This window comes from Limnothrix sp. FACHB-406, assembly GCF_014698235.1.
In the GTDB taxonomy this organism is placed as follows: Bacteria; Cyanobacteriota; Cyanobacteriia; order CACIAM-69d; family CACIAM-69d; genus CACIAM-69d.
On the sequence record NZ_JACJSP010000021.1, the window covers coordinates 1 to 84,933 of the forward strand.

The window sequence follows — 84,933 nt, forward strand, 5'->3', positions numbered from 1 at the left end:
CTGTGATGGGGGTAGCGAGGCGAGGCTTTCGTAGAGCATCTCTCGATGGTGGTGACAGCGACTTTCCACACCACTATTCTATTCGTGCAAGAGGTCTAATCTCTCGGGCCTCAGCTACTTGCCCACACCGGGAGCCGCAGACTACCAAACGGTGACCCTGACCGATCGGGGAGTTTCGGTGCAATATGCCGATCTGATGCGCGAGCGACTGCCCCAATCCATTCAGCAAGTGACTGGTGCTTGGGAACGGGCGATCGCCAGTCTGCAAACTCCCTAGCCGATCGTGGCGGTCTTGGGTGGATTGGCCCCTCAAGACCGACGCAATCGCTGCTCAATTTGCTGCAAAATTTGGGGCTTGGCGCGATCCAACTCCTTCCGCAGATAGGCCTTGCCCACCTGCGGATCCGCTGCGGGCATCTGTGAGCTTTGGTCAGCCCACTGACGCAGCATTTGGCAATTGGCCGCCGTTAGGTGAATCTTGGCCACATATTGGCAACTGTGGGGATCCTCAAGGGCAAAAAACAGCAATCGATAACAGCTCTGCTTGGCCAACTGCCGAGCCAACTCCAAATTGCGGGGCTGTTTCAAATCCAAATAGGACGGTAGCCATTTGGCCCGCCGCGTGCCATCCCCGATCGACATATAGAGCACCGTCAGCCACAGCACCATCGGATGGGGAGACATCATGCCCATAAACCGGCTGTAGCAACTGCTGCCCTCTTCGCTGGATTGGATGGCGCGAATCATTTGGCGCGGCAACATAATCCAAACCGTTGCCAACGGGTCACCACTGGTGGGCAGCAGGTGAGGAAACACAATTTCCGCTACCGGTTTGCCCTTGGGCCAAGACTGCAACCGACAGAGCACATCAGGATCCGCATTGCTCGATCGACCCCGCGATTCAGACCCGCCCTCACCGCCGAGGGAAGCTCCGGGCAAGGTCGCCCGCTGGAGTGTGCTTTCAATGCGACGACTAATCAGCCGGCCGGGACTGTAGCGGTGTTCCATCGGCTCCAAGGCTTGCAAAATATCGCTCACGGACGCGGGGCGATCGTCCGGCTTTTTCGCCAAGCATTGCAGAATTAGTGACTCCAGTGGCTTGGGCACTTTCAGCCCCGGCCGCGCTTCCGCAAAGGTCATGGGCGGGCTGTCCCGGTGTACCTTATACCAACTGCCAAAGGAATGGGTTTCCGCCCGCAGGGGCATCTTCCCCGAGAGCATTTCAAACATCACCACGCCCAGGCTATAGATATCGGCCCGGCCGTCCAACTCCTTGCCTTCCATCTGCTCCGGTGACGAGTAGGCCAGGGTTCCCATGAAGTGGCTGGTTTGGGCCGCATCCCCCTGCATGAGCTTGGCGATCCCAAAATCCAAAATCTTGACCGACTCACCCATGTCCGGATCTTGCACCACCAGCAGGTTGCTGGGTTTGATGTCTCGGTGGACGATCGGGCAGAGGCGATCCTCAAGCAAAATGCCCTGGTGAGCCGCCTGAAGCCCCAGGCAAATTTGATGGGCCAGATTGAGAAAACGCGGCAGGGGCATGGTTTCCCGCTTGAAGATCGCCCCCAGGTCTCGACCTTCGAGATATTCCATCACATAGAACGGAACCTCATCTTCGCTGACCCCGTAGTCCAACACCTGGACAATGTGCTTGCTTTTTTGCCCTAACAGAAAACAGGAGCGGGCTTCCCGTTTGATTTGAAGCGATCGCGCATTTTCTGGTTCAGCAAGGTTTGAGACAAAAACTTCACGGCCACGGGCGCATCCAGCAGGATGTGCTTGGCTCGGTAAACGCGACCCATAGCACCGCGCCCGATCAACTCATCGAGTCGATATCGGTCGGCTAGCACTCGGCCAAGATTCGGGTCGCTCATAGCGTCTGCGCTCTTCTGCTGGGCTGATCGCAAAAATTAGAAATCGTCAAATCAAACCAAGAATGCAACAAATCCGGTGAATCCTATCAGTATCCCCGATGCCCAGGTGGTGATGCCCAGGTGGCGATCGTCAATCCCGGGTATGCAGTCTTGGGTACTCAGGTACTCAGTCGGCGGGGCCAGACCGTGAGATCAAGCGTTGAAATTCTGCGGATTCAGTTGCACCCAGACTAACTGGTCTATTTCCTCGTCATGATCCTTGCCAAAGGAACTCGATCGAACACCCGAGCGAGCAGATGCCCGAGTGAGCAGATGCTTAAGGGAACGGATGCAACAGATCTAACTGATTTAACTGCTCCAATAGCCATATCTGACCTGATCAGAGCCATCAGGAGCCGCTCCCGAAGACCTGTCTAGAAGGCTAGGGTAAGCAAACCAACCAAAATTAAAGCAAAAAGTTGATGAACAATGCGATTGGCGGCGGGAGACCTTAAGGGCGATCGCCCGCCAGGAGTAGGGAAAAAATGGAGCGGCGGGGTTGGTTGAGGAGAGCTGGCAGGGAGAGGAAGCGTTGGGCCCGATTCCCCAATCATTGTCGCCTACTCCCAACTGATGGAGCAAAGGGGTCGATCGCGCCCTTGCGCAGAATTGAGGACTTTGGTGGCTCAGTTTTGTGGCCCTGCTGCGAGTGGAGGGTGAGTCGATAGCGGAGCGGCCGCAACCGTGGAAGCTGTGGAAACCGTGCCGATCGCCTTGGGCCAAGTCAGAATTGGGGAAATCCAGTTTGCAGGTATCCGTGAAACGTACGGAATGTGCGGAATATGCAGAATTTGTTGAATTGGCGCAATTTGCGGAACTTGCGAAATTTCTATCAATTCTGGGAATTGGTCGCATCCATCGTTAAGTTTGTGTTGAGCTTTGCCCCTAAAGTTTTGCCCCTAGAGTTTTCACCTAGAGTTTGCCCCTAGAGCTTTCATCGCGAGTCTGCACCTGAATTTGTGTCCGGTTGGGGGCCCGCCGTCTCCGCATTGGTTTTCCAGTTAAGTCTGATGGTCTTTGAACAAATGGTTGCTTCCTCAACTCCCCAGTTAATCCCGATCGTCTTGGCCGGTGGCAAGGGTGAGCGGTTTTGGCCCCTCAGTCGCCGTCAGTTTCCCAAGCAGTTTCTCTGTTTGGATGGCAGCGGCCGCAGTTTGTTGCAAGCCACGATCGATCGCCTGATTCCGTTGGCGGGGGCGGCGGAGCATGTTTGGGTTGTGACGGGTCAACACCTGGAAGCCACGGCCCGCGAACAGTTGCCAGAATTACCGGCGGCAAATTTTGCGATCGAACCGGAAGGGCGCGACACGGCCCCGGCCCTGGCTTGGGCAACCCTGGAGGCGGCCAAGCAATATGGTGACGAGGCGGTGTTGGGCTTCTTCCCGGCGGATCACTGGATTGGGGACGGGGAAGCGTTTGCCCAAACCCTGGCGGCGGCGGCGACCTTGGCCCGCACGGAGGGGGCGATCGTCACCTTGGGCATTACGCCAACCCAGCCGGCCACGGGCTATGGCTACATCGAACAGGGCGAGGCCTTGGGGGACTTTGCGGGCCTGCCGGGCTATCGCGTCAGTCGGTTCACGGAAAAGCCCGATCGCGCCCGGGCCGAACAGTTCCTCGCCAGTGGTCGCTATAGCTGGAATAGCGGCATGTTTGTGTTTCAGGCCAAGACGGTGATTGCGGAATTAGAACGGCACGCCCCGGAAATTATTGAACCGCTGCGGGCGGAAGGGGTGGCGGCCTATGGCAAGGTTCCCAAGCTGAGTGTGGACTATGCGCTGATGGAAAAGACCGATCGCGCCTGCATTGTTCCGGCGGCCTTTGCTTGGGATGACCTGGGCGATTGGAATGCGATCGAGCGGCTGTTAAAGGGCGATCGGGCCAATGTAGATTTGGCTCAACATTTGGCTTTGGAGACAACCGGGGCGATCGTTTACAGCAGCGATCCCGAAGAGTTGGTGGTCACCATTGGCCTAGAGGATGTGGTGGTGGTGCGCGATGGGAATGTGACTCTGATTGTGGCGAAGGATCGCACCCAAGATATTAAGGCGGCGGTGAAGGCGGTGCAGGATCACCCTGAATGGCTCGATCGGCTCTAGGGCATGTTTAGGTTGATGTCGCTAGGGATTTTAAGTTGTGTTTTAATCACAGAGCTTTGCTTGTGCTCGTTTTCCTATGGCTTTGCCCCCTGTGCCGGCCGCTTGCTGGCTGATTAAATCTGAACCCATAACTTACTCGATCGCCCACCTAGAGCGCGATCGACAGACCATTTGGGATGGCGTGCGGAACTATCAAGCGCGTAACTTTCTGCAAGCGATGCAGCCGGGAGATTGGGCGTTTTTTTATCACTCCAACACGGAGCCGCCGGGAATTGCGGGTCTGGCGCAGGTGGCCGTGGCCAAGGTGGTGGATCCAACCCAGTTTGACCCCAACAGCCCGTATTTTGACCCCAAGGCCAGTCCCGATCGCCCCCGTTGGTTCACGGTGGAAGTGGCCCATTTGCAAACCTTTGATCGGTTCTTACCTCTGGAATTGTTGCGATCGCAATTCACGGCCGATGAGTTGCTGATTTTGCGACGGGGAAACCGCCTTTCCGTTACGCCGGTCGATCCCCCTGTGGCTGAGCGATTACTAATGTTGGCCAGCTCGCCTCAAACCGCGCCTTAAACCTAAATAGAAAGCTAAAAGAGAGCCAAACGGGGGCCCAATTTAATTTGTTAAATTGGGTCTGTTAAATTGGGTCTCTCAGCTCCATCAAACCCCATCAAACTCCACCGAACGCCAGCAGGCTGGGGGCTGGAGCGCCTGGCTCCGGCTTTGGGAAATTGCGCTTTAACCAAATTTTAAAGATAGGTTAAGCTGAGGCAACTGCCATTTTTGCTACGGTCGAGAGCGCGTCCGCCCCCAATCCCCATGATTAGCCAAGCCATTGCCCGCTACATCGAAGGTACCGACAGTTCCCACAAACCCTGGTTGCTGGTACAGCTTCGCCTTGCCAAATTGGAAGAGCAGCGCGATCGCCTTTCGCCAGCGGAATATTCCCAAGCCCTAGCGGACATTCACCAAGACTTGATGAATTTGGGTGAATGGTGGGTCGGTCGCGAACAGGAAATGTTTCGACCTCATGGGCCAGGCGGCAACGAGTAATGACTAGGGCGCAACGAGCTACCACGGAAAATCCCGATCGACCGGAATCGCAATCGATCGACCTGCACGATCCGCAGTACTACTTCAACCGGGAACTGAGTTGGATTCAGTTCAACCGGCGAGTGCTGCACGAGTCTATGGACGATCGCAACCCCCTGTTGGAGCGGTTGAAGTTCTCTGCGATTTTCAGCTCCAACTTGGATGAATTTTTCATGGTGCGCGTGGCGGCCCTCAAAAAGCAGGTAGAAGCGGGCGTGGCCAAGCGGCCCCCCGACGGGCGATCGCCCCAACAGCAACTGGTTGAAATTGCCGAGCACCTGCGCCCGATCGTGGCCGAGCAACATCAACACTACGCCAAGGTGTTGCGTCCCCTGCTGGCCGAACAGGGCATTTACCTGCTGGATTACGTTGACCTGAACCAAGAGCAGCGGGCCTATCTCCATCAGCTCTTTGAGGCGGAAATTTTCCCGGTACTCACGCCCCTGGCAGTTGATCCGGGTCATCCCTTTCCTCATATTTCCAACCTCAGCCTGAATCTGGCGGTGGTGGTGCAGGATCCGGAAACCCAGGAAGATCACTTTGGGCGGGTGAAGGTTCCCGAAAGCTTGCCCCGGTTTTTGCCCCTGGCGGCCGATAGCCTAGATCCGGCCACCCTCAGTGCCGATTGGGTGGGGGTCAATCCCGGTAAGCCGGTTTGGGTTTGCGTGGCGATCGAGCAAGTGATTGCTCACAACCTGGAAAGCCTGTTTCCGGGCATGAATATCCTGGAATATCAGCCCTTTCGGGTCACCCGCAACGCGGACATCGCCGTGGCGGAAGATGAGGCCGATGATCTGCTGCTGGCGATCGAACAGGAATTGCGAAAGCGGCGCTTGGGTGGTTCCGTGGTGCGGCTAGAGGTGCTGGACACCATGCCCACGGAAATTAGCGATCGACTGCTCGAAGAGTTGGAAATTACCGCCGAGAGCGTCTATCCCGTCACCGGTCTGTTGGGGCTACGGGACTTCATGGCCTTTTTGGGCTTGCCCCTGCCTCACTTGAAAGATCCGTCCTGGAACCCAGTGATTCCTAAGCGGGTGCAGCGCCTGCCGGAACCTTCGGAAAATGCGCAATCCCCAGAGGAAGAGGAAGTCAGCGACTTTTTCACAGAAATTCGCCGCCAAGACTTGCTGCTACACCATCCCTATCACTCCTTTTCGGCCACAGTGCAGCGGTTCATCACGGAAGCAGCCCGCGATCCGAATGTGCTGACGATCAAGATGACCCTGTATCGCACCTCTGGCGACTCCCCGATCGTCCATGCCCTGATTGATGCGGCGGAAAACGGCAAACAGGTGGTGGTGTTGGTGGAACTCAAGGCGCGGTTTGATGAAGAAAACAACATCAACTGGGCCCGCAAGCTGGAAAGCGCCGGGGTGCATGTGGTTTATGGCTTGGTGGGCCTAAAAACCCACACCAAAATTGTGCTGGTGGTGCGCAAGGAGCCGGAGGGCCTGCGCCGCTATGTCCACATTGGAACCGGAAACTATAACCCCAAAACCGCCAAGCTCTACACCGATGTGGGGCTGCTCAGTTGCCGGCCGGAGCTGGGAGCTGACTTGACCGATTTGTTCAATTACCTAACGGGTTATTCTCGCCAACGCGCCTATCGCAAGCTGTTGGTGGCCCCGGTGAACATGCGCGATCGGATGGTGGCCTTGATTCAACGGGAGCGCGACTGGGCCCGCCAAGGTCACCAGGGGCGGGTTGTGGCCAAAATGAATGCCCTGGTAGATCCGGTGGTGATTCGGGCGCTGTATGAGGCCTCCCAAGCGGGGGTGCAGGTGGATTTGATTGTGCGGGGAATTTGTTGTTTGCGGCCGGGTTTGCCGGGCCTGAGCGACCACATCCGCGTGGTCAGCATTGTGGGCCGCTTTTTGGAACATTCCCGCATTTTCTATTTCCACAATGGCGGCCAAGATGAGCTGTATATTGGCAGTGCCGATTGGATGCCCCGCAATTTGACACGGCGGGTAGAGGCCGTCACCCCGATCGAGGATCCCGATTTGGTGCAAGAATTGCAAGCCATTTTGGGTGTGATGCTGGCTGACACACGCAACGCTTGGGAACTACGGGCGGATGGGATCTACATCCAACGGCAACCCCTTGGCAAATCGGATCCCCAAGCGTCTCAGGTGGTGTTGATGCAGTTGGCGGAACAGGAAGCAGTGATGAAGGATGACGATTAGGGGTTGCCAGGGGTGGATCGGTTGCTAGTGACTGATGAATGGCTAGTGGTGGATTGATTGCTAGTGGTGGCAGAGTTGCCTGATGCCGAAAACCCGGTGGCTGAAAACCCGGAGCCGATCGCCCCTGAACTGATGCGGCAACGGCTCCGATCGGCCATTTGCGATCGGCCCCAGGACTCGGATTTATACGTGCAGTTCGCCCAAGTGCTGGCCCAACTGCAACGGTGGCCGGCGGCAGCCATGGCCCTGTGGCGGGCGGCGGAGTTGGCTCCTGCTAACTGGCGGTTGTGGCTGCAAGGGGCCCAAGTGGCGGAAGGGCTGGGCGATCGCCCGATGGCGATTCGCGCTTATTTGCGATCGCTCCAAGCCAATGGCAACAGGGCCACCTGCTGTTTTCGGGTGGCGCGGCTGCTGCGGGAATTGGGGCGCGATCGGGAAGCGGTCGACTGTGAGCGCTGGCAACTGCCCCCCGCGATCGTCCAGGAATTTGCGCGGTTGGACTATCCCTTGCATTTGTGTTCCGCCGCCGATTTACCCGCAGAGCAAACCCGCTGGCTGGAGCCGATCACCCCCTACCCACCCCTCAAAGCTGCCCGGATGTTGGGGCCTGTGCATCCGCACTTGGCTCCAGACACGGCCCCCCAACTGCCGCCCTGGCCTCGCCCCGGGGTGGTGGCCATTCCCCAGGGGCGGGCCCAAATCTCCCAGTTGGGGATCTGCATCACCACGGCCGACCATCAAGTCATTCAGGAACTGTCTTCGGGGATTGCGCCTTTGCAGGCGGTGAGCCAGCCACCGCCTGTTCGGAAACTATCGGGCACGGCAGCCTTTTTGTCTGTGCGGTTTCGGCCCAACTATTGGCACTGGATGGTGGACTGTTTGCCCCGGTTGGCTTGGTTGGCGGAGGCGGGGTTTGAGCGATCGGCGATCGATTGGTGGGTGTTTGATCGCCTCGACTATCCCTTTCAATTCGCCACCCTGGAGCGCCTGGGCATCAACCCCGATCGCGTCGTTTCGAGCGATCGTCATCCCCACCTGCAAGCCGATCGGCTCTTGGCTTTGCCGCCCTTGGGCCGCTGTACTCCCATTTCCGACAACACTTTCACTCCCCAGACCCGCGACTTTTTGCGACGGGAATTTTTACCGCTGGCCACGGCGATCGATCCGGCCCACTGTCCCGATCGGCTCTACATCACAAGGCGCAACAATGTGCAGCATCGCCGGTTTTTAAACGAAGCGGAAATTTTGCCCCTGTTGACCCAGCGGGGGTTTCAGGCGGTGGATCTTGATGGACTCAGTCTGGGTCACCAAGCCGCCCTGTTCCAGCGGGCCCGCGCCATTGTGGCTCCCCATGGCGCAGGTTTGACCAATTTGGCCTACGCCGAACCGGGCACGACGGTGATTGAGCTATTTCCACCGCGTTATGTGGCGAATTTCTTTTGGTTGGTGGCCAACTGTAGCCATTTGAACTATTGGGCCCTGTTGGGGCGCGAAACGTTGCCACCTTTGCCGATCGGGGATTGGATGGCCCAGGCCCAAGCCTATCGAGATGACTTGGAAATCGATCCTCAGGCCTTGGCCACCATCCTCGATCGGGCAAGTCTATAGAAATCAGCCAACAGAAATCAGCCAACCACGGAACGCCCAATCACCAAGCAAACCTAGACCAAAGCCGGAGTGAAGTCTCCTGCGGTCAGTTGGTTGGGTGCGAGGTTGGCGATCTTGGCGAGTATCGTTGTGCCATTGCTGAGGTTCAAAAAGCCATTGCTCACGGTCAGGCTGAGGGATTCAAAACTGAGTCCGGTAGGCAAAACGAGCCGATCGATTCCATCTTCAAAATCAAGAATCGTCTCAGTGCCTTCCCCAATCACAAAGCGATCGCTCCCCGCGCCGCCGATTAGGGTGTCTTCACCCCGATCGCCGCTGAGCAGATCATCACCATCGCTGCCAAACAACCAATCAGCTCCCCGACCGCCAAAGAGCAGATCGTTACCAGTTCCGCCGCAGAGGGTATCCGCCTGTTGGTTGCCAAAGAGCGTGTCGTTCCCGTCACCGCCCGCCAGCCAATCGGTTTCTGCGCCACCCCATAGCCAGTCAGAGTCACCTAGCCCCAAGAGTTGGTTGCTTTCGGCATTGCCCCACAGGATATCTGCGCGATCGGAACCGGTTTGGGTGCGATCGGGCATCAGCAAGGGCGGTTGACACCCATAACCGCTGTCCCCGATCGGGAAAGAACTGAGGCTGGGGGGAACCTGTCCAGCAACTGGGAAATCATAGATTGCTGGTTCGCCGTTGGTGCGCAGAACAACGCGCCCGTCATAGGTTCCTGATTGCTCCGTGAGCGCCAAAGTTACTGGGAGGGTGGTGCTGGGCAGAACAACGGGCGGCAGGGTTTCCAAAATGGAAAAGCCCTTGGGGAGTTGTAAATCCAAGAGCTTCAGGGGTTCTGAGCCAATGTTGGTGATGCTGATCACCTGTTGGGGCCGGGCTGCGCTGTCTGTGGTTGCTGAGGGTTGGGTGAGCTGTATGGGGGCGGTGGTGTCGTCGAGAATGATGGGTCCGCCCCGATCGAGAGTCACGATCAGTCGAGGCGGCAGGGGCGGCGGTGGGGCGATCGGGCTGCTGGGGGGAAGTTCTGGGCTGGGGGCGATCGGGGCCGGAGCCACAAAAACTGGAGCAACAGGAGCCGGAGCTAAACCACTGCCCGGACTCAGGGGACTGGGGGAGCTGATGGCCCCGTCGTTATCTTCGATCTCGATCGTTTGTACCAGGCTGCCGCCGAGGGTCAAGCCACTGGTCGTTGCTTTCAGGGTAATGGTGGCGGTTTCGGTTCCTTCCACCATCGTGTCATCCATCACCGTGAAGGTGACAGAGCCGGTTGTGTTGCCGTTGGTGATGTTGATTTGGGGTTGGCTGAGCTGATAGTCTTCCGGGGTGATGTTCGTTCCGCTGACTTGGAATTCAACGGTTTGGTCACTGACAACGGCCTGGGAAGCGGTGGCCGTAACGGTGATGACGGTTCGATCGGTTTCGGTTCCTGTGTTGCGGCTGACCGAGAGATTGACGGTGGGGTTGGGTGTGCCGGTGAGGGAGAAGTCATCGATCGCCAAACCATGATCATCCCCCGTATCATTTCGCTCCACCCAACGAAGCCAGAGGGTGTCATTGTGGGCCCAACTCAAGCCGGACAGTGCGCCTCCAACGCCCGCAACCCGCCCTGCAACATTCCCGTCAACCATGCCAGCCGTTTCAGTGGCAACGGGCGAAGTCCAATTGAATCCACTGCCCGGCGCTGTCCAGGTTGGAACGGTTGTGAAACTGTTACCAAAGCCATATTCCAACACCATGGTTTGCGCAGTGGCGTTTCCCCCATTTCGCCACTGTTCACCCGCAAAGGAAATTGTGAGATGATTAATCGTCGTGCCAGTGGTGTTTTTGGCCGCAAACGCGATCCATCCGGCAATGTTTCCGCTGGCAGGACTCCCGAAATATGTACCGCCTGAGCCAATGCCGCCTAAGGCTCGATCGCTCTCTCCAGTGATGCCAAAGCTATAGAAGTTGCCTGTGTTGTCGTTGCCTCGGCTCGATCGATAGATTGTTAAAGCCTGGCCAGGAGAGGGCTGGCGCAACAAATACCAGCCGGGCAGCGTAGTGTTATTAGTCCAAGCTAGATCACTGTTAGAACCACTCGAATTGAGAGTGTTGAAGTTCTGACTATAGGAACCGCTAAATGAAATAGCCATTGATGCACCCTGGCTTCAAGTCTTTTTAATGACGGGTTGTTTAAGTTATGAAGTCGGTAGTAATTTTATCTTGAATAGGATGGTAATCAGTATCACAAAGAACGGACTCTAGGCGAGCTACGCTTATCAGTCCTATGAACAGTCATCACCATAGCGATCATCAACAGCGCCAAAAACGCAAAAACAAGGAGCGAAGGCCCCTTGTTCTCAGCAGTCTTGAAAAACTGGCTTAAAAGGTATGTTTAATTGGTCTGAGCCGATCGGCAACCATCCAACCAGGCTTGAAATTGAGAAGCCTACACCCGATCGCCCAGCCTCAGCGAGCGATCGAATGTAGGAGCATTCACAACCTCAAATTCAACAGAATCACCTGTCAGAAAAGACCCACAGAATCCGCGCTTTAGGCACGGCTCAGGGGCGTTGCCGGCACAAAGCTCGGCACCACCACATCGCTGTTCTGTTTGGTCAGTTGGTCATACAACCGGTTGGTGTTCGGGAAGTTGGCCGCTGGCAGCGTCGGGAACCGGCGATAGGGAACCGTATCCTCACCGAAGCACTCCGCATATTCCGGCGTGTTCAGCATGGCCGACACAAAACCCTTCAGACCTTCTGTTGCCAGAATTTGGTTGTACTTGCGGATTTCCACCTGGTTCAGCGGTGCCCGACCCAAGAAATGCTTCAGACCCAGTTCGATCACCTTCGTGTTCGGATAGGGGGCATAGAATTCCTTGGTGTACAAGCGAGAGCCGCCCAATGACTCGATGAATTCCTTCATCGTGATTTCGCCATTGCCCAGCTTGCTTTCCAGTGCCGTGAACTCAGCCCGCACGATGTAAGGATCCAAGTCACGCTCAAAGACCTGACGATAGGCCGCCGCGATCGCCGTTTTCAGGGCCACCTTGTCGGTCGTGGTCGTCAGCTTGAAGGTCTTGGTTTGCTCGCGACGACGGCTCACCCCTTGGCCAGCGCGGTTGCTCGCATCCCCTTCCGTACGGATCGAGAGCGGTTGTCCCAGCTCCACAAAGCGCGGTGCTTCCGGTTCCGGCTTGGTCAGCACGCCCTTGAAGCCCAAGTTACCCGGACGAGTCGTGCGCAGGGCTTGGCCACCCGCCGTCAGATAGCGCTCGTAGGGAACCGTGTCTTCCCCAAAGGCTTCCGCATATTCCGCCGTATCGAGAATTGCATCAATCAAGGCATAGAACCCTTGCTTGGCACAAATATCGAAGTACTTGTTGGTTTCGTTGCGACCGTAGGTGGGGCGACCCAACAGGCGACGGTGAATATATTCCACCGCCTTCATCACGTACAACGAACTCCAGTAGGTCTTGCGGAACAAATCCGACTTGGCCAACTGACGAATGAATTCCTTGACCGTGATGTTGCCGTTTTCCAGCTTGATTTCCGCCACCGTCAGGCGCTGGCCTTCATACACATCGCGGCCAAACACTTGCAGATAGGCAGCGCGGATGACGGCTTGGGTGGTGCTTTCCGAGAAGCGAATGCTGGCGGTCTTCACCGACTTGCCAATTCCGGGCAACTGATCCAGCTTGAACACCTTGGGCCCCATCGAGCCAGGAGCCTTGCCCACTGCACCCGGGTTGCTCAGTTGGTTCTCAATCCCGGCACCACGCTTGATCAGAATCCGGCGGGTATCCTTGCCAAAGGGTGCAGGTCGGTTCTTGGGATTGCGGGTTTCTTTCGGGAAGATTGCCCCAAACTGAATTTCCAGCGGATCATTACCAACCCCGTAGGGATGCTGATCGCGCAGGGGTTGCACATAGTCCCCAAAGGTGGTGATGAATTGGGGAACCTTGCGGAAGGGGGCGCTGTAGTTGAACAGGTCGATCTGCGGGCCCCAGTTGCGGCACTCTTGGGCTTCTTGACCCAGACCGCGCAGGTAAGGCACGGTTTCTTCGCCAAAGTAATCCGCGTATTCTTGCGAATCGACCAGGGCATCGACCAGGGCCGCCAAGCCGCCACTCGAGACGATCGAGAAGTACTTTTGCACTTCTTCGCGGGACGAAGGGCCACGACCCAGAATGTGACGGAAAGCGAGTTCTAGAGCACGGCTGTTGATGAACGGTTCAAAGAACTGCTTGCGGTATAGGGGTGACTTGGCCAAACGGCGGATGAATTCCTTCATGGAAATTTCGCCGTTTTTGACCTTGGATTCCAGGTCAGAAATTCCTAAGGAGTAAGCGCGGGTGATGTCGCGCTCAAACACTTGGCGATAGGCCGCTTTCACCGCATCGTTCTTTTCGGTGGCCGACAGGCCGGGCTTCATCGCGTACTTCACGCGCTTTTCAGCGGCGTTGGCGTAGATTTGCGGCAGGGCCAGACCCTGTTGATCCGCCGAAGGTCGCTGACGCACCTTGTTGGACGGTGTGGGGGCCTTGAACTCCGTTAGCAATACATCAAAGTATTGCTTGACGATTTCCGTGGCGTTGGCATCATCGCGGAAGTAGGTGAGGGCCGCTTGCTTCATGCCCTCGATCGCCACGATTGTGGCGGCCGTGGAACAGGCGTTTTCGATGATTTCGCGCAGACCACGGGTGTTCACGGCGATGATCGTCGGGTCACCGGCCACGATCGCGTAGGTCACATAGCGCAGAAACCAGCTCATGTCCCGCAAGGACTTTTGCATGTTCCGGGGGCCATAGCGGGCAACGCTAATGGGCCGGAAGCCAGCGGGAATGGGCGCAGAGGGGGTCAAGAAAAAGTCGCGCAGACCACTGAACAGGCCACCGCCGCTGCTCTTGGCTTCCACGTAGGTGACGGTGCCGAAGGTCATGCCTTCCTGCACCGTCTTGGCTACAGGGTTGGTGGTGGTGGCCATTACCGGTTCATCCGTTGGCGGCTTTTCCAAGAAAGCCAGGGGCGAACCACCGGTAAAGATCTTGTTGGCTGCTCGCGAGACGATGATTTCGGCGTTAACCGTCAGGACTTGAGCAATGGCCAGTCGTTGAGCACCGGAGCTAAAGAAAGTTTTAAGTTCGCTGAGTTCCGCTGGGGCTAGGTAGCGATCTTGTTGTTCTGCTTGGGAAATTTTAGATACGGGAACAGTGCTGTAGAGCTGCGGACGGGCAACCGAGCTTCCACCACTTGCTTTAACGCTCATGAGATTCTAATGGTCCTTTTCTAAGTCAGGTGAACGACCGTACCGGGTTCTGTGACATTGGACAGAACCTTTAGCCCTTAGCCTCAGGTTGGCTCGACGCTGGCAACCCTCAACGGCTGTCGGCGAACATGGAAGGGACGATCTCAACTCAATATGGTTGTGAATCCACCCATTAGACTAAAACGATTCTGTGCGTGGGGCGGCCTTTGTTAAGAAGTGTGTATGCTTCTCAGGCGGGCGATCGCAGGCATTGGAAGGGCAGGGGGTGCGATAGACTCGATCGCGGTGATTACCCTTGCGAGTCCTCGTTTCAGCCTCTTTTCAGCAATTTCTATATAAACAATCAACCCAATCAACCCCCTATTCAATTCCGATGGAAGCACAGCGCACCGCCCAAACCCTCGCCGCCGTCCAAAAGCTCTACGATACCTATCCGTTTCCGCCAGAACCCCTGTTGGATGAACCCCCGCCGGGCTATAACTGGCGCTGGAATTGGCAAGCGGCGCATCAGTTTTGCACGGGCAGAAAGGCGGAACGCACTGATATTCGAATTTTGGATGCGGGTTGCGGCACGGGTGTGGGCACTGAATATTTAATGCACTTGAACCCGGAAGCCAAGATCACGGCGATCGACCTGAGTTCAGAGGCGTTGGGCGTGGCTCGGGAACGGTGTCGGCGGACGGGCGATCGGGTTCGCGGAGGCGATCGCGTAGAATTCCGTCACCTCAGCCTTTACGATGCCCAGGAAATTTCCGGCAAATTTGATTGGATCAACTGCGTTGGCGTGTTGCACCACCTGCCTGATCCGGTGCGAGGCATTCAATCTCTGGCCGCCAAGCTAGCTCCCGGTGGCCTCATGCACATTTTTGTTTATGGGGAACTGGGTCGTTGGGAAATCCAGTTGATGCAGCGAGCGATCCGCCTGCTCCGTGAAAGCCCCACGGGCCCGGCAGATTCCAATCCCTATCGTGATGGTGTTCAGATTGGACGATCGCTATTTGCGGCCTTGCCCGAAACCAATCGGTTGGTGCGGCGGGAACAGGAGCGCTGGTCGATGGAAAACCAGCGGGATGAGTGTTTTGCAGATATGTATGTCCATCCCCAGGAAGTGGACTACAACATCGACACCCTCTTTGAATTAATTGAGGCCTCGGGTCTGGAGTTCCTGGGCTTTTCCAACCCTGATTACTGGCAGCTCGATCGCCTCTTGGGCAGCAATCCGGAGCTGATGGCGCGAGCCGAGGGCTTGAGCGATCGACAGCGCTATCGCCTGGTGGAATCGCTGGATCCCGAAGGAGCTACCCACTACGAGTTTTGGTTAGGTTGCCCGCCGGTCAATCGCCTCACTTGGGAAGACTCCAGCGCCCTGGCCGCGGCCCTGCCGAGCCTGAATCCCTGTATGGATGGCTGGCCCAGCCGTTGTCTATTTAATCAGGACTATCGGATTGTCAGCTTGGACGATGCTACGTTCCAGTTTCTCAGTGCCGTGGCCGCCAACGAAACCGCTGACCAACCCCAGTCGATCGCCCAACTCCTGAGCCAGCAGCCGGGCTTCACCCTCGAAAACGTGCGATCGTTGCTTGATCAGCGCCTGTTGTTGCTGACTCCCCAACGCTAATTCAATCCCTAGCCAACCACCCGCTAAATCCGGGCGCAGTCAAAATAGCTCCCCCCAGCAACCTCGCCCATTTCCTGTGAAAAACGCGCAACACCTGCGTGGTACAATCGCACCTGGCTTAGGGCCGCCGGGCCAGCATTCAACAGCCAGGAGTTTGCAACCGATGGACTCTCCAACGGTCGAACCAGTCACCGCCATGCCGGAAGTTTCTCCCGAAGCGATCGAGGGCACTTCCGAAAACGGCGCAGCCATGGAGGAATACTACAAACTCCAACGGGAGCTATTAATCGGCTCCTTGGTTGTATCCCTGGTGATTTTTCTGTCTGTTTGGGCCACCTACAGTCTCAACACTGCCCTGAGCTATTTGCTGGGAGCGCTGGTGGGCATTGTATACCTGCGAATGCTGGCCAAAGATGTCGCTACCCTGGGTAATGGCAAACAGCAATTGAGTAAAACTCGGCTAGCACTTTTTGTAGCCATTTTTCTCATTGGTGCTCGAGTTCAGCAACTTGAACTGTTGCCAATCATCCTTGGTTTTCTGACCTATAAGGCTGCTCTAATTTTCCACACGTTGCGCGCGATCGCAAAGCCCAACCCTTAGGCTAATTGCGAGAGCAATCTCGTCAAATGCCTATGCAAAACAGCGTTGCTATGTTCGATCTTTTTTCAAACATTCCGTTCTCTCCGCTAGCAGAACTGGAAGTTGGTCAACACTTCTATTGGCACATTGGCAACTTCAAGGTACATGGGCAAGTTTTCCTTGCCTCTTGGATTGTCCTAGGGCTACTGATCGTTACTTGCATCTTGGCAACTCGTAACATTCAGCGAGTACCGTCGGGATTGCAAAACTTCATGGAATATGCCTTGGAGTTTATCCGCGACCTTACCAAAACCCAAGTGGGCGAAAAAGAATATCGAGCATGGGTTCCCTTTGTTGGCACCTTGTTCCTATTCATTTTTGTGTCGAATTGGGGTGGTGCACTCATTCCTTGGAAACTCGTTGAGTTACCGTCTGGTGAATTGGCTGCTCCTACCAACGACATCAACACAACGGTTGCCCTGGCACTGACCACATCGGTCGCCTATTTCTATGCAGGATTGAGCCGAAAAGGGTTGGGTTACTTCGCCGATTACGCGCAGCCGACCCCGATCATGGTTCCCTTCAAAATCATTGAAGACTTTACCAAGCCGCTGTCGTTAAGCTTCCGTTTGTTTGGTAATATCCTAGCGGATGAACTTGTGGTGGCTGTACTGGTCTTCCTGGTTCCCTTGTTCGTGCCCATTCCGCTGATGGTTTTGGGGCTGTTCACGAGTGCAATTCAAGCCCTGATTTTTGCAACTCTGGCGGCATCCTACATTGGTGAAGCAATGGAAGATCACCACGGCGAGCATCACGACTAACGACCCCATTTTTAGGGGTTGTGAAACGGAGTCGTGAAAGCATCAATTGGGGATTGTTTCCCTTCTAATTACAAGACTCTCAACAACAATTCAAGGACGGACTACGACAATGAATCCTACGATTGCTGCTGCTTCGGTTCTGGCTGCTGCTCTGGCTGTGGGTTTGGGTGCAATTGGCCCCGGTATCGGTCAAGGTAATGCGGCTGGTCAAGCTGTGGAAGGGATTGCTCGTCAACCGGAAGCAGAAGGCAAAATCCGTGGCACCTTGCTGTTGAGCTTGGCGTTCATGGAAGCTCTGACGATTTACGGTCTGGTGGTGGCACTAGTGCTGCTGTTCGCTAACCCCTTCGCTTCGTAAATTTGGTTTTCGGCTTTTGCGAACGAGTTTTACCTGAGGCGGCGAAAGGTGCTTGCTTGATGCGAAAGCCTTTTGCTGCCCCAACTCGCGAAAAGGGGCTGTCAACCATCTGCTGGGAGTAAGCGAAATGCTATACGCACTCGTACCAACGCTGTTGGCAGCGGAGGCAGAAGGGGGTCTGTTTGACCTTGATGCCACCCTGCCCCTGATGGCAGCGCAGTTTCTAATTTTGGCTTTGATTTTGAATGCGGTTTTGTACAAGCCCCTGGGACAAGCCATTGACCAACGGGCAGACTACATCCGTGGCAAGCAACTGGATGCACAAGAGCGCCTGGAGAAGGTGAAGTCGTTGACGGCGGAATATGAAAAGGCTTTGGCGGAGGCCCGCCGTAAGTCTCAGTCCATCGTAGCGGATGCCCAAGCGGAGGCGCAAAAACTGGCGGCTCAGACGGTGGCAGACGCGCAACGACAGGCCCAATCGGAGCGGGAAGCGGCTCAACAGGAGATTGACAGTCAACGGCAGACGGCTTTGGCTGCCCTGGACGGTCAAGTGGCGGTGCTGAGCCGTCAGATTGTGCGGAAGTTGTTGGGTTTTGAGTTGGGATGAGGTTGTGATGACGAACATGTTTTTGGGTTCGATCGCCCCTCATCTGTTGGCCCATGGATCGTTCGGGATTAACACCGACATCCTGGAAACCAATGTGATCAACCTGGCGATCGTGTTGGGGGTTCTGGTCTACTTTGGTCGTGGCTTCTTGGGTAACCTGCTGGGAACCCGGAGAGCGGCGATCGAAGAGGCAATCACCGAAGCAGAAAAGGCGCAAGCGGAAGCTGTGAAGGCCTTGGAAGAGCAACAGCGCAAACTGGCTCAAGCCCAGGCGGAAGCAGAGCGAATCACTGCTGAAGCAAAGGTTGCAGCTGAGCGGACGAAGGAAGCCATTTTGGCGAAGTCCACCCAGGATGTGCAACGGATGCGCGAGGCCGCTTCCAGTGACTTGGCGGCTGAGCAAGAGCGTGTGATTACGCAATTGCGGCAGCGGGCTGTGGCCGCAGCGCTGGAGCAGGTCAACGACCAACTGCGCTCGCGCTTGAATTCGGATCAACAGCGGGATTTGGTTGATCGGAGCTTGGCCCTGATTCAAGGGGGAGGGAACTAACGATGCAAAGCAGTTCAACGATCGCCAGCATCGCCGAGCCTTACGCGCAAGCTTTGATGACCTTGGCTCAAAAGGAAAGCTTGGTGGAGCGTTTTGGCGAGGATGTGACCTACCTACGAGGTTTGCTAGCAGCCTCGGATGAGCTGGGCGCTCTCTTGGCTAACCCGTTTGTCAAGGCGGACGATAAGAAGTCTGTACTCGATCGCCTGGCGGGTGAAACTCTGCACCCGTTGACGGCGAACTTTTTGAAACTCTTGGTCGATCGCAAGCGGATTGCGCTGCTGGATTCGATCGCCCAGAAATATCAAGACCTGCTGCGCCAGTTTACGAATACGGCCTTGGCGGAAGTGACTTCTGCGGTGGAACTGACGGAAGAGCAACGCCAAAGCGCCATTGAGCGGGTGAAACAGCTCACCGGGGCCGCCAGCGTGGAACTGGTGACGAAGGTCGATACCGATTTGATCGGCGGCGTGATTATCAAAGTCGGCTCGCAAGTGGTCGATGCCAGCCTGCGTGGTCAATTGCGACGCATGGCGCTGACTTTGGGCGCGATCTAGCTCTGTTTGTGAGCAAATCCCGAGGGCCGCAACCAAGATAAGCACCCCAAACGCTGGAAACAACGTTGAAAACTAGGAGTCGCAGACCGTGATTGCAATCAGACCGGACGAAATCAGCAGCATTATTCAGCAGCAGATTGAGCAGTACGACAAGGATGTCAAGGTGGCCGACGTGGGCACCGTGCTGCAAGTGGGTGACGGGATCGCTCGTATCTATGGCCTGCAAAATGCCATGGCTGGTGAGCTGCTGGAGTTCGAGGACGGTACTGTGGGTATCGCACTGAACCTCGAAGAGAACGATGTGGGTGCTGTATTGATGGGTGACGGCCTCAACATCCAAGAAGGCAGTACCGTTCGTGCCACCGGTAAGATCGCGGCGATTCCGGTGGGTGATGCGGTTGTGGGCCGGGTTGTGGATGCGCTGGCTCGCCCGATCGATGGCAAGGGTGACATTGCCTCCTCGGAAACCCGTCTGATCGAATCGATGGCCCCTGGGATTATCGCCCGGAAGTCCGTGTGCGAACCGATGCAAACGGGGATTACGGCAATTGACTCGATGATTCCGGTCGGGCGTGGCCAACGGGAGCTGATCATCGGTGACCGCCAAACGGGTAAGACCTCGATCGCGATCGACACGATCATCAACCAAAAGTCCGAAGATGTGATCTGCATCTACGTGGCGATCGGGCAAAAGGCCTCCTCCGTGGCCCAGGTGATCGACGTGCTGAAGGAATCGGGCGCGCTGGACTACACCATCGTGGTGGCCGCCAACGCCAACGACCCCGCCACCTTGCAATACCTGGCTCCCTACACCGGCGCTGCCATTGCCGAGTACTTCATGTACAAGGGCAAGGCCACCCTGGTGGTTTACGATGACTTGTCCAAGCAAGCCCAGGCCTATCGCCAAATGTCCTTGCTGCTGCGTCGTCCGCCCGGTCGGGAAGCTTACCCCGGCGACGTGTTCTATCTCCACAGCCGCTTGCTGGAGCGCGCCGCCAAACTGAGCGATGAGTTGGGTGGTGGGAGCATGACGGCTCTGCCGATCATCGAAACCCAAGCCGGTGACGTGTCGGCCTACATCCCGACCAACGTGATTTCGATTACCGACGGTCAGATCTTCTTGTCCGCTGACCTGTTCAACTCGGGTCTGCGCCCGGCCGTGAACGCTGGTATCTCCGTATCCCGCGTGGGTTCGGCTGCCCAAACCAAGGCCATGAAGAAGGTAGCCGGTAAGGTGAAGCTGGAACTGGCTCAATACGACGACTTGGCTGCTTTTGCACAGTTCGCCTCCGATCTGGATAAGGCGACCCAAGATCAGTTGGCCCGTGGTCAGCGTCTGCGGGAACTGCTGAAGCAGCCCCAATACGCGCCTCTCGGTGTGGATGAGCAAGTGGCGGTCATTTACGCCGGGATTAACGGCCATTTGGATGAAATTCCGGTCAACCTGATCACCAAGTTTGTGGCGGGTCTGCGGGATTACCTGAAGAATAACAAGGCTGGCTATGGTGAAGCCGTGCGCAGCACCAAGCAACTGACGGAAGAGGCGGAAACCCTGCTGAAGGAAGCGTTGACTGAGTACAAGCAAACCTTCTTGGTTGCTCAGTAATCATCGCGAATCAAGTGATCGCCTAGGGTCTTCTACCCCGGGCGATCGCGCCCCCTAGCGACTCAGGCGACTCAAAGGACTCCACAGCTATGGCAAACCTCAAGGCAATTCGCGACCGAATTCAGTCCGTTAAAAACACTAAAAAAATTACTGAAGCCATGCGCTTGGTTGCCGCCGCAAAGGTGCGCCGGGCCCAAGAGCAGGTAAACAACACCCGCCCCTTCGCCGATCGCTTAGCCCAAGTGCTCTACGGCTTGCAATCGCGCCTCAAATTTGAAGACGTAGATCTGCCACTCCTGCGGCAACGAAGCATTAAAACCGTAGGTATTTTGGTGGTTTCAGGCGATCGGGGCCTCTGTGGTGGCTACAACGGTAATGTGATCCGTCGGGCCGAGCAACGCAGCAAAGAGCTGCTTGCTGAAGGGGTCAACGTCAAAATGATCGTGGTGGGTCGCAAGGCAAACCAATACTTCAGCCGCCGGGGCTACGATGTCGCGGCTGTTTATGACGGTCTAGAGCAAATCCCTAGCGCGTCGGAAGCATCGCAAATTGCAGACGAGCTGCTGTCGCTGTTCCTCTCGGAAACGGTCGATCGCGTTGAACTGGTCTACACCAAATTTGTATCGCTGATTAGCTCCCGTCCCGTAGTTCAAACCCTGCTGCCGTTGGATCCGCAAGGTTTGGAAGCTTCGGATGATGAGATCTTCCGGCTGACGACCCGTGGCGGACAATTCCAAGTGGAGCGTGAGCGGGTCGATTTGCCCACCGCACCCTTGCCGCGCGACACCATCTTTGAGCAGGATCCGGTACAGATCCTGAATGCGCTCTTGCCGTTGTACCTGAACAACCAACTGCTGCGGGCCCTGCAAGAGTCCGCCGCCAGCGAGTTGGCTGCTCGGATGACTGCCATGAGCAACGCCACCGAGAATGCCAAGACCCTGATTGGCACTTTGACCTTGACTTACAACAAGGCACGGCAGGCCGCTATTACCCAAGAAATCCTGGAAGTTTGCGGTGGTGCTGAGGCGCTGCGCTCCTAGGGATTGGCTAGGGATTTGAGAGAAGAACCATGAGCACGACCTATCAGGTTGAAATTCAGCACGAAGGGCAAACCCACGTCCTGCAAGTGGCGGATGATACGCCCATTTTGACGGCGGCGGCAGCGGCAGGGCTGACGCTTCCCAGCTCTTGCAATGCGGGGGTTTGCACGACCTGTGCTGCCCGCGTAGTGGAAGGGACGATCGAGCCAGGTGACAGCATGGGCTTGAGTCCGGATTTGCGCACAAAGGGGTTTGCGCTCCTTTGTACCGCCAAGCCCCGTTCTAACCTCAAAATCCAAACCGGTTGTGAGGATGAGGTTTACGAACTGCAATTTGGTCAATTCCAAAAATAAATTTGGACTTGGGAAAACTTGGCTGTTGGGCGATCACTGGATCGCTCGATCCAAACCGAAATCTGCAAAACATCAGGCGCAAAGTCTTGACCCTAGATTTTGATTCGCCTGGTGTTTTGTCTTTTCGGCAGTTGAGCGATCGGGACAGAAATCACAGACTCGGAACGGCCCTCAAAGATTAGCTGTCTGAGGAAGGATGTTAAAAACTGTTAATCCAAGCGAGGGTCAACGGGCTTCATGCCTGAGAATAAGTGTTGATTTGCCGGGGAGGACACCGAGTGCGGTCTCAGGACTGTCGCTGGTGGATTTCGAGCTAAGGGTTAAACGACCTGGCTTAGAAAATTTCTCGTTGCTCCCGCTGCCTGAGCAATCGCAGCGATGCTAGTCGTTTCCTCGGTGGAAGCCCCAATCTCCAGTCAAAACTTTTTTCCTTTCGGAGGAGTTTATTCAATGAGTATCGTCACGAAGTCAATCGTGAATGCCGACGCTGAGGCCCGCTATCTCAGCCCCGGCGAACTGGATCGCATCAAGGCTTTCGTGTCCACCGGCGCTCAACGCCTGCGCATTGCCCAAATCCTGACCGATGCCCGTGAGCGCATCGTTAAGCAAGCCGGCGAACAACTGTTCCAAAAGCGCCCCGATGTGGTTTCGCCCGGCGGTAACGCTTACGGTGAAGAAATGACCGCAACCTGCCTGCGCGACCTGGACTACTACCTGCGTCTGGTGACCTACGGCATCGTGGCTGGCGACGTGACCCCGATCGAAGAAATCGGTTTGGTGGGTGTGCGCGAAATGTACCGCTCGCTGGGTACCCCGATCGACGGCGTGGCTGAAGGTGTGCGTGGCATGAAGGCTGCTGCTGCTGGTCTGCTGAGCGGCGAAGATGCAGCTGAAGCTTCGGCTTACTTCGATTACGTGATTGGCGGCTTGAGCTAAGACCTGGGTTCTCCCTCGCTAGCTTGACTTGCTTCGGCTTTAATGAAAGCCATTTCCTTGCAAAACCGACTTATTCAAAAACGATCATGCAAGACGCAATTACCTCCGTCATCAACTCCTCCGACGTTCAGGGCAAGTACCTCGACTCGAGCGCTCTGGATAAGCTGAAGAATTACTTCGCTACCGGCGAACTGCGCGTGCGCGCTGCTAACGCGATCGGCGCTAATGCTGCCACGATCGTCAAGGAAGCTGTTGCTAAGTCGCTGCTGTACTCCGATGTGACCCGTCCCGGCGGCAACATGTACACCACCCGTCGCTATGCTGCTTGCATCCGCGACCTGGACTACTACCTCCGCTATGCCACCTACGCTATGTTGGCTGGCGATCCTTCGATCCTCGATGAGCGCGTGCTCAACGGCCTGAAGGAAACCTACAACTCCTTGGGCGTGCCCATCGGCACCACCGTGCAAGCAATCCAAGCCATGAAGGAAGTGACCGCCGGTTTGGTGGGCTCTGACGCTGGCAAGGAAATGGGCGTGTACTTCGACTACATCTCCTCGGGCTTGAGCTAAACAACAAATGGCTTGGCTGAATTTCGACTCACCGGGTTGATGGTTGTGGTTTCCCCTGTTGGGTTGAAATGAGTGAAGCCACGGGGTCTGGGATAGTTGCTGAACGCTCAAAGTTGCATAGGCTCCGCGATCGCGTTGTCTGGTTAGCTTTGGGGGCAGCACGGCTCAGACCTCGTTGTTTAAGGACTTGGTCTGAATTTTGGTCAGATTTGTCGTTGAAGTCACAAAGGTTTCTCGCCATGCGGATGTTTAAAATTACGGCTTGCGTGCCGAGCCAAACGCGAATTCGGACGCAGCGCGAGCTGCAAAACACCTTCTTCACGAAGCTGGTTTCCTACGACAACTGGTTCAAGGAACAGCAACGCATCCAAAAGATGGGTGGCAAAATCGTGAAGGTCGAGCTGGCTACGGGCCGCCCGGGCACGAATACGGGTTTGCTGTAGATTGGCAAACTGTGAACCGCCTGATCGGTTCCTTCTGTCCTTTCGGGGTCAGGTGGATCGATCGAGTCGGTGACCCAACCCTCAGTCATTTTTGGAATTGGCACACCAATTCCGAACTCAGCCGATCGCGAGTGACAAGTGAGCCTGCCTACGGGTAGCTGAAACTTGTGGCTCGCGATATTGTTTTGAATAGGTATTTTGCATCAGCATTGTTTGAAGTCAGCAGCACTTGGCCTCCGCTGGTGGGGTTGCTTCCTGGTTGTCTTTGCCCCTTGAGGTTGCCTGCAATCCATGGCCCAACGTCGCCCCCTTGTTTGGAGTGATTGGCTCACACAGTTCCGAACCTCCGTGGGGTGGTCGGCCGTGGGCTGGGCCGACGAAGCCCGTTGGTTGCGTTGGCTCACCTTCTTTTGGCTGTTTGTGGGGTTTCTGATTTTGCTATCTGCTTCCTACGCCAGTGCGGAAGCCACAGAAGGAGACGGTTGGTACTACTGCAAACGGCAATTACTGTGGATCGCGGCGGGCTTGGTGGGATTCCAAACGGCCGTTTCCCTGCCCCTGCGTTACGTGCTGGCGATCGCCCACTGGGGGTTGCTAGTCACCCTAATGCTGATGTGGGCGCTGCTGGTTCCTGGTCTTGGGCGATCGGCCAACGGAGCCGTTCGCTGGATTGAAATTGGGGTCTTGCCAATTCAACCCTCGGAACTCCTAAAGCCCTTTTTAGTGCTGCAAAGTGCCCGCATTTTGGGTCAGTGGGAACGGTTGACCGATCGCCATCGTTGGTTTTGGCTGGGAACCATCGGTGCAGTGTTGTTGGGGATCTTGTTGCAACCCAATCTCAGCACCGCAGCGGTTTGTGGGATGACCGTTTGGCTCCTGGCGCTGACGGCGGGCTTGCCCTATGCCTATCTGCTCAGCGCGGCGGGAGGTGGGCTGGTTTTAGGACTAATTAGCATCAGCCTGCGCACTTACCAGCAGCGACGAATTGCCTCCTTTCTCAATCCTTGGGACGACCCCCTAGGCATTGGCTATCAATTGGTGCAAAGTCTCCTGGCGATCGGGTCGGGGGGCTGGTGGGGGACGGGGTTTGGCCTCTCGCAACAAAAATTAGCCAGCCTGCCTATCCAGTTCACTGACTTTATCTTTTCAGTGTTTGCGGAGGAGTTTGGCTTTGTCGGTTCCCTGCTGTTGTTAACCCTGTTAGTTGTTTATGGTGCATTGGGCCTGCGAGTGGCTGCCAATGCGAGCGATCGCTCCCTGCGACTGGTGGCCGTCGGTGCTGTGTTGCTGCTGGTGGGCCAAGCCCTGGTGAACATTGGCGTGGCAACTGGCGTGCTGCCAACTACAGGACTGCCGTTTCCCCTCATGAGCTATGGCGGTAGCTCGATTATTGCCAGTCTGTTTCTAGCGGGGTTGCTGATTCGGGTGGCCCGCGAAAGCAGTGCGGCCACGGTTGTTCCCCTCGATCGCCGCCGGCCCCGTCGGCCTTAAAGACGCACCGCAATTTGCACTATCCCCGTAAAGGAAGACGGGCGATCGTATCAAAAAATACTCGTGTTCTACCGATAGTTAACAGCCATGACCATGCTGCATGATTGTTGAATGGCGTACAGACTGAAGCCACCAAAAGTTCAGAGTTAATCTGACTTTAGGCGATCGCTGACTTGATAGTCATTGACCGCCTAAAGTACCTAACAGCTAATAAGCTCAAATTCCAAACAATTGACTATCCCGATCGTCCCCGTTAATCAAAAACCAATCAAAAATCAATCAAAAATAACACAGCACTCATCAGCCATGAACCCAACAACTTGCATGAAATAAACCGTCTTGAATAACAGTTGCTAGATCCTTGCTTGACGCTTGATCACTAATTTCCTCCTTCCTCTCTGGATTGCTGTCGATGTTATCTTCTTCTGGGCATCCCGCCAAGGCCGATATCTTAATTGTGGATGACTTGCCAGACAATCTCCGTCTGCTGTCTTCCATGCTGGAGACCCATGGCTATCGCGTTAGAAAGGCAATTAGTGGTCGATTGGCATTAAGTGCTGCTCGATTGGCTGCACCAAATTTAATCCTTCTGGATGCTTGTATGCCAGATTTGGATGGATATGAGGTTTGTCGTTATTTAAAAGATGATCCTCAAACTCGTCATATTCCTGTTATTTTTATTAGCGCTTTAGATCGCCCAACCGATAAGGTTCATGCCTTTGAAGCCGGTGGAGTTGACTATATTACTAAACCTTTTCAGGTTCAAGAAATTCTGTCGCGAATTGAGAGCCAACTGCGGTTGTATGCCCTTCAGGAAGAATTGCGATCGGCTAATCGTCGCCTGACTGAGCAGAATGAACTGCTACACAAACAAATTGTTCAGCGCCAGAAAGTTGAAATTGAAATTCGGCTGTTGCTGGCGGCTTCCCAGGCGATCGGGCGAGCCTCGGATTTTGATGCATCCCTCGAAGCCATTTTGCGGCTGACTTGCCAAACCATTAAGTGGGACTGTGCAGAAGCCTGGGTGCCAAATGCCCACGGGACGGCGCTGGAGTGCAGCCCCAGTTGGTATGCCAGTGACCCATCTTTTCAAGCCTTTCGCCAAGCCAGTTTGCAGCTTCAGTATCGATCGGGAGAAGGAATGCCTGGCCGAGTTTGGGCCCAGCGCCAGGCGGAATGGCTGGAGGACTTGAGCCATCCGGGAATTTTTGCCCGTTCAGAGCTGGCCGCTAGTGTCGGTTTGCGATCGGCCTTTGCGGTTCCCATTTTGGACGGCTCCCAGGTTTTGGCGGTCTTGATGTTCCTGCGGCGACAGGCTTCGACCCTCGATAACAAAATTTTGCATCTGTTGGAGGCGGTGGGGACTCAGGCCGGAGCCTTGATGCAACGAAAACAGGCAGAACAGGCCCTGCGGGACTTGGCCCGGCGCGAAACCGCGATCGCCCGAATCATCACCCGAATGCGGCAATCCCTGGATCTGGATGAAATTTTTCTGGATACAACCGATGAGCTACGGCGGGCCCTGCTCTGCCATCGAGTGGTGATCTATCGGTTTAATCCGGACTGGAGCGGTCAATTTTTGGTGGAGTCTGTGGCCGATGGTGTGCAGCCCTTGGTCAGTCCGAGCGGAGTCACCAAGGATGTGGATCACTTGAATCCCGCCCTGTGCCACAAAACTTGGCAACTGACCCAAGGGGGCCCCTTCAACTTGGGAGCCAGTTATGTCAGTGCCAGCGATGTGGAGCAGGCGGATTTGGCGGACACCTGTTTGGAATTGCTCGATCGATTGGCGGCCAAAGCCTTTATTTGTGTACCCATTCATTGCGGTCGAGAACTGTGGGGAGTCCTGGGAGCCTATCAAAATGAACGCCCCCGCACTTGGAGTGAATCAGACATCAAAATTCTGGTGCAAATTGGGGCACAACTGGGGATTGCTGTTCAACAAACCCAATTGGTGCAACGTCTTCAACACCAGTCCACAGAATTGCAACTGGCAAAAGAATTAGCCGATTCTGCTAACCGAGCCAAAAGCCAATTTCTGGCCAACATGAGTCATGAAATTCGGACTCCTTTGAATGCGGCTTTGGGTACGACAGATCTGCTGCTACAAACACCCTTAAACCTGGAACAGCAAGACTTAGCCCGAATCTTAAAAACCAGCGGCGAGCACCTGCTGTCGTTAATTAATGACATTTTGGATTGGGCAAAAATTGAAGCTCGGGAAGTACAGCTAGAGTCCATTCCCTTTGATCTAAATCAATGTATTGAAACCGTCGATCACCTCCTGCGGCCCCAAGCCCAAGCGAAAGGATTAACGCTTTTGACATTGCTAGATAGTAATGTGCCTTGGACGGTGGTGGGCGACCCCACAAGACTGCATCAAATTTGCATTAATTTGGTGGGTAATGCCATTAAATTCACGGATCAAGGACAGGTGGTTTTTCAAATGTCTTTGGAATCCCAATCAAACAAGATGGTGATAATTCACTGTGAGGTGCGAGATTCGGGGGTGGGGGTGTTGCCGGAGCATCGTCACAAGCTGTTTCAGTCTTTTTCGCAGGTGGACGCTTCCACAACCCGCCGCTATGGGGGCACTGGGTTGGGGCTGGCCATTTGTCGGCAGTTGGTGGAACTGATGGGGGGAGAAATTGGCTATGAGGCCAATGTGGGCGGGGGCAGTACGTTTTGGTTTTCAGTGCCCTTGCAGCGCCAGGCGTTGACGGATGAGGCGGAGCAATGGTCTTTTTTGCGCCAAGAACGGTTGCTGTTGGTGGATACGGATCCCCGCCAGCAATTGTTGATTGGTTCTCAGGTGCGGGCTTGGGGTGGGCGTTTGGATCGTGTGTCGGCGGATGAGGTGTTTGGGGTGATCGAGATGGCCAGCCACAGCGAAAACCCTTACACGATCGCCCTTGTGAATTTGGAAGATTTGGATTTGACTTGGGAACCGTTGCAGCGACAAATTCAGCAGCGACCGGCCTTGGCCACTTTGCACTGGATTTTGTTGCTGAAGCCGGAAGCGCGATCGCTGGGCCATCAACTGGTGGGTCAGGGGGTGATTAAGCATTACCTGACGATGCCGATTTTGGTTTCGCAACTGCTGGATGCGTTAACGGCGGCGGTGCGTCACGAGTCACCAACTTTGCCTGCGGTGCTGGAGTCGCCCACGGTGGCTGAGCGTGATGGGCGATCGGCGGCGAGATCGCTCCATCCCCTGGTGCGGCCGGTACATTGCAAGATTTTGGTGGTGGAAGACACGCCCCTGAATCAACAAATTGTCTTGCGGCAGCTCAAGAGTTTGGGTTGGGAGAATGTGACCTGTGCTGACAATGGCCAACAGGCGATCGATCGACTGCTGCGGGAGCCGTTTGACTTGGTGTTGATGGATTGCTTGATGCCGGTGATGGATGGCTATCAGGCTGTGCAACGGTTACGGGCGGAAGCGGGCCCCAATCGGGATGTGACGGTAATTGCCATGACGGCCAATGCTTTGGCTGGGGCCCGGGAGGAATGTTTGGCGGTGGGCATGAATGACTACATCAGCAAGCCCATTAGCTTGGCGGGCTTGGCGGCGGTGCTCGATCGCTGGGTGATTCCCATGAGTCGCAACTTGCATACGGAAGGCGACTTGCCCCCGACGGAACCGACTCCCAAGCCAATGCTGAGCGCTGGAAATTCCGCTGCTGAGTCAGCACCGCCGATCGATCGGGAACGGTTGATGGAGATTTCCATGGGCGATCCGGAAGTGGCCCGTGAAATTCTCAGTATTTTTGTGGAGGGCATTCCGGAATATTTGGAAGCCCTCGATCGGGCGATCGAAAGCCAAAACATCAAGGAAGTCTATCGGCGGGCCCACCAAATTAAAGGTGCGGCGGCCAATGCTGGCGTTTTGGAAATGCCAGATTTGGCTTGCCAACTTGAAACCAATGCCCTGGCCGATCGGCTCGATCGGGCTGAAATTTTGTCAGCTCAACTACGGGATGTGATGAATCGCGTTTGTGCCTATACTCAGCAGCTTGATCAACTTGATCAAATCGATCAAATTCAGGCCACCCCATCCCGACGTTGAACCGTTGATTAATCCTGTAAACCTCGACGTTGGCAACTGAAAACGAACGAAACGTTAATTCAGCCCCCCGTGGCGACGGCCGAACTAGTACCGAATGTGCAAAGTAACCGTGGCTTGGATCGTCTGCTCACCGGCCACCACGGGGGTGCTGGCTGCGGAGTCGGCCACGCCTCGCAGCATGGGGCTGGGGATCGACATCATCGCTCCCTCTACCTGAATGCCCATCACTTCCTGCCGAGTTAGCCCCAAGGTTGCCAAAACCGCATCGGCCTGGGCTTGGGCATCACGGGTTGCTGCTGCCAAGGCCCGATTGCGCGCCGCGTTGTTGGTGGCATCATCGATCGTGAACTGCACCCCATCCACACGGGTGGCTCCCGCTTTCACCGCCGCATCCATGAGCGCTCCGGATTCGGTGGCGGCAATTTCAAAGCTGACCGTGTTGGTGGCCACAAAGCCCACGGGTTTGCTGTTGTTGTCGTAGTAGGGGCTGAGATAAACGCCCGTGGTTTGCAGCTTTTGGACATTGCGACCCCGCAGCAGCGCCACCACCGCGCTCGATCGCTTGGCCATTTCCGCTTGGGCCGCTTCGGCGGTGGCGGCCCGGGCTTCCACCCCCAGGCTCACGCGGGCAGTGCTGGCGCTGACCAGTTCACTGCCTCGGCCCGTAACGGACAGGATTCGATTGAGCCGCTCTTGGGCTTGGGCGGGCAGAGCAGCGGCGATCGCCACAATCATGCCCAGCCCGATCGCCCCCAAGCGCAAACCAACGGCTGTTTCAAGGCGGGGAGATCTGCGGGAATTCAGCAAGCGCATCATGGCAAGGGTTAGCCATCCCTAGGGATGGGGTTCAATGGGTTCGTCGCCGCCAACCCCGATCGCCGTGTCCTGAATCGTCGCGCCTGTGAGGGTTAAGTCCAGCATCGACGCGCCGGTCACGTCCACGTCATTGAGGGTGGCGGCTGTGAGGTTTACCCGATCGAGCCTCGCTTGGGTCAGGATGGCATTGGTTAAGAATGTGCCGGTTAAATTAGCGTCCGTTAGGTCAGCACCGGTCAGATCGGCCCCTTCCAAGTTAGCGTTGGTTAAATCAGCCCCCCGCAAATTGGCATGGCGCAAGTCAGCCCCAATCAGGTGTGCTCCTTGCAGGTTTTGCCCCGCCAAGTTGGTCGCCGCTAAATTACAACCACCACAGAGGCCCGTTGCCAAAAGTTCTTTGAGGTCAGTGGGAGCCGTGGTTGCAGCGGGCTCCGCCGCCGCCCGCGAACCTACCGCACCGAGGAGCGCCGCTGCCAAGACGACACCACTAAGCCAACGCAGATGCCGATCGGTCATCACTCCTCCTGCTTGCCCCGTGGAAGGGTTCTGGCAATGGTGAGCCGGGGGCAAGAACCTTTACTCTGAGCCTAGCGCGATCGCCCTGATCCCTCCGTGATCGGAGACGAATCTTAGGATTTAGCCATCGATAGCAATCTGCGAATTTGGCAAACTGAATTTGGCAAACTTCAAGACGCTCGTTTAGGTTTCCGTCGCGGTAGGCGTTGGGGATGAGGCGATCGGGACAGTGGCTTGCAATTGCGCGATCGCCTCCAGCATTTCCCGCTCAAAGGCCACCTGGGCCCGATTGGTGCGACCACCCACATAGAGCGATCGACCCTCTTGCAACAGCCAAATTTGTGAGTGAGAAAAATAGCTCATCACCACGCCCACCATCAGCAATCCAAAGCCCAAATAGACGATCGGGATGCTGGGATCCGCCTTGATCTGTAGCCCCGTGCTGCCAATCAAATCATCCACGGCCAAGGTGAGGGTGCGATCGCCCAGGGTAATTGGGGTCGATCGGCCCACCCGCGTGGTGGCGATCGGGCGGCCCGTCGCGTCATAGATCAGCACTGCCCCTTGCAAATCTCGCGCCAGCAGCGAAACCCCCTCGCTCAAGTCCGGTTTGGTGGGAACCCAAGTGCCCCAAATCCGGCCCGCGCCCGGCAGATTCAGCTTGCCCATGGGTAGCTGAATTGATGGACTGTTGTTGATGCGCACCTTCACCGCTGCGATGCCCCAGTCGGTTTGGTACATGGTCACCCCTCGGTAGCGCAGGGGTTGATTCACAAAAATAGTTTGTCGATCGCGCTCTTGACCCGCTTGATCCAACACCGACAAATCTGAATAGAACTGGTCGATGTTGCCGTCCGGTAAATATTCAATCCAGAAGCGGTTGACCTTCACAGACCAATCTCGGGGCACATTCCCCGCCGCCAAAGGGCCGCCGTCAATAATATTGGTGACCTGAAACGTTTGGCCGCTGGGAATCATTTCTTGGGCAATGAAACCAGTGAGCGCACCAATAATGCCGCCCAACAACACAATCAACATCCCCGCATGGACAATAATCGGCCCAATGCGGCCCACAATCCCCTTGCGTGCATACAAGCTGCTGCCTTCCGCAAAAACTCGGTAACCTTTGGCTTGCAAGAGAGGAGTGGCCGGGGCGATCGCGCTGCTGGCTTCCCCCAAGTCCAACCGGGCACTGAGGGCCAATTTCTCAAACTGTCTGGGGGTCCGGTAATAACTCCAATGTTGGGCAGCTTTTAGGGCTGGCCATTGGCGCAGGGCGGTGCAGGCGGCCAAGCTCGTGCCAAACAACACCAGCAGCCCCAAGTACCACCAGGTGCGATAGACGGTGTTCAGCCCCAAGGCCAGCAGCACTTTCCAGCTCAGGAAGCCAAACAGGGCCGGATCCTCTGGATAGTTTGCTTGATAGAACTCCAAGCCCTGGCCCTGCTCAATGACCGTGCCAGTGATGCTGGCCACCGCAATCACCAATAACAGGACGATCGCTAACCGCAGGTCAGCAATGATGCGCACCCCTGCGCGCCACCAGCTCCGCCCGATCGCCCCATTCAGGGGAGTTTGCTGCAATCCGTCATTTGCATCCATGGTTTTTGCCCTGACCTCAGTACTTTGGTCTTCCCTTAATTCGCCCTAGTGTGCCGATCCTGATGATTAGCGCATGATTAGCGCTGTGTTTTTGACCCTAATTCCCTAGCGTCTCATGGGGCTGGCAATCCGTTGACTGGCAATCCGTTGGCTATTCACCCTAGCCGATCGGTAACCGACTGAGCAGCGAAAATACGCCGAATCCCACCAATAACGCGCCACTGGTGGGCACAATCCAGCCCGATCGACTCCGCAGCGCCAACAAACTCTTCAAAGAGGCGGCAAACGTGCCCACTAACACCAACGGCGACACATAGCCGATCGCATAGGCCAACAACAGACCCCCACCCGCGATCGGGTCGCGAGTGGCCGAAACCCATGCTAACAGTGCCGCTAAAACAGGCGTGCTGCAAGGGGAAGCCGCCAGCCCAAACGTTAGCCCCACCAAATAGGATCGCAGCGATCGGGGAACCCCCGTCGGCACAGGAATCAATTGTCCCAGGGATGGAAACTGAAAGGGCAACACCTCCAGCAGATTCAGCCCCATCACGATCGCCACCCCGCTCACCAGCAACGGCAAGCCCCAACCCACCTGGCCATAAACCCGACCAAACCAGGCCGCCGCCACCCCCATCACCGCCAAGGTGGTGGCTAAGCCCAGGGCAAACCAGAGGGATTGCACCGCCGCCGCCCAGCGCGATCGCCCATCGGCAGGTTCCGACTCGCCTGAGGTGTCATACCCCCCGAGATAGCCCACCGCGATCGGCAACATCGACAACATACAGGGGGTCAGGCTGGTGAGCAGACCCGCCCCAAACGTTACCAGCGCACTCCCCAAACTGGGATGAGCCAACTGTGCTTCCACCAACGCTGTCGCCCACTGTGCCAGGTGATATAAACCCGTTTGTACTGATTCCCACACCTGCGATCGCCCTACTTGTTCAGGAACTGGCTGGTTTGCCCTGGCCCAATGGCATGGCCCAATGGCATAGCCCTATGGCCTACAGGATTAATTTTAGGGGGTGGATGGAAATTGCCGATCGCCCCAGTTGCCCACCGCTCGGGTTAATCAACGGCGCTGCTCACTAGTCCAGCAACCAATCTATCAATCCCACCGGTTCCCAAATCAACACCACCCAACTCAGCAGATACAGCCCGATCGGCAACAACCGGTAGCCCACCGCCCCTCTGGACTCTGTTTTGGCCCAGTAGCGCCAATGGGCAAAAATCGCCACTGCCGTCAGCACAAACCAAGGAATCAGGCTCAGAACGGTAAACCCCAGGGCCAAGCTTGCCGCCTGCAACCAAGCTTGATAAGCCGCGTCGTTGTGACCGAACAGGTAAGGGTCATTGATCCAAGGCTGTGGCACTTTTCCTAAAATTCGGGTGGCTTGGAGGCAAGCCCCCGCTCCGGTGATCAGTAAGCTGATTGGGGCGATCGCCAAAATCCAGTGAGCCACCGTCATGCCCCGCCGTGCGATCGGGTGCATCATCACGGGCCGCAAATTCAGCCGAGGAAAGGATCGCATCCACTAAGACCCAAAAAACAAGTAATCAACTAATCAACAGCAACCAATGGCAATGAACCCAAAAACCAAATAGCACCCAATCGCAAAAATCAGTAATCAATCAATAACAATTAACCAATAACAATCAAAAAAACCAGGCAATACCAACCAATAAACAGCAATCAACCAACAACAATCAACCAACAACAATCAACCAACAAAATAGGCTGGCCGGGTAACCCGACCAGCCAGCAAGCTTAGGAACGCGCAGACAAAGCGGTTGCTACTGAACCACCAATTTCACATTGGCATTTTGCAGCCCAGGACGCTTCACCTCCGCCAGCGTCTTATTCACCGCATATTTTTGGTTGATCGAATTGATCAGCTCCGTTTGGTTGTGCTTCTTCGCCACACCCCACAGATCCGCAATCAGATCGTAGGAGCCGTCAGCATTGCGCGACCAGCCCAGGTCATATTCCCCTTCCAGGATCGCAACCAGATCAGCGCGAACCCGCTGGCCGTTATAGCCACGCACATCGGCGCTGGTTTTGGTCTGAATGCCCAGGTCGCACAGGGATTGGCGCAGGATTTCCACATCAGTAATCTTGGTGCGCAGGGTGCTGAAGTGAGACATGAGGGTTTCCTCCTGTGGATGGAAATTGCGTGAACGACAACAACTAGGGGTTCAATGGCAAGCACGAAGTTGGGAGGCTTCGATGCTTGGTTTCAATGCGCTAGCCAACCGGGATTCCAGATGCTGAACGGGTTGGAACTGGGGGGCTAGCCCTCCTCCCGTTGGGAGACGGGAGAAAGCTTGGGGGTCACCACTCCTGGCGGATGTAGTCCGCGACAGCAGCGGCGGCAGGACGGGCACGCTGGCGGGCCCAGTCGCGCAATGCCGTTACCTGCTCGGTCATGGTTCTCGACAGCGGCAGGGTTGCCTTGATCGCTGCGATGATGTCGAGTTGGGTAAACTCGCGATCTTGGGCAAAGGCTTCGTACATGGCCGCGAAGATGGCCTGTTCGATTTCTGCGCCGGAGAAACCATCGGAAACTTTGGCAAGTTGATCCAAATCAAAGCGGGAGATTTCAGAACGCCGCTTTTCGAGGTGGATTTGGAAGATTTCGCTCCGTTCGTCCTGGGTGGGCAAATCGACGAAGAAGATTTCGTCAAACCGGCCTTTGCGCAGGAACTCGCCGGGGAGCCGATCGACCCGGTTGGCCGTCGCCATCACAAACACCGGGGAAGTTTTTTCCTGCATCCAGGTCAGAAAGGAGCCAAAGATGCGGCTGGAAGTTCCTCCATCGGAGTCGGCGGAACCGGCGGAACCGGCGAAGGCCTTGTCCAGTTCATCAATGAACAGGATGACGGGGGAAATCGACTCGGCGGTTTTGAGCACCATCCGCAGGTTCTTTTCCGATCGCCCCACGGTGGAGCCGTCGTAGATGCGCCCCATATCCAAGCGCAGCAGGGGCAAACCCCACAGCCGGGAGGTGGTTTTGGCAATTAGAGACTTACCGCAACCGGGCACACCCAAAATCAGCATTCCCTTCGGTTGGGGTAAGCCGTATTCGCGGGCCCGCTCGGTGAAGGCATTGGAGCGCTGGGTCAGCCACCGTTTCAGCTCTTCGAGACCACCGACCGATTCGATCGTCTCGTCTTCGTCCATGTATTCCAAAATGCCGTTGCGACGAATCAACTGCTGCTTTTCGGACAGGACGATTTCGACTTCCGATTCGGTGAGCTTGCCGGTGCTCACATGGGCTTTGCGGTAGACCTTTTCGGCTTCGTCACGGGTGAGACCGAGGGCTGCTTTGAGCAGTTTCTCACGGGCGATCGGGCTGAGAGGGCGCGATCGGGTCTCTTCGAGTTGTTCACCCAACACCTGATCGAGTTCGTTCAGGGTGGGCAGGGGGAAATCCAACACCACGACTTCTTTTTCAAGCTCGATCGGGATTTCTTGAACCGGCGACATCAACACGATCGTTTTTTGCATCCCCTTAAACTGGGCGATCGCGTCTCGCAGCCAGCGCTTCACCCCTGGTGAGTCGATGTAGGGATGGAAGTCTTTGAGGATATAGATTCCGGGGTCGCGTTGGCGCACAATCCACTCGATCGCGGCTTCCGGCGAAACGGTGTTGTGTTGCGTCACCGTGCGGGGTTGGCCATATTCCACCACCCCATGGGTCACCGTCCAAACAAACAGACGGCGGGGTTGCGTTTTGGATTGGGCAAGGCGGGCGATCGCCTGTTCAGCGCGTTCCTCTTCATAGGTTAGGAGGTAAACCAGCGGATATTGCGCTCTGACCAGGACGCTTAGTTGCTCTTGCATAACCCTCGACCCATTCCGCTTGAGTTGGACATGCGATGGACTAGCTCAGAGATTGGAAATTGCTCTCCATCTAGCCCAACGTGATTAGCCAAAGTGATTAGTAAGTATCTAGCGAGTCCTGAGCGAAATCCTTAAGGGGCTAACCCGCAACCGGAACTGAAGCCATTTGGCAGTTGCTTCAGCAAGGTACAAGGCTTTCGCTGTTGGAATCGTCCGTGTCGCTACTGGGAGCTTCCTCCTCAGCGGACTCTGGAGCACCAGCCCGAACCGTCAGGGCCCGTTCGATCGACAGCGTATCTTCGGCAAGAATGCCAGGCTGGCTTCCAAGACCAACCAATTCACCGTCACGCAGGACTGTGGAGGTTTGACAGACAGGGCAGCTGTAGACCCGGTGGGTACGCCCGTAGGGTTCGCTGTGCTCGTCAATTACCTCAGGGTGTTCGAGGTAAAAAGCCACGGCCCTTTCGACAATTGCGGACATGGGTTCCGACTCAACTGCCGCCCGGATTTTGAGTTGACGATGCAACTGTTGGGGGAAGTAGAGCGTGACTTTTTGCTTGTCCTGTTTGTCTTGCATATAACTACAAATGAATTACCCGGGTATGAATGTTAAGGTATCGGGGCAACGCTAGTCTGTCAAGACAGAAAGCCGTCTTGCTGTCTTTTTCGTAATCTTTCTTTACAAACAATCCAAGCCTTCATGGCTCAATTCACGGCGCTAAAACGGGTTAATCGGTGATTGGGCGGAACTTTGAGGGCGATCGGCTGCGATACACTCAGCAAGGGATTTGCAAACGGCGACGCGATCGATCATTGACATCCGCAATTGGCATTCGTGATTGACATTCGTGGCCGTTAGTTGCCCCGCCTATTCACCCGATCGAGGAGTTCGCACCATGCTCGATGAACAAGCCAAAAAGACCATGCTCCGGAAAATTCCCCACGGCATCTATGTTTGTGGCGTGCGGGATGAGGCGGGCGAAGATGTGAACGCCTTTACGGCCAGTTGGGTCATGCAAGGCTCGTTTAAGCCGCCTTTGCTGGTGAACTGTGTGAATCGGGAATCTGGTTCCCACGCCATGATTGAAGCGAGCGGCGTGTTTGCGTTGACGGTGTTGGAAGCGGGCCAAAAGGATTTGGCGGCTCAATTTTTTAAGCCCCGTCGCCGGGTGGGCAACAAGTTTGAAGACATCGAGTTCTATTTGGGCGAAGCGACGGGCTGCCCAATTTTGCCCGACTCCCTGGGCTATGTGGAGTGCAAGGTGGTTGGCTCGATCGCCCATGGTGATCACACGGTTTTTGTGGGCGAAGTGATTGGCGCAGGCATCCATCGGGAAGGGGAAGCCCTCACCCTAGAAAGCACCGGCTGGAACTACGGCGGCTAGGTGTGGCTTGGTTAACTTCCTGGCTGAAATTGGCTGGCTTCGTCAGCTTGTTTCAGTTGGCCCGTTGTAGTTAACCCATGGATTTTGCCCATGGATATTGAAGCGGCTTGGCAATTCCCGATCGAACCTCCCCCGGTGGACTGGGTGGCGGCGGTGCAATCAATGCTCGATCGCCTGGATGCGGTGCAGGTGGGCAACCCGAAGGCGGCGGATCTCAAAGAAAGTCGTTCACCGCAAGGCGATCGGGCCCGGTGGCTGGCCCAAGTGTTGTGGGAACGAGGTTGGCGTGATCCGCGCACCTTGGCCGGGTGGCTCTCGGCAGAGCACTATCAACCCACGGGGCCGGAGGGGTTTGGCTCCGAAATGGCCCAGGCGATCGCGCGGTTGGTGTTGGCCCATGAACGGGGCGATCGGGTGGCCATTTGGGGAGATTTTGATGCGGATGGCGTGACGGCCACGGCGGTGCTGTGGGACGGGTTGGGGCAGTTTTTTCCCCAGGGCGATCGGCTCACTTATTTTGTGCCCGATCGCCTCAAAGAATCCCACGGGTTATCCCGATCGGGGTTGGCGGCCCTGGCGGCGGCCGGTTGGCAACTGATCGTGACCTGCGACACGGGCAGCACCAACCTGGCGGAGTTGGCGATCGCGCGGGATTTGGGCTTGGAAGTGATTGTGACCGATCACCACAGCTTGCCCGACCAACGGCCGGACTTGGTGGCGTTGGTGAACCCGCGCGCACTCCCGATCGATTCGCCCTTGGCCAGTCTTTCGGGTGTGGCCGTGGCCTACAAATTGGTGGAAGCCCTTTACCAAGCCTTGCCCACGGTTCCCCAACAGCCCCTCTCGGCCTTGCTGGATCTGGTGGCGATCGGGCTAATTGCGGATTTGGTGGAACTGCGGGGCGATGCTCGGTACTTGGCCCAAGTGGGATTGCAGCATCTCCAAAAAACCGATCGCCCCGGATTGCAACTGTTGCTGGAGCGATGCAAGAAAACGGGCGATCGCCCCTCTGATATTGCCTTTGGCCTGGGGCCGCGCATCAATGCGGCCAGCCGCATCTATGGCGATGCTCACTTTTGCATTGAACTGCTGACCAGTCGTGATCGCGATCGGTGTCGCCAATTAGCTGACCAAGTGGAAGCGGCCAACAGTCGCCGCAAAGCCCTGCAAAACGATGTGCTGTGGCGGGCCCGATCGCGCCTGGCCGCCGCCGATTGGTCTACCACCGCCGTGATTGTGTTGGCGGAAGCGGGTTGGCCCTTGGGCGTTTTGGGGCTAGTGGCGGGTCAACTGGTGCAGGAATTTAACCGCCCCGTGGTGTTGCTGACCCTGGAAGGCGACATGGCGAAGGGATCCGCTCGATCGCTCCCGGGTCTGGATTTTTATGAAGTCCTGAAGCAACAAACCCATTTGCTCGATCGATTTGGGGGCCATCCCCTGGCAGCGGGGTTGGCTTTGCCGGTGGCCAATCTGGATTTGTTTACCCAAGCCCTGGAACGGGAAGTGCGTCAACGCTGCCCAGCCCGATCGCCCCAGCCCATCACGGCCGATTTGACCGTCACCGTGGCAGACCTGTTGCTCGATCGGGGACGGGCCCTGTTTCAAGCCCTGAAGTGGCTGGAACCTTGCGGCATGGGAAACCCGGCTCCGCGTTTGCTGATTCGGCAAGTTCGGTTCCAAAACCTGCAAGTCCGCCGCCTGCACCTGGGATCCCAAAAATTGCGGTATCTCTACACCCGCTTTGAAATTCAAGATGATTCGGCTACCGAACCTTTCCCGGGCATTTGGTGGGACTGTTTGCCGGAAGCCATTCCCAAGGGTTTCTGTGACTTGGTGGCGGAGTTGGATTTCAATGCCCGCGATAAGTGCTATCAATTGCGGCCCTTGGCAGTGCGCCCAGCCGATCGCCCCTTGGTGCGCGATCTCGCTGGTACGATTCCCGTTTGGGATTATCGGCAAGGGTTACCTGCCGCCGAATTGCCATCGCCCACCGCAATGTTGTGGGTTGATCAATGCCCCACCCGTTGGGAAGACTGGCAGCAAATCGCCCGCCAAGCCCTAGACGATCAACGCCCGATCGCCCTGACCTATCAGCCAATTTTGGAACCCAGCCCCGATCGCACCTGGCAAACCCTTTTGGGGATGGCGAAATATCTCAGCCGCACCGGCCAAACCGTCGATCGAGCAGTCTTATCAGCGCGATTAGCCCTCAGCCCCCAAGCAATTGAACTCGGCCTCAATGCCCTGGCGGCGATCGGCCTGAACCCAAGGGAGCAGGATTGCCACCTGAGGTTTCAACCCCAAGCCTTGGATGCGATGGAAACTGAAGCGACCACCCGATCGCGGGCGATCGCCCAATTTTGGGCGATCGTCCAAGAAGAGCGCTTTCACCATCAATATTTCGCCACCATGCCCCCAGCAGCACTTCAGGATCTGGATCCGCGCCTCCAACCCCATTGATCACCCTTGATCGCATGATCGCAACAATCGCGAAGGGAGAAAAGTGGGAGTTCAGCCAGTTGCAAACCCTACTCTCCAATAAGCATGACAGCTCCCGTTTCCAAGCCACAGAAGATCCGTTTGCCATCGGTGACCACTGCCCGGCCAGGCGCTGGCAAACTCAGGGTTTTTAGCGGGCGATCGGTCGATAGGTTCCAAAACTGAAGCGTGCAATCATCTCCTGTGCTGAGGAACCAAGTGCTATGGGGAGCAAACGCGATCGCTCGCACTGACCCTTGATGGCTCTGTAACAATTGGGTAGTGGGTTTGGGGGAGGCCAGGGATAGTTGAATCGTTGCTCCTTGGGCTAGGGCGATCGCCCGTCGATCGGGACTCCAAGCCAGAGCATTCACCGGCTGTGAGAGTGACCATCGCCGCTGAATTTTGGACTGTTGTAAATCCAGCAACTGTAGCCCGCAGGACTGCCCGCCCAATAATGCTGACCGACCGCAGGCACTAATCACAGCGTTCAAGTCAGATCCTTGCGGTGCGCGTACTTCCGAAGAGCACTGTTGCTCGGTGGCTGACCACCGCAAAGTTGATCGCCCCGCTTTCAAGTCCCAATGGCAAATCGTTCCTTGGGTATCAACACTCCACAATCCAAACCCGTCAGGTGCAAACCTCAAAGCGTTAATCCCAGCCCCGAAGTTTAACCACCGTTCATCCAGTGTTGCCCCCACCCGTTGCCGCCGACCATCCCAAATCCAAATCACACCATTGGCAGAACCGATCGCCCACAGATACCCATCCCGACTCGCCGCCAGCGCCGTTAGTTCTCCCTCAAATTGCCGTGATTGTGATCCATTTGCCGCAGCATCAAGGCCCTGTAGTTGCAGCCATCGATCATGGCCGATCGTTCCTAGCCGTAATCCCGAAGCTTCCAAGACCATGGCGATGACCGGGCCCTGATGGTTCAAGATTGGCCCGCGCACGGCGCTGAAGCGATCCACCATGGATTCGGGGGTGTTGGTGGCCGGTGGCGCAGGAGGGCGCGCACTAGACTTTTGGCGTGCCTTTCGATTCCGTTGCAGTTCCTGAATTTTTTGCCAATCTTGTCGAGCCAGATAATCAGACCCCTTGCGCCTAGCCACTTCATAGCGCAACTCATAGGCTGCTAAATAGTCCGGTTCTAGGAGAATTGCGTCGTTCAGATAGTTTTGGGCCGCCGTGTAGCTCCCTCGTGCCATGCAGTCGATCGCATAGCCATAAAAAATTTGAGCAGGCGATCGGGCAGGCCCAGGCCGGGATGAGACCCGAACACGATTAGCCCTAGCTGTTGTGCCTTGGGTTGTGGCGGGTGACGGCGGTTGTGAAGGCTGGTTGGTTACGGGTTGAGTGCCGATTTGGGTCAGGTGTTCCTTGATTTGCCGATAAGCCGCATTAATTTGCTTGAGTTTTGCTTCTGCGATCTTGCATAGCTCCGGATCCTCAGTAAATCGATCGGGATGCCAAACTTTGGCTAATTGGCGATAGGCTAACTTGACTGCTTCGATTGATGCATCAGCCTGAACTTCTAGTAATTGATAGCACTGAGTCAGAGTCAGTTGAGACACGCAGCGACCACCTCATCTGGTGTTGATGATCGTAAGGCGATTATCAATCAACTTCAAGTATTCAAGGAGCTTTCATCAACTGATCTGAATGCCTGATCTGATCAGCTAATAGAAGTTCAGTAAAAATACGGTACTAATCAATCAAATTCGATTGATTTTTGATCAAATCAGTCATTAAGATTATTCATAAATTGTTATCCAGCTATGGTTGAACTGATTTTTAATCTGGCATGAATGAATTGCCACTCAATTATGGTTGATCTGATTTTTAATCTGGATCGTGCTTCTTCTCGAACTACCCTCTAAAGTCGTTGCCTTTGAACTTAATTTGAAAAACTCTCTGGCTTATAAAAGCTTGAATAATTCACCAGAGAATATGTAGTTAAAAGGCAACAACTTTTGGGATTTGGGTACTGGCGCTAATGACTTGAGTTCATCAAGCGTTGGCGAAATTGAAAACGGGCACTTGCAAAATTTGCAACGAACTTGGGTTGAAACGGTAAGCGTGGGTTAGCCATCCGCAAAGCCGGAAGCAGCGTGATGATTGGTAGAACCTAGTGCAATCATCGGTAGCCAAACGGTGAATAGGCTGCCTTGCTGTAATTCGCTATCGAGTTCAATTTTGCCGTGATGCAATTGAACGCACTGGGCAATGATGGCTAAACCCAATCCAGTGCCGGGAATGTCAGCAACGTTGGATCCTCTGGTAAATTGTTGAAAAATCCGTTCCTGATCGGTGCTACAAATGCCGATGCCGTGGTCGCGAACCTGTAGGAGTAGGAAGTTACTTTGTTGCGATAGAAAAACCTCGATTGTGCCGCCATTTGGTGAATATTTGACGGCATTGTCCAAGAGGTTGTTGGTAATCAGCCGAAATAGGCGAGCATCGGCCCAAATTTGAGAATGATCTAGGCGATCGTGGATCGTGATGTGACACAGGGCGGGTGCAATTTGTTGGCAACGATCGACCACTTCCCTCAGCAAGGCAGAGACATCTAACCAGGCAGGTTCAAACCGCAATCGACCGGAATCAGCCTCAATTAAGACCGTGAGATCGTTAAATTCCGAAAGGGTTTTTTCCGCTAAACAACCGATCCGCTTCAGGTAGGCTCGCTGTTGTTCGGCGGGCCAATGATCCCAAAACCGATCCATGAGTTGGGCATAGGATTGGATGGCTCCGATCGCGCTGCGGGAGTCATGGAGGGCGATCGCAGCCAGTTGGTTGCGATCGATCAATTGCTGTTCCAACGACACCTGACAGCGCCGGGCTTCGCGATCGGCCAAGCATCGGCTGCTCACCGCATCGAGCATGGCCCGCCCTTGCTCGGGAGTCCAAGGCAACCCCACCACGCCCCAGATGCCGCCATGGGTGAGGGCTGAAACCAATGGCGCGATTGAGGAGGGCAGGGGACGCATCACCACCACCAAAGAGGGCAGCCCCGATTGGCGATATAGCCAATCCACTAGTGCCAGCATTGGCTTCACCGTTTCCGGCATCACCAACAGCACCAACAGTTCCACCTTAGCCAGCTCACGCAGGGGTGGATCCGTTTGGGATCGCAATTGGGCTAAAGAGTCGATCGTCCAGTGATCAAACAACACATGGCCAGACTCCTGAATCAGAGATTCCCAAATCAGGCGTTCTGAAGTCTCATTGCCTCCAACCAGCGCCACAATCAGAGACTGTGACTCGGAAGGAACCGATTCGTGGTTGGAGCCGGAAGCTGTGGGTGGGCGATTGGGCACACTGGCCGAATTGGAAAAATTCATGAACACATGCTTAAACCTCGTCGGCGGCGATCGATGGCTGGCGATGCAACCCCATCCCCCTAAACATCGAAACTTCGCTTCCGTAAATGCCAGATTTTAATTATCAACTTGCTGGTGGGATTCAGACCAGTTGAAGCGCTGCAAAACAGTCGTGAAAATCCCGATCGCAGCGCTGGCAGAAACTACCGCACCATTAGACAAAATGACCAATCCGGCTCTGTTTACTTTGCACGAAGTTGGTTTGGATAGGTCGCAATTTTTCCGTTTTGATCGCCGGCCGGTGATGTCGATCAAAACTGAAAAGTTGATGCTTGTTGCCCCTAAATTTCAATCGTACCGCCCTTAGCTCCCGTGTCACCAGTGGATTGAGCGACAGAAAGGCTAAAAATGTTCCTGAATGCCAAGATCCACCGCTGAGGCTGAATTTCAGGCTGAAATTCTGGAGTGGGTTGCTGGAATTGATGGAAATTGACTGGGTATGGACTGGATCGGGACTGGATCTGAATCTGGCACAACGGGCCCAAGACTAAAGCCGGCCCCCATTTCAGGGGCCGACGCAGCCGCCAGCGATTCCAGTTTGTCTTTAAAGGGCTGGGGTTTGCCAAAGTTGCGTTACGTCGTATCCCAACTCCCCTAACATGCGACGCAAGAGGGGCAAGCTGAGGCCAATCACATTCATGTGGCAGCCTTCGATTTTCTCCACAAACAGGCCGCCGCGACCTTCGAGGGCAAAACACCCGGCGCATTGCATGGGTTCGCCCGTGGCGATGTAGGCCGCAATTTCGGCATCGGTGGGGGTTGCGAAATGAACACGGGTGGTGGCGGACTGGATCAACTCCCGATCGCTCGCCAAATCAATCAGCACATGGCCCGTGTACAGATCACCAATTTTCCCCCGCATCTGTTGCCAGCGCTCCATGGCCTCGGCGGGTGAGTCGGGTTTGCCATAGACTTCCCCATTCACCAACAGCACGGAATCGCAACCCAAAACCACGATCGAGCTACCCAGTTCATGGGATCCCAATAGGGACTGCCGCAGGGCCGGTTCCTGCCGCAGCCGATTGACAATCACCCGTGCCTTGCCCTGGGCCAGCACTTGCACCAGTTGTCCTGGATCAAAGACGGTGACGGAATCTTCATCGAAATCGCTGGGACAGACGATCGGGGGAATGCCTGCCATCTGGAGGAGTTTGCGGCGAGCAGGAGAGGCGGAAGCTAACACCAGTTGCAAGGGGTTAGGCATAGTCTTGGTCAGTTAGTAATCGACAGGTTAGGAGATGGGGTTGACGGGGGTGAATCGGGGGTGAATCCACGGATAAGGAAGCGGCGGAAGTTCGGGTGAAAGGGTGGCGGTTGGCCTTGGTCAGGATTGCCCAGACCCTACCAAGGAAACAGGGCAACAGCCTTGCCATTGCCCTGTCTGAATGATTGACGCGGTAGCGATCGATCGCTATCCAGCGCTATCCAGTTGACTGCCATTGAGGTTCGATCGCCACTTCGCCACCGATATCGATCACCTGAGTGCGGCCGATCGCCCGTTGGTTGTCGCTGTCGCCCCGGCTGAGGCCAAGTTGCCTAGTCTACGGAGAACGATCGAACAACCGTTTCAAACATGTCTTTCACCTTGTCCCAACGCCCTTCGGAGGCGGAAATGTTCAAGGTGTAGAGCTGGCCACGGCTAACGGCAACGCTGGCCAGGTTGTGGCGCTCTTGGTTAGGCAGCTTCACGGCATATTCCAGCAAGTAATAGGTTTTGCCGTTGGCTTCTCGGGCCTCGGCGTTCACCAGTTCGGCGGTGCGTCCGGAGCCGGGCGGGGCGATCGCACTCTTAGAAAGGCGATAACCCACTTCGCTGGGAGTTCCCAAATCGGGCAGGGCTTTGCCGCTGGGAACGGGGTTGATCACAACGCTGACGTTTTCGGTTTCTTGAATCAGGTCATGGAAGACCACATCGGGCCCGCCGGCCACTTTGACGGCCACCCACCCGATCGGGTACAGGAATCGATAGCCTTTGGTGGCATCAATGTAGGCCTTCAAGCCGCTGGCCGGAGCGGCGCAGGCTTGCAGCGCCACCACAACCGTCAGCAACAACGCGATCGCGAGGCGTTTCCAAGTGGAGCGGTTCAGGGACGAAAATTGCATGGGTTTCGAGTTCGATCGGGCGTTGCAAAACGGAGCATGAAGGACTGCTGCGTCCTCAATCACGAGGGATGACACGCAGGATTAGATTACACGCGGGATTAGTTGTTAATGATTGACAGCATCGTTATGATCGCGACAATCACAACGACCCGCATCACTGACCCGCATCACTAATAATTTCAGATGCCGCCTAGCGGGTTGGCTAGCGAGCAATCCAACGCGATTTCATCTTAAACCGCCCCGGCCCCGGCCGATCCAGACCCAGCTCGGGAACCGGCGAATCCGGATCACGCCGCCCATTCTTCCAGATTTCTTTTGATCCCCATTCGGAGACCCGCTCGATCGCCAATATGGCTCGCAAGGGCGTGATCACAGGGCGGCCCCAAGGCTTTGCCGATCGGGTCTATCTCCCACTAGACAACACCTTGGCCATTTTGGGCGATCAATCCCCGTCCATTCCCCTTGGCCTCTGTTGCTGTTTGTGAACCAAGCGGCTAACCTGACAGCTAAGAATTCTGAAAAAATTGTTCCTCAGGAACAGTTCAGTATCATCGTCAGCACTGAGACTAAGCTAATCCTTCGGTGTCGCTGACTCGTTAGATGACGGTTGGGTCACGCATCTCCCCGTTCTTTTTGAACCTTCCTCAACACTGCCTCCGATGAAGATCCTGAAAGTCCAGACGCTCCGCGGCCCCAATTATTGGAGCATTCGCCGCCATAAGCTTGTCGTTTTGCGTTTGGATTTGGCGGACTTGGCTGATCGCCCCTCCAACGAGATTCCGGGGTTCTACGAAGGACTGGTGGAAGCCCTGCCCAGCTTAATGGAGCATCACTGCTCGCGGGGCAAGCGGGGTGGTTTTCTGGAGCGGGTGCGCGAAGGCACGATGATGGGGCACATCGTGGAGCATGTGGCCCTGGAACTTCAGGAATTGACGCAGATGCCCGTGGGGTTTGGGCGCACGCGCGAAACCTCAGAGCCAGGGGTTTATTTGGTGGCGATCGAGTATGAAAACGAGCGGGCTGGGCGGTATGCGGCCCGAGCGGCCGTGCGTCTGTGCCGCAGCATTGTGGACTCGGGCAGCTATCCCCGGGCCGAGCTGGAGCAAGACTTGCAGGATCTGGAGGAAATTCGGGCAGAGGAAGCCCTTGGCCCCAGCACGGAATCCCTGGTGCGCGAGGCAGAGCGCCGGGGAATTCCTTGGCGGCAGTTGGCGGCACGCTCCCTGATTCAGTTGGGGTATGGGGTTCGCCAAAAGCGGGTGCAAGCGACCCTGAGCGATCGCACGGGAATTTTGGCGGTGGAGTTGGCCTGCGACAAGGACGGCACCAAGCGGGTTTTGGCCGATGCGGGCGTGCCGGTTCCTCGGGGGACAACGGTTCGATACCTAGACGAGCTACAGGATGCGATCGAGGAGGTCGGTGGCTACCCGATCGCGATCAAGCCCTTGGACGGCAACCATGGCCGAGGGATCACCCTGGACATTGAATCTTGGGAAGCGGCAGAAGAAGCCTACGAAATGGCCATGGCCGATTCCAAGTCCCAGACGATTTTGGTGGAGCGGTTTTATAAGGGGAATGACCACCGGGTGTTGGTGGTCAATGGTCAGGTGGTGGCCGTGGCGGAGCGCGTACCGGCTCGGGTGATTGGAGATGGGCGATCGACCATTCAGGCGTTGATTGACGAAACCAATCGCGATCCGCGTCGGGGCAGTGGCCACGATAATGTGCTCACCAAAATCACGATTGATCGCCCCTTGGAGCAAATGCTGGAGCGGCAAAGCCTGACCCTCGATACTGTGCTCGATCGGGGCGAAATTTGCTATTTGCGAGGCACGGCGAACCTGAGTACCGGCGGCATTGCCATCGATCGCACCGATGAAATTCACCCGGAAAACATCTGGTTAGCCCAACGAGTGGTCAAGATCATTGGCCTGGACATTGCCGGGATCGATATTGTTACGCCCGATATTTCCCGCCCCCTGCGCGAAAACGGGGGTGTGGTGATTGAAGTGAACGCTGCGCCGGGCTTCCGGATGCATGTGCAGCCCAGTGAAGGCATTCCCCGCAACGTGGCGGAACCGGTGCTGGATATGCTGTTTCCGCCCGGGTCGCCGGCCCATGTGCCGATCGTGTCGGTGACCGGTACCAACGGCAAAACCACCACCACTCGCCTGATTGCCCATATCTATCGCCAAACGGGACAAGTGGTGGGCTACACGACCACCGATGGCACTTACATCGGTGAATACATGGTGGAACCCGGGGACAACACCGGCCCCCAAAGTGCCAACCTGATCCTGCAAGATCCAACCGTGGAAGTGGCCATTCTGGAAACGGCTCGGGGAGGTATTTTGCGATCGGGCTTGGCGTTCGATCGCTGCGATGTGGGCGTGGTGTTGAATGTGGCCGCTGACCACCTGGGTCTGGGGGACATCGACACGATCGAGCAAATGGCCCGCGTGAAAGCGGTGGTGGCGGAAGCCGCGGCCCCCGATGGCTATGCGGTGCTCAATGCGGATGATCCCCTGGTGGCGGCCATGGCGGAGCATGTGTTGGCCCAAGTCACCTATTTCTCCATGAACCCGGAGAACCCGATCGTGCGGGAACATGCCCGACAGGGAGGCTTGGCCGCTGTTTATGAAAACGGCTACCTGTCGATTCTCAAAGGTGATTGGACCCTGCGGATCGATCGAGCCGAAAACATTCCCCTCACCCTGGGCGGAAAGGCCGCTTTCCAAATTGCCAATGCCCTGGCCGCCAGTTTGGCCGCCTTTGCCCAAGGGGTGCGCATTGAAGCAATTCGTCAGGCCCTGATGACCTTCACGTCCAGTGCCAAGCAGACCCCGGGGCGAATGAATCTGTTTGATTTGGGTCGCTACCACGCCCTAGTGGACTACGCTCACAATCCCGCTGGCTATGAAGCGGTGGGCGTGTTTGTCCAAAACTGGCCCGGCACCAAGGTGGGTGTGGTCGGTGGCCCGGGCGATCGCCGTGATGAGGACTTCCAATTGCTGGGCAAGCTGGCGGCCCAAATGTTCGATGAAATTCTGATCAAGGAAGATGACGACAATCGCGGTCGGGCCCGGGGCAGCGCCGCTCGCCAAATCGAAGCGGGCATCACTGCCGCTCGCCAAGAAGGGATCGCGCGGGTTCGCCGGTTTGAAACCATCCTGGATGAAACCACGGCAGTGAATACAGCCCTCGATCGGGCGGTGGATGGCGGGTTAGTGGTGGTTTTCCCGGAAAGTGTCAGCCGTGCCATTGACCTGATTGAGGCCCGCGGCCCTCGGGAGACCACGAAAACAACGCCCACCCCCAAAACCCCGATCGCCGATCCCGCTAGTAACCGCACCAGCCAGCACAGTGAGGTGAAATCGGTCTAGGCTAATAGCGGTCTAACTAAATCCTACCTTTCCGCGAGCTGAGCCAATGATGTCGCCAAGCTTGTTTGCCCCGGCCCTGCCGCCGATCGAAACCGTCCGTACTGGGCCGTTAATTCGGCGGTTAGACTGTGGTGCACTCGCGATTGTGGAGCAGATGCCCGTTGAGGCGGTCAATCTCAGTTTGTGGGTCAATGCTGGTTCAGCGATCGAACCTGAACCCATTAATGGCATGGCCCACTTTTTGGAGCACATGGTGTTTAAAGGGAGCGATCGGCTCGCCCTCGGGGAATTTGAGCAGCGGATTGAAGCTTGCGGAGCGGTCACCAACGCCGCCACCAGCCAAGACTACACCCAGTTTTATTTGACCGCCGCTCCCCAGGATTTTGCGGCCCTGGCTCCTTTGCAATTTGACGTGGCATTGCGGCCCCAGTTGCCGGCCGCGGAATTTGACCGGGAGCGCCATGTGGTGCTCGAAGAAATTCGCCGCAGCCAAGACAATCCCCGCCGTCGCACCTTCCAAGCGGTGATGAACCTGGCCTTTGAGACCTTGCCCTATAACCGGCCGGTGTTGGGCCCCACGGAAGTGATTGCCCACTTGGATGTGCAACAGATGCGGGACTTCCATGATCGCCACTATCGCCCGCAGTCGGTGACGGCCGTGGCGGTGGGTAATTTGCCGCCGGAGCAGTTATTCGAGATTTTGGAAACCGGCTTCAACGAGGCCTGGCGCGATCGGGACTGGTCGGGTTTGCCGGTGGCCACGCCATCGTTGATCCCAGAGTTGCCGTTCGATCGCATTGAACGCCGGGAAATCATTGACCCATCATTGCAACAGGCCCGCCTGATCATGCTCTGGCGCGCTCCGGGGCTACAGGACTTGCGGGAAACCTATCCGCTGGATGTGTTGGCGGCGGTGTTGGGCCATGGCCGCACCTCGCGCCTGGTGCGGGACTTGCGGGAAGAGCGGCGATTGGTGTCCAAGGTTTCGGCCACCAATTTGACCTACCGTGCTCAAGGAACGTTTTATTTGGCCGCCCATTGTGAGCCGGAGCATTTGCCAGAGCTGGAAGCCCGCTTGCAGGATCACATGGCGCGTATTGGTTCGGAACCGGTGAGCATGGCGGAGGTCGATCGGGTGCGGGCGCGGGTGGCTAATGGGTTTGTGTTTGGCAATGAAACCCCCGCGAATCGATCGAACCTCTATGGCTACTACCAAACCTTGGTGGGCAATGTGGACGCGGCCCTGCGATATCCCGATGCTGTCCGTTGCCTGACCCCAGAAGATTTGCAGCGGGCCGCCCAGCAATATTTGAATCCCCAGGCCTATGGGTTGGTGATTCTGCGCCCCGCTGCTGCTCAGGGTTAGGGCTAAGGATTAACAAGGATTGGGCGATCGCTGCGGATGGCCCCCTCAATCGCATTGGATTCCGGGGCTGCCTCAATGGCTGAGTTACCCGATCGCCTCCTGACCAAAATTCAGGGGGAGATCTTGAATTCGGCCCGGGCCCACCGCCTGGATGGCCTCCTTGAGATCCACGTTGCCGGTGTAGAGGGCGCGACCGACAATCGCCCCCGTGACTCCCACCGGCTCCAGGGCCAGCAGCCCCAATAAATCGGTGACGGAACTGATGCCCCCGGAGGCAATCACGGGAATGGAAATCCCTTCCGCCAGCTCGCGCAGGGCTTCCTTGTTGGGGCCTGCCAAAGTGCCATCCCGGTGAATATCCGTGTAAACAATGGCCGCCGCGCCCCAGTCCTGAACGCGCTGGGCCAATTCCACCGCTCGCACTTCGGAGGTTTCCAGCCAACCCCGGGTTGCAACCCAGCCATTGCGGGCATCAATGCCAATTACGATCCGCCCGGGAAATTCCGCGCACCAGGCGGCCACTTCGTCCGGCTGCTCCACGGCCACGGTTCCCACAATCGCTCTGGTGATCCCCAGTTCAAACAGGCGGGCCGCGCGATCGCGGGTTCGGATGCCGCCTCCCACTTGAATTTGAATCGGGCGATCGCCCAGTTGTTGGGTAATAGCCGCGATCGCCTGGAGATTCACGGGTTCTCCCGTTTTGGCCCCATCCAAGTCAACCAGGTGCAACCAACTGGCCCCCGCCGTCATCCACCGCTGGGCAACCATCACCGGATCATCACCAAAGGTTTCCGCGCGATCGTAGTCACCTTGAAAGAGCCGGACACAACGTCCACCCAACAGATCGATCGCCGGAAAAATATCCATGGCTAATCCTCATCCTTCAGAAAATACAAAATCGAAAATCCCAACCAATCTACCTGAAGGCTGTAATTCGCAACATAGGGCATTAGCCAGGTTTTGGATGGCCCCCTGCATCGAAATGGGTTAATCAACAGTTTCAGGTCGTCTTCAGGTCGTCGAGATCGCCCCCAATTACGCTTAATCGCGCTCGATCACACCCAATGGCAATTCCGAATGGTAATTCCGAAAAGCCAGCGAAAACAAACGATCGACCGTGAATGCCCCCGTTGGGTTTCTCGGTCGATCGTCCGTCACCCTTGAGTTTTAGGACAATGCTGAGGAATTTTGTTCTTGCAGGAGCAATGGCCAGAAGCCACCTTCCGAACGAACTCGCTCCCTCCACCATCCATCAGTGAATCTCAGCCCCAGTCAGCTAGCTCCGCAGGCGCATCCTTGAATCATGGATATTAGTCATTGATAAACATGCTGCTAACTGACGTGTCTTCGTGGATGCGCCAAATGGTTTCGCCCAGCACATTCGCCACCGACAAAACCGTGAGCTGGTCAAAATGGTGGTGATCCATCATCGGAATCGTGTTGGTGACAATCACCTCTTCAAATAACCCACTGGACAAGCGCTCGATCGCCGGAGGAGACAACACCGCATGGGTGGCACAGGCATAAACCTGGCGTGCCCCTTCCCGACGCAGCATCCGGGCCCCTTCCGTGAGCGTGCCGCCTGTGTCGATGATGTCATCCACCAAAACGGCCGTTTTGCCCTTCACGTCACCAATGACGTTCAGCACTTCCGCCACATTGTGCATTTGGCGGCGCTTGTCAATGATCGCCAGGGGCGCATCGTTCAGGCGCTTAGCAAAGGCCCGGGCCCGCGCCACCCCGCCCACATCGGGCGACACCACGACAATATCCGACAGGTTCTTGCTTTCGAGGTAGTCGATCAGGACTGGCGCACCAAAAACATGATCGAGCGGAATATCGAAATAGCCTTGGATTTGCGCTGAATGCAAGTCCATGGCCAACACCCGATCGGCTCCGGATTTCACAACCAGATTCGCCACCAGTTTGGCCGTAATCGATTCCCGGCCGGCCGTCTTGCGATCGGCCCTGGCATAGCCGTAGTAGGGAATCACAGCGGTGACTTGGCGCGCCGAAGCCCGGCGGCAAGCATCCACCATGATCAACAATTCCATTAGATGATCATTCACAGGGCGACAAACCGGTTGGATCAGATAAACATCACAACCCCGGATTGACTCCTGAATTTGAACATAAAGCTCACCGTCGGCGAACCGTTTGCGAACCATTGGTCCCAACGGTAACCCCAGGTATGCAGCAACTTCTTCGGCCAAGGCGACATTTGCCGATCCTGAGAAGATGCGAAGTCGGCTCTTTTCCGTCACTTCGCGATGCGAAGTCGGCAGCGGAGAAGTCGCAGAGCAAATCACGGCAGACCCTCGAAGCGCGTTCATGGCAATCTTAGCATTTCCTTCCAATTTTCTTTGGATTTGCGTCCGTCACTAATTCACTAACAATTGCTGCAATTGACTAGCAAATGCAGTAATCAGGAAACTTCCTGCTTCATTGCGGCGAAGTCGGCTTCTTCCGCTCCACAGACTGACACGACCGGACTGGCCGCCTTTTTCAAATTGATTGCGGCATTTAAGTCGCGATCAATTTGCAATCCACAGTGGTCACAATTAAACACCCGCTCTGACAGCGATAGGGTCTCTTTTTTCTTGCCGCAACGGGAACAAGTCTTGCTAGATGGAAACCAGCGATCCACGATCACCAGTTCAGAGCCATACAACTTTGTCTTGTAATCCAGTTGCCGCCGAAACTCGTAGAACCCCATATCCTGAATCGCCTTGGCTAGCTTGTGATTCGCCATCATTCCGGACACATTCAGATCCTCAATGACCACCACGCCGTGGTTCTTGGCGAGGTAGGTCGTGAGTTTGTGGATGGTGTCTTTACGGATATTGGCGATTTGCTGATGCAACCGGGCGATCCTCAATTGAGCCTTTTTCCAATTGGCAGACCCGCGTTGCTTGTGACGATTTAGCCATTGCAACCGAGAGAGCCGGGACTCCAGTTGTCTGTAGGCTTTAGCGCCTTCAAACACTTCTCCAGTGCTGAGCGTTGCTAGGGACTTGACACCCAAATCAACACCAACAATTTCAACCGCTTTAGGTGTGATGACGGGTTCGATCTCAATCCGAAACGAGATGAACCAATCATTCGCTCGGCGGCTGATTGTGACTGATTTAGGTTGAACATTTTGAGGTAATGCTTCATAGGTCTTCAGGATGCCAATCTTAGGAACCTGAATTTTATTCAGTCCCTTGATATGAATAGCTCCATCCAGTTCAAAGGAGTCATGGCGACCCTTTTTCTTGAATTTAGGAGCGCCTGAAGTCTTTTTGAAGCATCGATCCCAAGCCACCCGTAAATGACGTAAAGCATTTTGGGGTGCGCTTTTGGAGACTTCGTAGTACCAAGGGTGTTCAGACTTCACCAAGGCTACCAACCACTTATGCAAATCAATGGCCGATGGGAATTTAATTTTTTCGTCAGTATTTGATCGGTTGTGATCAAGGATGTCTCTAGTCAGTCCCAATCCCCAATTCCAAGCATGACGTGCAACACCGGCATGGCGAGCTAATGCGGTGCGTTGTTGGTTGTTGAGCTTGAGTTGAGTTTTGAATCCGAGTAGCATCTGTTCATTGTATGACAGCCTCTAGAATGGATTCACATTTTTCAGAGAATTTGAGCAGATGACAGAAAATCAATCACTGTTGATTAACCTTTGCACGATCGGGCGGCAATTGTGACAGAAAACGGGGGCAGTTTAACGAGTTCAATGGGGCGATCGACCATCCCCTAGCCCGATCGGCTAGGATGAGTCCCGAGGGTTGCCCAAACGGGCAATTTAACACCCAGCCCAACCCCAAACAGGGGCAAAACCCTGACTGGTGGTGCGGGCCACCGCGAGTTCTGGCCAGTTCCCGAGTCGATCGCAACGGGACAAGCCCAGGCTGCATCTGGCGGCAGATGCGGCTCAACTTGCTACCCCCAAGGAAGCGGCTAGGGACTCAGCGGAATCGCTAGCCAATGGAGATCCAACCCAATGGATCTTCAACCAACAACCGCCGCCCAGTTTCTTGGGCGGTTGTGCCGGGCGATTGATTGATCGCAGACCTGGGATAATCAGGGGAAATGGGGGTTGGGTGACAACAATGCCGCTAATCGCCCCAAGCCTGATCGGTTCATTCAGCCCTATAAATTGGTTTTAGCGCCGGTTGCGTCTGAACAATCAAAATCACCCGACTCCTTTAATGGTTCGATCAAACAATTGATCAGTCCAATGGGGCGATGCAAGTCACGGAGTAAATTGGTTTTTTCTGAATTTCGCCTGAGTTTCGCCTGAGTTTTTGCTCGATCATCGCCTGACTATTGCCTGACTGAATTGCCATTTCAACTGTTCTTCGATCGCCCCGAGTCCCATGCAACCGTCCCTGCCCCCCGGAACTGTTCTCCAAAATCGCTATCGCCTTGTGGAAGTGTTGGGACAGGGTGGCTTTGGGCGCACCTACCTGGCGGAGGATTTGGGGCGATTTGGCGAGCGCTGTGCCCTCAAGGAATTCACGCCGCCCGTGGGCGATGCCTACGCCCTCGAAAAATCCAATGAACTGTTCCGGCGCGAGGCAGCGGTTCTTTACCAAATCAATCACCCACAAATTCCCAAGTTTCAGGCCACCTTTGAGGCGGAGGGTCGCCTATTTTTGGTGCAGGACTACGTGCAGGGCAATACCTATCGATCGCTTCTAGATAGCCGCCTGCACCATGGCCAGCTCTTTGCGGAAGGGGAAGTGTTCTACCTCTTGCAACAGTTGCTCCCCGTGTTGAGCTACCTGCACAATTTGGGGATCATTCACCGGGATATCTCGCCGGAAAACATTATTCTGCGGGAGCACGATCGACTGCCCGTGTTGATTGACTTTGGGGCCATCAAAGAAATGGCCACCCGCTTTCAACAACCGGGAGCCACGGCCGTGCAGGCCACCACCGTTGGTAAGAGCGGCTATGCCCCCAGCGAACAAATTCAAACCGGCCGCGCTTACCCCAGCAGCGATCTCTATGCCTTGGCCGCCACGGTGTTGGTGTTGCTGACGGGGCGAGAACCCCAGGATTTGCTAGACGATCGCACCCTTACCTGGCATTGGGATCAGTATGTGCCCCTCACGCCGGCCTTGGGAGATCTGCTACGACGGATGTTGGCCTATCAACCGACGGAGCGCTATCCCTCTGCCTCCTTGGTGCTTCAGGCGTTGCAGGAGGTGACGTTGGATGCGACGGCCCGCCCCGTGGCCCAGCCGCCCTCCACTTCAACCCCAACTCCGGCAGCGCCGGCCCCAGCCGTTAATCCCACGGGAACTGTCCCTTCAACCATGGCGACGGTGGTGGTGGGTCGGGCTGCGCCGCCTCCGATCGCCCCCCGATCGCCCGCACCGGCCCCGGCTCCCGGCCCCGATTGGAGCGTGGAACCCCGAGGATCCTTGATGGATAACCCTTGGGCGGTGACGGTGTTAGGCGTGTTGTTGGTGGTGGGGACGGGAGTGGGTTCCTGGTCGCTGGTGAATCAATTCCTGAGCCGATCGCCCAACAACAGCAACCCCACACCAACCGCGACGGTTTCCGAAAGTCCGCCGCTGCCTAGCCCTTCCCCCACGCCATCCCCCACCCCGTCCCCTAGCCCGATCGCCTCGCCTGTGGTCTCCACCCAGCGGTTGAACCTTCAGCCCGCCGGGGATTTTGAAGATTCCCGCACCCTGGGTGAAAACGAAACCCTGATCTATCGTTTCCAGGCCGGCGCTGAGCAACCCCTCAGCATTTCCGTGGCAGGCAATAACGTGATTGCTAGTCTCCTGGCTCCCGATGGTGACCCGGCGGATCGATCGAGCCGGGATCTGCGCCAATGGGATGGCGTGATTGCCGTGGCTGGTGAATATGCCCTGCAAGTGCGCGTGGCCCCCGGTGCGCCCAGGGGAGACTACCGCCTGCGCTTACGGCTAGCGGCGGCTCCCGCTTCCCCCAGTCCGGAGCCAAGCCCCACGCCAACGCCCACCCCGACTCCGGAGCCAACTCCCAGCCCCAGCCCAGAACCAACCCGCCAACCCACCTCGCGCAACTTCCGAGGTGTGACTCAGCCCCAGGTTCCCCAAACCTTTGGTTTTGAAGCCCAGGCGGGTCAGCAAATTTCAATTAGTATTCCTTCCGGTTTGCGAGCCACGGTGTTTGGCCCCAATGGCCCGATTCCGGACATGGAAGGACTGGAAGGATCCGTCAGTTTGGAAGCGCCCGTGGGCGGCAACTACGGCATTGAAGTGTCTTCGGATTTGGAAATGCCCTTTGAGATTGCCGTGCGGGTTCGGTAGCAACCGTGATCAAACCCTTGGAGCGAGAAGCGGCAAGGCGATCAGCCTGAGTAGTGCTGAAGCCGATGGAAGCACGCTAAACCAACAGGAGAATGGGAATGAGTGAAAGACGACCGCAGCAACTGGCGATCGCGGGGAGCGATACGGAAGTGGGCAAAACGGTCTTTGTGCTGGCACTGGCGGCCTATTGGCAGCAGCATTGTCAAAAACAAGGGGCCTTGGGCCTGCTGAAACCGGTGCAGTCCGGGGAGGGCGATCGGGAAATTTATGGGGAATTATTTGCGGATTTGCATCAAAGCCCCGAATCCTTTAATCCCATTCGGCTACAGGCTCCCTTGGCTCCCCCGATCGCGGCGGAACGGGAAGGCAAAACGATCGACCTGGCCTTGGCCTGGCAAGCTCTGCAAACCCTCCAGAGCGATCGCTCCTTCATTTTGATTGAAGGGGCCGGAGGCTTGGGGTCGCCGGTCACTTGGGAGTTGACCTTTGCGGATGTGGTGGCCGCTTGGCGGTTGCCGTTGGTGTTGGTGGTGTCGGTCAAGTTGGGGGCGATCGCCCAAACGGTGGCGAATGTGGCCCTGGCTCGTCAATTCCAAATTCCGCTGCGGGGCATTGTGCTGAATGAAGTGACGGCCGTGAGCGCGGCCGATCGAGAAGCTTTAGCCCCCATCGGTCTGATTGAAAGCCTGACCCATGTGCCGGTGCTGGGCTATTTGCCCCATGTGGACAATTGGCGCGATCGCGCGGCTCTGGCCGCAGCGGCGGCACACCTGAACCTGGAGCCATTGGGTATCAGCCCCTATTGAAGTGGCTGATCAATCAGGCAGAAGTGGCGGCGCTGGCGATGTCTCTGGTGATCGGCAGTTTAATTTCAAAGGTTGTGCCGTGGTGGGGAATCGATCGACAGTCGATCGAGCCGTAGTGACGCTCCACAATAATTTGATAGGCGATCGCCATGCCTAATCCTGTGCCTTTGCCAACGGGCTTAGTGGTATAGAACGGGTCAAATAATTTGGCGCGGGTCACCTCATTCATACCAATACCGTTGTCAGTAATTTCAATTTTGATCCAAGACAAATTGAGGGTTTGGGTCGTGATCGTCAGGGTGGGTAATTCTTGGGCCGGGGGAGCTGTTTGCCAGCGTTCTTCGATCGCATCAATGGCATTGACCAACAGATTAATTAAAACCTGATCAATTTGCCCGATCGTGCAGTCAATGGCAGGTAAAGAGCCATTTTGACGAATGATATTGAGATCGGGTTTTAGCTCCTGAATCCGATGGCTCAAGATCATCAAAACCCGATCGATGGACTCGTGGAGGCTGGCCGGTTCCTTGGCTTCGGTGGTGACGTGGGAATAGATTCTGAGGGATTTCACAATTTCCCGAATTCGATTGGTTCCCACGCGCATGGAGGTAAGCAGCTTGGGAAAATCATCGGCAATGTAATCTAAATCAAGGGTCTCGGGATGGGCGATCGGGACGAAATGAGGGGTTTTGGAATATTGCTGGTTGTGGCGATCGATCCTCTCTTGATAAGCAATTACGGCTTCTAAAAGTTCCGTGGCATATTCCGAAGCGTGATGCAAATTGCCATGGACAAAGCTCACGGGATTATTAATTTCGTGGGCGATTCCGGCCACCAATTGCCCTAAGCTGGATAGTTTTTCGCTTTGGATGAGGTGTGCTTGGGCTTCTTGCAGTTCTTGAAGGGCCGTTTCTAAATCTTCAGTGCGATCTTGCAGGGCCAAGCGAGATTCCTGAAGCTGTTGGTTGCTGTAAATCACTTGGTTAAGGAGCGATTCTTGCACCACCACTCGCCGAATATTGTTGAAAAGATAGGCGGCAATGCTGGCGGTGAGGCTTAAGCCCACGAGAAAGGCCGCGATGCTGTTAGGAAACAGGAAGGGCGAAAAAATTTGATGGGGCAAAACGAGCAGGGACATTTCCCGATCGCCCACGTTAATGGATTGGGTGCAAATATCCCAAGGGCCTTTCCAAGGACAACGCAAGGCCTGCTGGGCCCCAACAGTCCAAGGGGCTGTGCTAGCGATCGGGAGGATGCGATCGAAGCTACTGGGATTGGCTAACTGGGATTGCAAATAATCCACCGGGCGATCGAACAGGAAAATATCCAAATCCAACACGCCCGTTTGTCCACGGGTGAGGTGGAGCGATCGGGTAATTTCCGTTTGGGTCACAAACCAACCCTGGTCGGTTCCCTGCACCGTCAGCAGCCGAGGATCCGGATTGGACACAATCATCGTCAAGGGCCGCTGAAAGGACTGGGCCCGCTTCAGCCAACTGTTGAGGGCTGGGGGGATGGTTGCTCGCTGACCGGGTTGCCGACCGCCAAGGGACTGAATGCCTTGTCCCAGTTGAAATTGAACATAGGGCCCCGTTTGGGGATCGGCCTGAATCCAAGCCGTATCGGCCGTGTTGGCCACATCGGACAGAAGGTTTTGGCTGATGGATTGAAATTCGGCGGCCGAGGCGGGGCGACGGCGATCGAACATCAAAGCCCCGGCGCGGGTGGTGCGGGTAATTTGTTCTAAATCATCACGGAGATTGTTGCCCAATTGTTGGGTTTGCTGTTGCAGTTGGGCGCGGGCTTGGGCCAAGTCCCGATCGGCCGCCCAGTTGGCCGCCCAGGCCGACAGACCCACTCCCACCAACAAGGCAATGGCAACGGGCCCGTAACGACGATAGGGAACAGGTGTTAGCGATGGGGCAGGGGGTGGGGGTGGCGCAGATCCCGGCCGATCGGTTCGACGAGCAGCGACAGGCATGATTAAGCAAGAGGGTGTCAAGGGAGTGGTTTTGAGGTGGGTGTTTTGAAACGGGAGATGAGCTGGGGTGACGGTCAACCATTCGGTGGCTTGTGTGGGCCGATGGCTCCAGCGATCAATTGGCTCCGAGGTGGAAGGGGCGGGGGCTTGACGGAGGTGAAACAGCCTCCAGAAACGCTCTGGCCAGCGCGTGGCACTTGACGGTAACTTCTTCACGATCAAAAACTTGCTGATTGGATCCATCCCGATAGGGAACGATCGCGGGTGGGGGTTAGTGGGGCCAACGGTCAAAAATTGGTGATGGGGCCATGGTTTGGGGGCAACGAATCAAGTCACCGCCCTGAGAGCCAGTGAGTGACCCGCTGGCGGCTGTAGCGATTGACACCCTGACCTTCATCCTAATTGAGAATAAGTTTTAATAAATAATTGACTTGATTACAATTTTCAAATTTCAGATGCTGAATTCATAAGCACAGCGTAATTCTGTGCGGAGTTTTAATCGCGTTTAATGGCAAGAAGCGCGATCCGCTGCCCGATCGCTTGCCAGGGCTGGCTCCTGTGGCTCAAGATGGGCCTAGTTTCGGTTCAATAACTGGCTTTATGGCTGGTTCGATGGCTGGTTCGATGGCTGGTGTGGATCAGCCTGATTTTGGTTGATCAGCTTTTTTAGATATTGCTCTCGTTATCAGCATTTGTGCCCTGCCCCTATGGCTGCCGGATTGGTTCACGATCGAATCACGATCAACACGGCCGGGATTTGGTTCTTGGTGGGATTGGGGGTGACGACGGATTTCGGGTTGGCGGCTGCGAGCGCGATCGGCTGTGTGGTGGGGGGCTATTGGCTCAGCCCAGACCTGGATATTCGATCGCACCCATTCCAACGTTGGGGCCCGCTGCGTATCATTTGGATTCCTTACCAAAAACTGATTCGCCACCGCTCCACCTGGTCTCACGGGCCGCTGATTGGCACGACCTTACGGGTGCTGTATTTGGTGATCGCCCTGGGGCTGGGATGGTTGCTGCTGTTGGGATTGGCGGCGATCGGGTTTTCCCTGTTGGGTGGGGCCGATCGCTATGCCAGCTTTGAGGCGGTCACCTTGGCCCAAACCCGGGCGATCGGTCAATGGCTGTGGGTTGATCAATTCCCGTTTTTGGTGGCGGGTTTTGTGGGGCTGGAGGTGGGGGCCCTGTCTCATATTGCAACGGATCATCTCAGCTCTTGGCAAAAGCGACGCGCCCGCCGGGCCAAGCGATCGACCAGCCAAGCCCGAGGTCGATCGCCCGGTACTCGCACCCCATCTCGCAAACCAGCTTGCACCCGTCGATCGCGCAGCGGCCCAACTCGCAACCCCCAATCTAAGCGGACTAAACGGACAACAAATCGGCCAACCTCATAGCCAGCGACGACGCAGAAAATCCAAAGCAGTGCAGGCGCTCACGTGGCGGATCCATTCCCGATCGCGCTGGATCCCGAGGCGCATTTCATGGGTGGTGACCCCATCGGGCCCGGCAATGCCCGCATAGACCAGGCCCACGGGCTTTGCCTCGCTGCCGCCGCCGGGCCCGGCCACCCCGGTGATGCTGATGGCCCAAGTGCTGCCGAGGCGATCTCGTGCCCCGATCGCCATTTCCTTGGCTGTTTCGTGGCTGACGGCTCCGAAGCGATCCAACGTTTCCGCCGAAACCCCCAACAGGGCTGTTTTGATTCGGTTGTCGTAGGCAATGATGCCGCCGAGGAAGTAGGCGGAGCTGCCGGCCACCGCCGTCAGCAACTGCCCCAAACCGCCACCGGTGCAGGACTCCGCCACCGCCAGGGTTTCGCCTCGGTCTTGGAGCGATCGACCCACCACGATCGGCAACGTATCCTGATCCAAGCCATAGCAATCGGGCCCCACCCGATCGCGAATTTGCGCCACCATCGGCTCAATTTTGGCCAGGGCTTCGGCCGCCGTTGCTCCACAGGCCGACACCCGCAACTTCACCGATCCTCGGTTGGCATAGGGAGCCACCGTTGGATCCGAACTGGCTAAATAGTCCGCCACCCGTTCCGCCAAGGCCGATTCGGAAATGCCCCAAAACTTCAGGGTTTGGGAGACGATCGTTTGGCGCGACCACCCATGATCTCGCAGATAAGGCACGGCCACTTCTGTCCACATGGTGCGCATTTCGCTGGGCACACCGGGAAAGGTCATCAACAACAACTCCGGAACCGGTTGCCAAATCATGCCCGGAGCCGTGCCCACTCGGTTGGTCAAAATGGCCGCGCCAGCCGGCAGCAGAGCCTGCTTGCGATTGCTGGGAACCATGGTGCGGCCGCGCTGGGCAAATTTTTGTTCAATGTCGGCAATGACGGCCGGATGTTCCACCAGGGGCACATCGAAGAACTGGGCGATCGTTTCGGTGGTTAGGTCATCGGGCGTGGGGCCCAGGCCACCCGTAAACAGCAAAATGCGCGATCGTTGGCAAGCGGTGGCGATCGCCCGTTGCAGGCGCTGGGGATTGTCGCCAACCACCGTTTGGTAATAGTGGGGAATGCCCAATGCCGCCAGTTGTTGGGCCAAAAACTGAGCATTACCATTAAGAATGTCGCCAAGCAACAGCTCAGTGCCGACACAAATAATTTCAGCGCTGGGGGTCATTGTGCCAAGCTCCGCACAGGATCAAACCAGGATCGAACGAGGATCACCGAACCATTCAACCATCAAGGCGACACTGAGTCAGTCCCAACTGATCAGACCTAATTGATTAGGCCCATCCGTCAATCATCATCTCGAACTTTGCCCTTAACAGATCGTGGGACAAGGGGCAAAACAAGGGATGGAACAAGTGCTGGGCCAAGGGGTAGGACAAGGGGTTTAAACCCCTTGCCTGATCATGATTGGAGCAAGACGGTCAAATGCTCTGGCCCTTGGCTTTGCTCTCAAACTTTCGCCTTAATTGATTGCGAACGAATCGCGTGAATGATTAATTCTCAGTCTAAGCTTGATTAGCCCTCGATCAACAGGGGCAAATCGGTTCCATTGTAGCGCTGAAATTTTCAGGTTCCAAGCCATTTAAAGCCGATGTTCTCTCGGTTTTTTCGCGATTTCATCTTAAATGAGAAATTGAAATGAGAAATTGAGAACCACTCGATCAATCTTGGCCAATTTGACCCAAAAATGGAGTGGCGATCGACTGGGTTTGCTTGGGACTTGCGATCATCAATTATTGCGATCATTCATTGCGATCATTGGGATTTTCTCTAAATAATTACCCCTGCCTTAGGAGGAGAGCTATGGCGACATCGAAAGAATTCACGAGTTTTGATGCCATGATTCAGGAAGCTGAAAAACCCGTTCTTGTGGACTTTTATGCCACTTGGTGCGGCCCTTGCCAACTGTTGTCGCCAGTGTTGGAGGAGGTGAGCGTGCGGCTGCATGATCACCTGCAAGTGGTGAAGATTGATGCCGATCGCTACCCGGATTTGGCAACTCAACACCAGGTGACAGCCTTGCCGACGCTGATTTTGTTCAAGGATGGCCAGGCGATTGATCGAATCGAAGGGTTTATGAAGGCGGATCAGCTCATTGCCCACTTAGAGCGCAAACTTTAGGGCGAAAACTTTAGGGCGCAAACTGAGCTAGAGGGGCCCATAACCAAAAGGGCAATCATCAGGGCCAATAACGATTTCGGGATGGGCTGCAATCAATGGATCTCGTGTTGTGCCACATGACGGTGGATTTTGATGCCCTGGGGGCGGCCGTGGGCTGGGCCTGCCTGCACCCGGGGGCCAAAATTGTGCTGGCGGGTGGCGTGCATCCGGGAGTGCAGGCGTTTTTGGCGCTCCATCGTGATGAGTATCCTTTGATTGAGCGGCGATCGGTGGATCCGAAGCGGATTCGATCGCTCGTGGTGGTGGATACCCAACAGCGCGATCGACTGGGGAAGTTGGCGGAATGGCTGGACTTGCCCCAGCTAAACTCGATCGCCCTCTATGACCATCATTTGGGTGCGGTGGGAGATATTCCCGCCACCCAACAACAAATCGAAGCGGTGGGGGCCACCACCACCCTGATGGTGGAGCAATTGCAACGGGCTGGCGACTTGCAGCGGCCCCTCACACCGGCTGAGGCAACGGTGATGGCCTTGGGGATCCATGTGGATTCCGGATCTTTGACCTATGAAACCGCAACGGCGCGGGATGCGGCGGCCCTGGCTTGGTTAATGGCCCAAGGAGCCAGCGTCAGCGCCATTGCCACCTATTTGGATCCGAGTTTGTCGCCCCTGTTGCAACGGCTGTTGGCCGAAGCGATCGACCAGGTGCATGGCCACCCGGAACAAACCCAAGTGGTGGCCGGGGCCCGCCTAACCTGGGTGTTGCTGACGGCGGATCAATACGTGCCCGGTCTTTCAACGGTGGCTTCGCGGTTGGTGGATACGATCGGGGCCGATAGTTTGCTGTTGGGCACGCTCTACAGCACCCGAGAGGGGTCTCGTGGCCAGCGGCTGTCTCTGGTGGGGCGATCGCGGTTGGTGGGCCCGGACTGGGGAGCATTGTTGGCTCCTTGGGGGGGTGGCCATGCCCAAGCGGCGGCGGGTACGGTGCATTGGGATTCAGAGCCAGCGGAGCCGATCGAACCGGCGACGACCTTGTTGAAATCACTGATGGCGGCCTTTGCGGCTCAGTTGCCCCATCCCCCGATCGCGCGGGATTTGATGTCGTCACCCGTGCGGACGATTTTGCCGGAAACCTCGATCGACGAAGCCCAGCGGATTTTGTTGCGCTATGGCCATTCCGGCCTGTCCGTGGTCGATCGGGGTGGGCAGTTGGTGGGAATTGTGTCCCGGCGAGATTTGGACATTGCGCTGCACCACGGGTTTCACCATGCCCCCGTCAAGGGCTACATGACCACCCAGCTCAAAACCATCACCCCGAAAACGACCCTAGCGGCCATCGAAGCCCTGATGGTGACCTATGACATTGGCCGGCTCCCGGTGCTCGATCGGGGGCAACTGGTGGGGATTGTGACCCGTACCGATGTGTTGCGCCGGTTCCATCGCGATCGACAGCAACAGCCCACCCATGCCTTGTCAGACCCGATCGAGGCGATCGGGAATTTTTGCCCCCTGCTGTCGCGGCTCACTCCGCCCTTGCGACAACTGCTCGATCGGGCAGCGGCTTTGGCCCAGGCCAAGGGCTGGCAACTGTACCTGGTGGGCGGTGGGGTGCGCGATTTGCTCCTGAGTGACGCGGCCCAGGCGCTGCACCTGTCGGATTTGGACTTGGTAGTGGATGGTTGCCATCAACCCCGGGCGCATCCTCCAGAGGCCTCAGCAGCCATTGCGCCAGACACCGGAGCCGCTGTGGGCTTGGCCCAAGCTCTGGCCCAGGACTATCCCGGGGTGCGCTTACAAGTCCATGGGCAATTTCAAACGGCCGCCCTGTTGTGGCATCGAGACCCGCTGTTCGATTCCCTGTGGGTGGACATTGCCACGGCGCGCACGGAGTTTTATCCCTATCCAGCGGCGAATCCGGAAGTGGAAGCCAGTTCTATTCAACAGGATTTGTATCGGCGCGATTTTACGGTGAATGCGTTGGCGGTGCGGCTGACGGAACCCAATCCCGGTGAGGTGCTGGACTTTTTTGGGGGCATGGTGGATTTGGGCGATCGGCTGGTGCGGGTGCTCCATGCCAACAGCTTCATTGAGGATCCCACGCGGATCTATCGAGCGGTGCGGTTTGCGGTCAAATTGGGATTCACGATCGAAACCCAAACAGAGCGCTACATCCGCTATGCCATGGCTCAACTGTCGCCGCTGGAGGGGCAGCGCCGTCAACCTGCCCTGGAAACTCGGTTGAAAGCCGAGCTGAAATATATTTTGCAGACGGATTTTTGGTTGCCGGCCCTGGATTTGCTCGATCGCCTGGAGGCCTTACGTTGCATTCACCCTACGCTGAAACTGACCCGATCGCTTCGGCAGGCGGCGCGGTGGGTGGCCTGGGTTTGGGCGGCCGGGGTGTTGGCTTGGGGGGACGATCGGGCGGTAGCCGGTCTCCATCGTTGGGAACTGTTGCTGGAAACCTTGTTGGCCAGCTTGGCCCCGGGCGATCGAGCTGAGGTGGCACGCCGCCTACAACTCACCGAAGCCAGCATTCAACGGCTCGAGCAACTGGCGATCGCGGAAACCACCTTGCCCGCAAAATTGGCCCAATGTGATCGCCCCAGCGACCAAGTGCGGGTCTTGGAATCCTGGAGCCGACCGCTGCTGTTGTTGGTCAGTCTCCACAGCGATCGGGTAACACGGCGGCAAATTTGGCAATACCTCACCCGCCTGAGCCAAGTGACCAGCCCTTTGAATGGCAAGGATCTGCAACAGTTGGGCTATGCACCGGGTAAGCAATTTCGAGAAATTTTGGGCCAGTTGCGGGGAGCCTGTTTGGATCGGCTGGTGGGCGATCGCACCGAAGCGATCACTTGGGTGAAAACCCACTATCCGCCACAAAGTCCGGTGGGCTGAGGCTTCGGGGGCGATCGCAACCCAGGGTCAGGGCCGCAATTGTTGTGAATCTTTACGAAAGAAAAACTCTTGACTTATTCTTAAGAGTTGAAGCGGCATCCACCCCTCTCCGATGCCCCGAGGTTTGCTTTGAACCCTTCTTCTCCCCAACCGCAACGAAGCCGCTGGATTGCTCCCTTGTTTTTGGTTACCGCTGCCTGTGCTTCCATGCTTGGCGCGGGAGCGGTGGCCGTTGTGCGATCCGGCGAAATGAACCTCTTCGGCATTCGGTTCGAGTCCCCCCCAATCCTGAACTGGTTGGCGGGAGAAGAGCAGTCCTTCCCGCCGCGTGAAGGTTGGCCGGTCTCCAAAACCGCTGAACAGGAGTTGGATCCAGCCGATCCCAGCATTCCTGACCTAGTGCTGCAGCAAATTCGCAGCCATCCTCACCGGGATAGTTCAGCGGCGATTCGCAGCCAACGCATTGCCCCGATCGAGCGGCCCGTGCGCAACAACCCTCGACCAGCGGAGTCCACCGTCGATCGCGCGCCCCTGGCCAGCCCCAGTCCCTTGGATAATCCTGATGGCAACGCGCCACCGACCGACAGCACACCGCTGGTAGATCCCTCCGGTGACAATTCGGGCACGGCCAACCCAGCAACCGATCGTCCCGATCGCCCCGATCGATCCAATTCAGGCGATCGCGGTTCAACGGTCGATCGCTCACCGTCGGGAACCAGCGCCCCCGAGCCGGCCACTAACTCAGCCCCCTCAGAAACCCGCCCCGCGCCCGATCGCCCCGCCAACCCCGAGCCGCGACCCGTCACAGAACGCCGACCGACCACAGAGCGCCGCCCCGCGCCGGAGCCGGCCGCCGTTGAGCGTCGCCCCAGCGGTGGCAGCTCCAGCGCCCCAGCCAGCGGCGGGGCATCCGGTGCTAGCAACGGGGGCAGCGCTGGCAGTGGTTCCGCCCCAGACAGCAGCAGCACCCCCTAAGGGCATGGCATACCCTGGCTGCGAGTTCTGCGCCCTTGATCTTGATCCCTGATCTTGATCCCTAATTTTGATCCCTGACTAAGCCGCAGGCGCGAATCCCCAGCCAGCCCTAAACTGCTCATGCCAAACCTGCCAGCCCAAAACCACCACGCTATAATTCAGAGCGGTCGCGGTAGCCCGCTCCGGCATTGCCTAAAAGCGATTATGCGCGCACCCTAGCTCTCAACTAACGCTTGACCTCCTGATCCCCGATCGCCTTCCCAGTACTTTCACCCGCGAGTTTCATGAGTAACCCGCTTGTCCATGCCTTCTTTGTTGGTCGCGCGATCGCTGAAGTGGTAAACGAACAAATCGAGCGAACTGCCACCGATTGGTTGAGCGAGCTTGGGAAGTTCGATGCCGAACAGCGGGAAAACCTGCGCCAACTGGTTGAAGAGGCCCTGGCCAGGGCCCAACAGGCCGAAGCCGCCGCCACCAACGGACGCACCAGCAGCAGCAGCGCTTCCGGCGGCGACGATGTGCAAGCTGAACTCGATGATCTGCGAGCCGAAATTGCCCGCCTCAGGTCAGAGATTAAGCAATACCGCAGCGAAGCCAACCCAAGCTAGAGTCGAGACGCACCGCACGGAGTCGAGGGTGAAAACGTACGACAGCAAAGCTTACCGATGGAACCGCGAGCGGTACTCCCGCCCCCGCCGCTTTATTGATATCTGGACTTTTGTCACCCTTTGGCTGTTGTGGCTTTGGATTGATACCAAGCCCTGGAGCTATCGCGGAGGCATGACGGAGGCCAAACAAAAGGCCCGCCGCCGCCAACAGGCCATTTGGGTGCGCGATACGCTGCTCCAGTTGGGGCCCACGTTCATCAAAGTGGGTCAACTGTTTTCGACGCGCGCTGACCTGTTCCCTGCGGAATATGTGGAGGAACTGTCGAAGCTGCAAGACCGCGTACCGGCCTTTGGCTATGACCAAGTGGAAGCGATCGTTCGCCAAGACTTGGGCAAGCCGGTGCAGGAACTTTTCCAGAGCTTTGACCCCATTCCTCTGGCGGCCGCCAGTTTGGGCCAAGTTCATAAGGCTCAATTGCGATCGGGCGAAGAAGTGGTGGTGAAGGTGCAGCGCCCGGGCCTGAAAAAGCTGTTCCAAATCGATTTGGCCATTCTGAAGGGCATTGCTCGCTATTTCCAAAACCATCCCCGTTGGGGCCCCGGTCGGGATTGGTTGGGCATCTATGAAGAATGCTGCCGGATTTTGTACGAGGAAATTGATTACCTAAACGAAGGACGCAATGCCGATCGCTTCCGGCGGAACTTTCGCCATGCGGATTGGGTGCGTGTACCCAAGGTTTTTTGGCGCTATTGCTCACCTCGGACGATTGTTTTGGAATATGTCCCCGGCATCAAAATCAGCCACTACGAGGCCCTGGAAGCGGCAGGCCTTGATCGATCGACCCTGGCCGAGCTAGGAGCCAGGGCCTACCTGGAGCAAATCCTTGAAGGGGGCTTTTTCCACGCGGATCCCCACCCGGGGAACTTGGCGGTGAGTCCAGATGGATCGCTGATTTTCTATGACTTCGGGATGATGGGGCAGATTAATGCCAATGTGCGCACGGGGTTGATGGAAACCTTCTTTGGCATTGCCCAAAAGAATGGTGAACGGGTGATGAACTCCCTGATTGCGCTGGGGGCGCTGCAACCGACCGGAGACACGGGGCCCGTCCGCCGATCGATCCAGTACATGCTGGACAACTTCATGGACAAACCCTTTGAAACCCAGTCCGTGACCGCCATCAGCGATGATCTGTATGAAATCGCCTACGGCCAGCCTTTTCGGTTCCCGGCGACATTTACCTTCGTGATGCGGGCATTTTCAACCTTGGAAGGGGTAGGCAAGGGCCTAGATCCTGAGTTTAATTTTATGGAGGTCGCTAAACCCTATGCGATGCAACTGATGAATGGAAATCAACCGGAGGCTGCCGGAGACTTGCTGGGCGAGTTAGGTCGCCAGGCAGCGCAAATGAGTTCAACGGCCTTGGGTTTGCCGCGTCGCATTGATGACACGATCGAAAAGCTCGATCGGGGTGACCTGCGCTTGCGAGTGCGGGCCACGGAAACCGATCGCGTATTGCGTCGTCTGAGCAACGCCCAAGTGGCCACCAATTACTCAATCCTGACTGGTAGCTTTGCCCTCTGTAGTGCCATCTTGGTGGGCACAGGATACGGATGGTTTGCGGTGATTCCCGGTGGCATCGGCCTCCTCCCCGCAATCGCCCTCTTGCGCTTGCTGCGGCGGATGGATCGCTATGAGAAGATGTTCTAAAGCTCTAGGGGTTTGAGGGGTGACACCCCTTATTCTCTGACGCGCTCCATGGCAAACCAAGCTCGATAGACCGCGATCGCTGCCACCCGCGCTCAGCGTTCGGTTGGCTGCCAATCCTGATTGCCCCTGTTCTACCCCCGTCCCGTTCGCCCATGAAGTTTCGAGCCTCGGGATTGACCGATCGCGGAATGCTGCGAAGTGTCAATCAAGATAATTTGTTTGTCGATCCTGAAGGTCGGTTATTCATCGTTGCGGATGGAATGGGCGGCCATGCGGGCGGACAGGAAGCTAGCCGCATTGCAATTGAAGTGGTTAGCCAAGTGATCCTGCAAGCTTGGGAATCAGAGGCTTCCTCGCCGGCCCTGTTGGAAGTGGCGATCGAGAAAGCCAACGATGCCATTTTGGATGACCAAGTGCGCCATCCGGAACGGGCCGAAATGGGCACGACGATCGTGGCGATTATGCATCGCGATGATCAGTGGTGGCAGGTGCATGTGGGTGACTCGCGCCTCTATCGATCGCGGGAGCAACACCTATTGCAACTGACCAAAGATCACACCTGGGTGGCCCGGGCCGTTGAAAGCGGCGACCTGAGCCAAGAACAGGCCCGATCGCACCCCTGGCGACATGTGTTGATGCAATGCCTGGGACGGCGAGAGCTGGAGCTAGTGGAAATTTATCCCCTTGAGTTCCGATTGGGGGATCAACTGCTGCTCTGTAGTGACGGTCTCACGGAGGAATTATCCGACTCCGAAATCTTGCATCATCTTTGCCAAATGCCTTCGGCCCACCAGCTCGATCAGTTGGTGGAACGTCTGGTGCAGTCGGCCAAAGATCGCGGCGGTCGTGACAACATCACCGTTGTGCTTGTGGCTAGCGAAAGCACTGAAGAAGATGAAGAAGAGGAGTTTATTCCCCTTGGCCCCGTGGACGATGAACCGTCCGAGGGCATGATTGATGAAACCCTGCCTTTCCCAACGGATGATGATTTTCCACCGGAGCTTGCACCCCTGAGTTAATTGCTCTGAGTTGCTGACCCTCGGTGAATGAACCTGAGTGAATTGTTTTCAAGTCAATTGCTCTAGCGAGATGATCATCAAATTGATTCGCCTGGGTGAATAATCCTGCATTAATCCTGAGTTGATCGCTACTGATCGTTATTGATCGCTGTTACGTGAATCATCCTCCGTTTGCAGTCTAGCGATCGGGTGTCTTCAAGCAAAGATTGGTGGCGATGGGGCGCTGATCTAAGATTGAGACCGTTTAGTTTCCCTTGGCATGTTGAGGGCGATCGAGTCACAATTCTTTGATTAATTTAAGCTTGGTTTCTGATCCCTAGGTTTGGTAATCTCCTAGAAACTGCCTGCATAGTGCAAACCAAGTCTAAGTTGGCATTTCATGGCTCAAATCTCTGATTCGAGATTAATGCTTGAAACCTTTGATTTTGGTCGTTGTGAATAATTCATGAAAGGCAGAATCTTGTACATAGAGATTGAACTTGGGAGTTTTCAGTGATGTTAAAAATTCCTGTGCAAATGACGCAAGCCGACAGAACTCAGCCTAGAAATCTTGATGCTCATCCCGATCGAGTCAGGGCGATCGCCCCTGCAATTCGTCGGGCTTGGCGGCGATGGGTTGTACTGCCACTGCTGGCATTGAGTTTGGGGCTAACCTTGCTGGCTAGTTGGTGTGGATTGGCGGAACCCGCTTGGGCAGAAAATTACAACCGATTCTCGTTGGTGGGTGCAGACTTTTCCAATCAGGATCTCCGCGATGATGACTTCACCAAAGCCAATCTGCGGGAAGCAAACTTTCATAACGCTAATCTTGAAGGGGTTCGCTTCTTTGCCGCAAACTTAGAATCAGCAGATTTGAGCGGTGCAAACTTACGAAATTCCACCCTTGATTCAGCCCGGTTAGTCAATGCAAATTTGACCAACGCGGTGTTAGAAGGAGCCTTCGCCGCCAGCATTAATATTCCCGGTGTCAAAATCACGGGAGCGGACTTTACCGATGTGTTGTTGCGATCGGACACCTTAGACAAGCTTTGTGCGGTGGCGGATGGGGTGAATCCAGTGACGGGCCGGGCCACGCGCGACACGTTGTTTTGTCCCTAAGGTTTTTCTCTCGGGTCTTTCCCTCGGGTGGTTTCCAAAGGTGTGTTCCAGAGGCCTCAAGGGTCATCCATTTTGGTGTCTTTTCGGTGCTGAGTTATGTCTATCGACAATGCCGATCGCTTCTTAATTGCCGCTGCCCAAAGCGAACAAATTCGACAATATTTCAAGTCTGTGAAAACGCCCCAAGAATTTGCCGATGTGGCCTGTCGGTTGGGCTATGAATTTAGCCCTGAGGATTTGAAAATGGCCGTTGCAGAACATAGCCAAAATGTGACCCAACGAAGACATACGGGCGTGTGGGAATGGTTGCGCACCGTGCCCTGGATTGAACGCTAGCGATCGACTTTTGCTGTAGCTCAAACCCAGCAAATGACTCAATTCAACATGCTGGTTTAGAAAAACCAAGCCAGTAGACCAGTTCAGTAAACCAGTCCAAGCATCCGTAGTTGAGAAATATCAATGGACTTTCTGAATCCGCGCTTGGCGGGGCGACGGGTAGGGGTTTTGTTGCATGAGGGACTGCGGGGCCCACGGGGCAAAACGGGGCTCGCCTTCTTGCGCTACAGCGCGGCGGAGGTGGTGGCGGTGATCGATCGCGATGCGGCCGGTGCCAGTCTGGTTGCTTTAACGGGGATCGATCGCCCGGTTCCCGTGGTGGCCAGTGCGCAGGAGGCGATCGCCCTAGGGGTCGATACGTTGCTGATTGGGATTGCGCCTTCAGGGGGAATTTTGCCGATCGAATGGGAAACGGAACTGAAGGAGGCGCTGCGGGCTGGGGTTTCCCTGGTGAATGGTCTGCATCGTCCCCTCAGTCAAGCGCCCGATTGGGTGGCTTGCCAACAGCCGGGGCAATGGATTTGGGATGTGCGGGTGGAACCAACGGGCCTGACGATCGGGTCGGGGTTGGCGCGGTTGCTGCCGGGGGTGCGGGTTTTAACCGTGGGTACAGATATGGCGATCGGGAAGATGTCCACCACCTTGGAGCTGTGCCGAGCAGCCCGCCGCCAGGGCCGACAAGCGCATTTTGTGGGCACGGGTCAAGCGGGGTTGATGATTGCCGGGCAGGGGGTGGCCCTGGATGCGGTGCGGGTGGATTTTGCGGCGGGGGCGGTGGAGCGGGCCCTGTTGCAGGCGGCCCAAGACGCGGGGGGCTTAGGTGAGGGGGATCTGTTGGCGATCGAGGGCCAGGGATCGTTGCTGCACCCGGGATCAACGGCCACCTTGCCGTTGTTGCGGGGATCGCAGCCCACCCATTTAATTTTGGTGCATCGGGCTGGTCAAGCTCATTTGCGAGATTTGCCCCATTGCCCGATTCCGCCATTACCGGACGTGGTGGCCCTTTACGAAGCGGTGGCACGAGCAGCCGGAACCTATGCAGCAGCGCCTGTAGCAGCGATCGCCCTAAACACGGCTCACCTGTCGGATGCGGAAGCAAGGGCCGAGTGCGATCGGGTGGCGGCCTTGACCGATCGCCCCTGTGCGGATCCGGTGCGTTACGGGGCAGAATTACTGCTGGCTTCGATGGGTGTTGATTCGTTCAATCAGCAAACTTGATCTGCTGGGTGATTGGGTATCGATTGATATTGATTAATCTCAATTAATCAGTGCCTATTGGGATGGAACTGTGGAGGATGACTGGTCCCGATCGAGCGATCGCGCTCGCTGAGGCTTGCAAGGATTTCCCCAAGCGATTGATCGAGCGGGAATATTCATCAGCACTGTGCTTCTTGCGCCGATGATGCTGTTTGCGCCAATGCTCACGCCGGGAGCCACAAAACAGTCCGTTGCGACCCAAGTGCCATTACCAATCACCACCGGTTCCACCAACAACCCAAAGGCGCGATCTCGAATGTCATGACTGCCGGTGCAAAGATAACTGCCTTGGGAAATGATGCAGTGGGAACCCACTTCAATGCGATCGAGACTGTAGAACGTGACCTGATCGCCAACCCAAGACCAATCACCAATTTTTACTTTCCAAGGATAGGTAAATCGAGCGCTCGATCGAATCACCACACGCTTACCAATCTTTGCCCCAAAACAACGCAATAACCAACAGCGAAACCCATTGGCCGGGTGGGGAGAGAGGGGAAACAAAGTACCTTGAATGAACCACCACAACAAAATAAACCAGCCGGGCCGCCCCCGATCGAACCAAGATTGATCATAGCGACTGAGATCAAACCAAGCTGGCTCATCGGTCACCACAGGATTTACCCGATCGTGGTGGGCATAGGATTGGGTTGCCCGCTCAAAATTATGGGGCACAGTCATAGGCGATGCCTCAGGAATGGATTGACGACGAAGCCGATCGGGGACTGGATTTGGGTTTTTGCTGTTGGTTTAACTGCCCGCCCGACTTGCGCAATTCATAGAGCTTAACCCCAATTTGAAACTCATACTGACTCAGCAACCGGCCATACACATAACCGGGATAACCATCCAAAAATCCCAACCGAATAATATAAAACAGCACAAATCGAATGAAGGGTTTCATGGGCAACCGTACCCACAGCCGCTTCAGGGCCCGCTTCCGTTCCACGGCATTTCCAAACAGATTGCCCTTCAAGGTTCCGTCTTTGCCGCGCCCTTCTAATAGGTTTAAATAGACCTGGGCTTCCCAATTGGAATAGCGATTGTGGCGAGCTAGCCATTGGTAAATATCCCGGAAGTCAATATGCAGCATGTCTTCCTTGAGATAGCCCACTTGGCCATGGCTTGGGTTGATCAAAACATGCTCATGAACCTCGTTGTCTCCCGTGTTGCGAATTTCTTCGGTTCCCAGGTTTTCGTAGCGCCCCGATTGATGCTTAAACAGTCGCAGATTCCAATCGGGATATTTACCCCCATAGCGAATCCATTTCCCTAGGAAAAAGACGCGGCGGTTGAGATAGTAGCCTGCAAAACCGGGACGGGCGATCGCCTCAGCAATTTCGTCCCATAGCTCCGGGGTAATTCGCTCATCACAATCCACAATCAAAACCCATTCATTCCGAAAGGGCAGATTTTCCAGCGACCAATTTTTCTTTTTGGGCCAACGACCGTTGAACTGAAATTGCACGATGGTTGCGCCGTAGCTTTCGCAAATCTCAACGCTGCGATCGTCGCTTTGGGAATCCACCACAAAAATTTCGTCGGCCCGAGCCACGCTTTCGAGACAGGCGGGCAGGTTGGCCTCTTCGTTTTTGGCCGGAATGAGCACGGAAACGGGAACCGTGTTGCTGGTGATTTGTTGCGGATGAATGGTCATGCTGAAGGGGGGTGAGACAGCAGCGGATGGCGGAGACAGGGGGAATTTAGCGAAAAACGAAGCCGAATCGAGCGAATTTTAGGAGTGATTGGGAACGGGAACATCGACGATGATCACGGGGCCAAGCCTATAATGCCTGACGACCCATGAGGGTGCGAAGAATGGCCCACAGGTAGCCCAACTGACCATAGGCATAGACCAGGTTGTCGAAACGAATGGCAGGATCCCGCCAGTGGCGGAGGGCTTTCCAGAGGCCCCGCAGGAACCGATCGCCCGCCAAGCCAAACTGACGCAAACCCGCCCGCCCGGCCAGTTGTTCGCGATAGCACTCGCTGATTCCTTGCCACCAGGCGCGATTTAAAAACCACCGGGGACTCAATCGCTCTGGGGCAACGTTGTGGGCGGCGTGGGCGGCGGGAATGTAGCCCACTTGCCAGTTCAGCTCGATCGCCCGTTCGGTCATCATTAGTTCTTCGTTCGACAGCAGTTTTTTCCCCACGCGCCCTAGGCTGGGGTCAAAACCGCCCACCCGATCGAGAAAAGACCGACGAATTGCATAATTCAAGCCGCGCGGTGTTTGTCCCGGATTGTGAATGATGATCGGCTGGTCGCCCAAATCATAGGCTCCCAAGGGTTCAGTCATGCCATCGGAAAGCCAGCGCGGGCGCGATCGCCCCGGGGGCCACAGCAGGGTAACGCGCCCCCCGGCAATGGCCAGGCGATCGTTTTGGGCAAATGCTTCGTAGAGCATCCGCAACCATTGGGGGCTGGCCTCTGCGTCGTCGTCCAAATAGGCGAGCAAATGACTGCGGGCGGCTTTGGCTCCGGCATTGCGGGCCACAGACAAGCCTGTGATCGATTCGTAAACGTAGCGCAAGCGGGGGTGAATCAGGCGTGCTTCCACCACTTCCCGCGTGCGATCGGTGGAAGCATTGTCCACCACCACAATTTCGTAGGGGAGCGTTGCACCGCAATCTTGGCTCAGCAGACTATCGATCGCCCCGCCCAGATATTCCGCTCGATTGTGGGTGCAAATGATCGCAGAAATTAAGGGTTCCCGCGCGTTGGTTTCTGGGCCTGGGAACTCGGAAGTTTGGGCGTTTGGAGTGGGTGAGTCTGGTGTTGCTGAGTTTGGAGTTTGGCTGGCTGGAGTTTGGTTAGCTGGAGTTGGAGTTTCTGAAGCTGGCGACTCAGTGGGGAGAGGTTCCGGGGATAAAGCGCCCATAGCACAACATTGGGGAATCGAAAGATTGGGAAAATCGAGGGCTTGAAGATCGAAAAATTGGGCGAATCCAGGGTTCAGAGATTTCGGAGATTTAGGAATTGGGCGATCGAAATGGGGCGATCAGGCGATCAAGAGATTGCGAGATTGAGAATGGGGCGATCGAAAATTGCGAGATTGAGAATTCGAGGTTTCCCTGAACCTAGGGTTTGCGAGGGCCGCGTTGTGGACTGCGGTTCAGGAGCTGGTGCAGGCGATCGCGAAAGGCATCCACCCCAAACAGGCCAAGGGCCTCTTGCCGCAGCCATGCCCCATCACAACGGCGATCGCCCCTGGTCGTCAAGGCAGCAATGGCGGCGCGGGCCACGGCCTCCGAATCCCGGTGGGGAACCCGCCACCCTAATCGACCATCCTGCAAGGGGTCGGCGGAACCGTCGTCATCGCCGGAAATGACCGGTACGCCCGTGGCCATGGCTTCCAGATAAGCAATGCCAAATCCCTCTTGGGAGGGCATGACGTAGAGGTCGGCGGCTCGGTAAAAGTCCGGCAGGGCCTCCGTGGGCACAAAACCCGCAAACACGACCCGATCGCCCACGCCCATCTCGCAGGCCAGGGCTTCTAATCGCGGGCGATCTTCGCCGCGACCAATCACCAGATATTTCACGTTGGGCACGGCTCGGGCAATCAGTGGCAGGGCCCGAATGGTCACATCCACCCCTTTGTAGCGATCGCCCGGCCAGAGCCGCGCCACGGTCATCAGCACTTTGCAATCGGCTAGGCCATACTGCGTCAACAGTTCTGGCGGTTTGGGCCCCGGCCGAAACACCGTGCCATCCACCGGACAGGGCATCAGATCCACCCGATCGGGATTGAGCTGGTTGGCCTGACTGGCGCGATCGCGGGAATAGCGACTAACAATCCAAAGGGCATCGGCCCGCTGCAAGGCCCGGCGAGCCGGAGGCGAGAGGGGATCCCAAACTTCCTTGCCGTGGGTCAGCACGGTGTAGGGAATGCGCCGAATCTGGCAAATCCAGGCGATCGCCTGAACAAGGTTGATGTGGCCACAAAACACTTGGCGCGGTGGCGCAATCCACAGATTCCAGGCCAGGCTGGCCAGCATTTGCAACCGCCCGATCGCCCGGGACTTGGCCCCACCAAAACAGTTAAATTCCAAACGCCCTTCCCCGATCGGGGGTTTAGCCATGGGGCGATCGCGCAAAATCCAGGCCCGGCCGCGGCGGTTCGGTTCCGCCACACAGGCGTAGGCCGTCAACAAATTTTGGTTATAGGTTTGGATGCCGCCCTCGTTGTCGAACACCTCAAGGAAAACGAATGCATCCCACTGACTGCCCCGCGCCGATCGAGACCGTGGCTTAGCCGAAATGGGTTTTGATGGAACGTGCTGCATGACGAATCAACCACCCAGAATCCTACTCACGACTCGATCGCTCAATGGCATAGCTAATGCAGAACTCAATGAATGCATGGCCCCACAGTGCATGGCTTGAAAAGGCATGACCCCACAATAGTTGGTCATATTGAGTGACCACATAATGTGTGACCGTGACTCCAGTAATGTGCGACTCAAATTATGCGCGACCCAAATTATGCGCGACACAACCTAGTGGCGCGGCTGCCTTAATTTCTTGGGTCAAAGTTGCGGAGCCAGTCGCGGTAACAAGGGGCTTAAGCCCCTTGCTGCCTAACGATCTGGTGACGGTAACAGTCATTTGATTTGACCTATCAAAATAAGCTTGGCACGCTACTAGGGTGTGGCCCAAATGGCGCACGATTGAGCATGTGATCATGCATGACTAAGCGACGGAACTGGATGATTAGCCCCGGTCACTGAACCTGTTAACGGTAGTCTGCATTTCCAATGTCTCCGATTCCGCTCGGGACTGCCACTGCTGGTGGTGTTGTTTGTGGTTCTGTGGGCCTGTGCTAGGGAAATTGAATCGGGATTGCACCTGAATGAATCTGCCGATCTCAACTGTCCCCTATCAATTTACCCAGGGTTTTTCCGTGGGAATCCGGTTAATTTGCATACCTATACGCAGGCCCGTAACCCAAGGCTGGGCGGTTGCCCGATTCTGAGGCGATGCTTGAACGGGCCTGACCAAGACGACTTAAATAATCAGAATCGAAATGTGGTGCGGATAGTTCCCACCACGATCGCCCCGCGATCGGCCTCATGTTCCGCTTGGGTGACCACGAAAACACCGGGGGTGATGGAAATTCGATCGCCCACCTTAAACCGATAGAAGGTTTCCAGGTGCATTCCCTGGCCCGAATCATCTTCCACATCGCCCGTGCCTTTCACCAAGCGCAGGGGCTGACCCACCAAAAAGGCCCAAAGATCGCCCTCGCGGCCAAAGGGATCTGACCAGGCTAAGGACACCGCATAGGTGTTGGACAAGGCCGTGGCTTCCCGATCAATGTAATTGGTCCAAACCCAGCCTCCCCAGGCCGCCAGGGTGAGAGCTTCCGAGAGCCGCCATTGCAATGTGCCGCTGAGGCCGTGGATTTGGGCCGGGGAATCGAGCTTGCCGGACAGGTCGGCGTTGAGGCTGCCGGTGAAGGTGTTGAGATAGCCCCGATCGTCGTAGGCGTTGATGTAGGCGATGCCCGTGAGCAAGGTGGCCGCCGGTTTGGTCAGCAGTTGCACTCCCCAAGCGCTGCGATCGCTCCCAAAGATGCCCTGATCCGATCGAGCGCTGTTGCCTGCGCCGTAGGCAAATTGCAGCCGCCCCCGCTCCCATAGCAGCCAATCTGCCCCCACACCCCCATCCAGGGCCGCCAGCTTAAACAGGGGGCTGCCTTCCGCGAACCGAGAAATGGCCCCGCGGCCGGTGTCAAAAAAGGGCGAGTTGGCCGTGAGGACGCTGCTGAGGTCAAAGCCGACGGGCCGCAGGGTCAAAACCACCCGATCGCCCCAGGCCGCAAATCGATAATCCAACAGGTCTAACTGGATGTTGTTGTCCAAATCCGTTTGGAACGAAAGGCGGGCCATATCCGTGCCCAAGGATTGGCGACTGGCATAGCCGTTGTTGCCCAGGTTGCCCGTGGCCAGTTGCAGCCGCAGCCGATCCTTCCCCGTGAAGGAGGTGACAAATTGCAAGCGGGTCAAGTGGGCAAAGGTGGCGGGATTTTCGTTATCACCGGGCGGATTGTCGCCCGCGGCCGCCGACAGACCAAAAATCGTTTCGCCCCCCATCAACAGGGTGGGGCTAAAGCGCTGACTTTCCAGGCGGGTGGTGGTGGCTTCCAGGCGGTTGACTCGTCCCGTGAGCTGCTCCAGTTCCGATCGAAATTCCGTTTGCAGGCTGCTCAGGGCGGCCAGGTCGTCCCGTTGCACTGCGGCATCGGTGGCTCGATCGAGCTGGGTTTGAATCGCCTCTAAGCAAGCGGCTAAACCAGCGGCAAACTCAAACCGGCCCAGGGGCCGATCGCCTCGAAACAGTCCATCGGGATAGCCCGCCAAACAGCCGTAGCGCTCCACCAGGGATTGCAGGGCCTGGAATGCCCAATCGGTGGGTTGCACATCGCTGAGGGCAGAAACGGAGGTGACCTGGGCTTGGGCGGGGATCTCGGCTTCGGGGGCGCTCAGCTCAGTTCCCACAGGTTCGATCGGTTCCAGGGTTTGGGCCGCAACTCCGCTGGCTCCCGCCACCAGTCCCACCAGCACTCCCAAGGCTCCCAATAGGGATGATCCCAAGGCCGATCCCACCATGGCCCTGAACAGGAATCCAGTAACCCACCGGTTCCCGTCTGCCCGTTGCGATCGCCCTGAAGAGGTGATGGCCCCGATCAAGTGTTCATGCACTGGGTGTTCATGCACTGGGTGTTCATGCCTTGATGGATGCCCTGATTGATGCCTTGATGGATGCCCTAATGGGTGCATGTTGGGCTGCGGAATGGCCGTCGCCGCCTTGGTTTCCGCTTCTGAATCTGTTTCTGCTGCTAACGCTGCTGCTGCCGTCATCCTGCCCAGACTCCCTTTACACACCACAGGCAGATCGCCCCTGCTGCAATCCCTAATCAACCGTTGATTAACCCCAGGGGCTTTCACTCGGGTATGGATTTCGGATCGAAACTATCACAGGCCCATTCCTTCAGGACGATTTCGCGCGGAAGTTGAGCCTAGAAAGGTCGATCGCAAGGATCACCTAACAGCACGCTGCCGCACCCCCCCGAAGGTTGATCGCGCAGGAGTGATCGCACATCAAAGGTAAACGCCGCGTAGATGTCCTCCACCGTGTCTGCCTTGGGCTTTTGAGCCAAGCCGCGTGCAATCAACTGCTCATCCACGGGCGGATCCTCATAGGCCAACACGATGCGGGCCGCCTCCGCAGCACTCAGAAAATGTACCGTTTGCATCCCACAGCTCGCATCGGTGTTTCCTTCCAAGGCTTGACCGAGCGATCGCCCCAAATCATTTCCCGAAGCATCCACCCCCAGCAACCCTTGGTTGCAACCATTGGAGTCACCCCGACCGCGGCCGTGAATCCCCACCAACTCCCCATCCCCATTCAGCACCGGGCCGCCGCTCATTCCCCGCCGAGTCAGGTTGTCGTAGAGCACGCTATAGCCCCCATCGCTTAAGGGACTGGGGGAAATGGCCACCAAGGCCCCAGAGCTGGAAATCCGTTCACGGCGGGCGCTGTCGTCCTCGGGATTGGGCCAGCCAGACACCACCACCCGATCGCCCCGCCCCATCCGCCGGGAATTGCCCATCACCGCCACGGGATAATCCAGATTGCTGGTGAAACGCACCAGGGCCAAATCCATCCCCGCGATCGCGGAACCCATTTCATCCTGTTCATTGCCCAGGGGAATGATATTGCTCGGATCACTTTCGTCATCAATGAAATGCACCTCACCATCGCTGGTGCGCACCCCATAGACCGTGCCCCGCGTCCGCACCACATGCAGCGCCGTTAGGGCGTAGTAGGTTTGCCCCTCCCGGGCCACCAGCACCCCCGACCCCGGATTCCATTCCTGGCGCTGTTCAATGTCTCCCTTTTGCAGCCCCTGGGCAATCACCACCGTGACTTGCGAGGCGATCGCATCCACCTGATCCAACGTCAACGCCTGCACAGCCCAAGCGGGAATCGTGGCCACAATCATCGCCGCCCCCACCCACAGCCACCAACGAACACAGCGATGGTGCAACCACCGCCGCCCTTGCTGGGTCAGTGTGACAAACAGTGATGCGATAAAGCAGCCCATAATTCGGCTCAGTCATCTAGAGCCTCTTTCCCCCCTAGGCTACAGGAGTCAGGAGTCTGGCAAAAAGTTTCAGGTTGCCAGATCTTGCCCTACATTCGTCTGCTTAATTCCGTTTAATTCCGTGAATCCTGATGCTTAATCCTGTTGACTCTGAGTTGAACTCTGTTAATTCTGAGTGAGTCTCGTCCTGAATTGATTAGTCTATTGCTTAGTCCGTGGACTTTTCCTGAACCCCGCGCATAATCCGCGACAGTTCCGTTTTTTCGTCCACGCTGACCCGCGAAGGGGAACCGCTGATGATTTTTTCGTAGTTGCGGAACGAGTCGCGAATTTCTGGGCCGTTGCGGCTGATGGTGTATTCGCGAATGCCCTTATCGTGTTCCGAGCCTCGCATTTTGAACACGTTAATGGCCCGGCACATTTCCCCACGAATTTCCACATACTGCAACATCAAAATGGTGTCGGTGATGGTGGAAATATGGGAATCGGTGATGGCGTGGGATCCCATAAACTGGTCGGTGGTGTTCGTGAAGAAACCGGTGATTTCTTCTTGCTTGGCGAAGCCCGTCACCCCAATCACGAATTGGCGGAAAGCGTTGTTGCTGACCCCCCGCGCCAGGGCCGAAAGGGAGTCGATCGCGATGCGGGAGGGTTTAAACTCAGCAATTTCAGACTTGATGATCTGCAAGTGATCTTCCAAGCCCGCTGACTCCGGATAGGCGCAGAGAATTTTGAGCAACCCACGGCTTTCCAAATCCTCAAAATCAATGCCCCAGGAATAGGCGTTTCGAGAGAGTTGGGCCCGCGATTCTTCGTAGGCAAAGAGGATGGCACGTTCGCCATTTTGGCAAGCGTCTTCAATGAATTTACTAACCAGCAGGGTTTTGCCCGTACCGGTTGCGCCTGTGGCCAAAATAATCGAATCCTTGAAGAAGCCGCCGCCACACATGGAGTCGAGGGTGAGCACCCCGGACGATACCCGCGCGTTGGACGATCGCTGAGTGAGGCGCATGGCCCCCAGCGGGAAAATGCTAATTCCTTGGTTGGTGATGGTGAAGGGATATTCTCCCTTCATGTGGGTTGTGCCCCGCAGCTTCAGAATTTCGATCGTGCGGCGACGGCGTTCCCCCTCCAGCACGTTGCGGACGATCGCCACGTTATCCGACACAAATTCCTCAACCCCAAACCGCGCCACGGGGCCATATTCCCGCTCTCGCTCTGTGGTCATGATGGTGGTCACGCCCACTTGCTTCAGGCGGGCCACCAATCGAAAAATTTCCCGACGCACCACCGAAGCCGCGTCATACTGCTGAAAAACGGCGGTGATTGAGTCGATCGAAACCCGCTTGGCCTTGTATTTCCGGATGGCGTATTGAATGCGCTCAATCAGGGCTGACAGGTCAAAATTGCCAACAATATCTTGCCCTTCTGGATCCGGAGAAGCATCCAAAATAAACAGCTTTCCCGAATCGACCAACTGTTGCAAATTCCAACCAAAACTGCCCGCGTTCTTGATAATGTCGGCGGGCGATTCCTCAAAGGTGACAAAGATGCCCGGCTCGTCAAAATAAACAATTCCGTTATAAAGAAACTGGATCGCAATTAGCGTTTTCCCAGTACCAGATGTTCCGCTTACGAGTGTTGCTCGACCGACAGGCAGCCCGCCATGGCTAATGTCGTCAAAGCCCTCAATCATCGTCCGAATTTTTTGAACACCGGTCATAGTGATATCTGTTTATATCTGTTTCCTAAGGAATCAACGCTATCGGAGTAGCCAGTCATTCAGCCATCAGTGCCAAGGAAATGCCAGGGAATGGAAAGCCAGGGAATGGGAATGGTGTCTGAGGATTGGGGCCCCTAACCCGATCGGGCATGGCCCCTGGGGGTTAACCATCACCAAGGGGCAGATCCAGATTGCCAAATGGAGAGGCTCAATTGCCGAGCATGATACCGAGCACAATGCTAAACGCAACAGGGATCGAACCTGATTGGGGCTAGATGGGGCAGTCGATCGGGGTGTGGGGCCCGCGATCGCGGCACACCGATGCAACCGATGCACCGGAGCGAACCCACCCGCCGGGCATTTGGGGGTTGGTTTTGCCGTTCCCGATCGCCTCGGAGTCTAAACAGCATCCCACGATCCATCGCAAAACCCTACTGATTCTAGTATTCAGCCTCATCATCCGCCAATTCTTCATAGAGCAGGTCGAGACCAATCAACACCCGCTCGCGATCGGACAAATCGCCAATAATTTTCCGCACTGGCGGGGGCAGAATTTTTGCAAGGGTTGGGGTGGCTAAAATCTTATCCTCCTCAGCAAGTTGGGGATTTTTTAGCACATCGATGACCTTCAGCGCATAAACCCCTTGAAACTCATCTTCCAAAATATTCTTCAGGGTTTTCAGGGCACGGACTGAATGGGGAGTATTTCCTGCTACGTATAACTTGAGAACGTAGGTTTTTTTGAGGGGACTCATAAGCAATACAACGAGTTGAGTTTAGGAAGTTCTGTCCACGGGAATTTGGGTAAATACAAGACCCGTTGAGAATGCAAGGTCACCGGAGTCCCTAAAACCGGAATCAGATCCATGCCAATCACAGGACTCTCCCCAAGGGCTGGGGAAAACTTACTCCCAATCTGTTATCGAGCAGACCACGCTCCAGTCATCATCCTCAAAATTCAGTTCATCAATGGCAGTCTGATGGCAGCTTGATGGTAGTTTGGTCGAAATATGCCGAAATCTTCTGTTGACAGCTTGTACTTACTGGTCAAATTGACTCTTGAACCGGATAGGGTCACCTGCACTCAGAACGTGAGAAGGAACGCGAAAATGGCTCGATGCCAACTGCGACGACAACGATTGACCGGGAGAAACCAGAAAAATCAAAGCATTAATCTTAGAACTTCTGGAGCAGCTCTTGGCCAACTTGTAAACGAACAATAGCCCAAAGATCATGGAACTTGATTTTATTTAATATAATAACCCGATTGTCAAATGGTAATCAGAAAATATTCTTAAGTTTCCTGATTTGAATCAATTAATCTATGAAGCCTTCATTCTTGACGAAGATCAATGATAATTTGATTAAAAAATGACGTAAAAATTATTTCTGAGCGTGATCTAAAAGCAGTAATTTAAAAATGAATTACAAGAGTGATTGCAAGTGGCTAGCCGCGTTTTCGCCCTTTGCCCAAAATTGTTTGATGATTGTTCGATGCACAGATCTATTAATTCGCATAATTTGATTCGCATAATTCGCAAGCGCTGTGTTGTTAGATGATCAATTAGGGCCCATCACTCGCGAGGGATGGAGCGTCGGTACATCTCGCACAGGTGGGCAATGATATCAATGAGCGTGAGCCGATAGTCTAGAAGAATTTCTTCACTGCGTCCTTCCAGCTTGAGTTGAGTGGCAAGGGCATCCATCAACTCCATGTGAATTTCTACAATTTGAGAAACAGACATATCCGCAGAAGTGTTGAATCTAAACACAAAACTTCATATTCTAGGCAACAAGAGTTTCTGGCAGTAAATCATAGCTCCAATGACTGATTGAGCCATAGCGACCGAGTACAACTTGCAAATATCGCAATTTATCTAGTAGC

69 protein-coding genes and 1 pseudogene are annotated in these 84,933 nt (G+C 56.0%); 39 read left to right on the forward strand and 31 right to left on the reverse strand.

Annotated features, from left to right (window positions below; genetic code table 11):
* Positions 1-118 precede the first annotated feature (118 nt).
* Entirely contained in the window at positions 119-277 is a 159-nt protein-coding gene (locus H6G53_RS16115; RefSeq protein ID WP_190534726.1) for a hypothetical protein, read from the forward strand.
* A 32-nt stretch (positions 278-309) separates the two neighbouring features.
* On the opposite strand, the gene H6G53_RS16120 is transcribed toward H6G53_RS16115, so the two are convergent.
* Complete coding sequence (locus tag H6G53_RS16120; RefSeq protein ID WP_370567850.1) at positions 310-1,701, reverse strand: serine/threonine-protein kinase; 1,392 nt, start codon at positions 1,699-1,701, stop codon at positions 310-312.
* Positions 1,668-1,877: a hypothetical protein gene (locus H6G53_RS18815; protein ID WP_242037343.1), complete on the reverse strand. Its 210-nt coding sequence runs from the start codon at positions 1,875-1,877 to the stop codon at positions 1,668-1,670. The genes H6G53_RS16120 and H6G53_RS18815 overlap by 34 nt, the downstream gene beginning before the upstream one ends.
* Before the next feature lie 1,064 nt (positions 1,878-2,941).
* On the opposite strand from H6G53_RS18815, the gene H6G53_RS16125 reads away from it, so the two are divergent.
* From H6G53_RS16125 to H6G53_RS16145, 5 genes are all read left to right on the forward strand, one after another.
* Positions 2,942-4,015: a mannose-1-phosphate guanylyltransferase gene (locus H6G53_RS16125; protein WP_190534728.1), complete on the forward strand. Its 1,074-nt coding sequence runs from the start codon at positions 2,942-2,944 to the stop codon at positions 4,013-4,015.
* A 76-nt stretch (positions 4,016-4,091) separates the two neighbouring features.
* Positions 4,092-4,583: an EVE domain-containing protein gene (locus H6G53_RS16130; RefSeq protein WP_190534730.1), complete on the forward strand. Its 492-nt coding sequence runs from the start codon at positions 4,092-4,094 to the stop codon at positions 4,581-4,583.
* Between the two features lie 246 nt (positions 4,584-4,829).
* A complete protein-coding gene (locus H6G53_RS16135; protein WP_099535054.1) occupies positions 4,830-5,063 on the forward strand; it encodes a hypothetical protein in 234 nt (77 codons plus the stop codon).
* A complete protein-coding gene (gene ppk1, locus H6G53_RS16140; RefSeq protein ID WP_190534733.1) occupies positions 5,063-7,291 on the forward strand; it encodes a polyphosphate kinase 1 in 2,229 nt (742 codons plus the stop codon). The genes H6G53_RS16135 and ppk1 overlap by 1 nt, the downstream gene beginning before the upstream one ends.
* 66 nt (positions 7,292-7,357) lie before the next feature.
* Positions 7,358-8,899: a glycosyltransferase family 61 protein gene (locus H6G53_RS16145; RefSeq protein WP_190534736.1), complete on the forward strand. Its 1,542-nt coding sequence runs from the start codon at positions 7,358-7,360 to the stop codon at positions 8,897-8,899.
* A 53-nt stretch (positions 8,900-8,952) separates the two neighbouring features.
* On the opposite strand, the gene H6G53_RS16150 is transcribed toward H6G53_RS16145, so the two are convergent.
* The gene (locus H6G53_RS16150) at positions 8,953-11,034 is read right to left on the reverse strand and encodes a calcium-binding protein (protein WP_190534739.1); all 2,082 of its coding nucleotides are present in this window, start codon (positions 11,032-11,034) and stop codon (positions 8,953-8,955) included.
* Positions 11,035-11,434: 400 nt separating this feature from the next.
* The gene (locus H6G53_RS16155; protein ID WP_099532133.1) at positions 11,435-14,152 is read right to left on the reverse strand and encodes a phycobilisome rod-core linker polypeptide; all 2,718 of its coding nucleotides are present in this window, start codon (positions 14,150-14,152) and stop codon (positions 11,435-11,437) included.
* Between the two features lie 373 nt (positions 14,153-14,525).
* Between H6G53_RS16155 and H6G53_RS16160 the strand changes: the two genes are divergently transcribed.
* From H6G53_RS16160 to H6G53_RS16230, 15 genes are all read left to right on the forward strand, one after another.
* Positions 14,526-15,770, forward strand: a complete 1,245-nt coding sequence (locus H6G53_RS16160) for a bifunctional 2-polyprenyl-6-hydroxyphenol methylase/3-demethylubiquinol 3-O-methyltransferase UbiG (RefSeq protein WP_099532134.1) — start codon at positions 14,526-14,528, stop codon at positions 15,768-15,770.
* Between the two features lie 163 nt (positions 15,771-15,933).
* Positions 15,934-16,371: an ATP synthase subunit I gene (locus H6G53_RS16165; RefSeq protein WP_234406577.1), complete on the forward strand. Its 438-nt coding sequence runs from the start codon at positions 15,934-15,936 to the stop codon at positions 16,369-16,371.
* 32 nt (positions 16,372-16,403) lie between these two features.
* Entirely contained in the window at positions 16,404-17,171 is a 768-nt protein-coding gene (gene atpB, locus H6G53_RS16170) for a F0F1 ATP synthase subunit A (protein ID WP_234406579.1), read from the forward strand.
* 109 nt (positions 17,172-17,280) lie between these two features.
* The gene (gene atpE / locus H6G53_RS16175; protein WP_099532136.1) at positions 17,281-17,529 is read left to right on the forward strand and encodes an ATP synthase F0 subunit C; all 249 of its coding nucleotides are present in this window, start codon (positions 17,281-17,283) and stop codon (positions 17,527-17,529) included.
* 127 nt (positions 17,530-17,656) lie between these two features.
* Complete coding sequence (locus tag H6G53_RS16180) at positions 17,657-18,136, forward strand: F0F1 ATP synthase subunit B' (protein ID WP_190355524.1); 480 nt, start codon at positions 17,657-17,659, stop codon at positions 18,134-18,136.
* A 7-nt stretch (positions 18,137-18,143) separates the two neighbouring features.
* Positions 18,144-18,686 carry a F0F1 ATP synthase subunit B gene (locus tag H6G53_RS16185; RefSeq protein ID WP_234406580.1) on the forward strand — a complete coding sequence of 181 codons (543 nt, stop codon included), beginning with the start codon at positions 18,144-18,146 and terminating at the stop codon, positions 18,684-18,686.
* A gap of 2 nt (positions 18,687-18,688) precedes the next feature.
* Complete coding sequence (gene atpH, locus H6G53_RS16190) at positions 18,689-19,243, forward strand: ATP synthase F1 subunit delta (RefSeq protein ID WP_190534741.1); 555 nt, start codon at positions 18,689-18,691, stop codon at positions 19,241-19,243.
* Between the two features lie 88 nt (positions 19,244-19,331).
* Positions 19,332-20,849, forward strand: coding sequence for a F0F1 ATP synthase subunit alpha (atpA, locus tag H6G53_RS16195; protein WP_099532139.1), 1,518 nt, complete (start codon positions 19,332-19,334; stop codon positions 20,847-20,849).
* 89 nt (positions 20,850-20,938) lie between these two features.
* A complete protein-coding gene (locus H6G53_RS16200; protein WP_190534744.1) occupies positions 20,939-21,889 on the forward strand; it encodes a F0F1 ATP synthase subunit gamma in 951 nt (316 codons plus the stop codon).
* Between the two features lie 29 nt (positions 21,890-21,918).
* A complete protein-coding gene (locus H6G53_RS16205; RefSeq protein WP_099532141.1) occupies positions 21,919-22,242 on the forward strand; it encodes a 2Fe-2S iron-sulfur cluster-binding protein in 324 nt (107 codons plus the stop codon).
* A gap of 450 nt (positions 22,243-22,692) precedes the next feature.
* Complete coding sequence (gene apcA, locus H6G53_RS16210) at positions 22,693-23,178, forward strand: allophycocyanin subunit alpha (protein ID WP_099532201.1); 486 nt, start codon at positions 22,693-22,695, stop codon at positions 23,176-23,178.
* A gap of 86 nt (positions 23,179-23,264) precedes the next feature.
* Positions 23,265-23,750 (forward strand): allophycocyanin subunit beta, encoded by a 486-nt coding sequence (apcB, locus tag H6G53_RS16215; RefSeq protein ID WP_099532143.1) that lies wholly within the window; start codon positions 23,265-23,267, stop codon positions 23,748-23,750.
* Between the two features lie 239 nt (positions 23,751-23,989).
* Positions 23,990-24,193 carry a phycobilisome linker polypeptide gene (locus H6G53_RS16220; RefSeq protein WP_099532144.1) on the forward strand — a complete coding sequence of 68 codons (204 nt, stop codon included), beginning with the start codon at positions 23,990-23,992 and terminating at the stop codon, positions 24,191-24,193.
* Between the two features lie 291 nt (positions 24,194-24,484).
* Positions 24,485-25,684, forward strand: a complete 1,200-nt coding sequence (locus H6G53_RS16225) for an FtsW/RodA/SpoVE family cell cycle protein (RefSeq protein WP_099532145.1) — start codon at positions 24,485-24,487, stop codon at positions 25,682-25,684.
* A gap of 412 nt (positions 25,685-26,096) precedes the next feature.
* Positions 26,097-29,753 (forward strand): response regulator, encoded by a 3,657-nt coding sequence (locus H6G53_RS16230; RefSeq protein WP_190534746.1) that lies wholly within the window; start codon positions 26,097-26,099, stop codon positions 29,751-29,753.
* Positions 29,754-29,837: 84 nt separating this feature from the next.
* On the opposite strand, the gene H6G53_RS16235 is transcribed toward H6G53_RS16230, so the two are convergent.
* The 8 genes from H6G53_RS16235 to H6G53_RS16270 form a co-directional block, all read right to left on the reverse strand.
* Entirely contained in the window at positions 29,838-30,569 is a 732-nt protein-coding gene (locus tag H6G53_RS16235) for an SIMPL domain-containing protein (protein WP_242030773.1), read from the reverse strand.
* An 18-nt stretch (positions 30,570-30,587) separates the two neighbouring features.
* Positions 30,588-31,085, reverse strand: coding sequence for a pentapeptide repeat-containing protein (locus tag H6G53_RS16240; RefSeq protein WP_190527035.1), 498 nt, complete (start codon positions 31,083-31,085; stop codon positions 30,588-30,590).
* Between the two features lie 183 nt (positions 31,086-31,268).
* On the reverse strand, positions 31,269-32,687 hold the full coding sequence (locus tag H6G53_RS16245; RefSeq protein WP_190534747.1) for a cytochrome c biogenesis protein: 1,419 nt from the start codon (positions 32,685-32,687) through the stop codon (positions 31,269-31,271).
* A 160-nt stretch (positions 32,688-32,847) separates the two neighbouring features.
* Positions 32,848-33,609: a cytochrome c biogenesis protein CcdA gene (locus H6G53_RS16250; RefSeq protein WP_099532149.1), complete on the reverse strand. Its 762-nt coding sequence runs from the start codon at positions 33,607-33,609 to the stop codon at positions 32,848-32,850.
* A 163-nt stretch (positions 33,610-33,772) separates the two neighbouring features.
* A complete protein-coding gene (locus tag H6G53_RS16255) occupies positions 33,773-34,216 on the reverse strand; it encodes a hypothetical protein (RefSeq protein WP_190527039.1) in 444 nt (147 codons plus the stop codon).
* A gap of 262 nt (positions 34,217-34,478) precedes the next feature.
* Positions 34,479-34,829, reverse strand: coding sequence for a DUF1257 domain-containing protein (locus H6G53_RS16260; RefSeq protein ID WP_099532151.1), 351 nt, complete (start codon positions 34,827-34,829; stop codon positions 34,479-34,481).
* 187 nt (positions 34,830-35,016) lie between these two features.
* On the reverse strand, positions 35,017-36,528 hold the full coding sequence (locus tag H6G53_RS16265) for an AAA family ATPase (RefSeq protein WP_099532152.1): 1,512 nt from the start codon (positions 36,526-36,528) through the stop codon (positions 35,017-35,019).
* Positions 36,529-36,706: 178 nt separating this feature from the next.
* Positions 36,707-37,105: a hypothetical protein gene (locus tag H6G53_RS16270; protein ID WP_242026224.1), complete on the reverse strand. Its 399-nt coding sequence runs from the start codon at positions 37,103-37,105 to the stop codon at positions 36,707-36,709.
* Positions 37,106-37,424: 319 nt separating this feature from the next.
* On the opposite strand from H6G53_RS16270, the gene H6G53_RS16275 reads away from it, so the two are divergent.
* Both H6G53_RS16275 and recJ read left to right on the forward strand, forming a co-directional pair.
* Positions 37,425-37,913 (forward strand): flavin reductase family protein, encoded by a 489-nt coding sequence (locus H6G53_RS16275; RefSeq protein WP_190527041.1) that lies wholly within the window; start codon positions 37,425-37,427, stop codon positions 37,911-37,913.
* 90 nt (positions 37,914-38,003) lie between these two features.
* Positions 38,004-40,373 carry a single-stranded-DNA-specific exonuclease RecJ gene (recJ, locus tag H6G53_RS16280; RefSeq protein WP_190534749.1) on the forward strand — a complete coding sequence of 790 codons (2,370 nt, stop codon included), beginning with the start codon at positions 38,004-38,006 and terminating at the stop codon, positions 40,371-40,373.
* A 68-nt stretch (positions 40,374-40,441) separates the two neighbouring features.
* Here recJ and H6G53_RS16285 read toward each other — a convergent pair whose 3' ends face one another.
* A complete protein-coding gene (locus tag H6G53_RS16285; RefSeq protein WP_190534751.1) occupies positions 40,442-41,965 on the reverse strand; it encodes a DnaJ domain-containing protein in 1,524 nt (507 codons plus the stop codon).
* A gap of 510 nt (positions 41,966-42,475) precedes the next feature.
* Positions 42,476-43,735, reverse strand: coding sequence for a sensor histidine kinase KdpD (locus H6G53_RS16290; protein WP_099532155.1), 1,260 nt, complete (start codon positions 43,733-43,735; stop codon positions 42,476-42,478).
* Between the two features lie 151 nt (positions 43,736-43,886).
* Here H6G53_RS16290 and H6G53_RS16295 point away from each other — a divergent pair, with 151 nt between their 5' ends.
* Positions 43,887-44,081, forward strand: a complete 195-nt coding sequence (locus H6G53_RS16295; protein WP_190534753.1) for a hypothetical protein — start codon at positions 43,887-43,889, stop codon at positions 44,079-44,081.
* Positions 44,082-44,318: 237 nt separating this feature from the next.
* Here the strand turns inward: H6G53_RS16295 and H6G53_RS16300 are convergent, their stop codons facing one another.
* Both H6G53_RS16300 and psbP read right to left on the reverse strand, forming a co-directional pair.
* Positions 44,319-44,978: a nucleoside triphosphate pyrophosphatase gene (locus H6G53_RS16300; protein ID WP_099532157.1), complete on the reverse strand. Its 660-nt coding sequence runs from the start codon at positions 44,976-44,978 to the stop codon at positions 44,319-44,321.
* 332 nt (positions 44,979-45,310) lie between these two features.
* Positions 45,311-45,877, reverse strand: a complete 567-nt coding sequence (gene psbP / locus H6G53_RS16305; RefSeq protein WP_190534756.1) for a photosystem II reaction center PsbP — start codon at positions 45,875-45,877, stop codon at positions 45,311-45,313.
* A gap of 350 nt (positions 45,878-46,227) precedes the next feature.
* Between psbP and H6G53_RS19035 the strand changes: the two genes are divergently transcribed.
* The 3 genes from H6G53_RS19035 to H6G53_RS16315 all read left to right on the forward strand — a co-directional run bounded on the left by H6G53_RS19035 (position 46,228) and on the right by H6G53_RS16315 (position 50,626).
* Positions 46,228-46,362 carry a hypothetical protein gene (locus H6G53_RS19035; RefSeq protein ID WP_255407483.1) on the forward strand — a complete coding sequence of 45 codons (135 nt, stop codon included), beginning with the start codon at positions 46,228-46,230 and terminating at the stop codon, positions 46,360-46,362.
* A gap of 174 nt (positions 46,363-46,536) precedes the next feature.
* Complete coding sequence (cphA, locus tag H6G53_RS16310; protein ID WP_190527049.1) at positions 46,537-49,260, forward strand: cyanophycin synthetase; 2,724 nt, start codon at positions 46,537-46,539, stop codon at positions 49,258-49,260.
* A 46-nt stretch (positions 49,261-49,306) separates the two neighbouring features.
* On the forward strand, positions 49,307-50,626 hold the full coding sequence (locus H6G53_RS16315) for a pitrilysin family protein (RefSeq protein WP_242030774.1): 1,320 nt from the start codon (positions 49,307-49,309) through the stop codon (positions 50,624-50,626).
* An 84-nt stretch (positions 50,627-50,710) separates the two neighbouring features.
* On the opposite strand, the gene hisA is transcribed toward H6G53_RS16315, so the two are convergent.
* The 3 genes from hisA to H6G53_RS16330 form a co-directional block, all read right to left on the reverse strand.
* Complete coding sequence (gene hisA, locus H6G53_RS16320; RefSeq protein ID WP_099532160.1) at positions 50,711-51,493, reverse strand: 1-(5-phosphoribosyl)-5-[(5-phosphoribosylamino)methylideneamino]imidazole-4-carboxamide isomerase; 783 nt, start codon at positions 51,491-51,493, stop codon at positions 50,711-50,713.
* Between the two features lie 443 nt (positions 51,494-51,936).
* Positions 51,937-52,959: a ribose-phosphate pyrophosphokinase gene (locus tag H6G53_RS16325; protein ID WP_190356020.1), complete on the reverse strand. Its 1,023-nt coding sequence runs from the start codon at positions 52,957-52,959 to the stop codon at positions 51,937-51,939.
* Between the two features lie 92 nt (positions 52,960-53,051).
* Positions 53,052-54,206 (reverse strand): RNA-guided endonuclease TnpB family protein, encoded by a 1,155-nt coding sequence (locus H6G53_RS16330; RefSeq protein WP_190534759.1) that lies wholly within the window; start codon positions 54,204-54,206, stop codon positions 53,052-53,054.
* Positions 54,207-54,993: 787 nt separating this feature from the next.
* Here H6G53_RS16330 and H6G53_RS16335 point away from each other — a divergent pair.
* Both H6G53_RS16335 and bioD read left to right on the forward strand, forming a co-directional pair.
* Positions 54,994-56,925 (forward strand): serine/threonine-protein kinase, encoded by a 1,932-nt coding sequence (locus H6G53_RS16335; protein WP_190534762.1) that lies wholly within the window; start codon positions 54,994-54,996, stop codon positions 56,923-56,925.
* Positions 56,926-57,023: 98 nt separating this feature from the next.
* Positions 57,024-57,731 carry a dethiobiotin synthase gene (bioD, locus tag H6G53_RS16340; RefSeq protein ID WP_190534765.1) on the forward strand — a complete coding sequence of 236 codons (708 nt, stop codon included), beginning with the start codon at positions 57,024-57,026 and terminating at the stop codon, positions 57,729-57,731.
* 13 nt (positions 57,732-57,744) lie between these two features.
* Here bioD and H6G53_RS16345 read toward each other — a convergent pair whose 3' ends face one another.
* On the reverse strand, positions 57,745-59,712 hold the full coding sequence (locus H6G53_RS16345; RefSeq protein ID WP_190534769.1) for a sensor histidine kinase: 1,968 nt from the start codon (positions 59,710-59,712) through the stop codon (positions 57,745-57,747).
* A gap of 707 nt (positions 59,713-60,419) precedes the next feature.
* On the opposite strand from H6G53_RS16345, the gene H6G53_RS16350 reads away from it, so the two are divergent.
* Positions 60,420-61,109 (forward strand): metal-binding protein, encoded by a 690-nt coding sequence (locus H6G53_RS16350; RefSeq protein WP_190534772.1) that lies wholly within the window; start codon positions 60,420-60,422, stop codon positions 61,107-61,109.
* On the opposite strand, the gene H6G53_RS16355 is transcribed toward H6G53_RS16350, so the two are convergent.
* Entirely contained in the window at positions 61,104-62,351 is a 1,248-nt protein-coding gene (locus H6G53_RS16355) for a competence/damage-inducible protein A (protein ID WP_190534775.1), read from the reverse strand. The genes H6G53_RS16350 and H6G53_RS16355 overlap by 6 nt on opposite strands.
* A 635-nt stretch (positions 62,352-62,986) precedes the next feature.
* Here H6G53_RS16355 and trxA point away from each other — a divergent pair.
* From trxA to H6G53_RS16400, 9 genes are all read left to right on the forward strand, one after another.
* Positions 62,987-63,304 (forward strand): thioredoxin, encoded by a 318-nt coding sequence (gene trxA, locus H6G53_RS16360; protein WP_099532169.1) that lies wholly within the window; start codon positions 62,987-62,989, stop codon positions 63,302-63,304.
* A gap of 95 nt (positions 63,305-63,399) precedes the next feature.
* The gene (locus H6G53_RS16365) at positions 63,400-66,210 is read left to right on the forward strand and encodes a CBS domain-containing protein (protein ID WP_190534778.1); all 2,811 of its coding nucleotides are present in this window, start codon (positions 63,400-63,402) and stop codon (positions 66,208-66,210) included.
* A gap of 129 nt (positions 66,211-66,339) precedes the next feature.
* The gene (locus H6G53_RS16370; RefSeq protein ID WP_190534781.1) at positions 66,340-67,185 is read left to right on the forward strand and encodes a hypothetical protein; all 846 of its coding nucleotides are present in this window, start codon (positions 66,340-66,342) and stop codon (positions 67,183-67,185) included.
* Between the two features lie 284 nt (positions 67,186-67,469).
* Positions 67,470-67,793 (forward strand): DUF6825 family protein, encoded by a 324-nt coding sequence (locus H6G53_RS16375; RefSeq protein WP_099532172.1) that lies wholly within the window; start codon positions 67,470-67,472, stop codon positions 67,791-67,793.
* 28 nt (positions 67,794-67,821) lie between these two features.
* Positions 67,822-69,504 carry an AarF/ABC1/UbiB kinase family protein gene (locus tag H6G53_RS16380; protein WP_347343107.1) on the forward strand — a complete coding sequence of 561 codons (1,683 nt, stop codon included), beginning with the start codon at positions 67,822-67,824 and terminating at the stop codon, positions 69,502-69,504.
* A gap of 152 nt (positions 69,505-69,656) precedes the next feature.
* Positions 69,657-70,523: a PP2C family serine/threonine-protein phosphatase gene (locus H6G53_RS16385; protein WP_099532174.1), complete on the forward strand. Its 867-nt coding sequence runs from the start codon at positions 69,657-69,659 to the stop codon at positions 70,521-70,523.
* 495 nt (positions 70,524-71,018) lie between these two features.
* Positions 71,019-71,621 (forward strand): pentapeptide repeat-containing protein, encoded by a 603-nt coding sequence (locus tag H6G53_RS16390; RefSeq protein WP_242030775.1) that lies wholly within the window; start codon positions 71,019-71,021, stop codon positions 71,619-71,621.
* A gap of 96 nt (positions 71,622-71,717) precedes the next feature.
* Positions 71,718-71,957 (forward strand): Nif11-like leader peptide family natural product precursor, encoded by a 240-nt coding sequence (locus H6G53_RS16395; protein ID WP_099532175.1) that lies wholly within the window; start codon positions 71,718-71,720, stop codon positions 71,955-71,957.
* 123 nt (positions 71,958-72,080) lie between these two features.
* Positions 72,081-73,175: a DUF1611 domain-containing protein gene (locus H6G53_RS16400; protein WP_190534783.1), complete on the forward strand. Its 1,095-nt coding sequence runs from the start codon at positions 72,081-72,083 to the stop codon at positions 73,173-73,175.
* Positions 73,176-73,229: 54 nt separating this feature from the next.
* Here H6G53_RS16400 and hpsU read toward each other — a convergent pair whose 3' ends face one another.
* From hpsU to H6G53_RS16450, 10 genes and pseudogenes are all read right to left on the reverse strand, one after another.
* On the reverse strand, positions 73,230-73,895 hold the full coding sequence (gene hpsU / locus H6G53_RS16405; protein ID WP_190534787.1) for a hormogonium polysaccharide biosynthesis acetyltransferase HpsU: 666 nt from the start codon (positions 73,893-73,895) through the stop codon (positions 73,230-73,232).
* Positions 73,896-73,905: 10 nt separating this feature from the next.
* On the reverse strand, positions 73,906-74,871 hold the full coding sequence (locus H6G53_RS16410; protein ID WP_099532178.1) for a glycosyltransferase family 2 protein: 966 nt from the start codon (positions 74,869-74,871) through the stop codon (positions 73,906-73,908).
* Positions 74,872-74,998: 127 nt separating this feature from the next.
* Positions 74,999-76,096: a glycosyltransferase family 2 protein gene (locus tag H6G53_RS16415; RefSeq protein WP_190534789.1), complete on the reverse strand. Its 1,098-nt coding sequence runs from the start codon at positions 76,094-76,096 to the stop codon at positions 74,999-75,001.
* Positions 76,097-76,295: 199 nt separating this feature from the next.
* The gene (locus H6G53_RS16420) at positions 76,296-77,501 is read right to left on the reverse strand and encodes a glycosyltransferase (protein ID WP_099532180.1); all 1,206 of its coding nucleotides are present in this window, start codon (positions 77,499-77,501) and stop codon (positions 76,296-76,298) included.
* Positions 77,502-78,230: 729 nt separating this feature from the next.
* Positions 78,231-79,919 carry an iron uptake porin gene (locus tag H6G53_RS16425; RefSeq protein WP_190534792.1) on the reverse strand — a complete coding sequence of 563 codons (1,689 nt, stop codon included), beginning with the start codon at positions 79,917-79,919 and terminating at the stop codon, positions 78,231-78,233.
* 317 nt (positions 79,920-80,236) lie between these two features.
* Positions 80,237-81,325: a serine protease gene (locus H6G53_RS16430; RefSeq protein WP_199291642.1), complete on the reverse strand. Its 1,089-nt coding sequence runs from the start codon at positions 81,323-81,325 to the stop codon at positions 80,237-80,239.
* Positions 81,326-81,533: 208 nt separating this feature from the next.
* Complete coding sequence (gene kaiC, locus H6G53_RS16435) at positions 81,534-83,048, reverse strand: circadian clock protein KaiC (RefSeq protein WP_099532182.1); 1,515 nt, start codon at positions 83,046-83,048, stop codon at positions 81,534-81,536.
* A 271-nt stretch (positions 83,049-83,319) separates the two neighbouring features.
* Positions 83,320-83,463 (reverse strand): hypothetical protein, encoded by a 144-nt coding sequence (locus tag H6G53_RS16440; protein WP_190527080.1) that lies wholly within the window; start codon positions 83,461-83,463, stop codon positions 83,320-83,322.
* Between the two features lie 25 nt (positions 83,464-83,488).
* The gene (kaiB, locus tag H6G53_RS16445; RefSeq protein WP_099532183.1) at positions 83,489-83,803 is read right to left on the reverse strand and encodes a circadian clock protein KaiB; all 315 of its coding nucleotides are present in this window, start codon (positions 83,801-83,803) and stop codon (positions 83,489-83,491) included.
* Positions 83,804-84,622: 819 nt separating this feature from the next.
* Positions 84,623-84,799 (reverse strand): annotated as a pseudogene (locus H6G53_RS16450) (circadian clock protein KaiA); the annotation flags it as partial.
* Positions 84,800-84,933: the final 134 nt, after the last annotated feature.

What these genes read in the sequence shown, in the direction of transcription:
- H6G53_RS18815 (WP_242037343.1), bottom strand. Translation starts at nt 1,877, where the DNA reads ATGAGCGACCCGAATCTTGGCCGAGTGCTAGCCGACCGATATCGACTC.
- H6G53_RS16125 (WP_190534728.1), top strand. Translation starts at nt 2,942, where the DNA reads ATGGTTGCTTCCTCAACTCCCCAGTTAATCCCGATCGTCTTGGCCGGT.
- H6G53_RS16130 (WP_190534730.1), top strand. Translation starts at nt 4,092, where the DNA reads ATGGCTTTGCCCCCTGTGCCGGCCGCTTGCTGGCTGATTAAATCTGAA.
- H6G53_RS16135 (WP_099535054.1), top strand. Translation starts at nt 4,830, where the DNA reads ATGATTAGCCAAGCCATTGCCCGCTACATCGAAGGTACCGACAGTTCC.
- ppk1 (WP_190534733.1), top strand. Translation starts at nt 5,063, where the DNA reads ATGACTAGGGCGCAACGAGCTACCACGGAAAATCCCGATCGACCGGAA.
- H6G53_RS16150 (WP_190534739.1), bottom strand. Translation starts at nt 11,034, where the DNA reads ATGGCTATTTCATTTAGCGGTTCCTATAGTCAGAACTTCAACACTCTC.
- H6G53_RS16155 (WP_099532133.1), bottom strand. Translation starts at nt 14,152, where the DNA reads ATGAGCGTTAAAGCAAGTGGTGGAAGCTCGGTTGCCCGTCCGCAGCTC.
- H6G53_RS16160 (WP_099532134.1), top strand. Translation starts at nt 14,526, where the DNA reads ATGGAAGCACAGCGCACCGCCCAAACCCTCGCCGCCGTCCAAAAGCTC.
- H6G53_RS16165 (WP_234406577.1), top strand. Translation starts at nt 15,934, where the DNA reads ATGGACTCTCCAACGGTCGAACCAGTCACCGCCATGCCGGAAGTTTCT.
- atpB (WP_234406579.1), top strand. Translation starts at nt 16,404, where the DNA reads ATGCAAAACAGCGTTGCTATGTTCGATCTTTTTTCAAACATTCCGTTC.
- atpE (WP_099532136.1), top strand. Translation starts at nt 17,281, where the DNA reads ATGAATCCTACGATTGCTGCTGCTTCGGTTCTGGCTGCTGCTCTGGCT.
- H6G53_RS16180 (WP_190355524.1), top strand. Translation starts at nt 17,657, where the DNA reads ATGCTATACGCACTCGTACCAACGCTGTTGGCAGCGGAGGCAGAAGGG.
- H6G53_RS16185 (WP_234406580.1), top strand. Translation starts at nt 18,144, where the DNA reads ATGACGAACATGTTTTTGGGTTCGATCGCCCCTCATCTGTTGGCCCAT.
- atpH (WP_190534741.1), top strand. Translation starts at nt 18,689, where the DNA reads ATGCAAAGCAGTTCAACGATCGCCAGCATCGCCGAGCCTTACGCGCAA.
- H6G53_RS16200 (WP_190534744.1), top strand. Translation starts at nt 20,939, where the DNA reads ATGGCAAACCTCAAGGCAATTCGCGACCGAATTCAGTCCGTTAAAAAC.
- H6G53_RS16205 (WP_099532141.1), top strand. Translation starts at nt 21,919, where the DNA reads ATGAGCACGACCTATCAGGTTGAAATTCAGCACGAAGGGCAAACCCAC.
- apcA (WP_099532201.1), top strand. Translation starts at nt 22,693, where the DNA reads ATGAGTATCGTCACGAAGTCAATCGTGAATGCCGACGCTGAGGCCCGC.
- apcB (WP_099532143.1), top strand. Translation starts at nt 23,265, where the DNA reads ATGCAAGACGCAATTACCTCCGTCATCAACTCCTCCGACGTTCAGGGC.
- H6G53_RS16220 (WP_099532144.1), top strand. Translation starts at nt 23,990, where the DNA reads ATGCGGATGTTTAAAATTACGGCTTGCGTGCCGAGCCAAACGCGAATT.
- H6G53_RS16225 (WP_099532145.1), top strand. Translation starts at nt 24,485, where the DNA reads ATGGCCCAACGTCGCCCCCTTGTTTGGAGTGATTGGCTCACACAGTTC.
- H6G53_RS16230 (WP_190534746.1), top strand. Translation starts at nt 26,097, where the DNA reads ATGTTATCTTCTTCTGGGCATCCCGCCAAGGCCGATATCTTAATTGTG.
- H6G53_RS16235 (WP_242030773.1), bottom strand. Translation starts at nt 30,569, where the DNA reads ATGATGCGCTTGCTGAATTCCCGCAGATCTCCCCGCCTTGAAACAGCC.
- H6G53_RS16240 (WP_190527035.1), bottom strand. Translation starts at nt 31,085, where the DNA reads ATGACCGATCGGCATCTGCGTTGGCTTAGTGGTGTCGTCTTGGCAGCG.
- H6G53_RS16245 (WP_190534747.1), bottom strand. Translation starts at nt 32,687, where the DNA reads ATGGATGCAAATGACGGATTGCAGCAAACTCCCCTGAATGGGGCGATC.
- H6G53_RS16255 (WP_190527039.1), bottom strand. Translation starts at nt 34,216, where the DNA reads ATGCGATCCTTTCCTCGGCTGAATTTGCGGCCCGTGATGATGCACCCG.
- H6G53_RS16260 (WP_099532151.1), bottom strand. Translation starts at nt 34,829, where the DNA reads ATGTCTCACTTCAGCACCCTGCGCACCAAGATTACTGATGTGGAAATC.
- H6G53_RS16265 (WP_099532152.1), bottom strand. Translation starts at nt 36,528, where the DNA reads ATGCAAGAGCAACTAAGCGTCCTGGTCAGAGCGCAATATCCGCTGGTT.
- H6G53_RS16270 (WP_242026224.1), bottom strand. Translation starts at nt 37,105, where the DNA reads ATGCAAGACAAACAGGACAAGCAAAAAGTCACGCTCTACTTCCCCCAA.
- H6G53_RS16275 (WP_190527041.1), top strand. Translation starts at nt 37,425, where the DNA reads ATGCTCGATGAACAAGCCAAAAAGACCATGCTCCGGAAAATTCCCCAC.
- recJ (WP_190534749.1), top strand. Translation starts at nt 38,004, where the DNA reads ATGGATATTGAAGCGGCTTGGCAATTCCCGATCGAACCTCCCCCGGTG.
- H6G53_RS16290 (WP_099532155.1), bottom strand. Translation starts at nt 43,735, where the DNA reads ATGAATTTTTCCAATTCGGCCAGTGTGCCCAATCGCCCACCCACAGCT.
- H6G53_RS16300 (WP_099532157.1), bottom strand. Translation starts at nt 44,978, where the DNA reads ATGCCTAACCCCTTGCAACTGGTGTTAGCTTCCGCCTCTCCTGCTCGC.
- psbP (WP_190534756.1), bottom strand. Translation starts at nt 45,877, where the DNA reads ATGCAATTTTCGTCCCTGAACCGCTCCACTTGGAAACGCCTCGCGATC.
- H6G53_RS19035 (WP_255407483.1), top strand. Translation starts at nt 46,228, where the DNA reads ATGGCTCGCAAGGGCGTGATCACAGGGCGGCCCCAAGGCTTTGCCGAT.
- cphA (WP_190527049.1), top strand. Translation starts at nt 46,537, where the DNA reads ATGAAGATCCTGAAAGTCCAGACGCTCCGCGGCCCCAATTATTGGAGC.
- H6G53_RS16315 (WP_242030774.1), top strand. Translation starts at nt 49,307, where the DNA reads ATGATGTCGCCAAGCTTGTTTGCCCCGGCCCTGCCGCCGATCGAAACC.
- hisA (WP_099532160.1), bottom strand. Translation starts at nt 51,493, where the DNA reads ATGGATATTTTTCCGGCGATCGATCTGTTGGGTGGACGTTGTGTCCGG.
- H6G53_RS16325 (WP_190356020.1), bottom strand. Translation starts at nt 52,959, where the DNA reads ATGAACGCGCTTCGAGGGTCTGCCGTGATTTGCTCTGCGACTTCTCCG.
- H6G53_RS16330 (WP_190534759.1), bottom strand. Translation starts at nt 54,206, where the DNA reads ATGCTACTCGGATTCAAAACTCAACTCAAGCTCAACAACCAACAACGC.
- H6G53_RS16335 (WP_190534762.1), top strand. Translation starts at nt 54,994, where the DNA reads ATGCAACCGTCCCTGCCCCCCGGAACTGTTCTCCAAAATCGCTATCGC.
- bioD (WP_190534765.1), top strand. Translation starts at nt 57,024, where the DNA reads ATGAGTGAAAGACGACCGCAGCAACTGGCGATCGCGGGGAGCGATACG.
- H6G53_RS16345 (WP_190534769.1), bottom strand. Translation starts at nt 59,712, where the DNA reads ATGCCTGTCGCTGCTCGTCGAACCGATCGGCCGGGATCTGCGCCACCC.
- H6G53_RS16350 (WP_190534772.1), top strand. Translation starts at nt 60,420, where the DNA reads ATGGCTGCCGGATTGGTTCACGATCGAATCACGATCAACACGGCCGGG.
- H6G53_RS16355 (WP_190534775.1), bottom strand. Translation starts at nt 62,351, where the DNA reads ATGACCCCCAGCGCTGAAATTATTTGTGTCGGCACTGAGCTGTTGCTT.
- trxA (WP_099532169.1), top strand. Translation starts at nt 62,987, where the DNA reads ATGGCGACATCGAAAGAATTCACGAGTTTTGATGCCATGATTCAGGAA.
- H6G53_RS16365 (WP_190534778.1), top strand. Translation starts at nt 63,400, where the DNA reads ATGGATCTCGTGTTGTGCCACATGACGGTGGATTTTGATGCCCTGGGG.
- H6G53_RS16375 (WP_099532172.1), top strand. Translation starts at nt 67,470, where the DNA reads ATGAGTAACCCGCTTGTCCATGCCTTCTTTGTTGGTCGCGCGATCGCT.
- H6G53_RS16385 (WP_099532174.1), top strand. Translation starts at nt 69,657, where the DNA reads ATGAAGTTTCGAGCCTCGGGATTGACCGATCGCGGAATGCTGCGAAGT.
- H6G53_RS16390 (WP_242030775.1), top strand. Translation starts at nt 71,019, where the DNA reads ATGTTAAAAATTCCTGTGCAAATGACGCAAGCCGACAGAACTCAGCCT.
- H6G53_RS16395 (WP_099532175.1), top strand. Translation starts at nt 71,718, where the DNA reads ATGTCTATCGACAATGCCGATCGCTTCTTAATTGCCGCTGCCCAAAGC.
- H6G53_RS16400 (WP_190534783.1), top strand. Translation starts at nt 72,081, where the DNA reads ATGGACTTTCTGAATCCGCGCTTGGCGGGGCGACGGGTAGGGGTTTTG.
- hpsU (WP_190534787.1), bottom strand. Translation starts at nt 73,895, where the DNA reads ATGACTGTGCCCCATAATTTTGAGCGGGCAACCCAATCCTATGCCCAC.
- H6G53_RS16410 (WP_099532178.1), bottom strand. Translation starts at nt 74,871, where the DNA reads ATGACCATTCATCCGCAACAAATCACCAGCAACACGGTTCCCGTTTCC.
- H6G53_RS16415 (WP_190534789.1), bottom strand. Translation starts at nt 76,096, where the DNA reads ATGGGCGCTTTATCCCCGGAACCTCTCCCCACTGAGTCGCCAGCTTCA.
- H6G53_RS16420 (WP_099532180.1), bottom strand. Translation starts at nt 77,501, where the DNA reads ATGCAGCACGTTCCATCAAAACCCATTTCGGCTAAGCCACGGTCTCGA.
- H6G53_RS16430 (WP_199291642.1), bottom strand. Translation starts at nt 81,325, where the DNA reads ATGGGCTGCTTTATCGCATCACTGTTTGTCACACTGACCCAGCAAGGG.
- kaiC (WP_099532182.1), bottom strand. Translation starts at nt 83,048, where the DNA reads ATGACCGGTGTTCAAAAAATTCGGACGATGATTGAGGGCTTTGACGAC.
- kaiB (WP_099532183.1), bottom strand. Translation starts at nt 83,803, where the DNA reads ATGAGTCCCCTCAAAAAAACCTACGTTCTCAAGTTATACGTAGCAGGA.